The following is a 115343-nucleotide window of genomic DNA, read 5'->3' on the forward strand; positions in this document are numbered from 1 at the left end:
CGGTGGTCGCCGACAACGCGGCGGCCGTCGCGGCCGGTTTCATCGTCGGCTCCACGCCGTCGCCCGGTGTCGTCACGCAGACGCTCGCCAGCGGCCTGGGCATCCCCGGCATCGTGCTCGAGGCGTACCAGAACGCCGCGGCGCAGATGACGCTCGAGAACCCCGGCTGCGGCATGCGCTGGGAGATCCTCGCCGGCATCGGCAAGATCGAGTCCGGGCACGCCAACGGCGGCCAGGTCGCGGCCAACGGCGACGTCGTGCCGCGCATCGTCGGCCCCGCCCTCAACGGCAACGGCTTCGCGTCCATCGGCGACAGCGACGGCGGCCGCTGGGACGGCGACACCGTCTGGGACCGCGCCGTCGGCCCCATGCAGTTCATCCCCGGCACCTGGAAGGCGTACGGCGCCGACGGCAACGGCGACAGCGTCGTCGACCCGCACAACGTCTTCGACGCCACCCTCGCCGCCGCGCAGTACCTGTGCGCCGCCGGTGGCAACCTCGCCGACGATGCGCAGCTGCGGGCGGCGCTGCTGCGCTACAACCCGTCCAGCGCGTACGTCGAGAACGTCATGTCGTGGATCCGGGCCTACGACAACGGCAACGGCTACGTCACCGACACCCCGGGCCCCGGCCCGGCCGGTCCGGCGCTGCCGCCGCCGTCGAACGACGCGCCGAACCCGTCCGGCTCGCCGAGCCCCACGCCCACCACGCCGCCCGACCCGCAGCCGACGACGCCGCCGAACACCCCGCCGCCCACGACGCCCCCGACGACGCCTCCCACCACTCCGCCGACCACGCCTCCCACCACTCCGCCGACGACGCCTCCTACGGAGATCCCGACGGAGACGCCGACGCAGACGCCCACGCGGCCTCCGACGCAGACGCCCACGCCCACGCCGACTCCGACGCCGACTCCGACCGAGACGCCCACGGAGACTCCGACCGAGACGCCGACGGATCCGCCCACGGATCCGCCGACCGAGACGCCCACTGAGACGCCGACCGAGCCTCCGGCCGAGGAGCCCGACGGCGAGTGCCCTGACGACGTCACGCTCGACCCCGCCACGGGCGAGCCGACCGACCCCGACTGCGAGACGCCGCCGACGGAGGACCCGTCGACGGAGCCGCCGGAGATGACCGGCTCGCCGTCGCCCACGGAGGAGTCGCCCGAGCCGACCGCGGCCGAGACACCGAACACCGCGACGCCCACGGCGCGCACGACCAGCCGGCGGCGCTGGCTCGGCCGGCTCGGCGCCCGCTGAGCCGTTCCGGTCGTCAGCCGGCCGGTGGCGTGGTGGCGGCGGCGCGTGCGGCGTCGCCGGTCGCCGGTGCGCCGCGGCGTTCGCGGGCGAGGCCCCACAGCACGATCAGCCCGGCCGCGACCAGCCCCGGCGCCAGTACGCCGGCCAGCGTCGTCGCCCACACCTCGACGGCGACGACGTAGCCGGCCAGCACCACCCACAGCACGCCGGTGGTCCAGCGGTCGCGCTGCGCCAGGTGCGCGTACACGAGCAGGTGCGCCAGCGCGTACAGCGCGCCGAGCCCGGCGAATCCGGGCACCCACGGCACGACGTCGTCGTAGGACGGACCCGCCATCAGGTCGACGGCTGGGCCGGCGAGCAGCCAGCACAGCAGCGTCAGCGCGGCGCCGCAGACCGCCACCGCCGCCACGCCGAGCGTGACCGCCGTCCGGCGCCGGGCCGGGTCGGAGAGGGCGGGGAAGGCCAGCATCGGCACGAACTGCGGCAGCCAGAAGGCGATCTTGGTGAAGATCGAGCCGGCCGCGTACAGGCCGCTGACCTCCGGCGACAGCACGTGCCGAGCCAGGATCACGTCGATGTTGGTGAGCACGACGAAGCCCAGCAGCATCGCGCCCGACGCCAGCGTCGCCCGGACGGCGAACCCGCCCCGCAGCGACGCCGGCCGCGCCACCAGCCACGCGACGACGCCCGCGGCGGCGAACCCGAGCGCGATGCCGATCAGCGCGCTCGTCGCCGTCGGTTCCAGCGCCATCCCGACCAGCCCGCCGCCGACCCGCAGCGTCGCCTGGACCGTCACCAGCGCGGCCAGCAGGCCGAACCGTTCGCGGCCCTGGATGATCCCCAGCGGCGGCGCGGTCGCGGTCAGCGCGGCGATGGCCACCGCCGCCGCCACCGCCGGCACCGGCGACGGCAGCTGCAGCGCCGACTCGGCGAGCGGGCTCAGCGCCGCCAGCCCGACCCCGATGGCGACCGCGAGGACCAGTCCGGACCGCACGGCCGGCGCCACCGGCCGCCCCGTCGCCGCCGCCCGCGCCGTCGTCGCCTGCACCGCCAGCGCCGCCACGTTGCCGACGATGATCAGCGCCAGCAGCGCGCTGAACGCGCCGAACTCGTGCGGCCCCAGCCGCCGCGCCCCGGCCACCGTGAGCGCGTACCCGAGCAGGTTGGCGGCGCTCGTGCCGAGGGCGAGCAGCCCCGCGGAGCCGCGCCCGGCACCGAGCAGGCGTCTCGCGAGCTGCAGCACGGGCCTATCGTGCCAGGCCGGTCGCCTCGGTGGGCCGGGCACTCGTGGGTTGGGTCTGCCGCGTTGTGCCTGCCCCCTGCTGCTCTCGATTGTCGGGGGCGCGGGCGGCCGCCTCAAGCGGACCTCGTTTGGCGCTTCGCGCGGCGGAGGACCGCTTGACCCGGCCGCCCGCGCCCCCGTGAAAGCAGCGTCAGGGGGCCGGCCGGAAATGGGCCCGGCTTCGCTATTCGCTCTTCTCGGGGTCCGCTGGCCGCTCACGGGCCGTGGGTCGTGTTCCGGCTACTGGCTCCGCTCGGCTCGTCCTTCGCTGGCCTCTCTCCGTGCCGCTTGGGCGTGGCTACCGACTCCGCGGTTGGTCCGGGTCCGCGGGCCGCTCACGGCTGCTTCGGGTGTGGCCACCGGCTCCGCTCCGGGTTGCCGTACGCTGGCCTCGCTCCGGTTCATGATCATCCAGGTTTTCCGGGCGTGATAGCACCACGAAACCTGGATGATCTTGACGCAACGTCGCCCGAGTGCCCGGTGACGTGGGTTGGAAGCGGCGGCGGCGCCGCTCGAGCGTCGCGTCGCGCCGTGGTAGGTAGACCCCTCCCGGCCCGGGTGGGGCCCACCCTACGGGCGGGCACCGACAACGTCGCGCCGCGAACCGCGCCGTCCGCCAGTCCACGGCCCGTCAACCCGCCGTCCGGCAGCGCACCGTCTGCCAGTGCCACCGCCAGCGCACCGTCCGGCAGTGCACCGTCTGCCATTGCACCGTCCGGTAGCGCAGCCTCCGCCGGTCTGCCGCCTGCCGGCCCGCCATCGCCAGCACACTGTCCGTCAGGCCGCCGCACGACGGTCGCCGCTCGCCGCATGGGCGCGCGGCGGGGACGCGGGGTGTCCCATCTGCCCGGTTGTTCTTGCATGACCAAGTTTCTTGCCCAAAGTACTGGCGCATCTTGTTACTGGCTGGTAAGAAGTCTCCTCATCGATGACGGTGGCCGTGGACGTCCGCCGGAGAGGAAGCGATGAGGGGCTATTTCCTGCCAGGAGTGTTCCTGGCCGTGGCGACCGGCGTGCTGGTCTTCGGGGGCGACTGGCTCGGGTTGGAGCTGGAGCACGTCGCCCTGCTCGGGGCGGCGCTCGGTGGCGCGACGGGCGTGGTGCCGGACCGCCAGCCGTGGGAGCGGGCGGCCGGGCTGCTGGCAGGCGCCGTGCTGGCGTGGCTGGGCTACGCGCTGCGGGCCGCCTGGCTGCCGGACACGTCCGCCGGGCGCGGGGTCGCCGCGATGCTGGTGGTGCTGGCGTGCCTGCTCATCGCGTTCCTGACGTCCGGCCGGCTGCCGCTGTGGTCGTTCCTGATCGGAGCGGCCGCGGTGGTCGGCTCGTACGAGGTCGCCTACACGGCCGCCCCGCCGGAGTTCGTCGAGACGTCGCCAACGGCGTTGACGACGGTGCTGCTGGCGGCCGCGTTCGGGTTCCTCGCCACCGTGTTCCTCGGCAACACCATCGAGGAGGAGCGGGCTCGCGAGCGCGGCCGGTACTCCTCCGACGACGAGCCGGACGCGGCGAGGCCGGAATCCGCGCCAGAACCGGCCGACGACACCGCGCGAGGCCCGTTCTGGGAAAGGGCGCTGCGATGAGCCGCCGGATCGCCGCGGCGGCCGCCGGCGCCGTCGCCCTCGCGCTCGTGGCCACGCCGACGGCGTCGGCCGACGTCGACGTGACGAACACGGAAACCGTTCAGGTGTACCTGAACGCCGACGGCGGCGTCGACCGCGCCCGCGTCTACGACCAGCTCGACCTCACCGGCACCGGCAGCGTCGACCTGCGCAACCCCGTCACCACCGACGGCCTGCGCAACCTCGACGGCTTCGGCGGCACCGACACCGAGGACGGCGAGGCGGTGCTGCGGACCGACGTCGACGGGGAGCAGCGGCGGCGCACCGTGTCCGACTTCGCCGGCGACCTGCCGCTGTCGGTGTCGGTGGAGTATCGGCTCGACGGCGAGGTCGTCGACGCCGGGGACGTGGTGGGGGAGTCGGGCGAGCTGGAGGTGCGCTACCGGGTCGTCAACGAGACCGGCGAGAAGCGCGAGATCGAGTACGACGACGGCACCGGCACCATGGTGACCACCGAGGAGGAGGTCTACGTCCCGATGGTGGGGACGATGACCACGACGCTCCCGTCGTCGTTCACCAGCGTCCGCTCCGGCGAGGCGAACATGGGCGGCGACGGCCGCGGCGGCACGCGGCTGACGTACGCGCTGACGCTGTTCCCGCCGATCGGCTCGGCCGAGCAGGAGTTCGGCTACACCGCCGTCATCGAGGACGGCATCGTCCCGGAGGCCACGCTGTCGGCGCTGCCGGTGTCGCCGCTGGACAGCCCGACCTACGCGACCGGCGTGTCCGGGTACGAGGGCGGCATCGAGTCCGGCGTCGCGCTCACCGAGGGCGCGCAGACCATCGACGAGAACCTGCTGCGGCTGCGTGACGGCGCCGCCGACCTGCTCGGCGGGCTGATCCAGCTGCGCAACGGCGCGCAGGAGCTGAGCACCGGGCTGTCCGACCAGGCCGCGCCGGGCGCGCGTGAACTGGCGGACGGGCTCGGCGACCAGCTGGCGCCGGGAGCGCGCGAGCTGCGGGCCGGCGCCCAGGAGTTCTACCAGGGCGTCAACGGCGAGCTCGCGCCCGGCGCGCAGCGGCTGGCCGAGGGCGCCGGCGTGCTGGCCGACGGGCTGTCGGAGCAGCTGGTGCCGGGCGCGGGTCAGCTGGCCGACGGCGGCGAGGAGCTGGCGGCGGGCCTGCAGGGACGGCTCGCGCCCGGTGCGGCGCAGCTGGAGGACGGCGCCGCCGCGGCCGCCGACGGCGCCGGCCAGCTGGCCGAGGGCCTGGAGACCGCCGGCGACCGCGCGCCCGAGCTGATCGGCGGGCTGGAGCAGGTCGGGTCCGGCCTGGACCGCGTCGACGCCGGGCTCACCCGCCTGTACGACGGCATCGGCGGGCTGCCCGAGCAGGCACGGCCGCTGGTCGACGGCATCGACCGGCTGCGGGCCGGCATCGGCGACGTCGACGAGGACGGCACCCTGCTCGGCGGGCTGGAGGAGATCAGGGTCGGGCTGCAGGAGCGCGCGGTGCCGGCGCTGCGGCAGTTGGCCGACGGCGTCTACAACGAGTCCACCTCGGAACCCGGCGCGTACCAGCGCATCGGCTGCGCGGTGCTGGTGCTCAACGACATCCTCACCGAGCGGACCAGCGGGTTCAACGCGGCCTGCTACGGCGAGAACGCGGCGGTGCTGGGCGCGCTGCGGCCGGTCGTCGGCTACGACGTCGACGAGCTGACGCAGACCGTGCTGACGACCCTGCGCGACCAGCTGGCCGACGGCCAGACGGGGCTGGCCAACCCGGACGACCCGCTGGACCAGGAGACGCTGTACGGCGGCCTCAACACCCTGGAAGAGGCGCTGACCAGCGGCGACGGTGTGCTGCGCGGCCTGGTGCGGCTGCAGTGCGGGCTGTCCAACCGGTCCGCGGACGTCTGCCCCCGCGACGAGCCCGGGCTGCTGCAGGGCCTGAACCTGCTCGACGAGGGCGTGGGCCAGCTGGTCAGCGGCGTGGTCGGGTCGGTGCAGGGCGGCGTCGGCGAGCCGGACGACACCCCGGCCGACGAGACGCTGCGCGGCGGCGTGAACGGCCTGAGCGACGGCGTCGACCAGATCATCGCCGGCGGCAACGCGCTCATCTCCGGGCTCATGCAGCTCACCGACGGCGCGCACGACCTGCACGACGGCAACCTGCGGATCTTCGACGGCGCCGGCGAGCTGGCGGCGGGCGCCGAGGCGGCGGCCGACGGCGCGGGCCGGCTGGCCGACGGCGCGGGTCAGCTGGAGGACGGCGCGACAGCGGCGGCGGACGGCGCCGGTCAGGTCGCGGACGGCGCGGGCGAGCTGGCCGACGGCGCGGACGCGGCGGCCGACGGCGCCGGGCAGATCGCCGACGGCGCCGGTCGGCTGGCCGACGGGGCCGACGAGGCCGCCGTCGGGGCCGGGGTCCTGGCCGGTGGCCTGGAGACCGCCGCCGACGGGTCGGTGCAGATCTACGACGGCCTGCTGCAGGCCGCCCAGGGCGCGCCGCAACTCGTCGACGGCGCCCAGCGGCTGTCCACCGAGGGCGCGTCGCAGCTGGCCGACGCCGGGCAGGAGACCGCCGCCGACTTCGGCACCCGGTACGCCCTGCTCGAGGCCGGCGCCGACCGCGCGACGAACGAGGCGCTGGTCAACGGCGCGCCGGCCGGCGCGACACTGAAGACGGCGTTCACGTACGAGATCCCGGAGGTGAGCGGCGAGGGCGGCCGCAACGTCACCCGCGGCGTGCTGGCCCTGGGCGTGTTCGCGGCCGCTGCCGCCGCGGCGACGCTGCTGCGCCGGCGCCGCGCCTGAGGCCACGTGCCGGCACGCCCGGACGCTGGCGTGCTGCCGAGACGGGAGCGGGAGCGGCCCCGCCAGGAGCCGCTCCCGCCGCACCGCCGCCGGCTCAGCCGCCGAGGTAGAGCGCGTTGAACACCAGCTTGTAGGTGCCGTGGGTCTGCGCCCGGTGCTGGGGCCGGAAGCCGACCATCACGACCTGCCCCTCGCCGACCGCGGCCCGCACCACCGCCGACTGCCCGGCCACGATCTCGCCGCCCAGCGCGAACCCGCTCTGCAGCAGCTCGTCCTGCGCGGCGTAGGTCGCGATCGTGTCCACGCCCGCGTCGTCGGAGCTGAACGCGTGGCTGTCGATGAAGAACGCCGAGGTGGCCTCCGGCATCCCCCACGCCACCGGGTCGGTGGTGTCGACGTCCAGGCCGACGACCGAACCGGGGATGTTCAGCTGCTCCGACGGCACGTCGGCGGTGACGTCGGTGACCGGCAGGCCGAACGCCTGGATCGGCAGCTGCGACGCCGAGTCGAACGTGAGCAGCGTGCCGCCGGCCTCGACGAACTGGCGGAGGTTCTCGATGCCGGCCGCCGTCATGCCGCCGGTGTACTCCTCCGGGAGCGAGCCGGCCCGCTGGCCGTTCTGCATGCTGCTCAACGTGGCGTCGGGCAGGACGATGACGTCGTAGTCCTCGGCCAGGCCACCCGCGCGGACGGCGTCGTCGTGCAGCCGCGTGTAGCCGAGCTCGAAGTCGTCGAACAGGTACCGCGTCCAGCCCTCGTCCATGTTGCCGCCCCAGGCGTGGTAAAGGCCCACCCGCGGCTGCGTGACGGCCTCGGCGCCGGCCGGGGCGGCCGCGACCGCTGCCGTCGTCACCCCCAACTCCCGCACCTCGGCGCGCAGCCGGGCGAGGGTGCCGTGTCCGGGCTCGACGAGGAAGGTGCCGGCCGGCCAGGTCCCCAGTGAGGTCTCCGTGGCCGCAGGCGCCCGCAGGACGACGTCACCGGCTTCCAGCAGGCGGTTCACCAGCGTGAAGACGTCGTTGTCGCGCGGGTCGAGCGCCCACGCGTACCCCGGGTTCGCCGGCACCTGGACGCGCGGCGGCTCGGCGACGTCCACGGGCTCGGTGCGCAGCCGCGCGTCGAGCGGCCCGTCGATCTTGTCGACCTGGACGCCCATCTGGAACGACAGCGTGTAGCCGGTGATGTCGTACGGCGGGTCCAGTGGACCGTCCGGCCCGCCGACCCGGCGCTCCGGGTAGACCTGCGGCGTCAGCATGTCCGTCAGGTGCGCCCGGAACGCCTGGGCGCCGCGGACGATCCAGCTGCCGCGCGGATACGAGCGGTCCCCGACGGTGAACGGGCGCATGGCCGCTTCGACCTCGATGCCGCCCGCACGCAGGACGTTCACCAGCTTGGCCGCGGTGGCCGCGTCGAGCTGGTCGGCCGGGATGACGTACGTCTCGTTCTCGCCGGCCTCGATGGCGTCGCGGCCCATGGCGTAGATGTTGTAGAGGAACTCGTCGGGCTTCTCGGCCACCACGTCGAGCATGCCCAGCGTGGCCGTCTGGATGTAGTCGCAGCTGTCGGAGAGGTGCCACTCGCCGCCCTCGTAGGGGCTCGGATAGAAGATCGACGGGATCCGCGTCGACTCGCCGTTGGCGAAGGTCTCGGGGAAGTCCGCCGGGTCGTAGACGCGCGGGTTCGGCGAGGCGTGCGCCGTCTCCGTCAGGATGCCGACCATGTTGTGGTAGTACGGCGCCGAGCGCAGGCCGCCGTTCCACCACATGTCGAACGTGACGTTCGAGACCGCGCCGGGCTTGTTCTCGTCGTCGAGCCGGCGCGACATGGCGCTGCCGATGAGGTTCACGCCGCGGGTGACCCGCGGGTCGATGTTCGGGTTGACCGGGTCCTCGAACGGCGGGATGAAGATGCGCGCCGGGTTGGGCGCCGTCTGGTGTGCATTGTGCATGACCTGCGGGTACCACTCGTGGAACAGTTGCTGGCCGATGTTGCGCGACTCGGCCAGGTTGAACATGTACCAGTCGCGGTTGTTGTCATGGCCGGCGTAATGCTGGTACAGCTCGGGCAGCCGCATCTCCCATGCCTCGCCGCGGTTGGCCGTGTACCAGTCGGCGAGGTAGGTCTGGCCGTCCGGGTTGATGCTCGGGACGACGATGGTGACGACGTTGTCGCGGATGCGCTGGACGTCGGCGGCGTCGCTGTTGACGAGGTCGTAGGCGAACCGCGGCGCGAGCTGGTGCGGCGCGACCTCGGTGGTGTGGATGCCGAAGTCGACCCAGGCGATGGCCTTCCCCGACGTCGAGAGCTCGCGGGCCTCCTCCTCGTCGACGTCCTCGGCGCGGGCCAGGCGTTCGGCGATCTCGCGGTACTCCTCGACGTTCTCGAGGTTCTCCTCCGACGAGATGATCGCCATGACCTGCTCGCGGCCCTCCGTCGTGGTGCCGACGTCGATCAGCCGCATGCGGTCGGACGCGGCGTCGAGGGTGCGGAAATAGTCGGTGACGCTTTCGTAGGTGGCGAGCCGGTAGTCGGCGCAGGGCGCCCAGCCGATCACCGACTCCGGTGTGGGCAGCGGTGGCTGGGCGGTCGCGCCGGACGGCCAGAGCAGGCCTCCGGTCAGGATCACGACGAGAGGTATGACGAGCTTTCTTCGCATGGGTGACCTCCGGGACGCATGGGGCGGACACGCCTGATACTGGGAGTAATTCAGTACCGCAAGGAGGGAGTCAACGGCTTTGAGCGCCGTTTGAGGTTCCGGTGTGGGTCGATTCGTCCCCGGCGGCGCGCCCGCGCGGCTATGCTCGCGGCAAGGTCGATCATGCGGGGAGGAGCTGGTGTGACCGCCCCGCAGACCCTTCCCGGCGCCGACGCGCCGCCGGACAGCGGCGCGAGGCACCGCCGCGCCCACCGCGGCGACTGGATCCTGCTGACGTGGTGCGCCCTGCTCACCGCGGCCATGCTGGGGCCGCTGGCCGCGCCCGGTCACGTGCTGTCGTACGACATGGTGGCCGTGCCCGACCAAGCGCTGCTGCCGTCGTCCGTCGGGCTGAGCAGCGCGATGCCGCGGGCGGTGCCGCTGGACGCCGCCGTCGCGATCCTCGACTCCGTCCTCACCGGGCAGGTGCTGCAGAAGCTGGCGCTGGCCGGCATCGTGCTCGGCGCGGCGCTGGGGGCCGGGCTGGCGCTGCCGACGGTCCGGACGGGGACACGGCTGGTCGCGGCGTCGGCCTACGCGTGGAACGCCTACGTGTTCGAGCGGCTGGTCATCGGGCACTGGCCGACGCTGATCGCGTACGCCGCGCTGCCGTGGCTGCTGATCCTGGGCCGCCGGGTGCGCCGCGGCCGCACGTCCGCCCTCGCACCGGCCGTCCTCCTCGTCGGGGTGTCCGCGCTGACGCCGACCGGCGGGCTGCTCGCGGGGGCGCTGTTCGGCCTGCTCGTGCTCGTTCCGGGCGGCCGGCACCCGCGGCGGGTCCGGGTCGTGAGCACCGTCGCCGTGCTCGCGCTGCAGGCGCCGTGGATCGTCCCGTCCGTCCTGCGCCCCGACCCCGCGGTGTCCGACCCGGCCGGCGTCGCGGCGTTCGCGGCCGCGTCCGACTCGCCGCTGGGGCTGCTCGGCAGCCTGCTGACGCTCGGCGGCATCTGGAACGAGGGCGCGGTGCCCGACAGCCGGGCGCTGCCGTCGGCGCTGGCGCTGACGGTGGTGCTGCTGGCGCTCGCGGTGTTCGGCGCGACGGAGCTGCGCCGCCACCTGGGCCGCGCGGAGCTGGCGACGCTGGGCGCGCTGGCCGCCGCCGGGTTCGCCGTCGCGGTCAGCAGCGCGCTGCCCGGCGGCGACGCCGTCCTGGAGTGGCTGGTGGCAGAGGTGCCCGGCGGCGGGCTGATCCGCGACGGCCAGAAGTTCCTCGCCTGGTACGCGCTGCTGGTCGCGCTCGCCGCGGCCGCCGGCGCCGCCCGGGTGGCCGGCATCGTCGCGAGGCGCGCGAGTGTGTCGGTGCCCGCCCGTAAGGTGGGTGGCCCACCCGGCCGGGCGGGGTCTGGCGTCGCCGTCGCGCCGAACGCGGCAGCGGACGCCGCCCAGATCGCTGCGGGCGCCGGCCGGCCGACTCCCGCCGTCGCCGTCGCGCCGAACGCGGCAGCAGACGCCGCCCGCGTTGCCGCGGGTGCTGGCCGGCCCGCCCCCGCCGCCGCGAGGCGCGCGAGTGTGTCGGTGCCCGCCCGTAAGGTGGGTGGCCCACCCGGCCGGGCGGGGTCTGGCGTCGCCGTCGCCGTCGCGCTCACCGCGGCGCTGTTGCCCGTCGCCGCGCTGCCCGACCTCGTCTGGGGCGCGGCCGGCCGGCTCGAGCCGTCGCACTACCCGGCCGCCTGGGCCGATGTCCGGGCGGCCGTCGACGCCGGCCACGGCGACGTCGTGGTGCTGCCGTACCAGCCGTTCCGCCGGTTCCCGTGGGCCGGTGACCGCACGGTGCTCGACCCCGCGCCGCGCTACCTCGACGCCGAGGTCGTGGTGCCCGACGCGCTGCCCGTCGGCGACACCGTGGTGCCGGGGGAGGACCGCCGGGCCGCCGCGGTGGCGGACGCCCTCGAGAACGACGACGCGGCGACCAGGCTGGCCGCCCTCGGCGTCGGCTGGGTGGTCGTCGAGCGGGACACCCCGGGGACGGTTCCGGACGGACTCCTCGAATCGCTCGAATCGGTCGATATCAACGGGACGTTCGACCTCTATCGCGTTCCCGGCGACATCGGCACATGGACCCGCATTCCGCCCGCTCCGCCAGTCATCGTCGCCGATATCGTCTTTTCGGTCATTCTCGCCGTCGCATCGGCTGATGTTGCCCGAAACGCCTTCTCCCGCCGACGGCGGTCGTTACGCTCCCAAGAGTCGTGATTTCCGCACCGCTCGAGGAGTACCAGAGTTCATGGGCAATTTCGGAGGCGTTGTCGCCGCCATTGTGGGAGTGGTGCTCGCCGGGCTGACCGTCGTCACCGCCGTGAACGTGAGCCAACCGAGCGACGCGGACGACGTCAGTCACGAAGAACTGATCAACTACGACGACAACTGACGTCACCCCCATAACACCGTGCATTCTCCAGAGACGCTGGTCGAGTCGCGCCCATTGCGCGTCGTGCTGCTCAACTGGCGCGACACCACCCACCCGGAGGGTGGCGGCTCTGAACGCTACGTGGAGAACGTCGCCGCGGGCCTGGCCGCCGCCGGGCACGACGTGACGTTCTTCTGTGCGGCCCATCCGGGCGCGCCGAAGGTGGAGCGGCGCGACGGCTACCGGATCGTCCGGCGCGGCGGGAAGTTCACCGTTTACGCGCACGCGGTCCGGATGCTGGCCAGCGGGGCACTCGGACGGCCCGACGTGATCGTCGATGTGCAGAACGGCATCCCGTTCTGGAGCCGCCTGGCCGTCCGGTGCCCCGTGGTCGTCCTCGTCCACCACGTCCACCGCGAGCAGTGGGGGGTCGTCTACGGCCGCGCCACCGCCCGCCTGGGCTGGTGGCTGGAGTCCCGGCTCGCGCCCCGCGTCTACCGCGACTCCCGTTACGTCACCGTCTCGGAGATCACCCGGACGGAACTCGCCGCGCTCGGGGTCGGTCCCGGGCGAGTGGACGTCGTCCACAACGGCACCGCGCCGGCACCGGCCACCACGACGCAGCGCTCTGACCAGCCGCGTATCTGCGTCCTCGGCCGCCTGGTGCCGCACAAGCGGGTCGAACACGCCCTCCAGGTCGCGGCCCGGCTCCGCGCGAGCCGGCCGGGCCTGCGGGTCAGCGTCATCGGCGACGGCTGGTGGTCGGACCGCCTGACGGCCGAGGCGAAGCGGCTGGGCGTCGACGACATCACCGACTTCCTCGGCTTCGTCGACGAGCGGGCCAAGCACGCCGAGCTGGCCCGCAGCTGGCTCATGCTGGCGCCGTCGGTGAAGGAGGGCTGGGGGCTGACCGTCGTCGAGGCGGCTCAGCACCAGGTGCCCACCATCGGCTACCGCAACGCGGGCGGCCTGGCCGAGTCGATCGTCGACGGCGCCACCGGCCTGCTCGCCGACGACCTCGACGGCCTCACCGCGGCCACCGACGAGCTGCTCGGCGACGGCGTCCGCCGCACCGCGCTGGGCCGTGCGGCCGCCGCCCGCGCCGCCACGTTCACGTGGGACCAGACGGTCCGCTCGTGGGACGCGCTGCTGCGCCGCACCGTCGCCGAGGAGGCCGCCGAGCGGTCCGCTCGCCGGGTCGCCGCGGTCACGTCCGGCGTCGCGCTGGACCCGCACCGGGTGCCGGTCATGGCCGAGGCGGGTCCGTTCTTCCGCCAGTCGTGACGATTCGGCCCGAGCGCCACTGTATGTGTCGTAATGTGCGGACGTGCTCCTCACCGAATCCCGCGACAGGGCGACCCTGAGCCGTTCGGTCCGGCTATTTCGGGCATTTCTCTCCGAGCAGCGTGACCCCGACCATTTCTATGGTGTGCTGGCCGCTGACTCCGTTACGCAATTGTCCGTTTATGCCGATTTGCGGGGAGCGCTGGTGCTCGATGTCGGCGGCGGCCCGGGCTATTTCCGGGCCGCGTTCGGCCGGGTCGGCGCCCGGTACGTCTCCGTCGACAGCGACCTCGGCGAGTTGTCCGCCCGCGGCCGTCCCGAGCCGGGCACCGTCATGGGCAGCGGCATGGCGTTGCCGATCCGCGACGCCGCCGCCGACGTCTGCTACTCGTCGAACGTCCTCGAGCACGTCCCCGACCCGTGGACGATGGCCGAGGAGATGCTGCGCGTGACCCGGCCGGGCGGCATCGTCTACCTCTCGTTCACCGTCTGGCTGTCGCCGTGGGGCGGACACGAGACCGCGCCGTGGCACTACCTCGGCGGCGAGTCGGCCGCCCGCCGGTACCGGCGCCGGCACGGGCACGAGCCGAAGAACCGCTTCGGCGCCAGCCTGTTCCCGGTCTCCGTCGCCGACGCGCTGCTGTGGGCCCGGCACACGCCGCACGGCGAGCTGCTCGACGCGTTCCCGCGCTACCACCCGTGGTGGGCGCGCGGCGTCGTCCGGGTGCCCGGCCTGCGCGAGCTGGCGACGTGGAACCTCGCGGTGGTGCTGCGCCGCCGATGACCGCACACAGAAGCGCGCCGCGCCGCCGCCTGCCGGCGTGGCGGGTCCAGCTCGTCGTCTGCTGCCTCGGGCTGGTCGCCCTGGCGTTCCGGCAGGCGCCCGGGCAGATCGTCCCGGACACCAAGCTCGACCTCACCGCCGACCCGGGCGGGTTCCTGCAGCGCGCGCTGCACCTGTGGGAGCCGGCCGCCGCGTTCGGGCAGCTGCAGAACCAGGCCTACGGCTACCTGTGGCCGATGGGCCCGCTGCACCTGGCCGGCGACGTCGCCGGGCTGCCCGCGTGGGCCGTGCAGCGGCTCTGGTGGTCGCTGATCCTGGTCGCGGCGTTCCTCGGCGTCGTGAAGCTGGCCGGCGAGCTGGGCGTCGGCCGGTCCTGGACCCGGCTGCTCGGCGGGCTGGTGTACGCGCTGGCGCCGCGGATCCTGGTGTCGCTCGGCGCGGTGTCGGTCGAGGCGTGGCCGACGGCGCTGGCGCCGTGGGCGCTGCTCCCGCTGGTGCGGGCCTGGCGCGGCGGGCCGGTCGTGCGCAACGCGGCGCTGTCCGCCATCGCCGTCCTCTGCATGGGTGGCGTCAACGCGGCCGCGACCGCCGCCGCCGTCGTGCCCGCCGGGCTGTGGCTGCTGCTGGCGCCGCACTGGCCCGGCCGGTGGCGGTTCGCGGCGTGGTGGGTGGGCTGCTGCGCGGCCGTGACGGTGTGGTGGTGGGTGCCGCTGCTGCTGCTCGGGTCGCACAGCCCGCCGTTCCTCGACTGGATCGAGACCGCCGGCAACACCACCCAGCACACCTCGCTGATCGAGGTGCTGCGCGGCAACGACCATTGGCTGTCCTACCTCTCCGTCGCCGGCGGGCCGCAGTGGCCGGCCGGCTGGCTGCTGGCCAGCGAGCCGGTGCTGATCCTGCACACGGTGCTGATCGCGGCGATCGGGCTGGGCGGGCTGGCGCGGCGGGACATGCCCGGGCGGCGGGTGTTGCTGACCGGCGCGGTGGCCGGGCTGGCGCTGGTGTCGGCGGGCTACCTGGGCGCGGCGGCCGGCCCGCTGGCGGGGACGGTGCGCGAGCTGCTCGACGGCCCGCTCGCGCCGTTCCGCAACGTGCACAAGTTCGACGTCGTGCTGCGGCTGCCGCTCGCGCTCGGGCTGGCGCACGCGCTGGCGATGCTGCGGGTGCCGGCCATCTCGGTGCGCCGGTTCCGCGTGCTCGTCGTCGGGCTCGCGGTGGTGGTGATCGCCGGGGTGGCGACGCCCGCGCTGGCCGGACGGCTGCCGCAGGCGGGCTCGTACGACGCGATCCCGGACTACTGGCACGAGGCGTCGGACTGGCTGGACGAGAACGCCGGCACCGGGCGGGCGCTGCTCGTGCCGGGCACGTCGTTCGCCGAGTACACGTGGGGAGCGCCGCGCGACGAGCCGCTGCAGGCGCTGGGCGACACCCCGTGGGCGGTGCGCGACTCCGTCCCGCTGTCGTCGGCGGGCAACATCAGGCTGCTGGACGCGGTCGAGGCGCGGCTCGCGGCCGGCGAGGGCGGCGCCGGTGTCGTCGACGCGTTGCGCCGCGCGGGCGTCAGCCACCTCGTCGTCCGCAACGACCTCGACCGGTCGCGCACCGACGCGCCGCGCGCCGCGCTCGTCCACCAGGCCATCGCGGACCTCCCCGGCGCCGAGCGGGTCGCGACGTTCGGCCCGAGGACCGGTGCCTCCGACGATCCCGGCGCCTCCTCGGACTCCCGGCTGGACGTGCGGTACCCGGCGGTGGAGGTCTACGCGATCGCCGACCCAGAGAGCGAGGAGCACCGCGTCGCTGCCTACCCGCTGGACGGCACGCTGCGGATGTCCGGCGGGCCGGAGTCGCTGCTGACGGCGGGCGACGCCGGGCTGCTGGACGGCCGGGCGGCGTTCGTGGCCGGCGACGGCGCCGGCATCGCCGACCCGCACCCGGTGCCCGTCGTCACCGACGGCCTGCGCCGGCGGGCCGTCTGGTTCGGCGCCAGCCGCGACAACGTCACCGAGGTGCTGCGGGCGGGGGAGGACGGCGGACTGGGCCGGGTGGTGCGCGACTTCCTGCCCGTCGAGGATCCCGCGCGCGAGACCGTCGCCGTCGTCTCCGGCGTCGCGGACGTCACGGCGTCGTCGTCCGGCGCCGATCCGCGGGCCACCATGGCGCGCGGCGCCGAGAACTCGCCGTGGGCCGCCGTCGACGGCGACCTCGGCACCAGCTGGGTGTCGGGGGAGTACGGCAGCGCTGCCGGGCAGTGGCTGGAGCTCACCTTCGACGAGCCGCGCCGCGTCCCGTCCGTCGAGCTGACGCCGCTCACCGGCGGCCCGGTCAGCGCGCCGATGCGGCGCGTCGCCGTCCAGACCGACACCGGGATCCTGGAGAGCGACCTGAGCCCCGCCGACGGCGCGCAGGTGCTGGCCGTCCCGTCCGGCGAGACCACCACGCTGCGGGTGAGCGTCGTCGCCGTCGGCGAGGGCACCGTCAGCGGCGTCGGGATCCGCGAGCTGGCCGTCCCGGACCTGAAGGTGCTCCGGACGCTGGCGGCGCCGGCCGTCACGGCGGCCGACCTCGGCGGCCCGGCGTCCGGCGAGCCGGCGCCGGCCACGCTCGTCTTCGCCGTCGCCGACGGCCGCCGCGGCGAGTGCGTCGCCACCACGTCCGGCGACGCCCGCGTCGCCCGGTGCGCCGGACAGCTGGCCCGGCCCGGCGAGGAGAACCGCGACCTGCGCCGCAGTACCGAGCTGGCCGCCGCCGCGGAGTACGAGGCGGAGCTGACGGCGCGGCCGCGGCCCGGCCGGTCGCTGGAGGAGCTGCTCGCGCCCGACACCGACGGCATCGTCGCGACCGCCAGTTCGCGGGCCGTCACCGACCCGCTCGGCCGTCCCCAGGCCGCCGTCGACCGCGACCCCGGCACCGGCTGGGTCGCGGCGCCCGACGACGAGGAGCCGTCGCTGACGCTCACCTGGGGGCCGCGGCGCACCGTCGAGGGGCTGCGGCTGGAGGTCGAGCCGTGGCTCGCGGCGTCGCGGCCCAGCCTGGTCGAGGTGCGGGCCGGCGAGACGCGGTTCCAGACGGGCGTCGACGGCGACGGCGTCGTCACGTTCCCCGAGCCGGTGCGCACCGACGAGCTGACCGTCACGATCGTCGAGGTCGCCGAGGTCGAGGACCGCGACCCGGCGTTCGGTCTGCGCTCCGTGCTGCCGCCCGGCGTGTCCGAGGTCGAGGTGCTCGGCGCCGACGACCTGCGGCTGCCGGTCGACGAGTCGCGCCCGGTCGTCATCGCGTGCGGCGACGGGCCGGCCCTGGACGTCGGCGGGTCGACGGTGACCACGCGGGTCGAGACCACCGTGGGTGACCTCCTGCGCGGGCGGCGGCTGGACGTGCTCCCGTGCGGCGACGGGTCCGGGCCGGTGGCCCTGGACGCCGGCGCCGTGGACGTCGTCGTCCGCGCGACGGGTGCGCTGCGGCCGGAGTCGGCGACGCTGCGGCCGGTCGACGCGCCCCCGGAGCCGCCGCCGTCGCTCGCCGTCACGGTCCAGACCTGGGACGCGGCGGAGCGCGAGGTCGTCGTGCCGGCCCGCGACGAGCCCGCCGTCCTCGCCGTCACCGAGAACCTCAATACCGGCTGGCAGGCCAGTCTCAACGGCGAGTCGCTGGAGCCGGTGCGGCTGGACGGCTGGGCGCAGGGGTTCGTGCTGCCGGTCGGCGCGGCCGGGGTGGTCGAGCTGACGTACGCGCCGGACCGGCCGTACCGGTGGGCGCTGCTGGCCGGGCTCGGCGCCGTGCTGGTGGTCGGTGTCCTGGCCTGGCGGGGCACCCGGGTGCCGGCGGCGCCGTCGTCCGTGCCGCCGCAGCGGGTGCCGAGCGAGGCCGCCGGGTCCGGTTCCGGGGGAGGACGGCGGAAGCGGCGGACGGTGCCGCTGTCGGCAGGCGCGCCGGTGCCGTTGCGAGCACCGGTGGCGGCGCGACCTCTGGCCCGGCACCGCCGGCAGCGGGCCGCGCCGATCATCCTGCTCGGCGCCGCCGTCCTGGTCCTGCTCGGCGGGGCCGCCGGGCTGGCCGCGGCCGCCGTCGGCACCGTCGTGCTGCTCGCCGGACCGGGCCGCCCCCGGCTGACCCGGCTCGCGCCCGCGCTGGCCGCCGGCGCCGTCCTGCTCGCCGGCATCGTCGTCGCGCTGCGACCGTGGCCCGGCCCGTCGCCCGGCGCCCACTCGGGGCTCGCGCAGGGGCTGGTGCTGATCGCGATCGCCCTCGCCGTCATCGGCTCGGTCGCCTGGCAGCGGCCCGGCACCGTTCCCGAGGACGACGAATTCGTCCGGATCGACGCCATGCTCGACCCCGAGGCTGGGTACGGGACGGTCGTACCCGAGCACAGGAGGGATTCGACATGGACGAGCGCATCGACGGAACGAAGGTCGCGGTCCTCGTCGCGAACGAGGGGGTCGAGCAGGTCGAGCTGACCGAGCCCTGGCAGGCGATCCAGGACGCCGGCGGCCGGCCGTCGCTGATCGCGCCGCAGCCGGGAGAGGCGCTGGCCTTCAACCACCTGGACAAGGGCGACTCCTTCCAGGTCGACCGCGCCATCGGCGAGGCCGACCCGGACGACTACGACGCGCTGCTGCTGCCGGGCGGCGTCGCCAACCCCGACCAGCTGCGCACGTCGCCCGAGGCGGTGGCGTTCGTCAGGGCGTTCTTCGCCGCCGGCAAGCCGGTCGCCGCGATCTGCCACGCCCCGTGGACGCTGGTCGAGGCCGACGTCGTCCGCGGCCGCACGCTGACGTCCTGGCCCAGCCTGCGGACCGACCTCCGCAACGCCGGCGCCACCTGGGTCGACGAGGAGGTCGTCACCGACAACGGCCTGGTCACCAGCCGCAAGCCCGACGACCTGCCCGCGTTCTGCGCGAAGATGCTCGAGGAGTTCGCGGAGGGCCGCCACCCCGCCCAGTCCACGTCCGTCTCGTGACGCCGCAGTACTGGGTCCAGCTGGCCACCGAGCAGTTCGGCCCGGCGTCCCTGGTCGACCAGGCGACGGCGGCCGAACGGGCCGGCTTCGACGCCGTCACCCTCAGCGACCACTTCCAGCCCTGGTGGGAGCCGGGGGAGTCGCCGCAGGCGTGGGTGGTGCTCGGCGCCATCGCGCAGGCGACCTCGCGGGTCCCGCTGGGCACCGGCGTGACCGCCCCGGTCTTCCGGTACAACCCGGCCGTCGTGGCGCAGGCGTTCGCGACGCTCGAGGCGCTCGCGCCCGGGCGGGCTTTCCTCGGCATCGGGTCGGGGGAGAGCCTCAACGAGACGCCGTGCGGCATGAACTGGCCGCCGCCGGACGAGCAGCTGGACCGCATGGGGGAAGCACTCGAGATCATCACCGGGCTTCTGGACGGCGACCGCATGGACGTCGACGGCCAGTGGTTCCGGACCGTGGACGCCCTGCTGCACACGCTGCCGGACCGGCGGGTGCCCGTCTACGTCTCCGCGTTCGGGCCGCAGGCGGCCGGGCTGGCCGCCCGCTACGGCGACGGCCTCTGGACGCTGGCGAAGCCCGACCAGGCGCCGGCGATCATCGAGGCGTACCGCGCGGCCTGCGACGACCTCGGCCAGGCGCCCGGCGAGATCATCCTGCAGACCGGGTTCTCCTGGGCGCCGGACGATTCCACCGCGCTCGAGTCCGCGCGCGTGTGGAAGGGTGCCCAGCCGCCCGAACACTTCTCCGGCGACTGGCACGACCCCGCCGCCATGTACCGCCACGGCGAGGACACCATCTCGGACCAGGAGTTCGCGGCCGGTTTCATCCTCGCGTCCGACCCCGAGGTCCACGTCGAGCGGATCCGGGAGGTCGCGAAACTCGGCGCCACGGTCGTCTGCCTGCAGAACACCTCCGGTGCCGATCCGGTCGCCGCGCTCGACGTCTACGGAGAGCGGGTGCTGCCCGCGCTGCGAGCGGCGTGATGGCCGTCTGATCGGGGGTGATGTTTGCCGAGTGGCATGCACAGGCGCGGATCGGAGGGTAGTTTCACGCAAGAGCCCCCGTGCCGCCCCGGGGCCGCGCCCGGCGGTGGTCCAGCGCGGGCACAGGCGGAGACCCCGATCCGGAAGGCTTGTCCATGCGGCGCAGTATCGGCCTGGTCCTGGTGGGACTGGGTGTGTTGATGTTGGTGCTCGCGCCACTGTCCCGCTGGTACGCCTACCCGCGGCTGGCGGTCGTCTCCAACGACGTCGCCGAGCGGGTGTCGGCCGGCAACGCCGTCACCGTGCTCGACCTCGGCGCCGTCGTGCGTCAGGACGCCGAGATCGAGCGGGTCACCGACGTCCGCTCCGTCCGCCGGATCATCCCCGACCAGGGCGACAGCACCGGCGACACCGCCGTGTGGGACACCAGCGTCACCACGTTCGACGAGGCCGGCGCCGGCGCCACGCCCGAGGAGAACGTGCTCTCGTACTTCGAGGAGCGGGTCGCGTTCGACCGCCACACCGCCGACTCCGTCGACGGCCACGACCAGTACTACACGCCCACCGGCGAGTCCGCCGACCGCGTCGACGTCGACCACGAGGGCTACTACTTCAAGCTGCCGTTCGGCACCGAGCAGCGGTCGTACCCGTTCTGGGACTCCACCATCCAGGACACCCGGCCCATGGAGTTCCAGAACGAGACCACCCTCGAAGGCCTCACCGTCTACGTCTTCGAGCAGGTCGTCGAGCCGACGCCGGTGTCGGCGCTGGAGATTCCCGGCGCCCTCTTCGGCCAGGCCGGCTCGATCGTCGCCGACCGCATCTACAGCAACACCCGCACCATCTGGGTCGAGCCGCGCACCGGCGCCATCATCAAGGGCCAGGAGGAGCAGGACTCCTACCTCGACTTCGAGGGCACCCGCGGCCCGACGATCGTCCAGGGCACCCTCGCCTACACCGACGCCCAGGTCAGCGCCAACGTCGACGAGTACGCGCCCAGCGCCGACCGCCTCGGCCTCGTCCGCGACACCCTGCCCGTCGCCGCTGCCGCCGCCGGCCTCGTCTTCGTCGTGGCCGGCCTGCTGCTCGCCCGCCGCGGCTCCTACCACGGCAAGCGGCGCTCGCCCGGCGCCGAGGAGGACGGTCCCGCCGGTTCGGCCGGCGGCCCGACCGGGTTCGCCTCCGGGGCGGAAGTGGCCGGGGTCGTGGCGCGGCCGGCGGAGGAGCGGACGCCGCTGCAGCAGCGCCCGCGCGACCCGGAGCCGGCGCGGTCCCTCTTCGAGCGGCCGCGGTACGAGGCGCCCCAGCTCTCCCCGTACGGCGGTCCCCGCCGCGAGCCGGCCTCCTCGCCCCACCCCTACGACGACGGCCAGGCCCGCTTCGAGCAGCCGCCGTGGTCCCAGGACGCCGCGGAGCAGCAGTTCGCCGACCAGTCGTTCGCCGACCCGGCGGCCGAGCCCCTGCCGCCCGAGGAGCCGCCGGCCGCCTACGCCGAGGAGCCGCGTCTGCACTTCGAGACCGCTCCCGGCGCCGGGGTCGCGGCCGCCGCCGACCACTCGGCGCCCTTCCTCCACGACGAACCGCGGGCGTACCCGGACCACGCGAGCCACACGAACCACGCCGGCCACGACGCCTCGCGGTACGCCGACTCGGGGGATCCCGCCGTCTCGCGGTACGCCGCTCCGGCCGACCACAGCGGCCGACCGGCGTACGCGGATCCGGCAGACGCCGGCGCCCCGCAGTACGCCGACTCGGCGGATCCCGCCGTCTCGCGGTACGCCGCCCCGGCCGACCACACCGGCCGACCGGCGTACGCGGATCCGGCAGACGCTGGCGCCCCGCAGTACGCCGACTCGGCGGATCCCGCCGTCTCGCGGTACGCCGCCCCGGCCGACCACACCGGCCGACCGGCGTACGTGGATCCGGCAGACGCCGGCGCCCCGCAGTACGCCACCCCGGCGGACGATGCCGGCCAGTTCGTCCAGGCCGATCACCTGTCGGCCGAGCCGCTGTCGCCGCAGTCGTCCGATCAGGACGCGCGCCAGGCCGCGGAGCAGCGATCTCCGCTGCCGCGCCGGCGTCCGCAGTCCGGTGCCGTCCGGCCGCCGGTGGGCCGGGCGCAGGCGCAGGGACAGTCGGCACAGTCGTTGCTCGGCCAGTCGCCGACCAGCCCGCTCACCCCCGCCCAGCCCCACGACGATCACGCCGAATCCGCCGCCCGCAACATCAGCGCCGCCGGCCCTGCCACGTCAGCCGACCCCGCCCTGTATGCCGGTCACGCCGAGTCCGCCACCCACGCCACCGCGGCCGGCCCTGCCACGTCCGCCGAGCCCGCCACCTCCGCCGGCTACGCCACCTCCGCCGGCCACGCCGCATCGGCTGGCGCCGCCACTTCCGCCGGCCAGGGCGACGCCGGCACGTCGGGCGGGTCGGCCGAGCTGGAGCAGGCGCGCGCCGACCTCGCCCGCCTCGAACAGGCCCGCGCCGAGCTGGCCCGGTTCGCTCAGGAGCACCCCGACCTCGCCACCGAGCCGACCGCCCCCACCCCCGACCCGGCCGGCGCCGCAGCCCACACGGCGACCCAGGCCCACCCCGCGGCCGGCCCCACAGGCGACGCCACAGCAGGCGACGCGGCCGACCACGCAACCGCCCCCGCGACCCGGCCCGCGACCGACCACCCGGCCGCCGACCCGGACCTCGTCCAGCCGGCGGCCGCCACCCCCGAGCCGAAGCCCGCCGCCCCGGCGCAAGGCCGCCGCCGCGCCCGCGACGACGACGCACTGTTCGACGAGTTCGACGAGGACGGTCAGTCCGCGGGCAGCCTGCACCGCTACTGACCGCGCCGGGACCGCCCGAAACGCGGTCCTGCCTGCACCGATACCACCGCCGCCGATCCGGCCGGAGGGGAGTATTCTGGTGCGAACCGAGGAACGGGGGCATGCCGCCCGGTCACCCCATAGCTGAATCCGTCGCCGTGATCAACTCGCGACCTTCCGCCGATTGACCCTGGTCGTCGCGGACAGGTAACCTATGTGTGCGCTGTGGGCCTGCGCGAACCTCGGACGGAGCAGGCTCGCGCTCGTTATTGTCGGTTGGCGGCACAGGGGTTTTCAGGACCTGGTCGGTGATGGCACAGCGATCCAAGGGTCCTGGCGCGCAGGCTACAACCGAACCTTGTCCGGAGTCCCCTTCCACATGACGAGCAGCATCGAGGCCGAGACGCCTACCTCGACGGCCCCCAGGACGACCACGCAGGTCGCGGTCAACGACATCGGGTCTGAGGAAGCCTTCCTCGCCGCGATCGACGAGACCATCAAGTACTTCAATGACGGCGATATCGTGTCCGGTACCGTCGTCAAGGTCGACCGGGACGAAGTCCTGCTCGACATCGGCTACAAGACCGAGGGCGTCATTCCCTCGCGTGAGCTGTCCATCAAGCACGACGTCGATCCCTCCGAGGTGGTCGCTGTCGGCGACGACGTCGAGGCCCTCGTCCTGCAGAAGGAGGACAAGGAAGGCCGCCTGATCCTGTCCAAGAAGCGCGCGCAGTACGAGCGCGCCTGGGGCAAGATCGAGGAGATCAAGGAGGCCGACGGCGTCGTTTCGGGCACCGTCATCGAGGTCGTCAAGGGCGGCCTCATCCTCGACATCGGTCTCCGTGGCTTCCTGCCCGCGTCGCTGGTCGAGATGCGCCGGGTCCGCGACCTCCAGCCGTACGTCGGCAAGGAGATCGAGGCCAAGATCATCGAGCTGGACAAGAACCGCAACAACGTGGTCCTGTCCCGCCGTGCCTGGCTCGAGCAGACCCAGTCCGAGGTCCGGTCGACCTTCCTGCAGACGCTGCAGAAGGGCCAGATCCGCTCCGGCGTGGTCTCCTCGATCGTCAACTTCGGCGCGTTCGTCGATCTCGGCGGCGTCGACGGCCTGGTGCACGTCTCGGAGCTCTCCTGGAAGCACATCGATCACCCGTCCGAGGTGGTCGAGGTCGGCCAGGAGGTCACCGTCGAGGTGCTCGACGTCGACATGGACCGCGAGCGCGTGTCGCTCTCGCTGAAGGCCACCCTCGAGGACCCGTGGCAGCAGTTCGCCCGGATCCACCAGATCGGCCAGATCGTGCCCGGCAAGGTCACGAAGCTCGTCCCGTTCGGCGCGTTCGTGCGGGTCGAGGACGGCATCGAGGGCCTCGTGCACATCTCCGAGCTGGCCGAGCGCCACGTCGAGGTGCCCGAGCAGGTCGTGACGGTCGGTAAGGACGTCATGGTCAAGGTCATCGACATCGACCTCGAGCGTCGCCGCATCTCGCTGTCGCTGAAGCAGGCCAACGAGGGCGACACCGCCGCGCACGTCAGCGAGCACTTCGACCCGACGCTGTACGGCATGGCCGCCGACTACGACGCCGAGGGGAACTACAAGTACCCCGAGGGCTTCGACCCCGAGACCAACGACTGGCTCGAGGGCTACGAGAAGCAGCGCGAGGAGTGGGAGCGGCAGTACGCCGAGGCGCACGCTCGCTGGGAGGCGCACAAGTCCCAGATCGAGAGCGCGCAGGAGGCCGACGCCGAGGCGAAGGCCGACAACCCGTCCACGTACTCGTCGGGCGAGGCAGAGGAGGGCGCCGGCACGCTGGCGTCCGACGAAGCGCTGCAGGCGCTGCGCGAGAAGCTCACCGGCAACTGAGCCGAACGCACCGCACGAGCCCCGCACCCACCTCGGGTGCGGGGCTCGTCGCATGTGTGCCGTCGCGCCGCGGTGCCCGTGACGGCGCGGGAGGTTACGGTGTGCTCGTGACGAGCAGAGACCGCCGGCGGGCCCGGCCGGCCGCGGCCGCGACGCTGTTCCTGCCGCTGCTCCTGATCCTGGCCGGCTGCTCGAACGGCAACGAGCCCGAGGTGCCGATCGTGCCGACGTCGGGGGAGCCGACCGACGTCGACGCCACCGACGCGGCGAGCGACCCGTCCGCGTCGCCCGGTTCGACGACCGGCGTGCCCGAGCTGTGCGGCGACCTCGCCAGCGCCGGCGAGATCGCGCAGATCCTGCAGGTCCCGGTGCAGGGCGAGACGGTCCGCGTCTACAACGACGAGTACCTGCCCGACTCCGGCCGCACCGGCCGCCTGACCTGCAGTTACGGCGTCCCCGAGGTGCCGGAGGGCACGACGCCGCCGCCCACGCCGCCGCCGGTGCCGCTCGAGATCGCCGTGAGCGGCTACACCGAGGCCGACATCGCGGCGGGTCGCATCGAGTCCACGGTCGACAGCGCGCAGGCCGCGGGCACCGTCGTCACCGCACAGACGGTGGCCGGCCGCGACGGCTTCCTGCTGTCCGACGCCGAGGACGTGTCGTTCGTGATGGCCGACGACATCCGGACGTACGTCATGACGTTGCGGCACGGAATGGTTCCGGCGGCCGCGGAGCCGGTCGTGCTGGTGAACCTGGCCGCGCACCTGCTCGGCGCCTCGGCGACGGGGACACCGACTCCGGTGCCGACGGGGTCCGCGACGGCGCCGTCCACACCGGGCGAGACGCCGGCGCCGTCCACGCCGGGCGAGCCCCCGGCGTAGTCGACGCCAGGCGCGGCGTCGGTGCTGGGCGCTGGCTCCGGGGCCGGGCGCCGCTCAGCCGCCGTCGCGCTAGGAGTTCGTCGCCGCGGTCGCCGCGGCGGCAGCGGCGACGCTGGCCGCCGACGCGATGACGGCGGCGTTGGTCGTCATGACGGCCTGCGTCGCCGGGTCGCTGACCCACTCGCCCTTCTGGATCTCGCTCGCCCGCTTCGCGACGGTGCGCCAGGGCAGGTCGTCGAGCACGATGTACAGGACGTTGATCGCGTTCAGCAGCGAGATGATCGCCGCCGCGCGGGCGTCGGGCTGCTCGCCGTCGACGAGGACGCGTCTCAGCTGGCCGCGCAGCTCGGTCTCGTGGCGGGCGTCCTCGGCCGGCCACGTCGTGGTCCGGAACAGCCTCAGCACCTTGCGCGTCTCGCGGCGGACCAGGCCGCGCTCGGCCAGCCGCTCGACGACCCGCTCCGTGAGGCCTTGGCCGAGCACGAACAGCAGCGCGTGCACGCCGCGGCGCTTCTCGGCGACCTTCGCCAGCGCGTCGTCGAGCAGCGGATCGCCCATCGGCGGCCCGTCGACGACCGTCACGCCCTTGCGTCCGACCTCGATGCGATCCGCCAGCACCAGGTCGACGAGCAGCGCGCCGCCGAGCGAGTAGTGCAGGGTGCCCGCACCCGCCGGGCTGCCGCTCTCGTCGTCGAGCAGGAGCAGCATGACGTCCTCGACGATGAGCAGATCCATCTCCACACCCCGTTAGTACACTGTGCCAACCCGGTGATTCGCACCGTAGCACGGTGTACCAGAGGCGGGAGGTGGGACGCCTGAACGAGCGACGTGAACAGATCGTCCGCGCCGCACGCGAGGTCATCGCCGAGAAGGGGACGGCCGGTTTCAGTGTGCGGGCGGTGGCCGCGCGGGCCGGCATCGGCGCCAGCACGCTGCGCTACTACTTCCCGTCGCAGCGCGACCTCTACGAGGCCGTCTTCGGGGCCGCGTTCGACGCCACGCTGCTCGACCTGCGCATCCACGACGCCTCCGTCCCGCCCGGCGAACGGCTGGCCGAGTGCCTCGTGCAGTTGCTGCCCCCGGCGCCGCCGCCCGATCAGGCGGTCGAGCGCTGGCTGGACGTCATCACGGCGACGTTCGGGCCGGACGGCGCGCCGGAGGCGAGGCTGGCGTGGTCGGCGGTGTCGCGGCGGGCGCGGTCGCGGGTGACGGCCTGGCTGGCGGCGCTCGAGGCCGAGGGTGCGCTGGCGGGTGGCGTGGCGTCGGTGGACCGGCATGCGCGGCTGCTGCTCACCGTGGTGGACGGTCTCGCGCTGGGGCGGCTGGTGCCGATCGAGCGGCTGGACGAAGCGCAGGAACGCTCCGTGCTCGCCGACGCGGTCGCCGCCGTCCTCCGCTGACCGTCCGGCGTCTCGCCGCAGCTCCCGCATCGTCTGCGTGCCGTGCTCGTCGGACGGCCGCACGTTTCGGGCCGGCCGCGCTCTTCTGCAGGCCGCCGCCTCGTCGTTGCCGCGCCGTGCCGTCCGTCCCTTCTCCTCACCTCGTCCCCGGGCGGCGTGTCCGGCCCGTTAGGGTCGTGGGGTGCTGAGAGTCGGGCTGACGGGCGGGATCGGGGCCGGGAAGTCGGTGGTGGCGCGCCGCCTGGCCGAGCGGGGAGCGACGGTCGTCGACGCGGACGTCATCGCGCGCGAGGTGGTCGAGCCGGGCACGCCGGGGCTGGCCGCCGTCGTCGAGGAGTTCGGGCCCGGTGTCCTGACGCCCGACGGCGCGCTGGACCGGCCGGCGCTCGGGAAGATCGTCTTCGCCGACGAGGATCGCCGGGCCGCGCTGAACGCGATCGTCCACCCGCTGGTCGGCCGCCGCCGCTCGGAACTGGTCGCCGGGGCGGGGCCGGACGCCGTCGTCGTCGAGGACATCCCGCTGCTGGTCGAGAACGGCATGGTCACCGGGTTTCCGCTGGTCATCGTTGTGCACGCGATGGAGGAAGAGCGGCTGCGGCGGCTGGTCGACGACCGAGGCATGACCCCGGCCGACGCGCTGGCGCGGATCCGGTCGCAGGCCACCGACGAGCAGCGGCGCGCCGCGGCGGACGTCTGGATGGACAACTCCGGCGCGCTTGTGGATATCGAGGCCGCCGTCGACGCCCTGTGGACGCAGCGCCTGGCGCCGTTCGAGGAGCACCTGCGGACCGGCACCCGCGCGCCCCGTCCGGCGCACGCCGTCGTCGTCGAGCCGGACCCGACGTGGGCGGTGCAGGGGGAGCGGCTGTTGGGGCGCATCCGGCGGGTCGTGGGGGATCGGCTGATCCGGTCGGACCATCATGGCTCGACGTCGGTGCCCGGGCTGCCGGCGAAGGATGTGATCGACGTGCAGCTGGTGGTCGCGGATCTGGCGGCGGCGGAGGAGGTCGCCGGTGAGCTGGCCGAGGTCGGTCTCGTCCGGCTGCCGGACCGCTGGTGGGACGTCGACCGCGACGGCGTCGAGCGCGACAAGGTGCTTGCCGCCAACGCCGATCCCGGCCGCGCCGTCAACTGCCACATCCGCCCCGTGGCGTCGCCCGCGTGGCGCGACGGCCTGCTGCTGCGTGACTGGCTGCGGGCGCATCCAGTCGCGGTAGCCGAGTACGCGGCGCTCAAGCGCGACCTCGCCGCCCAGCCGCACGGCTCCATCGACGAGTACGCGGAACGCAAGACGCCGTGGATCAACGCCGCCCTCGCCCGTGCCGACGCCTGGGCGAAGGAGATCGGCTGGGACGTGTGACGCCGCCCCTAGCTCGCCGGTCCGTCGGTTCGCTGGGCTCTCGTTGGCTTGATCTGCCGCGTGGGCCTGCCCCTGCTGCTCTCGATTGTCGGGGGCGCGGGTGGCCGCCTCAAGCGGACCGTTTGGCGCTTCGCGCGACGCGTGACCGCTTGACCCGGCCGCCCGCGCCCCCGTTCAAGCAGCGTCAGGGGGCCGGCCGGAAATTGGGCCCGGCTTCCATGCCCGCTCTTGTCGGGGTCCGCTGGCCGCTCGCCCTTGCTGGGTGGGTTCCGGATACCGGCTCCGCTGCTCGCCCGGTCCGCTGGCCGCTTGCCGGTTCGCTTCAGGCACGGCCACCGGCCGCCGTGCGCAGCGTCCGCTCGCCCCTCTGGTTCGCTTGGTGCGGTCGCCGGTGCCGCCGCGGCTCGTCGTTCGCTGGCGGCTGTGAGGCCCGCTCGCACGTGCCTGCGCCGCGCCGAGCCCGAGCCGTGGTGGGTATGACCCTCCCCGTTCGGGTGGGTGGCCCACCCTACGGGCGGGCACCGACAACGTCGCGCGGCGAACGCGGGCGGCCTGGCGCGGCGAACGCGGGCGGCCCGGCCGCCCGCCCCGCCCTGCGCCCGCCCGCTCGCCGCGGCTACGCGCCCGGCGGGGCGACCCCGGGCTGCGGCCATACGCCCGAAGGGCCGTCCATCATCGAGCCCGCGCCGTCCGTCGCGCCGCCGAAGAGGCTGCGGGTGAGGGCCTCCGAGTCGCTCAGCATCTCGTCCAGCGCGACGGAGAGGTCGTCGTCGCCGGGTGGGTGGCCGGCGGAGGCGGCGGTGAGGACGGCGCGGCGCATGAGCTCCTTCGCGAACGACGCCGTCGTGCCGTCGGACCGTTCGGCGGCCGCGTCGAGCGCCGACGGCGTGAAGGGGAGGTCGCGGGCGTAGAGCCGGTTCAGACGGCGCCGGGCCGCGGCGTCGGGCAGCGGGATCTCGGCGGCGAGGTCGACCCGGCCGGGCCGCTGGGCGAGGGCGGGCTCCAGCAGGTCGGCGCGGTTGGTGGTGAGGACGAACGCGACGTCGGCGTCGGAGGCGAGGCCGTCGAGCGCGTCGAGAGCCTCGAACAGCAGCGGCTGCGGCCCGCCGGAGAGGGTGCGGTCCTCGGCGATGAGATCGCAGTCCTCCAGCACGACGATGGCCGGCTCGAGCGCGCGGGCGGTCTCGGCGGCCACCTGGACCAGCCGCAGCGACCGCCCGGACAGCACGATCACCGTCGTGCCGGGGCTGACGGCCATGAGGTAGCCGACGGTGTGCGTCTTGCCGGTGCCGGGCGGCCCGAACAGCAGAATCCCGCGCTTGAGGTGCTGGCCGGCGGCCCGCAGCGCGTCGCGGTGACGGGCGACGCCGGTGAGGTGCCGCTCGATGCGGGCGAGCACGCCGTCGGGCAGGACGACGTCGGCGGCGGTGAGCGTGGGGCGGCGCAGAAAGGTGACGTCGCCGTTGCTGGCGCCGAACTCGGCCGGCGCGAACGTGACGACCTGCCCGCGCAGCACGCTGAGCTCGGCCATGAGCAGGTGGAGTTCGTCGAGGAAGGCGGGGACGACGGCGTCGGACGCGGCCAGCACCTCCAGCTCGGGCTGCTCGCGGCCGAACTGCGGCTGGGCGTCGCGCTGCAGGACGGCGAGGGGGACGCCGTCGTAGGTGAACAGGTGCAGGCCGAACGCGACGACCTGACGGCTGGTGTCGGGCCCGGTGGGGACGCGCGCGTAGTCGACCGGGCCGACGGGGAAGACGCCGTGGATGCCGGCGTTCTCGATGATCTCGGCCAGCGAGGAGTGCCGCCGGGCCATGCCGCCGCCGACGCCGACGAGCCGGCGCCCGCCGTGGCGGCCGGCAAGGGCCTCGAGTGCGACGTCGGCGTCGGCGTACCGCAGCGACGAGAGCTGCTCGGTGACGACGGGCACGGAGCGCGGCGCGACGCCCAGGTGGTCCTGGAGGACCGGCAGCAGCGGCCGGACCTCGTCGGACTCGTCGCGCACCTGGTGCACGACCTCGGTGAGAAACGTGCGGAACGTGGTCACGAACCTGCGGGTTTCGTCGTCCATCGCTGTGAGCGTAGCCGTACCCCCGGACCTTGTCGGTGGCAGCGCATACCGTTGTTCTCATGCGCGCGGCTAGCGAAATCTCCCGGGTGGTGGCACCTTTCGAGGTCGTCAGTGAGTGGGAGCCGTCCGGTGACCAGCCGGCGGCCATCGACGAGCTCGAACGGCGGATCCGTGCGGGCGACAAGGACACCGTCCTGCTCGGCGCCACCGGCACGGGCAAGAGCGCCACCACGGCCTGGCTGGTCGAGCGGCTGCAGCGGCCCACGCTGGTCATGGTGCCGAACAAGACGCTGGCGGCCCAGTTCGCCAACGAGCTGCGCGAGATGTTCCCGAACAACGCGGTCGAGTACTTCGTCTCCTACTACGACTACTACCAGCCCGAGGCGTACGTCCCGCAGAGCGACACCTACATCGAGAAGGACTCCTCCATCAACGAGGAGGTCGAGCGGCTTCGGCACTCGGCCACGTGGTCGCTGCTGACCAGGCGCGACGTCATCGTGGTGGCCACGGTGTCGTGCATCTACGGCCTGGGCTCGGCCGACGAGTACCTCCACCGCATGGTGCACCTCAAGGTCGGCGACGAGAAGAACCGCGAGGGGCTGCTGCGCGAGTTGGTCGACGTCCAGTACACCCGCAACGACCAGAACCTCACTCGCGGCACGTTCCGGGTGCGCGGCGACACCCTCGAGATCATCCCGATGTACGACGAGCTGGCGCTGCGGGTCGAGTTCTTCGGCGACGAGATCGAGCGCATCATGACCATGCACCCGCTGACGGGCGAGGTCATGCGCGAGGAGCGCGAGACCTACGTCGCGCCGGCCACCCACTACGTGTCCGGCCGCGAGCGCATGGAGCGGGCCATCGTCGGCATCGAGGCCGAGCTGGAGCAGCGGCTGGCCGAGTTCGAGCGGCAGGGCAAGCTGCTCGAGGCGCAGCGGCTGCGCATGCGCACCACGTACGACATCGAGATGATGCGCGAGGTCGGGTTCACGTCCGGCATCGAGAACTACTCGTTGCACATGGATGGCCGCCAGCCCGGGTCGGCCCCGAACTGTCTGCTCGACTACTTCCCCGACGACTTCCTGCTGGTCATCGACGAGTCGCACGTCACCGTCCCGCAGATCGGCGGCATGTACGAGGGCGACATGAGCCGCAAGCGCACCCTCGTCGACCACGGGTTCCGGCTGCCCAGCGCCATGGACAACCGGCCGCTGCGGTTCGAGGAGTTCCTCGAGCGCATCGGCCAGACGGTGTACCTGTCGGCCACGCCCGGCCCGTACGAGATGGAGAAGGTCGACTCCGTCGTCGAGCAGATCATCCGGCCGACCGGCCTGGTCGACCCCGAGGTCGTGGTCAAGGCCACGAAGGGCCAGATCGACGACCTCATCCACGAGATCCGGCTGCGGGTCGAGCGCGACGAGCGGGTCCTCGTCACCACGCTGACCAAGAAGATGGCCGAGGACCTCACCGACTATCTGCTCGAACGCGGCATCCAGGTCCGCTACCTGCACAGCGAGGTCGACACGTTGCGCCGGGTCGAGCTGCTGCGCGAGCTGCGCATGGGCGAGTTCGACGTGCTGGTCGGCATCAACCTGCTCCGCGAGGGCCTCGACCTGCCGGAGGTGTCACTGGTCAGCATCCTCGACGCCGACAAGGAGGGCTTCCTCCGCTCCGGCACGTCGCTGATCCAGACCATCGGCCGCGCCGCCCGCAACGTGTCCGGCCAGGTGCACATGTACGCCGACACCATCACGCCGTCCATGCAGAACGCCATCGAAGAGACCAACCGGCGGCGCGAGAAGCAGGTCGCGTACAACCGCGAGAACGGCATCGACCCCACCCCGCTGCGCAAGCGCATCAGCGACATCACCCAGATGCTGGCCCGCGAGGACGCCGACACCGAGGCGCTCATCGGCGGGTCCGGGCGGGCCGCCAGCCGCGGCAAGTCGCCAGTGCCGGGTGTGCGCGCGAGCGTCGGCAGCGCCGGCAACCACGCCGCCGACCTCGCGGGCATGCCCGCCGCCGACCTCGCCGGCCTCATCCAGCAGCTCAGCGACCAGATGCACGCCGCGGCGGCCGAGCTGCAGTTCGAGTTGGCGGCCCGGCTGCGCGACGAGATCTCGGAGCTGAAGAAGGAGCTGCGCGGCATGCACGAGGCCGGCGTCGGCTGACCCCGGCCAGGACCGGGTGCGGCTCACGTGGCGGCCGGGAGACGGGACGGGGTCCAGTGGTGACGCGCCGCCACACTGCGGGAACGTGAGCGGCTGGACACGGTGGGGCATCGCCGCGGCTCGTGGGCGGCGTTGCCGTCGTGCTGGCAACGGCGACGCCACCCGATCGGTGCGCCGGCCGCCGGTCGATAGGGTGTCCGGCGAGACCGCACCATCCGTGGGGAGGCCGGCAACCATGAGTGGCGCCAGGCGCTGATGCTCACCGTTCTGGGCGCGTCCGACGACGAGGACCGGGTCTACGGGCAGCTCGTGTCGATGGTCTCCGCGACGGCAGCCGAGCTCGCGGGGGCCACCGGGCTCGACACCGGGGCGGTCGACACCGCGCTCGAAGGGCTGGAGGTGCGCGGACTGGCCGGCCGGACCGCCGATGTGCCGGTGCGGTTCGTCGCCGCGTCGCCAGGCGTCGTCGAGGCGATGATCGCCGAGCGGCTGAGCGAGCTCCGCTCGGCGCAGCAGACGCTGGACCGGCTGGCCGCCCAGCACCGCAGCAACGCGCTGACCAGGGAGGCATCGGGGGTCTTCGAGATCGTCCGGGGTGCGGGGGCGCTGCGCCAGACCGCGATGAACCTGTTCGCCGCCGCCCGGTTCCAGGTGCTCAACCTCGTCAAGCCGCCGATCATCGCCGTCCGCAGCGAAGAGGGCGTGCAGCCCGGCCCGTCGGTGCGCGGCCGGACGGTGTTCGAGACCGAGGCGCTGGAGACCCAGGGTGCGTTGCAGGCGGTCCGCGCAGGGCTGCGCGACGGCGACCAGGTTCGCGTGCACACCAGGCTGCCGGTGAAGATGCTGGTCATCGACCGGTCGGTGGCCATGCTGCCGATGGCGCGCGACGACACCACGCCGGTCGGCGTGCTGATCCGCCGCGGCGCCGTGCTCGACGCGCTGCTCGAGCTGTTCGACTTCGTCTGGGCGACCGCCGTCCCGCTGCACGTCGACAGCGAGAACTCCCCGCCGCCACGCGAGCCGTTTCTCGACCCCGACGACCGCCGGCTGCTGTCGCTGCTGCTGTCCGGGCTGACCGACGAGGCCATCGCCGCCCACCGCGGCACCAGCACCCGCACCGTCCAGCGCAAGGTCCAGGCGCTCATGAACCGGGCCCAGGTGCGCACCCGCATGCAGTTGGCCTGGGAGGCCTCGCGCCGCGGCTGGGTCTGACCCACCCGCAGGCGACCGCGTGTCGTCTCTGTGACATTGGCACACAGTCGCCGTCGCCAGCCGTTGAGTTCGGATTCACCCGATTCGTACGGTGACGCCCTGGCTCCCGCCCCCAGGAGGACGTTGTGAGAGGTGTCATCGCCACCGCGGCCGCCGTCGCCCTGACCGCCGGCGCCGCCGCGGCCGCAGTCGCGCCGGCCGCCGCACCGGCCGTGACGAGCGAACCCGGCGCCCGACCGGCCGCCGACCCCGTCGTCGTCACACTGATCACCGGTGACCGCGTCGTCTATGCCGACACCGGCGGCGCCCGGCCGGACATCAGCGTCGAGCCGGCCCTGGACGGCGGCACCCGCGAGCTGCTGATGACCGTCGACCCGGACGGCGCCGTGCTCGTCTTGCCGGACCAGGCGCAGCCGCTGATCACCGCCGGCCTGCTGGACGAGCGGTTGTTCGACGTGCGGTACCTGGCCGAGAACGGCTACGCCGACCTCGACACGATCCCGTTGATCGTCACCTTCGCCGACGGCGCGCGTCTGGCCCAGCGGGCCGACGCCCTCCCGGCCGTCGCCAGCGTCACGCCGCTGACCAGCATCGACGGTGTCGGTCTGGAGGTCGACAAGGAGTCGACGGCCGACTTCTGGAACCAGCTCGCGCCGGGCGCCGCGGCGCGGGCCGCGACCGCCGGCATCGAGAAGGTCTGGCTCGACGCCAGGGTCGAGGCGAGCCTCGACGACAGCCGCCCGCAGATCGGTGTGCCGCAGGCGTGGGAGAACGGCTTCACCGGCGACGGCGTGCGGGTCGCCGTGCTCGACACCGGGTACGACACCGGCCACCCGGACCTCGCCGGACAGGTCGTCGGGTCGCACAGCTTCATCGAGGGCGAGACCGTGCACGACGGCCACGGCCACGGCACCCATGTGGCGTCGACAGTGGCCGGGACCGGGGCCGCGTCGGACGGCCGGTACTCCGGCGTCGCGCCCGGCGCGGACCTGCTCATCGGCAAGGTGCTCAGCGACGAGGGCTCCAGCTTCGGCTCCGAGGTCATCGACGGCATGGAGTGGGCCGTCGAGCAGGGCGCCGACGTCGTGAACCTCAGCCTGGGATCGTTCCCCACCAACGGGCAGGACCCGCAGAGCCAGGCGCTGAACCGGCTCAGCGCCGAGTCCGGCGCCCTGTTCGTCGTCGCCGCCGGCAATTACGGGCCGAGCACCCGGTCGGTGACGACCCCGGCCGCGGCCGACGCGGCGCTGGCGGTCGGCGCCGTCGACGGTGCGGACGCCATGGCGGACTTCTCCAGCCGCGGCCCGCGGGTCGGCGACCACGCGATCAAGCCGGAGATCACGGCGCCGGGAGCGGCCATCGTCGCGGCCCGCTCCGGCGGCACGACGGGCGGCCTGCCCGTGGGGGAGTACTACCTGGCCAACGGCGGAACCTCGATGGCCAGCCCGCACGTCGCCGGCGTCGCGGCGCTGGTGAAGCAGCGGCACCCGGACTGGGCCGCCGCAGAGCTGAAGGACGCGCTGATGAGCACGTCACTCGACCTCGGCCACGGTCTCTACGAGCAGGGCGGCGGCCGGGTCGACGCCGCCGCCGTCACCGAGAGCGACCTCGTCGCGACCGGGAAGGCCGAGCTCGGCGTGCATCCGTACCCGCGCGACGGCGCCGCGCCCCGCACCGTCCCCGTCACCTACACCAACAGCGGCGGCACGGACCTGCGACTCGACCTGGCGCTCGACGTCGCCGACGTCTCCGGGAACGCACCGGCGCCCGGCACGCTGACGGTCTCGCCGGTCGTGCTGACCGTCCCCGCTGGCGGGACCGCCACCGCCGTCGTCACCCTCGACCCGGCGGCCAGCACGGCCGGCTCGTACACCGGTCACCTGCGCGCCACCGGCTCCGGCGGGGTCGCGGCGGCGACGGCGCTCGCGTACGTCACCGACGGGCCGGCGTACGACCTCACCGTCGAGCTGACCGGCCGGCTCGGCACCACCCCGGCACGGGCGAACGTCACCGTCGTCAACCAGGACGACCCGCGCCTCTACTACACGTCCGAGACGTCGTACGACGCCGACGCGATGACCTTCACCCTCCCGGCCGGCGACTACAGCGTCTACGGCACCATCGCGACGGCCGACCCCGGCGGCGGGTTCACCGACCACAGCAGCGACCTGTTCGCCCTGACCGAGGTGGAGGTCGACGGCGACACCACCGTGACGGTGGACGCCCGCGACGCCGTCGACATCGAGTTCGAGGTCTCCGACGAGCCGCGGCCCACGGAACCGACCCAGATCACCACCAACCTGTACCGCACCGCGGCCAACGGGATGCTGACCGTGATGGGCGCGCTGGCAGACCGGTCGACGTCGACGACCGTGTACGGCGCGATCCCCGCGCCCGAGCCCGCCGCCGGCGAGTTGTCGATGACGACGGTCACCACGCTGCGCGAGCCGCTGATCCGGGCGACGATCGGCACGGAGCCCGTGGACGTGGTGACGCCGCGCTACACCGGGCGGTTCGACGGACGGCGGACGGCGCCGCTCGTGGACGTCGGCGCCGGCACCGCCGAGGACTACGCCGCCGCCGGCGTCGAAGGCGCGCTCGTACTGGTCGAAGGTGACCCGTCGTGGGCGGACGACCAGGCCCGCCTGGCCGAGGCACACGGCGCGGTGGGCCTGCTGGTCGCCCGCGACGTCGCCGGACCGGTGTCGGTCGACGTCGGCAGCGCGAACACCCTGCCGGTGCTCGCCACTACTGCCGCCGAGGGCGCGCGGCTGCGCGACCAGCTGGCCGGCGGCCCGGTCGAGCTGACTCTGACCGGCGTGGAGGAGGCGCGGTACACCTACCAGCTCTGGGCCGAGGAGGCCGGCCGCATCCCCGCCGAGCTCACGCACAGCACGCGCCAGGCCGACCTCGCCGCCGTCGAGAACGCCTACCACGCCGACACGGAGCGGCTGCGCGGCAGCGAGGTCATGGAGGTGTTCGCCGAGTGGGAGGGCGGCACGTTCCGCTACTTCGACCAGCTCGTGCAGCCGGCCCGGCGCACCGACTACGTGAGCGCCGGCCCGGGCCTGCGCCAACTGCAGCAGGTGCACTCGGTGTGGGGATTCAACTCGGCGAACCTGCGCGGCACCGTCCAGGCCTACGAGCCCGGCGGCCGCTACCCGGTGACCTGGCACAAGGCTCCGAGCCACCCCACCGGATACACCGAGCTGCCGTGCGTGATGTGCCGGACGGAGAACATCCTCGCGTTCGCGCCGTGGCCGCGCTCGGACTCCGACCCCGAGCACCACGGCTCCGGCCGTACCTGGACCACGACGACGCTCTACCGCGACGGCGAGCTCATCGAGGACGTGGCCTCCTACCTCGTCGAAGCGCCGGCCACGTACCGGATCGAGCAGGTCGGGCAGACCATGCCGAGCCCGGAGCACCAGCTGGCGGAGCGGTCGCACACGGCGTGGACGTTCGTGTCGTCGGCGCCGGAGGAGCTGGAGGTCGACGGCTGCGGCGATCTGCTGCCCAGCGCGAACGTCTGCGCGGCGGTCCCGGCGATCATGCTCGGCTACGACGTGCCGCTGGATCTGCTCAACCGGGCGCCGGCCGGTCGCGGCTTCGGCTTCACGGTGCGCACGGGCCGGCCGGTCGGGTACACCGGCCCGTCCGAGGTGGCCGGCATGACGGTGGAGGTGTCCTTCGACGACGGCGCCACCTGGGAGTCCGCCCGCGTGCTGCCCAGACCACGCGGTGGCGAGTTCCAGGTCCGCACGCACCACCCGAAGCTGGCCGAGACCAGCGGCTTCGTCAGCCTGCGGGTCGAGGCCTGGGACGACCGCGGCAACCGCACCGAGCAGACGATCGAGCGGGCCTACGCGCTGTCCTGACCACCCGCCCGTGATCATCGGCGATCGACCACGTCCTGGTGTGGTCGATCGCCGATGATCCTCGTGTGCGGCTCAGTCGAGCGCGTACGCCCGCAGCACGTCCTGCTCGATCCGGTTGCCGTCCCGGTCCCAGGCCTCCACCCGCAGCGACAGGTGCGACGCGGCGGCGGGGATGCGGTTGACCACGGCCCGGAACGTCGCGTCGCCGCGGGGCAGCACGCGGGCCGGCTGCCAGGAGGCGCCGTCGTCGAAGGAGAGGGAGACGGTGGCGCCGGAGACGGGCGCGGTCGCCGAGCCGGGCTGGTGACCCACCGCGACGTCGACGAAGTGGGCGCCGGGCTTGGCCGCGACGTTCAGGAGCGACACGTCGACGTCGTACGAGAGGGTCAGCAGCGGCAGCGCCGTCGGCGAATCGACCGGCGCCGATCCCACCGTCCACGCCGTCGACGTCGAGGTCGACGCGAGCCACCACGGCGCCGACCGTGCCACGTCCAGTTCGACCCGCAGCGACGACGGCGCCGACGGCACCGTGAACGTCCCGTCCGCGCGGCCGCCTGACGCCACCAACGCACCGTCCGCGAACAGCCGGAACGACGGGGTGTCGACGCCCGGCACCGCCGTGCCCCAGTGCCCGGAGCCGTCCGTCCACTCCTGCAGCCGCAGCGTCACGTCGTCACCCGACCGGTACGCCGCCGAGTCCACCGCCCCGAAGTCGACCGGCAGCACCCCCGGCGCCAGCACCTGCCGGAACCACGCGTCCGACAGCGTCGTCCCCGCGGTGTACGTCCGGGGCGCCGACAGCATCGGGAAACCGAACGGATCGGCGTCGGTCGATGCGCCGTAGCCGTACTGCGCCCAGGACGTGTCGCCGCCGGACACGTACTCGATCCGCTGCTGCGGCGCGACCGTCCGGCGCAGGAAGCCGAACGAGAACGAGTCCCACGGCCGCCACTTGTGCCGCAGCTCGCCGATGCCCTGACCGGGGACGTGGCTGTGGTAGTCGACGTCGACGCGCGCCGTGTTCGAGGCGTCGACGGTGTACGACAGCGCCGGCGGCACCACGTCTTCCTCGACGAGCACGAGGTCGTAGAGGTACGGGCTCACCTTGATCGCGTCGACGGCGGCCGTCACCGGGCCCTGGTCCAGCAGCGCGAGCAGCGCCTGCCCCTCCTCGCGGGTCATCGCCATGGTCGGGACGGTGTTCGGGTCGCCGCCGATGGTCAGCGAGCCGGACACGTTGTTGAAGATCATCACCAGCTTCGCCCCGGCCGCCGCCGCGTTGTGCATCTTCTCCAGGAACGTGATCTCGCCGCGCTGGATCAGCGCGATCTTTCCCTCCACGTCCACGCCGTCGAAGTCCGACGCCCGCCCGAGCCCCGCGTACACCATCGGCAGCTCGAACGACCCGTCCAGCAGCGCCGAGTTGAACACGTACGTCGCCTCGACCGGCCGCTCGACCGGCGTCAGCGTCCGCACCTGGATCAACGGCGCGACCAGCGAGTACTGCGTGTAGTACTCGAAATCGCCGACGGTGACGGGGTCGGTCGGCGACGCGAACGCGGGCTGCGCGCCGACGGAGAACGAATGGGCGTACGACTTGCCGTCGGGGTCCGACCGCCACCACGCCAGCATGGTGTTCGTCGCCTCGACGGGATCGGCGGTGTCGACCTCGATGGGGACGGTCCCGCGTGCGTCCAGCGTCACGGACGTGTCGCCCTCGACGGTGAACTCGGGCGCGAACACCGCCGCCGTCTCCGTCGTGAAGACGTGCGGCTCGTCGTAGGTGAACACGTAGCCCATCGCGGCGTACCGGCCCGGCGGCACCCGCAGCGTCGCCACGCCGTCGGCGAACCCGACGCTGGTCGCGGCGAACACCGACGTGTCGTCGACGTTCACGACGTCGACCAGGCTGATGCCGGCGGCCGGGCGGCCGTCGCGGGCGATGCCGTGCACCGTGAGGTCGTAGCGCTCGGACTCCTTGTAGAAGCCCGCCGCGGTCCGCACGCTGACGCCGTCCGGCCCGGTCGCGACCAGCCAGCCGCCGTACAGGCCGTAGTCGCCGGCGGCGGGGTCGACGGTGACGGCGACGTCCGCGGTCCCGCCGGCCGGCACCGTCACCGACGACGCGCCCAGCGTCACCATGCCCGGCGCGGGCGCCGTCCCGTCCTCGTCTGCCAGCGACAGATCGAGCGCCAGCGTGACGGGGGAGGCGCCGGCGTTCCGATACGTGACGGTACGCATCACCCGTGCGGCGTCGTCCTGCGGGTACGGGAAGTAGCCGGCGTCGAGCGGCCCGGTAGTCGCGAACACCTGCTGCGACGTGGCGCGGGCGAGGTCGACGCGGCCGGTGCCCTGCTCGTAGACGGTGAGCGCCGCGTTCGGCGCGGTGGTGGACGCGAGCGCCGCCTTGAGATCCGGCCCGGCCCAGTCCGGCCGCTGCTGCGCCAGCAGCGCCGCCGCGCCCGCGACGTGCGGCGTCGCCATCGAGGTGCCGTCGAGAGCGAGGTAGTCGTCGCCGACCGGGGTGCCGATGACGGCGCCCGCGGCCCGCGCCGCGACGATGCCGACGCCCGGCGCCGTCACGTCCGGCTTGAGCGCGAAGTCGCCGGCCCGCGGCCCGCGCGACGAGAACCCGGCCAGCGCGTCCTGTTTGTCGACGGCGCCGACGGTGAGGGCGCTGGTCGCCGCGCCGGGCGTCGTCACGGTGCCGTCGCCGGGGCCGTCGTTGCCGGCCGCGATGACGAACAGCGCGTCCGACTCCGCGCTGAGCCGGTCGACCGCCTGGCTGGCCGGGTCGGTGCCATCGGTGTAGCCGCCGCGCACGCCCAGGCTGAGGTTGACGACGTCCGCTCCGTTCGCGACCGCCCACTCCATCCCGGCGATGACCTCGGACATCGGCCCGGAGCCGGCGTCGTCGAGCACCTTGACGTTGAGCAGGTCGGCCTCGTACGCGATGCCGCGGCGCTGCCCGTCCGACGCGGCGCCCGTCCCGGCGACGATCGACGCGACGTGCGTGCCGTGGCCGAACCGGTCGGTCGTGCTGTCCGAGACGCTGAAGTTCGCCTCGGCGACGACCTTGCCGGTGAGGTCCGGGTGGGTGGAGTCGATGCCGGTGTCGAGGACGGCGACCGTGACGCCGTCGCCGGTGAACCCGGCGGCCCACGCGTCCGGCGCCCCGATCTGCGGCGCGCTGTCCTCGTCGACGGCGGTCATGGTCTGGTCCAGCCAGATCTTCTCGACGCCGGCCAGCGGGTCGGCGGCCCGGGCGGCGGGCGGCGCGTCCAGCGGAGCGGCGCCGGTCAGCGCGTCGGCCAGCGCCGCGGCGGCGGACTTGTCGACGTCCGCGGCGACCGCGCCGATCGACTCCAGCGTGTCCGTGGCCGTCACGGCGGGCAGCGCCGGCGCCGCAGCCCGGCCGCGCGCGGCGGCGGACTCCACGATGACCGGCAGCACGTCGCTGCTCGCGTCGTCGTAGCCCTGCTCGATCAACGTCGTCACGTCGAACAGCGAGCGGTCCAGCAGCTCCGGGACCAGCGGCGCGACGTCGGCCGGCACGACGTACAGGTGACCGTCCAGCTCCTGCTCGTGGAAGCCGGGGATGGCGCCGTTCGCCCTGGCCGCGGGCTCGACGGTGGCCGCCTGGCGGCCGTCCGGCGCGGTGGTGACGTGGATGCGGTCACCGGTGATCAGCGTGACGGTGACCCCGCCGTCCGTCCCGGCGAGGGGCGGGGACGACCCCGCCGGGACGGACGGCTCGGCGGTCGCGGCAGGGATCCCCTGCACGACCAGTCCGGTGAGGACGACGGCGGCCGCGGCCGCTCTCCAGTGTCTGCGCAAAGCTCTGCCCTCCGGGGTGCGGGTGGCCGTGCCGTCTGCGGGATGCGGTGTCCGGATCGTCCCGAAGTCTCAGGCGGCGTGACAAGGGTTATGCTTTGGCGAAAATCCGTCAGTGGCGCGTTTTGGCCAGCGGTCTCGACCCCCGGAGCCGCGCATGCTGGAACAGCTCGGCCTCAGCGACGAGGAGCAGACCGCCTACCTCGCCCTGCTCGACCACGCCCGGCCCGCGACGGCGGCGGACCTGGCGCCCGCCGCGGGGTCCGCCGAGGCCGTCGACAAGCTGCTCGATGCGCTCGAGCGGCGCGGCCTGGCCGACCGGCTGCCGGGGGAGCCGCCCGCGTACCGCCTGGTCGACCCCGCGCTCGCGTTCGCCGAGACGCTGGCCGCCCGCGAGCGCGACCTGCAGCGCAGCCGCGTCCTCGTCGACGACCTGGCCGTGCGGCACCGCCGCCGCCACGACGCGGTCGAGCCCGGCGACCTCGTCGAGATCGTCACCGGCTCCGAGGCCACCGCCCGCCGCCTCGTCGACGTCTACAGCAGCGCCCGCACGCAGGTCCGGGCCATGGAGCGGCCGCCGTACGGCGTCGTCAACAGCGAGCCGAACCCGATCGAGGTCGAGCTGCTGAAGGCCGGCGTCCGGCACCGCGTCCTGTACGAGCAGAGCGCCGTCGACCTGCCCGGCCGGCTGTCCGACCTGATCGGCGGCATCGCCGCCGGCGAGGAGGCCCGCGTCACGCCGACGCTGCCGGCCCGGATGCTGCTGATCGACGACCGGTACGCCATGGTCCCGGCGACGGCCGGCGCGTTGATCACCGACCAGCTGCTGGTCGTCCGCCCCGGCGGGCTGCTGGACGTGCTGGCCGAGGTGTTCGAGGAGACGTGGCTGCGGGCGATGCCGCTGCGGCTGCACCCCGGCGACCACGACGGCCAGGCCGACGACGACCGCGTCATCCTGAACCTGCTGGCCGCGGGGCTGACGGAGCAGTCGATCGCCCGGCACGTCGGCGCCAGCCAGCGCACCGTCCAGCGGCGGATCAAGGAGATCAGCGGCCGTCTGGGCGCCCGTACGCGGTTCCAGGCAGGGCTGCAGGCCGCCCGCAACGGTGTGTTGTGATGGTGCTCATGTGGGACGAGTTGCTGGAGTACTGCCTGGCCAAGCCTGGTGCCTGGCGGGACGAGCCGTGGGAGGGCGACGTCGTCGCCAAGGTCGGCGACAAGATCTTCGCGTTCCTCGGCTCCGAAGACGACCCCAGCGTCGGCGTCAAGTGCGGCCGCGACCGCGACGAGGCCGACGAGTGGCTGGCGCGGTACCCGGACGACGCCTCGATCATGGCCTACATCGGCCGGTCCGGCTGGAACACGCTGCGCGTCGGCGGGACGATTCCCGACGAGGAGATCAGGCAGGCCGTCGACGACTCGTACGCGATGGTCGTCGCGAAACTCCCGAAGCGGCTGCGGCCGGCGTGAGTCCGGGAACGGCGGCCGGGGACGGCGAATTGCGTTCCCGGCAGGGCGTGTGAAATATACTGGGATCAGCGTGGAGGGGAGTACTCCCAACGCGGTGGCATCGTCATCACGGATGCTCCCCACACCGGGGAGCCTCCCGGTGCCTCCGGCCCGGTGACCCTGGGCGGACGAGACCTCCGGTTGCGCACAGCGCCCGCTGTGCGGTCAGCTCACCGGAGAGGACTCTGTCTTCGTGTTGGACCTGCCCGTGTGGTTCGAAGTCGGAACGCTCGTCGTTCTCGTCCTGCTGCTCATCGCCGACCTCCTCATCGTCACCCGCCGCCCGCACGCGCCGTCCATGCGCGAGGCCAGCCTGTGGGTGGCGTTCTACGTGGGCCTGGCGGTGGTGTTCGGCATCGTCCTGGGGTTCGTCGGCCATGGCCAGGCCTCCGGTGAGTTCTTCGCCGGCTGGCTCACCGAATACAGCCTGAGCGTCGACAACCTGTTCATCTTCGTGATCATCCTGGCCCAGTTCAAGGTGCCCAGGAAGTACCAGCAGTCGGTGCTGATGTTCGGCATCCTGACGGCCATCGTCCTGCGTGGCGTGTTCATCCTGCTCGGCGCCGCGCTGATCAACGAGTTCGCCTGGGTGTTCTACATCTTCGGCGCGTTCCTCGTGTACACCGCCGTCAAGCTGGCCAACCAGCAGGTCCACCACGAGGAGCACGACGAGGAGTACGAGAACGCGTTCGTCCGCCGCGCCCAGAAGGTGCTGCCGATGACGACGGAGTACCACGGCATCAAGCTGCGCATCCGCGAGAACGGCAAGCGGCTCTACACCCCGATGCTCATCGTGTTCCTGTCCATCGCCTCCGCCGACCTGCTGTTCGCCGTCGACTCCATCCCGGCCATCTTCGGGCTGACGCAAGAGGCGTTCATCGTCTTCACCGCGAACATCTTCGCGCTGATGGGTCTGCGCCAGCTGTACTTCCTCATCGGCGGGTTGCTGGAGCGGCTGGTCTACCTGTCCGCGGGGCTGGCCGTCATCCTCGCGTTCATCGGCGTGAAGCTGGTCCTGCACGCCCTGCACGAGAACAACCTGCCGTTCGTCAACGGCGGCGAGCCGTTCCACAACGTGCCCGAGGTGCCCATCTGGCTCTCCCTGACGGTCATCGTCGCGACGTTGCTGGTCACCACGGTGCTCAGCCTGATGAAGTCCCGCCGCGACGACCGCAAGGCCGAGGTGGGCGGCTCGGCCGGCTCGGCGCAGGTCGAGGGCTCGGCCGACGCCGACAGCACCGCCGCCGGCTCCGTCGAGGCCGACGAGGCGAGCGCGGCCGAACACGACCGCCGCTGACCAGCGGTTCAGCAGTCCCCAACGGGCGTCCGGCTACCACGGCCGGGCGCTCGTTCCACGTCTGGCGTCGTGCGCTCTTCGCCGGATGTGTCCGACCCGCGCGGCACGATGCGAGCATGCCGCCGGCTCCGCGGATCGTGCTCGGCGTCTGGGAGGACGCGATGGGCGGACGCCTGCCGGAACGCTGGATCGACGCATTCCTGACCAACGACACCGTCGCAGCTCTCGGTGCGTTCTCGGCCGAGGACCTGCGGGTCGCGGCGAGGCTGTCGCGTGCCGCGAATCCGCGGAAGCAGCTGAAGCTGGACGAATGGCTGGCGTGCGTCATGGCCCAGGGCCGAACGCCCCGAAGCGCGGCGCCCCACCGGCCGAAACGCCGCGCGCCCTCGATCGAGCAGACTCCGGGCAGCCACGTCGTGCCTCCTGACATGGAGGGGGCACGGCGCGTCTGGGAGGCGGAACGCCGGCGATACAAGGCGGAGCGGGCGCGCGATGATCAGCCGGCCGCCACGGATCACCAGCTTCGAGCGTCGGACCCACCTCGGTTCAACGGGCCACGTCAGCCTGGAGATCCCCGCTGACGAGTCGTCGTCCGGCCACTCACCAGCCGCGGGCACGCCAGGCGGCCAGGTGCGGCCGTTCCGCCCCGAGCGTCGTGTCGTCGCCGTGGCCGGGGTAGACCCAGGTCTCGTCGGGCAGGCGGTCGAACAGCTTCGCCTCGACGTCGTCGAGCAGGGAGGTGAAGTCGGCCGCCGAGCGGGTCTTGCCGACGCCGCCGGGGAAGAGGGAGTCGCCGGTCCAGATGTGGGGCGGGCCGGTGGGGTCGTCGTACAGGACGGCGAGGCCGCCGGGGGTGTGGCCGGCCAGGTGGATCAGCTCCACCGCGACGTCGCCGAAGCGCAGCACGTCGCCGTCGGCGGCCACGAGCGCCGTCGGCACCGGGATGGCCGGCGCGTCCGCCGCGTGCGCCACCGTCACCGCGCCCGGCACGGCCGCCGCCACCTCGGCCAGCGCGCCCCAGTGGTCGGGGTGGCGGTGGGTGGTGACGACGTAGCGCAGCGGCCCGTCGCCGCACAGCTCGAGGACCCGCGCGGGTGAGGCGGCCGCGTCGATGAGCAGCTCGTCGCCGGCGAAGCGGTCGCGCAGCACGTAGACGTTCGACGCCAGCGGGCCGACGGCCGCCTTGGTGACGACCAGCCGGGCCAGCTCGTGCACCGCCGGCACGCCGCCGGGGGAGACCCGGCCGGTGTAGGAGCTCACAGCCAGGACGGCAGCGCCGGCAGCGCACCGGCCGGCTGCACCCGCAGCGCGGAGCCGGACGAGCGGCCGATCAGCCAGCTCAGCACCTCGGACGGCGACCCGCCGACGGTGACGGGTGCCTCGGCGCCCAGGTGCTCGACGCCGGCGCCGTCGATCTCGAGGGTGACGGCGGGGACGTCCTCGCGGCGGCCGAACGCGCGCACCGTCTCGTCGAGGGCGCGGCGGACGAACGCGGCCGGCCAGTCGGCCGGGCCGTAGCCGGTGCGCAGGTCGGCGTGGTGCACCTCGAGCTCGCGCAGCCGCAGCCAGAGCACCCGCCGCCCGGGCAGCGGCTCACCCGTGGCGGCCGGGCCGCGGCGCACCTGGCGCTCCCAGCCGTCGTCGGGCATCTCCATGACGGCGCGGACGAAGCGGTCGGCGGAGACGCGCAGGTCGTCGACGATCTCGGCGGCGGGCCGGGTGGCGCCGGCCTCGATGTCGGCGTTGCGGGCCTCGACGCTGGGATACATCGGGTTCTCGCGGCCGGTGCGGGCCCAGCCGAGCAGGTTGGACAGCGCGTCGGCGTTGCGGGCCACATGCGTGAGGACGTGGGCGCGGGTCCAGCCGGGACATAGACTGGGAGCGGCCAGGCCGGCGTCGTCGAGCGTGGCGGCCGTCGCGATGAGGCGTTCGGTCGCGGCGGTCACCGGCCCGGCGGCGGGGGAGTCACCGCCGGAATCGTGGGACATCGGTTCGGCGTTCACGGTGGGCACGGTTTCGAACCTAGCCCTGATCGGCCGCCGGGGCGACTGGGTTGGGCGTCCCGGACCGTTAGTCCGGCCGACCTTGTCGGACCCGCCCCCTACGATGCAGTGAACGGTCCGTCTGTCCGGCAGACCCGCCAACAACACGACGATGCAGTGAACCGTACGTCTGTCCAGCGCACCACCCCGACACCGGAGCCCACGCGACCTCATGACCGAACGAACCGCCGCCCGCGCCAGCGACCGCCTGGTGGTCCGCGGCGCCCGGGAGCACAACCTCAAAGACGTCTCCCTCGACCTCCCCCGCGACGCACTCATCGTGTTCACGGGGTTGTCCGGGTCGGGGAAGTCCAGCCTGGCCTTCGACACCATCTTCGCCGAGGGCCAGCGCCGCTACGTCGAGTCGCTGTCGGCGTACGCCCGCCAGTTCCTGGGGCAGATGGACAAACCCGACGTCGACTTCATCGAGGGGTTGTCGCCGGCGGTCTCCATCGACCAGAAGTCCACGTCGCGCAACCCGCGCTCGACGGTCGGCACCATCACCGAGGTCTACGACTACCTGCGGCTGCTGTACGCGCGGGCCGGGCATCCGCACTGTCCCCAGTGCGGGCGGCCCATCGGCCGGCAGACGCCGCAGTCCATCGTCGACCAGGTGCTCGACCTCGAGGACGGCTCCCGCTTCCAGGTGCTCGCGCCGGTGGTGCGCGCCCGCAAGGGCGAGTACGCCGACCTCTTCCGCACGCTGCAGTCGCAGGGCTACTCCCGGGCCCGGGTCGACGGCACGGTGTACCAGCTCACCGACGTGCCGAAGCTGAAGAAGCAGGAGAAGCACACCATCGAGGTGGTGGTCGACCGGCTGGCGGTGAAGGAGTCCGCGAAGCGCCGGCTCACCGACTCCGTCGAGACCGCGCTGCGGCTGTCCGGCGGACTGGTCACGCTCGACTTCGTCGACCTCCCCGAAGACCACGACCACCGCGAGCGGGTCTACTCCGAGCACCTGTACTGCCCGTACGACGAGCTGTCGTTCGAAGAGCTCGAGCCGCGGTCGTTCTCGTTCAACTCGCCGTTCGGCGCCTGCCCCGAGTGCACCGGCCTGGGCACCCGCATGGAGGTCGACGAGGAACTGATCGTCCCCGACCCGTCCAAGACGCTCGACGGCGGTGCGCTGGCCCCGTGGGCGCCCGGCAACACGTCCGAGTACTTCGACCGGCTGGTCACGGCGTTGTCCGAGGCCATCGGATTCCGCACCGACGTCCCGTTCGAGTCGCTGCCGAAGAAGGCGCGCGAGGCCGTCCTGCACGGCCACCCCGAGCAGGTGCACGTCCGCTACAAGAACCGGTACGGCCGCGAGCGCTCCTACTACACGTCCTACGAGGGCGTGCTCCCGTGGGTGCGGCGCCGCTACGCCGAGGCCGAGTCCGACGCCAGCCGCGAGCGGTTCGAGGGCTTCATGCGCGAGGTTCCGTGCCCGGCCTGCGGCGGCACCCGGCTCAAGCCGGTGGTGCTGGCGGTCACGGTCGGCGGCCGCAGCATCGCCGACGTCGCCGCGCTGCCCATCGGCGAGTGCGCCGAGTTCCTGCGCACGCTGAAGCTGTCCGAGCGCGAGGAGCAGATCGCCGCCCGGGTGCTCAAGGAGGTCAACGAGCGGCTGCAGTTCCTGGTCGACGTCGGCCTGCACTACCTCAGCCTCGACCGCGCATCGGCCACGCTGGCCGGCGGCGAGGCGCAGCGCATCCGGCTGGCCACGCAGATCGGCTCCGGCCTGGTCGGCGTGCTGTACGTGCTCGACGAGCCGTCCATCGGGCTGCACCAGCGCGACAACCACCGGCTCATCGAGACGCTCATCCGGCTGCGCGACCTCGGCAACACGCTGATCGTCGTCGAGCACGACGAAGACACCATCAAGGTGGCCGACTGGGTGGTCGACATCGGCCCGGGCGCCGGCGAGCACGGCGGCCAGGTCGTCGTCAGCGGCACCGTCGACGACCTCCTGGCGCAGGAAGACTCCCTCACCGGCGCGTACCTGTCCGGGAAAAAGCGCATCGACATCCCGCCGGTGCGCCGCCCGCCCACGAAGGACCGCGCGCTCAAGGTCGTCGGGGCGCGCGCCAACAACCTCAAGGACGTCACCGTCAGCTTCCCGCTGGGCTGCTTCGTCGCCGTCACCGGCGTCAGCGGCTCGGGCAAGTCCACGCTGGTCAACGACATCCTGTACACCTCGCTGGCGAAGGAGATCTACAACGCCCGCGCGGTGCCGGGCCGGCACAAGCGCATCGAGGGCATGGGCCTGGTCGACAAGGTCGTGCACGTCGACCAGTCGCCCATCGGCCGCACGCCGCGCAGCAACCCGGCCACCTACACCGGCGTGTTCGACGTCATCCGCAAGCTGTTCGCCGAGACGCAGGAGGCGAAGGTCCGCGGCTACCAGCAGGGACGGTTCTCGTTCAACGTCAAGGGCGGGCGCTGCGAGGCGTGCTCCGGCGACGGCACCATCAAGATCGAGATGAACTTCCTGCCCGACGTCTACGTGCCGTGCGAGGTCTGCCACGGCGCCCGGTACAACCGCGAGACGCTCGAGGTGCACTACAAGGGCAAGAGCATCTCCGAGGTGCTCGAGATGCCCATCGAGGAGGCGACGGAGTTCTTCGCCCCGGTCGAGCGCATCGCCCGGCACCTGCGCACGCTCAAGGAGGTCGGGCTGGGCTACGTGCGGCTGGGCCAGCCGGCGCCCACGCTCTCCGGCGGCGAGGCACAGCGGGTCAAGCTGGCGGCCGAGCTGCAGAAGCGGTCCACCGGCAAGACCATCTACGTGCTCGACGAGCCCACCACCGGCCTGCACTTCGAAGACATCCGCAAGCTCATCGGCGTGCTGCAGGGGCTGGTCGACAAGGGCAACACCGTGGTCGTCATCGAGCACAACCTCGACGTCGTCAAGACCGCCGACTGGATCGTCGACATGGGCCCCGAGGGCGGCACCGGCGGCGGCACCGTCGTCGCCACCGGCACGCCCGAGCAGGTCGCCAAGGTCCAGGCGTCGCACACCGGCGCCTTCCTGCGCGACATCCTCGGTGTCTAGTCGATCTCAATCCGTCCGGGCTGCCCGCTCGTACATAGGGTGAGCGGGTACCCCACGGAGAGGCGATCGATGGCACAGCGGCACGCGGCAACGACCACGGACGGCGACACCGACGGCGACCACGCGGGCTGCGGCCATTGCGTCGGCCGCCGCACGGCGCTGATGGGCCTGGGCGCCGTCGGCGTCGCGGGCCTGCTGGCGGCCTGCGGCGGCGGTGACGACGAGCCGAGCACGGGCGGCGCGCCGTCGGCGCAGCCCAGCGCCGAGGCGACCGACGGCGGCAGCAGCGCCGAGGCCACGCCGCCGGCCGAGCCGTCGACGCCCGCGGAGGAGCCCGGCGGCGAGGCGCTCACCAGCACCGACAAGGTCCCGGTGGGCGGCGGCGTCGTGCTGCACGTCCCCGGCGTCGTGGTGGCGCAGCCCGAGGCCGGCACGTTCGTCGCCTACAGCAGCACCTGCACGCACCAGGGCTGCGCCGTCACCACGGTGGCCGACGGCCTGATCACCTGCGACTGCCACGGCAGCCAGTTCAACGTCGCCGACGGCTCGGTGGCCAACGGCCCGGCCGAGCAGCCGCTGCCGGCGGTGGCGATCCTCGTCGAGGGCGACCAGATCCTCGCCGGCTGAGACGAAGTCGCCAGCGGGGTGGAGGATGCTTCGCCGGCTCCGCTACGCGGCGGTGAAGCATGCCGCGGGCGCTCTTGACGCCTGCTCCGCATCCTCCGCCCCGTCAGCGACGCTCCGGCGGCTGGCGGGGCCGCACCCGGCCGGTGCGAACGGGGTGAACCGGCGGCCGGGTGCGGCGTCAGGGGAGCAACGCGGGGCTCAGGCGCCCGGACGCGGCTCCGTGGGTGGCGGCTCCTCGTCGCCGAACAGCGACTGCCCCGGCGGGTCGGCGGGCGCGCCCGCGGGCGAACCGTCACCCGCCGAGCCGTACGAGGCCGACGCCGACGCCGCGGCACCGCGACCCATCGGCGGGTCGAAGTTCGACGGCGACAGCTTCGCCCACCACTCGCGGGCGGTGTTGATGCCACCGACGCCGAACGCGATCGTGACCGCGCCCAGGATCGCCAGCGGCAGGTACTGCAGCAGCGTGTTCTCGATCTTCGACGTCACCGACGACGCGAAGTTCAGCGTGTCGAACGCGGCCAGGATCCCGATCACCAGCACGCCGATGCGCACCGCGGTGCTGACCCAGCCCATGTTCCGGCTCTCCGCGAACGGCCGGACGACATTCGCCGCCCAATTGGCGATCGCGGCCGCCACGAACAGCACCAGAAGCGCGATGGCCACCAGCGGCAGATAGGCGATGAGCCGGTTCAGCATCGTCGTCAGCTGATCGATCCGCAGTACTTCCGCGGCGATCTGCACGAAGATGATGAAGATCAGGAAGTAGGCCACTTGGCCGATCAGCGCCACACCGCTGGTTCCGGCCTGGCGCAGGGTGTTCTCGATGCCGGCGGCCTCGGTCAGGCGACCGGCGCCGATCTTGTTCAGTCCGGCCGTGAGCAGCCGTCGGATCAGCTTCGCGACCCAGTGCCCGACCAGCAGCAGTAGTAGCGCGACCACCAGGCGCGGCACGAAGTCGCCGATGTCGGAGCCGAGTCGGCTGAACGAGTCGCCGAGTTGGTCGACGAAATTCTCTGTACGCACAGATGTGGGCATTCCATGCCTCCCGCCTTGTCTCGAAGGTGCCCCCGAAGATAGTTCCGGCCGGGGAACCGATCATTGCGATTCCGATTTGTTCCGCTATTCGGCCGAGGGAGGTGTGAGAATTGTCGGCACATCGCCGCACATTGCCGGTCGGGCGTTCGGTCACGCTCACCGCGAACACCGGCATGCGGGGTCTGTCGGTGCGAGGTCATAGGCTGTCTGTCGTGGCCGATCCGACGACGTACCGACCGGCCCCGGGGTCGATCCCGGTCGAGCCCGGGGTCTACCGCTTCAGCGACGCTCACGGCCGCGTCATCTACGTCGGCAAGGCCAAGAGCCTGCGCGCGCGGCTGTCGTCGTACTTCCAGGACCTCTCCGCGCTGCACCCGCGCACGTTCGCCATGGTCACCACCGCGGCCAAGGTCGAGTGGACGGTGGTGCGCACCGAGGTCGAGGCGCTGCAGCTGGAGTACTCCTGGATCAAGGAGTTCGACCCGCGGTTCAACGTCCGCTACCGCGACGACAAGTCCTACCCGTACCTCGCCGTCACGCTGAACGAGGAGTTCCCGCGGGCCATGGTCATGCGCGGGGCGAAGAAGCGCGGCGTCCGCTACTTCGGCCCGTACGCGCACGCCTGGGCCATCCGCGAGTCGCTCGACCAGCTGCTGCGGGTGTTCCCGGTGCGCAGCTGCTCCAAGGGCGTGTTCAACCGGTCGAAGCAGATCGGCCGGCCGTGCCTGCTCGGCTACATCGGCAAGTGCTCGGCGCCGTGCGTCGGCCGGGTCGACGCCGACGAGCACCGTCAGATCGCCGACGACCTCGTCTCGTTCCTCGACGGCCGCACGTCGGGCTACGTCCGGCGGCTGGAGAAGGAGATGAAGGCCGCCGCGGCCGAGCTCGACTACGAGCGGGCCGCCCGGCTGCGCGACGACATCGCCGCGCTCGAGCGGGCCATGGAGGCCAACGCCGTCGTGCTCGGCGACGGCACCGACGCCGACGTCGTCGCGCTCGCCGACGACACCCTCGAGGTCGCCGTCCAGGTGTTCTACGTGCGCGGCGGCCGGGTCCGCGGGCAGCGCGGCTGGGTCGCCGACAAATCCGACGACGCCCCCGCCGGCGAGCTGGTCGAGCGGTTCCTGCTGCAGCTCTACGGCGAGCTGGGCGGCGAGTCGGTGCCGCGCGAGGTGCTGGTGCCGGCGCTGCCCGACGACCCCGGCGAGGCGGCCGCGCTGACGGAGCTGCTGGCCGAGTTGCGCGGCGGCCGGGTCGACATCCGGGTGCCGCAGCGCGGCGACAAGCGGGCGCTGCTGCAGACCGTCGCCGCCAACGCCAAGCAGTCGCTGAACCTGCACAAGACGAAGCGGGCCAGCGACCTCACCACCCGCAGCCGGGCGCTCGAGGAGATCCAGGAGGCGCTCGAGCTCGACGAGCCGCCGCTGCGCATCGAGTGCTACGACATCTCCAACCTGGCCGGCACCGAGGTGGTCGGGTCCATGGTGGTGTTCGAGGACGGCCTGCCGCGCAAGAGCGAGTACCGCAAGTTCACCGTCCGCGGCGAGCAGGGCGGCACCGACGACGTCGCCTCCATCCGCGAGGTGCTGATCCGCCGGTTCCGCCGGCTGCGCGAGTCGCCCCAGGCCGACCAGGGCGAACCCGCACCCGACGGCGCCGCGCCCGAGCTGCGTCCCGGCATCGACCCCGACACCGGGCGGCCGCGCAAGTTTTCCTACGCGCCCGGCCTGGTCGTCGTCGACGGCGGCCAGCCGCAGGTCAACGCGGCCCGGCAGGCCATGGACGAAGCAGGCGTCAGCGACATCCCCGTCGTCGGGCTGGCCAAGCGCCTGGAAGAAGTGTGGCCGCCCGACTCCGACCACCCGATCATCCTGCCGCGCACCAGCGAGGGCCTGTACCTCCTGCAGCGGGTCCGCGACGAAGCGCACCGGTTCGCCATCACGTTCCACCGGCAGCGCCGCTCCACGTCCATGGTCGACAGCCTGCTCGACGGCGTGCCCGGCCTGGGGCCCACGCGCCGCAAGGCGCTCATGACCACGTTCGGGTCGCTGAAACGGCTGCGAACTGCGACCATGGAGCAGATCGCGGAGGTCCCCGGCTTCGGTCCTGCCACGGCGCAGGCGGTGGTCGACGCGCTGGCACAGCGCCCGGCCACCCCGGCCGTCAACACCGCGACCGGCGAGATCCTCGATCCGTGACCACCCGTGGCCACGGTCGCTCGCCGGACGCGCCCCCGACAACTGAACATCCACGCCGCACCGCACAAGGGGATCGCACCATGAACGACCAAGGCCGTCCCGAGGCCTCGGAGAAGCTCGACCTCCTCCTCGTCACCGGCATGTCCGGGGCCGGGAAGACCGCCGCCACGGCTGCGCTCGACGACATCGGCTGGTTCGTCGTCGACAACCTGCCGCCGTCGCTTCTCATGGACCTCGTCACCACCGTCACCCAGCGCACCGACCTGCGCCGCGTCGCCGTCGTCGCCGACGTCCGCGGCGGGGTGTTCTTCGGCGAGCTGCGCGGCGCCCTCGACCGCCTCACCGAGCAGGGCTACCGCCCGACGGTGCTGTTCCTCGAGGCCGGCGACGAAGCGCTGGTCCGCCGGTTCGAGTCGGCGCGCCGTCCGCACCCGCTGCAGGGCGGCGGACGCGTCCTCGAGGCCATCGAGCGCGAGCGTGAGGAGCTGGCGTCGCTGCGGGTCGCCGCCGACGTCGTCATCGACACCTCGCTGCTCAACCCGCACGAGCTGGCCGGCCGGGTGCGGTCGGCGTTCTCGGCGCCCGAGATCACCGGACTGCGGGCCATCGTCATCTCGTTCGGATTCAAGTACGGTCTGCCGGTGGACGCCGATCTCGTCGCCGACATGCGGTTCCTGCCGAACCCGCACTGGGTGCCGCACCTGCGGCCGCAGAACGGCACCGACGCCGAGGTCAGCGACTACGTGCTGGCACAGCCGACCGCCGAGGACTTCCTCGACCACTACAGCGAGCTGGTCGCCATGGTGGCGCCCGGCTACCTGCACGAGGGCAAGCGGTTCGTCACCATCGGCATCGGCTGTACCGGCGGCAAGCACCGCAGCGTCGCGATGAGCGAGGCGCTCGCGCAGCGGCTGCGCAAACAGGGCATCGAGACCCTCGTGGTCCATCGCGATCTCGGACGGGAATGACCGGAACACTCTCCAGCACGACGGGCGACGTCGCCCGCGGCCGGCTCGCCGGCCCGAAGGTGACCGCCCTGGGCGGCGGCCACGGACTGGCGGCGTCGCTCGCGGCGTTGCGCCGTATGGCGGGCCGTCTGACGGCCATCGTCACCGTCGCCGACGACGGCGGCTCCAGCGGCCGGCTGCGTGAGGAGCTGGGCGTACTGCCGCCGGGCGACCTCCGCATGGCGCTGGCCGCCCTCTGCGGCGACGACGACTGGGGCCGCACATGGGCGCGGGTGCTGCAGCACCGGTTCCTCAGCGGGGGAGAACTGCACAACCACGCGGCCGGCAACCTGCTCATCGTCGCCCTGTGGGAGCTGCTCGGCGGCCACGTCGAGGGCCTCGACTGGGTCGGCCGGCTGCTCGGCGCGCAGGGCCGGGTGCTGCCGATGGCGCTCGTCCCGCTGACCATCGAGGCGCTGGTCGGCCGCCCGGCGGCGCAGCCCGGCGCCCCGCGCGAGGTCTTCACCGTCAGCGGCCAGCACGAGGTGGCCACCACCGACGGCGACATCGTCGCCGTCTGCCTCGTCCCGGACGACCCGCCGGCCTGCCCCGAGGCGCTCGAGGCCATCGCCGACGCCGACTGGGTGGTGCTCGGCCCCGGCTCCTGGTTCAGCAGCGTCGTGCCGCACCTGCTCGTCCCGGAGATCCGCGACGCTCTCGTGACGACGTCCGCGCGCCGGGCCGTCACGCTGAACCTGTCCGAGGAAGGTGGCGAGACCACCGGCTTCACCCCGGAGATGCACCTCGAGGTGCTCGGTGCGTACGCGCCGGACCTGCGCCTCGACCTCGTCATCGCCGAACGGCGCTCCTGCACCGACGAGAAGCTGCTGCGCCGCATCGCCGGCGAGATGGGCGCCGAACTCGTCGTCGCCGACGTCGCGAAGGCTGACGGCACCGCCCAGCACGACCCTGTCCGGCTGGGCCGCACCTACGCCCAGACGCTCGGCAACAGCGGCATCGGCCCTTGGCACTGAGGGCCTTGTCCGGCATGCAGTGACCGTGACCGGACAGACCCTCCGGTGTGGCAGGATCACCGCATGGCGATGACAGCATCCGTGAAGGACGAGCTGGCTCGCCTCGAGGTGACAAGGACGTGCTGCCGTAAGGCTGAGGTGTCGTCGCTGCTGCGCTTTGCCGGCGGCCTGCACATCGTCAGTGGGAAGATCGTCATCGAGGCCGAGTTGGATACGGGGGTCGCGGCCCGCAGGCTGCGACGTGACATAGCGGAGGTGTTCGGCCACGACAGCGACCTCGCGATGGTCGCGGCCGGTGGGCTGCGCAAGGGCAGCCGCTACGTCGTGCGCGTGGTGCGCGACGGCGAGCGGCTGGCGCGGCAGACGGGGTTGATCGACGCCAGTGGGCGGCCGGTCCGCGGGCTGCCGCCGCAGGTGGTGAACGGGGCCGACCACGACGCCGAGGCGGCGTGGCGGGGCGCGTTCCTCGCCCACGGGTCGTTGACCGAGCCCGGCCGCAGCTCCGCGCTGGAGGTGACCTGCCCGGGGCCCGAGGCGGCGCTGGCGCTGGTCGGCGCGGCCCGGCGGCTGGACATCTCGGCCAAGGCGCGCGACGTGCGGGGGACCGACCGCGTGGTGGTCCGCGACGGCGACGCCATCGGGGCGCTGCTGACCCGGCTGGGCGCGCACGACAGCGTGCTGGCCTGGGAAGAACGGCGCATGCGGCGCGAGGTGCGGGCCACGGCGAACCGGCTGGCCAACTTCGACGACGCCAACCTGCGCCGGTCGGCGCGGGCGGCCGTCGCGGCGGGGGCGCGGGTCGAGCGGGCGCTGGAGATCCTCGGCGAGGATGTCCCCGACCACCTGCGCCAGGCCGGGCTGCTGCGGCTGGAGAACAAACAGGCCAGCCTCGAGGAGCTGGGCCAGCTGTCCGACCCGCCCATGACGAAGGACGCGGTGGCCGGGCGCATCCGCCGGCTGCTCGCGATGGCCGACCGCAAGGCCGCCGACGACGGCGTGCCCGACACCGAGGCCAGCCTCACGCCGGACATGCTCGCTCCGTGAGCGATGCCGGGCCGCCGTCCGGGCCGCAGGCGTGGGCGATGCAGATCGTCGTTCACCTGCCCCGGCCCGGCTCACCGGAGGGCGACCCGCCCACCCGGCGGGCGCTGCTGGAGGCAGTGGCGTCGGCGGCCGGCCGGCTGGTCGCCGCCGGGTACGCCGACGACGCCGACCCGGACTGGGCGGCGGCGATCCGTCAGTACGAGGACGGCTGGATCCGCAAGGTGGTGCGCCGCGCCCGCGGCGTGCACTGGCAGCGGGTCCAGCCGCTGCCCGGCGTCGGCGTGACGCACGACGGCGCGAGCGTGCGGGCGCTGCTGCCCGGCCCCGTCGGCGAGCTGCCCGACGAGGTGCGGCGGCTGCAGGTCGGCGGCACCGAGGTGGAGGACGCCGCGGCCCCGGGCGAGCGCGACGCCGACCCCGCCGCGCTCGCCGTCGCCCTGAACCCGGCCGTGACGATGACGGCGGGCAAGGCGGCCGCTCAGGCCGGGCACGCCGCCCAGCTCGCCTGGCACGCGATGCCGGGGGACCGGCGGCTCGAGTGGACGGCGGCCGGCTGCCCGGTCCGCGTCGTGGCTGTGCCGCCCGCCGGGTGGCAGGCGGCACTGGTCCGGTCCGGGGTGGTGGTGCGCGACGGCGGCCTGACCGAGGTCACCCCCGGCACCACGACCGCCGCCGCGTGGTGGTGAGCGTCAGGGCTGCGGCACGGTGACACCGTCGACGCCGTCGGGCGAAGCGGACGACCCGCTGAGCCGGCCCACGGCGCCCGATGCGGCGCTCTTGATCAGCTCGTCCAGGTCGAGGCCGGTCGCGTTCTTCAGCATCTCCAGCGTCTGGACGACGTTGTCGGTGACCTGCCGCGGCAGCGAGTTGACGCCGTCGGACGACACCACCGTCAGCTTGTCGATCGCGCCGATCGGAGCCGACACCTCGCGGGCCAGCGCCGGCAGCACCTCGACCAGCATCTGGAGCACGGCCGCTTCGTTGTAGTGCGCGAACGCCTCGGCCCGCTTGTCCATGGCCTCCGCCTCGGCGTGGCCACGGGCGAGGATCGCCGACGCCTCGGCCTCACCCTCGGCGCGGACGGCCTCGGCCTCGGCGACCCGGCGGGCCTTCTCGGCCTCACCGCGCTTGGCGCCCTCGATCGCCTCGGCCTCGGCCAGCGCGGCCCGGCGCGCCTTCTCCGACTCACCGACCAGCCGGGCCTCCTCGGCCCGGCCCTCGGCGGCGGCGATGGCCGCGGCCTTGCGCGCCTCGGCCTCGGCGATGTCGGAGTTCCGCTTGCCCTCGGCCTCCTGCTCGACGCGGTACCGCTCGGCGTCGGCGGGCTTGCGCACCTGGGTGTCGAGCTGCCGCTCGGTCAGCGCGGCCTGCCGGACGGCGACCTTCTCCTGCTCGGCGAGGATCGCCTGGTCCTGGTCGGCCTGGGCGAGCGGGCCGGACGCGGCCGCACGTGCCGCGGCGGCGTCGGTCTCGGCCTTGATCTCGGCCTGCCGCAGCGCCAGCCCGCGCTGGGCGACGGCGATCTCCTCCTCGGCGAGGATGCGGGCCTGCTCGGCGGCCTGCCGGGCGTTGGCCTCGGCGATGGCCGCCTCCTGCCCGATCCGGGCGGCCTCGGGCCGGCCGAGGTCGGACAGGTAGCTGCCGTCGTCGGTGATGTCCTGGATCTGGAAGGTGTCGAGGACGAGACCCTGGCCGGTCAGCGAGTTCTCCGACTCGTCGGCCACCCGCTGGGCGAAGGCGGCGCGGTCGCGGATGATCTGCTCGACGGAGAGGCCGCCGACGATGGAGCGCAGCGCACCGGCCAGCACCTCCTGGGTGAACGTCTCGACCTCCTCCTGCTGGGTGAGGAAGCGCTGCGCGGCTGCGCGGATCTGGTCCTCGTTGCCGCCGACCTTGACGATCGCGACGCCCTCGACGTTGAGCTTGACGCCCTGGCCGGACACGGCGCCGCGGATCTGCACGGACAGCCGCCGGCTGGAGAGGTCGAGGATGTGCAGCTTCTGCACGAACGGGATGACGAACGTCCCGCCGCCCATCACGACGCGCTGGCCGGACAGGTCGGTCGAGATGATGCCGGTCTCCGGGTTACGGACGGCCTTGCCGCGCCGTCCGGTGACGATGTACGCCTCGTTCGGGCCGGCTACCTTGTAGCGGCTGGTGATGAGCAGGACGATCAGGACCAGGAGGACGATGAGGCCGATGACGGTGATGGTCGTCTGATTCAACTGTGGATCTCCCCGTTGGAGCCCGCTACAGGCGGGCGACGGACACGGCGGTGGGCGAGAGCACGCCGACGACGGTGACCGCGGCCCCGGTCTCGATCGTCTCGACGGCGCGGGCGTTCAGGCGGGTGAGATGGCCGCCGACGCTGACGTTGACCACCCCGAAGCCCGCCTCGGGAATGGTCGAGACCACGACGCCGTCGTAGCCGACGATGTCGGACGTGCGCGGCGTCTGGTCGGTGGCGCCGTTCTTGAGCGTTCGGGTGAGCCAGGCGGTGAGCCCGGCGACGAGTGCGCCGGCGACCACGCCGAGCCCGAGCGTCGCCGGGGTGCCGAGGTCGGCGGACTGCGCCAGCGACGCGCAGAACCCGAACGCGGACACGAACGCGGCCGCGGCGGCGCTGGAGAACCAGTCGCCGCCGACGTGGAGGACTCCGTCCAGGAACTCGCCGGCCAGTAGCGACACCAGCAGGAAGGCGAGCCCGGCGAAGCCCAGGACGAGATAGATCGTCACCCGTTGATCCCCCTACCGGCCGCGTGGACGGCCCGATGGTAGCGGGTGCCGCTCGCGGGCACGACGACGGTACTAGCATGCGGATGACGGGCCACTCAACGTTTCCGGCAGCGATGCCCTAATGTTTCGTCTGGGTCACCACGACGGGGTGGACGACCGTTTCTTGTACGCCCCTGAACCGTGAGGAGTACCTCCTGATGACCGTTCGTGTAGGCATCAACGGCTTCGGCCGCATCGGGCGCAACTTCGCTCGCGCGGTGTTCGCGCAGGGCGGCGGCGACATCGAGATCGTCGGCGCCAACGACCTCACCGACACCAAGACCCTCGCTCACCTGCTGAAGTACGACTCCATCCTCGGCACGCTCGCCGACGTCAGCCACGAGGGCGACACCATCACCGCCGGCGGCCAGTCGTTCAAGGTGCTCACCGAGCGCGACCCCGCGCAGCTGCCCTGGAAGGAGCTCGGCGCCGACATCGTGCTCGAGTCCACCGGGTTCTTCACCGACGCCACCAAGGCGAAGGCGCACATCGACGGCGGCGCGCAGAAGGTCATCATCTCGGCCCCGGCGAAGAACGAGGACGTCACCCTCGTGCTGGGCGCCAACGAGAACACCTACGACCCCGCCGCGCACTCCATCATCTCCAACGCGTCGTGCACCACGAACTGCCTGGCGCCGCTGGCGAAGGTCATCAACGACGCGTTCGGCATCGAGCGCGGTCTCATGACGACGGTGCACGCCTACACCGCCGACCAGAACCTGCAGGACGGCCCGCACAAGGACCTCCGCCGGGCCCGCGCCGCCGCGCTGAACATCGTCCCCACCAGCACCGGTGCGGCCAAGGCCATCGGCCTGGTGCTGCCCGAGCTGAAGGGCAAGCTCGACGGCTTCGCGCTGCGGGTGCCGACGCCCACCGGCTCGGCCACCGACCTCACGGTCACGCTGTCGCGCGAGGTCACCGTGGACGAGGTGAACGCCGCGTACAAGGCGGCCGCCGAGGGCGCGCTGGCCGGCTACCTGCGCTACACCGAGGACGAGATCGTCTCGTCCGACATCGTCACCGACCCCGCGTCGTGCATCTTCGACTCCGGCCTGACCCGCGTCATCGGCGACCAGGTCAAGGTCGTGGGCTGGTACGACAACGAGTGGGGCTACTCCAACCGGCTGGTGGACCTCGTCCGCTTCGTCGGCGCCTCGCTCTGAGCGTGATGAGGGGAATCGACGAGCTGGGGGACCTGCGCGGTCAGCGGGTCCTCCTCCGCTCCGACCTCAACGTGCCGCTCGACGGGTCGGTCATCACCGACGACGGCCGGGTGCGCGCGTCGGTGCCGACCATCCAGCAGCTGCGTGAGGCCGGCGCCCGGGTCGTCGTCATGGCCCACCTGGGCCGGCCGAAGGGCGCGCCCGACGCGAAGTACTCGCTCGCGCCGGTGGCGAAGCGGCTGGGTGAGCTGCTCGGCGCTGAGGTCGCGTTCGCCACCGACACCGTCGGCGAGAGCGCGCGCAAGACCGTCGCCGCGCTGGCCGACGGCGAGGTCGCGCTGCTCGAGAACCTGCGCTTCGACGCCCGCGAGACCAGCAAGGACGACGCCGAGCGCGGCGCCTTCGCGGCCGAGCTGGCCGAGCTGGGCGACGTCTTCGTGTCCGACGGCTTCGGCGTCGTGCACCGCAAGCAGGCCAGCGTCTACGACCTCGCCCAGGCGCTGCCGCACGCGGCCGGCCTGCTGGTCCAGGCCGAGGTGCGCGCGTTCGCGAAGGTCCTCGTCGATCCCGAGCGCCCGTACGTCGTCGTGCTCGGCGGCTCGAAGGTCTCCGACAAGCTGGGCGTCATCGACAACCTGCTCGAGAAGGTCGACCGCCTGCTCATCGGCGGCGGCATGGCGTTCACGTTCCTCAAGGCCCAGGGCTACGAGGTGGGCGGCTCGCTGCTCGAGGACGACCAGCTCGACACCGTCCGCGAGTACCTGGCGCGGGCGCAGGAGCGCGGCGTCGAGCTGGTGCTGCCGGTCGACGTCGTCGTCGCGGCCGACATCAGCGCCGACGCCGCCACGTCCGTGGTGCCCGCGTCGGCCATCCCGGCCGACCAGAAGGGCCTCGACATCGGCCCGGCCACCATCGAGCTGTTCCGCGGCAAGCTGGCCGACGCGAAGACGGTGGTCTGGAACGGCCCCATGGGCGTGTTCGAGCTGGCGCCGTTCGCCGAGGGCACCCGCCAGGTCGCGGTCGCGGTCTCCGAGGTCGGCGGCACCAGCGTCGTCGGCGGCGGCGACTCCGCGGCCGCCGTCCGTCAGCTCGGCCTCGACGAGGGCGCGTTCACGCACATCTCGACCGGCGGCGGCGCCTCGCTCGAGCTGCTCGAGGGCAAGGAACTGCCCGGCCTCACCGTCTTGGAGTCCTGATGGCGACGAAGACCCGCCGGCCGCTCATGGCCGGCAACTGGAAGATGAACCTCAACCACCTCGAGGCCATCGCGCTGGTGCAGAAGCTCGCCTTCTCGCTCAACGACGACGACCTCGAGAAGGTCGAGGTGGCGGTGCTGCCGCCGTTCACCGACCTGCGCTCGGTGCAGACGCTGATCGACGCCGATCGCTACAACATCGCCTTCGGCGCGCAGGACCTCTCCCAGCACGCCTCCGGCGCCTACACCGGCGACATCTCCGGCGCCATGCTGGCGAAGCTGGGCTGCACGTACGTCACCGTCGGCCACTCCGAGCGGCGCGAGTACCACGGCGAGACCGACCAGCTGGTGGCGGCGAAGATCAAGGCGGCCTATCAGCACGAGCTGACGCCGATCCTGTGCGTCGGCGAGCCGCTCGAGGTCCGTCAGGAGGGCCGGCACGTCGAGCACACGCTGGCGCAGCTCGACGGTGCGCTCGAGGGCCTGGGCGCGGAGCAGGCGGCGAGCATCGTCGTCGCGTACGAGCCGGTCTGGGCCATCGGCACCGGCGAGGTCGCCACGCCCGACGACGCGCAGGAGCTGGCCGCGGCCATCCGCGAGCGGCTGGCGAAGCTGTACAGCGCCGAGCTGGCGGCGGGCGTGCGCATCCTCTACGGCGGCTCGGTGAAGGCGGCGAACGTCAAGCCGATCATGGAGCAGCCCGACGTCGACGGCGCGCTGGTCGGCGGCGCGAGCATCAACGCCGACGAGTTCGCGCTGATCGCCCGGTACCACCGCAACCCCTGAGCAGGACCATCGTGTCCCCGTCGTCCGGCCCGTCGCATCGGCCGGGGGCGGGGACATGATCATTCACAGCGACCAGGTACCATTCGGCACGACAGGCCCGAACGCGTAGTCTTGGACCGTGCGCCCGGCGCTCGCCGGCCCCGCCGATCCGGAAGGACGAAGGCACACCACCGTGGAACTGGCATTCTCGATCCTGCTGGTCGCGACCAGCGCGTTGCTGATCCTGCTGGTGCTCATGCACAAGGGCAAGGGCGGCGGGCTGTCCGACATGTTCGGTGGCGGGGTGTCCTCCTCATTGGGTGGGTCCTCGGTGGCCGAGCGCAACCTCGACCGCCTCACGGTCGCGCTCGGCCTGGTCTGGGCCGCTGCCATCATCGCGCTCGGCCTGCTGAACGCCAGCTAGCAACGTCAGGGAGGACGCACCGTGGTCGGAGGCAACGCGATCCGTGGCAGCCGGGTGGGCGCCGGACCCATGGGCGAGGCAGAACGCGGCGATTCCGCACCACGCCGCAAGGTGACGTACTACTGCGAGCACGGACACGAGAGCTCGCCCAGCTTCGCCGCCGAGGCCGCCATCCCTGAGTCCTGGGACTGCATCCGCTGCGGGCTGCCGGCCAGTCAGGACCGCGAGCACCCGCCGGCCGCGCCGCGCACCGAGCCGTACAAGACGCACCTCGCGTACGTGAAGGAGCGGCGCAGCGACGAAGACGGCGCCGCCATCCTCGAAGAGGCCCTGCAGGCGCTGCGCAAGCGCCGTTCCCTCTGAGGGCGTGTCTCCCGGGTCCGTGGCCTACTGCGCGACGCCCAGGCGGCGCCTCGCTGCGTTCTCGTCAGTCGCCATAGGCACCGCTATGTCTCCTTCCTCGGCCTTGCGAGGCATCCACCTGGACGCCGCTCGCTACGGCCGAGACCCGGGAGCCACACCCTGGTTCTGCTCCAGGAACGCCCGGGCTGCGCGACGCATGTCGTCGCGCAGCTCACGTGGTTCCAGCACCACCACGTCGCCGGCCAGTCCGAGTAGGTACACGCGCGTCTCGAGCGCCGACTCGAACGTCATGGCCACCTCCTGCCAGCCGTCGCCGTCCGGTTCCGACACGGTGTCGACGACGGCGTTGCGGGCCCAGCGCAGCCGGGTGGCGGCGTACCCGCGCACGCGCAACCGGACCGGGTAGCGGCGCAGCCCGGCGAAGTAGCGCTCGCCGCTGTCGTGCCAGTGCGCGGCGAGGTCGAAGCCGGGCGGACGCCGGAACCGCTCGCTCGTGTGCTCCGCGTGCGCGATGCGCCCGACCCGGTAGGTGCGGTAGTCGTCGTCCTTGCGGGCGACGAGGTACCAGGACCGCTTCTTCGCCACCAGCCCCAGCGGCTCGACGCTGACGGCGGCGGGCGCGCTGCCGTAGCGCACCAGCACCCGGGTGTCGTTCCACACCGCCCGCCGCAGCACCGCCAGCCACGGCGACGGCTCGCGCGCCTCCATCCAGTCGGCGTGGTCGACCAGGACCCGTTCGCGGGCGAGGTCGGCCTGCTCGCGGGCGTGCGCCGGCACCGTGGCGAGCAGCTTCGCCTCGGCCGTCCCCGCGGCGGCGTCGAGCCCGAGGTCGGCCAGCACGTGCGCCGTCGACGCGACGAACAGCGCGGCGGTCTCGGCGGGGGAGAGGCCGGTCAGCCGGGTGCGGTAGTCGGCCGCCAGCGACCAGCCGCCGGCCCGGCCGCGGTCGGCGTAGACGGGGAACCCGGCCGCGCTGAGCGCGTCGAGGTCGCGCTGCACCGTGCGCGTCGACACCTCCAGCCGCCGGGCCAGCTCGCCCGCCGTCAGCCGGCCGTGCGTCTGCAGCAGCAGGACGACCTGGACGAGGCGTTCGGCGCGCATCTCTCTAATATGACAGACGGTGTCCTATTAGGGTCCTACGGTGGTCGATATGTGGAGTGCCGATCTGCTCGACCAGCTCGAGTTCTACTGGAACGTCCATTTCCGGCCGCGGCTGGCCGGCCTGACCGACGACGAGTACCTGTGGGAGCCGGCGGAGGGCGCGTGGAGCCTGCGGCCCGGCCCGGGCGGCGCACTGGACCTCGAGTCCGTCCAGCCCGAGCCGCCGCTGCCGCCCGTCACGACCATCGCCTGGCGCGCCATGCACGTCGGACGCGACGTGCTCGGCAAGCGGGCGCGGGCGTTCTTCGACCCTGACGCGGCCGACGCCGACATGTACTCCGCGCTGCACTGGCCGGACGGGTTGCCGGCGGCGGCGGACGGGGCGCTGGCGCTGCTGGACGAGGCGTACGAGCTGTGGCGGTCCGGGGTCGCGGCCCTGGACGACGAGACGATGCTGCGGCCGCTGGGGCCGCGCGGCGGGCCGTACGCGGACGACTCGATGGCCAAGCTCGTGCTGCACGTGAACCGGGAGGTCATGGCGCACGGCGCGGAGATCTGCCTGCTGCGCGACCTGTACCGGGCGCGGACGGACCAGCGGGACCCCGTCGTCGCCGCGGCGTTGCGTGGCGACGCGGGCGCCGTAGCGGCGGCGCTGGGGGACGGCGCCGCCGGCGTGCGGCCGTCGCTGGCCGCCGAGGCCGCCGGACTACACCACTGGGACGTCGTGCGGGCGCTGGCCGCGGCCGGCGCGCCGGTGGACGGTGCGCTGCACTACGCGGCCGGCGCGGGCGCGCTGGACGTGGTGAAGCTGCTGGTGGAACGCGGTGCGGACGTGGCGGCGAAGGACGATCGGTTCCAGCTGGACCCGGCCGGCTGGGCCGACTTCTTCCAGCACCCCGACGTCGCGGCCTACCTCCGCTCCGTCACCGGCTAGCGGCTACGGGCCGCGGCGACGGCGGGCTTCGGCGGCTTGGCGTCGAACGAGTAGCGGCGCTTGCTCTCCCGCTCCAGCAGCCCGGCGTCGGCGAGCCGCTTGAGCACGACCGGGCACACCTTGCACCGCGGCCGGTCGCGGCAGCACTTCTTCTTCGCCTTCATCGACGCCACGCGGGAAGGATAGGCAACCCTTTCTCGTCCTGTCACATCTGTCCCGATGTAGGGCGATCTCAGGGGACGGTGAGCCGGCGCCGCGGCCCGCACGGCGAGGCAGGACGGCCGAGGCCGGGCGGGAGCTCGGACACCGAGACTTGGGCCGGCACGCTCGGTGCCAGCCGCGCCGCCGGCGCTCGGACCGGCGTCGCCTCGTCCGCGCCCGCCGTCGCCAGGCCGAATCTGCCCGGGTGCGCGAACGATCGGCCCTGGCCCGGCGACCTTGTTCACCCGTGGTGACGTGAGCGCCAACAGTTGGCGCTCACGTCACCACGCCGCATCGCACTACCGGCCTGATGGACGGCGAGCCGACGCCGCGGCCCTCACGGCGAGGCGGGGCGCCCCAGGCCGGGCGGGAGCTCGGCCGCCGCGGCGCGGTCCAGCAGCCACCGCGTCGCCCGCTGGCCCTGGGCGCCGGCCGCCGGGATCTGGACCGGCCCGGATCCGCCCAGCGCCAGCCGCACCGCCGGCGCCTTGTCCGCGCCCGCCACCACGAGCCACACCTCGTCCGCCGATCGGATGACCGGCAGGCTGAGGCTGACCCGCTCAGGCGGCGGCTTCGGCGCGCCGCGGACGCCGACCACTGGACGATCGTCGTGCAGGGCCGGGTGCTCCGGGAACAGCGACGCCACGTGGCCGTCGGGCCCGACGCCGAGCAGCAGGACGTCGAACGCCGGGGCGCCCACGTGCAGCCGCTTCTCCGTCTGGGCCGCCAGCACGTCGGCGTAGGCGGCCGCCGCGTCCTCCGGCGTCAGGTCGCCGGACGCCGCAGGCATCGCGAACACCCGCGCCGAGTCGACCGGCACGTGGTCGAGCAGGGCGGCCCGCGCCTGGGTCTCGTTGCGGTCCGGGTCGCCGGACGGCAGGAACCGCTCGTCGCCCCACCAGATGGACAGCGCCGACCAGTCGACGGCCGAGCAGGCGGGCGACGCGGCGACCGCGCGCAGCGTCGCGATGCCCGCCGTGCCGCCGGTGAGGACGACGGACGCGTCGCCGTGCGCGGCCTGGGCGTCGACCAGGCGGGTGATGAGCCGGGCCGCCACCGCCTGGACGAGCACGTCGGCGTCGCGGTGGATCACGATCGTGGGTGTGGTCATCGCTTGGCCTTCGCTTTCGTCCGGGTGATCTTGCCGGTCTCGTGCAGTTCCTCCAGACCTTCCTGGATGACCTCGGCGTAGACGTCGTCGGGGTCGAGGCGCCGCAGTTCCTCGGCCAGCGAGTCGCCGGCGCTGCGGCGGGGGAGCGCGACGCGGCGGTCGGCGCGGCCGGGGACGGTCAGCGTCGCCACCTCGTCGTCGGGACGCTCGATGGCGATCGCGCCGGACGGACGGTCGAGCCGCACGCTGAACAGGCCCTCGACGCCGGTCGCCTTGGTCCGCGTGACGGGGACGCGCAGCGTGTGCGCCAGCCACCCGGCCAGCAGGTCGGCGCTCGGGTTGTCCGGACCGCCGACGACCCGCGCCGCCGTGATCTCCTCGTGCGGCGGCTGGTCCAGCGCCGCCGCGAGCAGCGCCCGCCACAGTGTCAGCCGCGTCCACGAGAGGTCGGTGTCGCCCGGCTGGTACGTCTCGGCCCGCTCCTGCAGCGCCGCGCTCGGCCGCTTGCAGGCCGCGGCGTCGGTGATGCGCCGCTGCGCCAGCCGCCCGACGGGGTCGTCGGCCGGCACCGGGGGAGACTCGGCCGGCCACCACGCGACCACCGGGTTGTCGGGCAGCAGCAGCGGGACGATGACGGACTCGGCGTGCCCGGTGAGCGGCCCGAACAGCCGCAGCACGACCACCTCGCTGGCGCCGGCGTCGCCGCCGACGCGGATCTGCGCGTCGAGCCGGGCCGACCCGCGCGACGTGCCCTTGATGACGGCGATGATGCGGCACGGGTGCTCGTGGCTGGCCTGGTTCGCCGACTCGATGGCATCCTCGGCGCCGGCCTCCTCGGTGACGAGGACCAGCGTGAGGACGCGACCCAGCGCGACCGCGCCGTGCTTCTCGCGCAGCTCGACCAGGCGCTTGCCGACGTCGCCGGCGGTGGTCGACGGGATGTCGATGATCATGGACGCCTCCAGGTGCGGCCGTCGCGGGCCAGCATCTCCTCGGCCGACGCGGGGCCCCAGCCGCCGGGCGAGTACTGCTCGGGCTGCCCCGGGCTCGCCGCCCAGAACTCCTCGATCGGGTCGAGGATCTGCCAGGACAGCTCGACCTCCTCGTGCCGCGGGAACAGCGGCGGGTCGCCCAGCAGGACGTCGAGGATCAGCCGCTCGTACGCCTCGGGGCTCTCCTCGGTGAACGAGCCGCCGTAGCCGAAGTCCATGGTGACGTCTCGCACCTCCATGGCCGTGCCGGGCACCTTCGACCCGAACCGGATGGTCACGCCTTCGTCCGGCTGCACCCGGATGACCAGCGCGTTCTCCCCGAGCTCCTCGGTGGCCGTGGACTCGAACGGCAGGTGCGGCGCCCGCTTGAACACGATCGCCACCTCGGTGACACGGCGCCCGAGCCGCTTGCCGGTGCGCAGGTAGAACGGCACGCCGGCCCAGCGGCGGGTGTCGATGTCGAGGCGGACGGCGGCGAAGGTCTCGGTCGTGGACTCGGGCGGGATGCCGTCCTCCTCGAGGAACCCCCTCACCTTCTGCCCGCCGGCCCAGCCCGCCGCGTACTGCCCGCGCGCGGTGTGCTCGCGGAGGTCCGGAGGCAGCCGGACGGCGGAGAGCGCCTTCTCCTTCTCCGCCCGCAGGTCCGACGCGTTGAACGAGACCGGCTCCTCCATGGCCACCAGCGCCAGCAGCTGCAGCAGGTGGTTCTGGATGACGTCGCGGGCCGCGCCGATGCCGTCGTAGTAGCCGGCCCGGCTCTCGATGCCGATGTCCTCGGCCATCGTGATCTGCACGTGGTCGACGAAGTGGGCGTTCCAGATCGGCTCGAACAGCTGGTTCGCGAATCGCAGCGCCAGGATGTTCTGGACCGTCTCCTTGCCCAGGTAGTGGTCGATGCGGAAGATCGAGTCGGGCGGGAAGATGCTCTCGACCGTCGCGTTGAGCTGCCGGGCGCTGGCGAGGTCGTGGCCGAACGGCTTCTCGATGATCACCCGGCGCCACTGCTCCGGGCCGTCCGGGTGGGCCAGCCCGGAGCGGTCCAGCTGCTTGCAGACGATGTCGAAGAACGACGGCGGGATCGACAGGTAGAACGCGTGGTTGCCGCCCGTGCCCTGCTGTTCGTCCAGCTCGCGGACGGTCTCGGCCAGCCGGTCGAACGCGTCGTCGTCGGAGAAGTCGCCCGGGACGAACCGGAACCCCTGCGCGAGCTGCCGCCAGGTCGCCTCCCGGAACGGGGTGCGCGCGTGCTGTTTGACGGCGTCGTGCACGATCTTGCCGAAGTCCTGCGTGGCCCAGTCGCGCCGGGCGAACCCGACCAGCGAGAAGCCGGGCGGCAGCAGGCCGCGGTTGGCGAGGTCGTACACCGCCGGCATCAGCTTCTTGCGCGCGAGGTCGCCGGTGACCCCGAAGATCACCAGGCCGGACGGGCCGGCGATGCGTGGCAGCCGCTTGTCGCGTTTGTCGCGCAGCGGGTTCTGGTAGTTCACCGCAGAACGTCCCTCAGAGTCTCGATGCCTGCCTTGCGGTCGGTCAGGTGCAGCCGGAGCACCGGGCGGTCGTGGTCGGCCAGCACCTGGGCGTCGCCGGCCGCCTGCGCGGCGATCAGCTGCCCGAACGTGAACGGCCGGTCCGGGATCGCGAGGTCGTCCGCCGGCGCGCCGGTGACCTGCAGGTACACGCCCTGCGCCGGACCGCCCTTGTGGTACTGGCCGGTGGAGTGCAGGAACCGCGGGCCCCACCCGAACGTGACGGGCCGCTCGGTGCGCCGCTCCAGCGGCACGCGGACGGCGGCCAGCCCGGCGTCGTCGCCCTCGCGGTCGAGGTAGGCCATGACGGCGAGGTAGCCGTCGGGCGCCAGCCGGCCCAGCAGCGCGTCGACGGCGCCGCTCAGCGTCGTCACGCCGTCGAGCAGCCCGGCCGAGCCGCGCACCTCGACGACGCCGTCGGTGAAGGCGGGCGCCTCGGGCTCCGGCGTGGCGTCGAGCAGGCCGCGGGCGGCCTTCTTCGCGCTCTCGACGTCGGGCTGGTCGAAGGGGTTGATGCCCAGCAGCTTGCCGGCGACGGCCGTCGCGTACTCCCAGAGCAGGAACTGCGCGCCCAGCTCACCGGTGACGACGACGCCCTTGGCCGGTGGCTGCGCGGGCTCGCCGACGATGGCCGGGAGGACGTCGGCGGCGGGGTGCGTGATCTCGGGGTCGTCGACGCTGCCGCTGGCGATGGGCAGGACGCCGGTGCCCAGCTTGCCGGTGGACTCGGCGATGAGCTGCTCGGCCCAGTCGGCGAACCCCACGATGCCGGAGCCGGCGTCGGCGATGGCGACCTTGTCGCGGCCCTGCTCGTGCGCGCCGGCGAGCGCGGCGCCCAGTCGCAGCGCCGGGTTGTCGGTGACGTCGCCGCCCAGCCGCTCGGCGGCGGCCGCGGCCTCGTCCAGCAGCGCGGCGATGTCGGCGCCGGCCAGCCCGCTCGGGACCAGCCCGAACGCCGTCAGCGCGGAGTAGCGGCCGCCGACGTTCGGGTCGGCGAGGAACACCCGGCGGTAGCCGCCGGCCTCGGCCAGCTCGGCCAGCCCCGACCCCGGGTCGGTGACGGCGACGATGCGGCTGGCGGAGTCGATGCCGGCCGCTTCGAACGCGGCCGCGAAGACCCGCCGCTGGCTGTCGGTCTCGACCGTCGAGCCGGACTTGCTGGACACCACGATGACGGTGCGGTCGAGGCGGTCGGCCAGCGCACGGGCCACCGAGCCCGGGTCGGTGGTGTCGAGGACGGTCAGCTCGACGCCCGCCGTCCGGGTGATGACCTCCGGCGCCAGCGACGAGCCGCCCATGCCGGCCAGCACGATGCGGTCGAGGCCCTCGGCCCGCAGCTCGGCCGACAACGCCTCGATCTCGGCCAGCAGCGGCCGCGACGTCTCGTGCAGGTCGGTCCAGCCCAGCCGGATGGACGCCTCCGCCTCGGCGTCGGGGCCCCACAGCGTGGCGTCCTTCGCCGCGATGCGCGACGCGACCTTCTCGCCGACCAAGCCCTCGACGACGGCGTCGGCGTCGACGCCGTACGTGCTGACGGTCAGTGCGGTCACTTGGCGGCCTCCAGCTTGGCGTTGACGGATTCGAGCAGGTCGTTCCAGCTGGTCTCGAACTTCTCGACGCCCTCGCGCTCGAGCACCTCGCTGACGTCGTCGAGGTCGACGCCGGCGGCGCGGACCGCGGCCAGCGTGTTCCACGCGTCCTCGCGGTGGGGCCGGATGGTGTCGCCGGTGATGTCGCCGTGGTCGGCGACCGCCTCGATCGTCGCCTCGGGCATGGTGTTCACGGTGTCGGGCGCGACCAGCTGGGTGACGTACATGGTGTCGTCGTAGTCGGGGTTCTTCGTCGACGTCGACGCCCACAGCGGCCGCTGCCGCTGCGCGCCGGCCGCCTCCAGCCGCTGCCAGCGGTCGGCGGCGACGACGTCCTCGTAGGCGGCGTAGGCCAGCCGGGCGTTCGCGACGGCCGACTTGCCGCGCAGCGCCAGCGCGTCGTCGGAGCCGATGGCTTCCAGCCGCTTGTCGATCTCGGAGTCGACCCGGCTCACGAAGAAGGACGCGACCGAGGCGATGCCGTCGAGCGACTCACCGGCGGCGACCCGCTGCTCGAGTCCCGCCTGGTAGGCGTCCATGACCTCACGGTAGCGGTCGATGGAGAAGATCAGCGTGACGTTCACGCTGATGCCCGCGGCGATGCCCGCGGTGATGGCCGGAAGGCCGGCCTTCGTCGCGGGGATCTTGACGTAGACGTTCGGCCGGTCGACCTCCGCCCACAACTCCTTGGCCTGGGCGATGGTGGCGTCGGTGTCGTGCGCCAGCCGCGGGTCGACCTCGATGGAGACCCGGCCGTCGCCGTTGGTGCTCTGCTGCGCGACCGGCGCGAACAGGTCAGCGGCGGCGCGGACGTCGTCGGTGGTGAGGTCGCGCACGGCGGCGTCGGCGTCGGAGCCCTGGCCGGCGTGGCGGCGCAGGTCGTCGTCGTACAGGCTGCTCTTGGTGATGGCGGCCTGGAAGATCGACGGGTTCGTGGTGACGCCGACGACGTGCTTGTCGTCGATCAGCGACTGCAGGTTCCCGGTGGTCAGGCGGTCGCGGGAGAGGTCGTCGAGCCAGATGGCGACGCCCTCGGCGGAGAGCCGGCCGAGCGGATCGTTGGTGTTCATGATGTCCCTCTCAGGTGTGGGAGATGGAATCACGGGCCGCGGCCACCACGGCGTCCACCGTGATGCCGAACTCGCGGTACAGGGTCTGGTAGTCGGCCGAGGCGCCGAAGTGCTCGAGGCTGACGGCGCGGCCGGCGTCGCCGAGGTAGCGGTGCCAGCTCATCGCGATGCCGGCCTCGACGGAGACGCGGGCCCTGACGGCGGCCGGGAGCACCGACTCGCGGTACTCGGCGTCCTGCTCCTCGAACCACTCCTGCGACGGCATGGAGACGACCCGCGTGGCGACGCCGTCGGCCTGCAGCCGCTCGCGCGCCTCGACCGCCAGCTGCAGCTCGGAGCCGGTGCCGATGAGGATGACCTGCGGCGTTCCGCCGTCCGCCTCGGCGAACACGTACCCGCCGCGGGCCGTGCCCTCGGCGTCGCCGTAGACGCTGCGGTCGAACGTGGGCACGTTCTGGCGGGTCAGCGCGAGGCCGGCCGGGTGCTGCCGCTCGAGGATCGTCCGCCACGCGACGGCCGTCTCGTTCGCGTCGGCCGGGCGGACGACGTCCAGACCCGGGATCGCGCGCAGCGCCGACAGGTGCTCGACCGGCTGGTGCGTCGGGCCGTCCTCGCCGAGGCCGATGGAGTCGTGCGTCCACACGAACGTCACCGGCAACTGCTGCAGCGCCGCCAGCCGGACCGCGGCCCGCTGGTAGTCGCTGAACACCAGGAACGTCGCCGCGTACGGGCGGGTGAGGCCGTTCAGCGCGATGCCGTTGACGACGAGGCCGGAGGCGAACTCGCGGACGCCGAAGTGCAGCGTGCGGCCGTAGGGGTCGCCGGGGAACATCTTCGACGAGCGCTTCTCGGGCAGGAAGCTCGGCTCACCCTCGATGGTCGTGTTGTTCGAGCCGGCGAGGTCGGCCGAGCCGCCCCACAGCTCGGGCAGCACCGGCGCGACCGCGTTGATGACCTTGCCCGACGCGGCCCGGGTGGCGACGCCCTTCTCCGAGGCCTCGAACGACGGCAGGCTGTCCGTCCAGCCCTCCGGCAGCTCACGCCGCTGCAGGCGGTCGAGCAGGGCGGCGCGGTCGGGGTTCGCGCCGCGCCAGGCGGCGTAGCGCTCGTCCCACGCGGTGCGGGCCTGCTTGCCGCGGGCGCCGACCGCGCGGGCGTGCGCGAGGACGTCGTCGGCGACGTCGAAGCTCTTCTCCGGGTCGGCGCCCAGCACCCGCTTCGTGGCCGCGACCTCGTCGGCGCCCAGCGCGGAGCCGTGGATGGCGCCGGTGTTCTGCTTGTTCGGGGCCGGCCAGCCGATGATCGTCCGGACCGCGATGAACGACGGCCGGTCGGTGACGGCCTTCGCGTTCTGCAGCGCCTCGAAGATGGCCCGCGGGTTCTCCTTGTACTCGCCGTCGGCGGTGAAGTCGACCACCTGGGTGTGCCAGCCGTACGCCTCGTAGCGGGCGACGGTGTCCTCGGTGAAGGCGATGTTGGTGTCGTCCTCGATGGAGATGTGGTTGTCGTCCCACAGCACCACGAGGTTGCCCAGCTCCTGCGTGCCCGCCAGCGAGCTGGCCTCGCTCGACACGCCCTCCTGGAGATCGCCGTCGGAGGCGATGACGAAGACGTGGTGGTCGAAGACGCTCTCACCCGGCAGGGCGTCGGGGTCGAGCAGGCCGCGGACCCGGCGCTGCGCGAACGCCATGCCGACCGCCGTGCCGAACCCGGACCCGAGCGGGCCCGTCGTGACCTCGACGCCGTTGGTGTGCCGGTACTCCGGGTGCCCCGGCGTGGCCGAGCCCCAGGTGCGGAACGCCTTGAGGTCGTCCAGCGAGACGTCGTAGCCGGACAGGTACAGCTGGATGTACTGCGTGAGGCTGCTGTGCCCGGCCGACAGGACGAACCGGTCGCGGCCGAGCCAGTGCTGGTCGGACGGGTCGTGACGGAGCACCTTCTGGTAGAGCGTGTAGGCCACCGGGGCCAGGCTCATCGCCGTGCCGGGGTGGCCGTTGCCCACCTTCTCGACGGCATCCATGGCGAGCAACCGCACGGTGTCGACCGCCCGGTCGTCGAGCTCCGTCCACTCGAAGTCTGCGCTGTTCTCGGGTGTCGTGTTCACCGGCGTGACGTTCCTCTCAGACGGATGGGACCCTGCGTCTCTGCTCACGGCGCCGTCGGCGAGACGGCCGTTCCACGGTCGAGCGTATCGACGTCACCCGGACGTGTGCCCGGCCGCTCGGCGGATTGGGCGCACCGTTAGACTCAACAGGCCATGCTGGCGGATGTTCCCACTCCCGCCTGTCGCTTCGACCACACGAAGGTGAACGTTGACGTCCGTCGAGCCGAGCCCTGCGGCGACCCGGCGCGCACCGGCGCCGCATGGGCGGTTGGGGCGGCTGGGAGCCGTCGTCGGAGCGTATGCGTCGCTCATGAAGCTGCGCGTCGTCGAGTTGCTGCTCATCACGACGCTGCCGGCCATGGTGCTGGCCGAGCGCGGGCTGCCGTCGCTGGGCCTGGCGCTGGCCACGCTGATCGCCGGAACGCTGGCCGGCGGTAGCGCGCACGCGTTCAACCAGGTGCTCGAGCGCGACATCGACGCCGTCATGCACCGCACCCGGCGCCGGCCGCTCGCCCGCGCCGTCGTCTCGCCGTACCGCGCGTTCGCGTTCGCGTCGCTGCTGCTCGTCGCGTCCGTCGCCATCATGCTGGCGTGGGTCAACCCGCTGGCCGCCGCGCTGACCATCGCGGCCAACCTGTTCTACGTCCTCGTCTACACCATGCTGCTGAAGCGGCGGACGTCGCAGAACATCGTGTGGGGCGGGGTGGCCGGCTGCGTGCCGACGCTAATCGGCTGGGCCGCCGTCACCGGGTCGCTCGACTGGCCGCCCGTCCTGCTGTTCCTCGTCGTCTTCTTCTGGACGCCGCCGCACTACTGGCCGCTGGCCATGCGCTACCGCGACGACTACGCACGGGCCGGCGTGCCCATGCTGCCGGTGGTCGCGCCGGCGCGCACGGTGGCGCTGCAGATCCTGCTCTACTCGTGGGCCATGGTCGCCACCACGTTCGTGCTCTGGCCGGTCGCATCGCTCGGCTGGATCTTCGGGGTGGCGTCCGTGCTGACCGGCGTCTGGTTCCTCGTCGAGGCGCACCGCCTGTACGGCCGCGCGAAGCGGACGCCCGACGGCGCCGGCCTCACCGCCATGCGGCTCTTCCACGGCTCCATCACCTACCTCACGGTGGTGTTCGTCGCGGTGATGGCCGACGTTCTGATCCTCGGCTGACCTGCGGTTCTTGACTCTCCAGTTACTGGAGACAGCACGGTGGTTCCCGTGAACGACGCCTTCCTGAGCATCGGCGACCTGGCCCGGCGCACCGGACTCCCGGTGAAGACGATCAGGTACTACGCCGACATCGGGCTGGTGCCGCCGACCGACCGATCCCCGGCGGGCTACCGCCGCTACGACGCCGTCGCGCTGGCCCGGCTGGATCTCGTCCGCACGCTCCGCGAGCTCGGCGTCGACCTCGCGACCGTCCGGCAGGTCCTCGACCGGACGCTGTCGCTGGCCGACATGGCGACGGCGCACGCCGCCGCCCTGGACGCGCAGATCCGGCTGCTCCGGACCCGCCGTTCGGTGCTGCGAGCGGTGGCCGCGCTGGGGATCGACGACCACGAGGAGCTGGATCTCATGAACCGCCTGGCCCACCTGTCCGCCGCCGAACGGCAGCAGATCATCGACGACTACTGGTCGTCGGCCTTCGAAGGGCTGGACACCGACCCCGCGTTCGCCGACCGCATGCGCTCCGTCCGCGTCGATCTCCCCGACGACCCGACCCCGGCCCAGGTGGAGGCCTGGGTCGAGCTGGCCGAGCTGGTGCAGGACCCGTCGTATCGGGCGCGGGTTCGGCAGATGGCCGAGGCCGGCGCCGCCGCTGCCGGCTCCGCCTCGTCCGGCTCGGACGCCGACTCTGCTTCGTCCAGCGGCGGCTCCGGCTCGTCTGGCCCGGCCGGCTCCGGCTCTGTGTCAGCGGGCCCGTCGCCGGAGGAGATGGCGCTCTACCAGAGCGTGTCCGAGCTCGTGACCCCGCTCCAGTCGGCCGACGTCCCGCCGACCTCACCGGAGGGCCAACTGGTCGTCGATCAGCTGGCGCCCCGCTTCGCCCACGCCCGCGGCGTTGACGACGACGCGGGCTTCCGCCGGGAGCTGGGCGAGCAGATCGCCCTCTTCTCCGACCGCCGGGTCGAGCGCTACTGGGAGCTCGTCGGCATCATCAACGGCTGGCCGGCCGCCCAGGTCAGCTCCGGCAGCGTCGCCGCCATGGAGTGGTTCGCCCAGGCGCTGATCGGGTCGGCCAGCGAGTAACCGGCCCCGGCGCCGCGATGCGCCGCGCGTCGGCATCGGTTGCGTTTCGGCGGCAGTCGGGTCCCCGCCCGGCTGGGAGGGCTTCCCACCCTACGGGCGGGCGCCGACAACGTCGCAGCAACGCGGCAGCGTCGCCGCCATGGAGCGGTTCGCCCAGGCGCTGATCGCGTCGGCCGGCGACCAACCGCTGCCCGGCGCCGGTCACGACACCTGGCGCGTGCTGCCGCGTTACCGCGCGGAGTACGGTCCCCGCCCGGCTGGGAGGGCTTCCCACCCTACGGGCGGGCGCCGACAACGTCGCAGCAACGCGGCAGCACGCCGCGTCCCGGCTCCACGGACGGTCCGACGTGGCGCACGGTTGGGTGGCCGTGTGGTGCGCACCCGTCCCGGCAGGTCGCGCATGAGGGCTCGGTCGTCGGGCTGACGTGGCGCTCGGCTGGGTGGCCGCGTGGGCGCACCCGTCCCGGCAGGTCGCGCATGAGGGCTCGGTCGTCGGGCTGACGTGGCGCCCAGTTGGGTGGCCGTGTGGTGCGCACCCGTCCCGGCAGGTCGCGCATGAGGGCTCGGTCGTCGGGCCGACGTGGCGCTCGGCTGGGTGGCCGCGTGGTCGCACCCGTCCCGGCACGGCGCACATGAGAGCATCGTCGCCGTGACGACGCTGCCGTGGCCGCCGGACTGGCGGCGTCCGCCCCTCAGCGGCTGGCTCGGTGTCGTCCTGTTCGGTGCCCTCGCGGCGTTCCTGGCGCTGGCAGCGGCCATCGCGGCCACCAGCCGGCAGTGGGTCGCGGTGGCCGTGATCGGCGGCGTCCTGCTGTTGCTCGCGCCGATCGCCGCCGTCAGCCGGCCCCGTCGCCCCGTGTCTGCCGCCGAGGTGTCGCTCGACCTGGACGGCCGCCGGCAGACCGGCGTGCGGATCCCCGTCCTCCCGACGTCGCCGCTGGTGAGCCTGGCGTTGGCGATCCTGGGGCTGGCGATCCTCGGGCTCGGGGTCGCGGCGCTCGTCATCGCCGCGACGGACGGCGACTGGGCGGCGGTGGTGGGCTTCGTCGTGCTGCTGGTCGTCGGGTCGGTGCTGGCGCTCGGCGGGATCGTCGGCCTGATCGCCTCCCGCCGGCGCCTGGGGCTGGACCTCACGCCGTCGCACCTGGTCGTCGGGCTGGGCGGCGACCCCGTCGAGCTCACCTGGGAACAGATCGACCGCATCGGCACCACGTCGGTCCGCTACGGATTCGCCCTGGCGCCGGTGCAGAACTGGCTGACGGTGGCGACGCGCGAGCCGGTCCCGGCTGGGCCGTCCAGTCGGCGCGCGGCGGCACTGGGCCGCATGACGTCGACGGCGCCGGCGCACACGGCCGCCGCGATCCCGGCCCAGCGGCTCGGGGCCGACCCCGTGCTCGTCTACCACGCGCTGCGGTACTACCTGGAGCGCGCGGACGCCCGCCCCGAACTCGGGTCGGGCGCCGCGCTGCGCCGGCTCGCGGCCGGTGAGGTCGTGCGCTGACCGGTCGGCTCAGAGCGGGTCGATGTCGTCGCGCCGCTCGACGTACTCCCTGGTGCGCGGTCGTTCGACGTACTCCGTGCTGCGGGCGCGCCGCGTCCGCATCGACGCGACCATCATCGACACGACGATGGCCAGCGCACCCACACCGGTGAGCACCCAGCCGATGACGCTCAGGTCGAAGTCGGCCAGCCGGTCCCTGACGCCGAGGGCCAGGATCAGGCCCAACGCCATCAGAAAGACTCCCAGACCGATACTCATATCGGACACACCTCCCGAATTGGCGGGAACGCCAGGGCAGATACCCGGCCGCCCGGTCGCCAAACGGCCGCCGTCTCCTGGCGCGCCCGTTCCCGCCGTCGTGGCGCTGGGCGTGTCGTCAGTGCGCGGTCGCGGCGGCCGGCTGGCGCGACGGCAGCCAGCGCGTGGCGAGCCAGGCGTCCGTCGCGGCCATGACCATGAGCGCGGCGCCGAGCATGTGCAGTCCGACCAGCAGTTCCGGCAGCTCGAGCCGATACTGCACCAGTCCGATGACGCCCTGTCCGAGCTCGACGGCGAGCAGCACCGCCGCCGCGCGCGCCGCTCGTCCGGGGGAGCCGACCGCCCGGGCCGTGAAGTACAGGCCGATCGAGAGGCCCATGAGCAGCAGCACCGAGTCCGCGTGCACCTGCGTCACCACGGCGACGTCGAGGCCGGTGCGCTTGGAATCGGGGTCGCCGGCGTGTGGGCCGCTGCCGGTGACGACCGCGCCCAGGTAGACGGCGACGGCGGTGACCACCAGCGTCAGCAGCCCGAGCCGTTCCAGCCACGGTTGCCCGACCCGCGCCGGTACCGCGCCGTGCGGCCGCTGCGTCCGTCTGACCAGCACAGTCGCGACGCCGACCAGCACGGCCGACACCAGGAAGTGGAACATGACGACCCACGGGTTCAGGTCGGTCCAGACGGTGATGCCGCCGATGACGGCCTGCGCCGGCACGACGCCCAGCAGCACGGCCGACAGCACCACGAGGTCGCGGCGCGGCCGATCCGACGTGAGCGTCCGCAACACCGCGACCAGCATCGCGAACGCGACCGCGCCGACCACGAACGTCAGCAGCCGGTTCCCGAACTCGATCGCCCCGTGCAGTCCCATCTCGGGCGTCGCGGCGATGGAACCGGCCGTGCAGTGCGGCCAGTCGGGGCAGCCGAGCCCGGAGTCGGTGAGCCGGACCGCGCCGCCCGTGACGATGATGCCGGCCTGCGTGACCAGCGACGCGACCGCCAGCCGCCGTAGTGCGAGCTCCGACGGGAGCGGCAGCCGCCGTACGAGCCGGGCGGCCCGGCCGGGCGCCGGAGCCGGAGTCGTCGGAAGGGTCGCGGTCACCACGTCATGGTAGGACGCGGCGGCCGGTCGCGATCTCCGGGTCGGCGTGCGCTGCCTCAATGGCGCGGTCCTGTCAAGGGCTGACGGTTTGCCCGACTCCCGACAGCGGTAGCCCGGAAGTTAGCCCTATCGGCTCCGTTGCTGCTCTTCGGTTAGCCCTGATTCGGGCAAACGCCCTGGCCATTCGGGCAAACGCCGAAACCGTCGAACGGGCCGGATCTGGGCTTAGCGTCCGGGTCATGGCCCTTCGATCCGTTCTTCTGCGCGCTGCCCTGGCGGTGGCGTCGGTGCTCGCTGCCGCCCTCAGCGGCGGCGGGCTGCTCGGTCGTGCGCCCGCTCTCCAAGAGGCGGCTCCTGCGGGCGGCGGGGCACCCGGCATGGGTGGCGTGGCCGCGTCCGGTGCGGGGGAGTACGGCGCGCCGGCCGCAACCGCCGGCCGGGTCGGCGCCGCCGAGCCGGCCAGGTCCGTCGTCCTCGCCGAGCGACGGCGGGCCGTGCTCACCACCTGCCGCTGCCACGGCGAGCGCGGGCCGGTGCCGGCCGGGCTCGCGGCGGCATGGTTCGTCCCACTTCGGTCGCCTCGGCACGGCCGCTCCGCTACCGTGCGTCTACGGGCACGCCGTGATCGCCGAGACAGCCGCCGTGGGCACGCCGGCGGGCTCTGGCAGTGGGCTCGTTCGCTGCGAACATCTGCGGGAGGCAAGGGACATGAGCGGCGCCACTCGGCTGCGACCGCCCCGGAACTGGCTCGACCATCGCGTCATGGCCTGGTGGCGAGCGCAGGTCGGCGTGCTGACGGCCGTGGTGGTGGTCCCGCTGCTGATCCTCGGTCTGCTCATCGCGCCGGCGCGGCCGTGGTTCCTGATCCCGGCGGCCGTGCTGACCGTCGTGGGGCTGCTCGCGATCCTGCTGCTGCCGCCGTGGTGGTTCCGGATCCATCGCTGGGAGGTCACCGATCAAGCCGTCTACACACGTGGTGGCGTGTTGTGGCAGGTCTGGCGGGTGGCCCCGATGTCACGCATCCAGACCGTCGACACCGTCCGCGGTCCGCTGCAGCGCGCCTTCGGCCTGTCGACGGTGACGGTGACGACGGCGTCCTCGGCGGGAGCGGTGAAGATCGAGGGCCTCGACCACGAGCAGGCCGCCGAACTCGCCGAGGAACTCACCCGTATCACCCACGACACCCCCGGCGACGCGACGTGAACGACTCCAGCTCCGGCGACCCGTCCGCCGAGCACGCGGCCCCCAGTGAGCGCGGTGACCCTGCCGGGCGCGCCGCCTCCGGTGAGCGCGGCGGCTCTGCCGAGCGCGCCACCCCGTCCGGGCGGAGCGGCCACGCCGCCGGTCCCGTCGATCACGCCTTCGACCTCCCGACCGTGCCCGCTCCCGGCCCGGCCACCAGCGCTACTCCCGGCGCGGCCGCCGCCGCTCCCGGCTCGGCCGAGCCTGTGGCCGCCCGTCATGCCGCCGGAGCCGACCCGGCGGCCGAGCCCGGAGCCGACGGCGGCCCCAGCGCCAGCGGCGGAGCCGGTGCCGAGGGCGGCCCCGGCTGGCTCGCGCTGCACCGCGACACTCTCAAGGTCACCGGCATCTGGGTCTTCATCCTGGCCCTCGGCGGCGCCATCCCCACCACCATCGGCGTCGGCTCCGGGACGTCCTACGGCATCGCGCTGGCGTGGGTCGTGCCGGCGGTGGCCCTGGTCGTGCTGGGCTCGGTCATCGCCGACTACGTGCGCTGGCGGCACAGCCGGTACCGGGTCACGCCGACGCGCATGGAACTGCACAAGGGCCTGATCTTCACGACGAAACGCTCCCTCGCCCGCGAACGCATCCGCACCGTCGACCTCTCGGCCGATCCGGTCCAGCGGCTGTTCGGGCTGGCGAAGGTGAGCATCGGCACGGGCGAGCAGATCGAGGCCGGCGGGCCGGGGCAGTCCCCGCAGACGTTGGTGCTCGATCCCGTCAGCCGCGACGAGGGCGAACGGCTGCGTGCGCTGCTGCTCGACCGCGCGCCGCTGGCCGCCGACGGCACCGAGCCGGGCGTGCGGGTGCTGGCCCGCTGGGACCCCGGCTGGCTCCGCTTCGCGCCGCTGTCGTTCTGGACGTTCGCGCTGGCGGGCATCGCGGTCGGCGGCCTGTTCCAGGTGCTGAACTGGTTCGGTCGCGAGAGCCTGCCGGTCGACGCCACCCGCGACATCGTCGAGGACATCGGGGCGACGCAGACGCTGGTGCTGTTCGCGGTGGTGTTCGTGCTGGTCGGGGTGGTGGCGACGCTGGCGCTCACGCTGGAGGCGTGGTGGGCTTACCGGCTGGAACGCGAGCCGGGCGGGACCTTACGGGTCCGGCGTGGGCTGCTCACCACGCGCTCGGTCAGCATCGAGGAGCAGCGCATTCGCGGCGTCGAGATCGTCGAGCCGCTCGGCGTGCGGTCCGCCGGCGCGGCGCGGGTCGACGTCGTCACGACCGGCCTGCGCACCGACCCCAAGTCCGAGGCGTCGACGCTGCTGCCCGCCGCCCCGATGACGGTGGCCGCGTCCGTGGCCGCCGCCGTCGCCGGTGTGCGGCCCGGCGGACGGCTGCGACGACATCCGGCGGCGGCGCGGGCGCGGCGGCTGCGCTGGGCTCTCGCGGCCGACGCCGTGCTGGCGGCGGTGGTGGTGTGGCTGGCGGTCGCGTCGCCGGTGCGCGACTTCTGGGCCATCGTGCTGACGGTGCTGGCCGCGGCCGCGTGCGTGGCCCTGGTGCTACTGGCCGGCGACGCGTACCGGTCGCTCGGCCACGATCTCGACGGTGAGTTCCTGGTCGCCCGCAAGGGCAGTGTCCGCCGGGCGACGGTGTATCTGCAGCGGCAGGGCATCATCGGCTGGCGCGCGAGCCAGTCGGTGTTCCAGCGCCGGGCCGGCCTGCTGACCCTCACCGCCACGACAGCGGCCGGCGCACGGCGCTACTCGGTCATCGACGCCGACGAGCACGAGGTCCTCGAGTTCGGCGCCGAGGCCGTCCCCGGTCTGCTCGATCCCTTCCTCGTCCGCGACCGGCCGACCGCCGGCCTGACCGAGGAGGTGTCGCTCGGGGAGCCGTGACCACGACCGATCACGCGGCGTTCCCAGCCCCACGCGGGCGGCGCCGGGACTGCGTACGGGGCTGAGCTCCCCGTGGGGCTGAGCTGCGCGTGGGGGCTGAGGCCCGCGTGGACGCTGAGGCCCGCGTGGGGCTGCGCTCCCCTTGGGGGCTGAGCTGCGCGTGGGGCTGCGCTCCCCGTGGGGGCTGAGCTGCGCGTGGGGCTGCGCTCCCCGTGGGAGCTGAGCCGCCGCCCCCGCCCGCTCGGGCCCAGGCCGCCGGGGTTTGCGCCGGGTGCTGGCTCACTCCCAGCGGAACCAGCGAGCCGCCGCGGTGAGGCCGGCCAGCGCCCAGGCCGCCAGCACGGCGACCGATCCCCACGGCAGGCCCGCGCCGTCCGCCAGGACCGACCGCAGCCCGTCGGCCAGGGCGCCGGTCGGCGTGAGTTCTAGCACCGTCCGCAGACCCGACGGGAAGCCGGACAGCGGGATCACCACGCCGCCGAGCACCAGGAGCAACAGGTAGACGAGGTTCGCCGCGGCGAGCGTGGCCTCGGCGCGGAGCGTGCCTGCCATCAGCAGGCCGAGTCCGGCGAACGCCAGCGTCCCGGCGACCAGCAGCACGGCCACGGCCAGCGGCGATCCCGACGGCCGCCAGCCCAGTGCCAGCCCCAGCCCGCCGACCAGCACCACCTGGAACGCCTCGACCACCAGCACGGTCAGCGCCTTGGCCAGCAGCAACGTCCAGCGGGGGAGCGGTGACACGGCCAGGCGTTTCAGCGCGCCGTAGCGGCGCTCGTACCCGGTCGCGATGGCCAGCGACGTGAACGCCGTCGACATCACGCACAGCGCCAGGACGCCGGGCACGAGGAAGTCGACCCGCTCGTAGTCGCCCGTGTCGAACACCGGCGCGGCGGTCAGCAACCACAACAGCACGACCGGGATGGCGGCGGTCAGCAGCAACTGCTCGCCGTTGCGCAACAGCAGCCGGACCTCGAACAGCGTCTGGGCCAGCAGCATCCGGCCGATCGGCGCCGCACCGGGCGCCGGCGTGAACAGCGAGCTCCGGGCCGACGCAGGGTCCGGCTGGGGCGCGGACGACGGCTCCGGCGGCGGCGAGGACGGGCCGGGCGAGGGGGCGGGCGCGGACGAAGGACCGGCCGCGCGCGACGATCCGGGCGACCCGGGCGCGGGCGTGGACGAGGGGTCGGGTGCGGACGACGGCTCCGGCGGCGACGCGGACGAAGGACCGGCCGCGCGCGACGATCCGGGCGACCCGGGCGCGGGCGTGGACGAGGGGTCGGGTGCGGACGACGGCTCCGGCGGCGACGCGGACGAAGGACCGGCCGCGCGCGACGATCCGGGCGACCCGGGCGCGGGCGTGGACGAGGGGTCGGGTGCGGACGACGGCTCCGGCGGCGACGCGGACGAAGGACCGGCCGCGCGCGACGATCCGGGCGGGGTTGAGGGCCCGGCGGGGCGTCCCGGCGGCGTCGAGGCGTCGCCGGGCGGGGTGGTGGTCACGGCGCCGTCCTTCCGGCCGAGGCTCCGATCAGCTCCAGGTACACGTCCTCCAGCGACCGGTGCCCGACCTGCAGACCCTCGGCCAGGATGTCGTTCGCCGCGCACCAGGAGGTCAGCGTGGCCAGCAGGCGCGGATCGACCGGGGCCGTCACCTCGTACGAGCCGGGCGCCACCTCGCGCACCGTCGCCACGTCGGGCAGGGCGGCGCGCAGCGAGGCGACGTCCAGGCGGGGCGGGCCGCCGAAGCGGATGACGTCGTCCGAGAGGCCGCTGGTCAGCTCCTGCGGCGTCCCCTCGGCGAGCACCCGGCCGCCGTCGATGATGACGACGTGGTCGGCGAGCCGCTCGGCCTCGTCGATGAGGTGCGTCGTCAGCACGACGGTGACCCCGGAGGCCCGCAGCTCGTCCAGCAACTGCCACGTCGCGCGGCGGCCCTGTGGGTCCAGCCCGGCCGTCGGTTCGTCGAGGAAGACCAGTTCCGGCCGCCCGACCAGCGCCGCCGCCAGCGCGACCCGCTGCCGCTCGCCGCCGGACAGCCGCCGCAGCGGCGCCCGCCCACGCGCCAGCGATTCCAGGCCCAGCCGCGCCACCAGCATCGAGACGTCCAGCGGCGACGCGTGCAGCCGGGCCAGGTGGGTGAGCAGCTCGACCGGCCGCGCGCCGGGGTAGAAGCCGGCGCCGTCCTGCAGCATGACGCCGACCCGCGGCCGCAGCTCGGCGCCGTCGCGCCAGGGATCGAGCCCGAGCACGCGGACGGAGCCGGCGTCGGGGCGGCGGAAGCCCTCGCAGATCTCGACGGTCGTGGTCTTGCCGGCGCCGTTCGGGCCGAGGACAGCGGTGATCGTCCCCGCCGCCACCTGGAAGGACAGCCCGTCGACGGCGGTGACGGCGTCGTAGCGCTTGACCAGAGAGGCGATCTCGACGGCCGGCGCTGCGCTCATCCCGCGAGTCTCGCACGACCCGCCGGAGCCGCCGACGGCCGGTCGGACCGGCGCGGGCTCACCGTTCGCCCACGTCGTCCTGCTCGTCGACGACCTCCGGCTCGCGGGCCGCGCGGGCCGGGCCGACCACGAACGCGAGGGTGAAGACCAGCAGGCCGACGCCGGTCAGGATCCAGCCGATGACGCTGAGGTCGAACGCGCCCGCCCGATCGCGAACGCCGAGCGCCAGGATCAGTCCCAGGGTCATCAGGAAGATGCCGCGGCCAAGGGTCATGTCCGGCACGTACCCGCGACCAACCCACACAAACCGGCACCGGCCCGCGATCACGCCGCCGCGGGTCCGGCATGCCGCCAGGCCTCCGCCGGGATCCGGTCGAGCACGTCCGACAGCGCGCCGAGCCCCTCCAGCAGCCGGTCCGGAGTGAGCCGGCCGGCCCGGTAGCCGACCATCGTGTCGCCGGCGAACCGCCACTCCCAGGCGGGGCCGGCCTCGAGCCGCTCGACGACCAGCGGCTGCAGGACGGTGGCCGCGAACAGCTGGTCCGCGCAGGCCACGTGGAAGCGGCGCCCGGGCCCGCCGGGGACGTCCGCGCCGGGCCGGTCGAACAGGCGGGTGGCTGTGCTGGTGACGGCATTCCTCCTGGTCACGGCAAGCTCGGGGACGGCGGACGGCAGCGGGATGGTGACGACGGCGCGCCGGTGCGGGATCGCGGTCTTCGCGGTGGGCGACGGGGTGATCTCGTAGAGGTACTCGAACGCGACGAAGTCACGGCCGCGGTGTGTGCCGCTGACGACCGGACGCGCGACGCCGCCGCCCGGGTGGAACGGCGGGCCCGGCCAGCGCCGGGTGAGGTCGACCTCCGGCCGCGCGCCGACGCCAGAGCCGTCAGAGCCGTCCGAGCCGCCGAAGCCGTCCGCGCCGTCCGAGCCCGAGCCCGAGCCCGAGCTGTCCGAGCCGGCCACGCCGTCTGAGGCGCCAACGGGCCTCGAGCCGCCCACACTGAACCGCCAGCCGCGGGACCGGCCGAACTCGCGCAGGTCGGCCAGCCGGCGCTGGGCGGTGAACCGTTCGTGGCGCAGCCCTACGACCACCGCGCCGGCCAGCGCGGCGAACAGCAGGACGACGGCCGGTTCCATGGTCGGCACCTACCCGCACGCGCCGACGATCATGTCCCCGCGCCCGGCCCTCGTACCAAGGTAAGGCTGACCTGCGTGATGCATCGCACGATGAGGAGGTTGAGACGGCGCAGGAAAAAGAGCACGATGGTGTTGTGAAAAACGTGCGCGACGCCACCAGGGCACCGGGCGACGAGCCCGGCGTCCAGGAGGCGCATGCGCGCACCCGCGAGCGGGTCGCCCGCTCCATCCTCGAGAACGGCCCGTCGACGGCGGCCGCCCTGGGCGAGCGCCTGGGGCTGACCCCGGCGGCAGTCCGGCGCCACCTCGACACCCTGCTGGGCGACGGCGTCATCGAGTCCCGCGAAGAGCGAGTCTACGGCCACCGTGGCCGCGGCCGCCCGGCGAAGGTGTTCGTGCTGACGCCGGCCGGCCGCGACGCGTTCGAGCAGGCCTATGACGATCTCGCGGTCGGCGCGCTGAAGTTCCTCGCCGAGACCGGCGGAGAGCACCTGGTCGCCGAGTTCGCGCGTCGCCGGATCGCCGACCTCGAGGAGCGGTACCGCCCTATCATCGAGTCGGTACCTCCCGAGCAGCGCGCGGCCGCGCTCGCCGACGCCCTCAGCGCCGACGGGTACGCCGCGTCGGCCCAGGCGTCGCCGGTCACCGGCGAGCAGCTGTGCCAGCACCACTGCCCGGTGGCGCACGTCGCCGAGCAGTTCCCGCAGTTGTGCGAGGCCGAAACCGAGGCGTTCGCCCGGCTGCTCGACACCCACGTCCAGCGCATCGCCACCATCGCGCACGGTGAAGGTGTCTGCACCACGCACATCCCCCGGGGCGGCAGCGCCACGGAAACCGCAGGAAAGACGGAGAGGATCTCCCAGATATGACCACCACCGCTCACCCCGAGCTCGAGGGCCTGGGTCGTTACGAGTACGGCTGGGCCGACAGCGACACCGCCGGCGCGGCCGCGCAGCGCGGGCTGAACGAGGACGTGGTCCGTGGGATCTCCGCCCTCAAGAACGAGCCCGAGTGGATGCTCGAGACCCGCCTCAAGGCGCTGCGGCTGTTCGACAAGAAGCCGATGCCGACGTGGGGCGCCGACCTCTCGACCATCGACTTCGACAACATCAAGTACTTCGTCCGGTCGACGGAGAAGCAGGCGGCCTCGTGGGAGGACCTCCCCGAGGACATCAAGAACACCTACGACAAGCTCGGCATCCCCGAGGCCGAGAAGCAGCGCCTCGTCGCCGGCGTCGCGGCGCAGTACGAGTCCGAGGTCGTCTACCACAAGATCCGTGAGGACCTCGAGGAGCAGGGCGTCATCTTCCTCGACACCGACACCGGCCTGCGGGAGCACCCCGAGCTGTTCAAGGAGTACTTCGCCTCGGTCATCCCGGCCGGCGACAACAAGTTCTCCGCGCTGAACACCGCGGTCTGGTCCGGCGGCTCGTTCATCTACGTGCCGAAGGGCGTGCACGTCGAGATCCCGCTGCAGGCCTACTTCCGCATCAACACCGAGAACATGGGCCAGTTCGAGCGGACGCTGATCATCGCCGACGAGGACTCCTACGTCCACTACGTCGAGGGCTGCACGGCACCCATCTACACGTCCGACTCCCTGCACAGCGCGGTCGTCGAGATCGTGGTGAAGAAGGGCGCCCGGGTCCGGTACACGACCATCCAGAACTGGTCGAACAACGTGTACAACCTGGTGACGAAGCGCGCCACGGCCGCCGAGGGCGCCACCATGGAGTGGATCGACGGCAACATCGGCTCGAAGATCACCATGAAGTACCCGGCCATCTACCTCATGGGCGAGCACGCCAAGGGCGAGACGCTGTCGCTGGCGTTCGCCGGCGAGGGCCAGCACCAGGACTCCGGTTCCAAGATGGTGCACATGGCGCCGAACACGTCCAGCTCCATCGTGTCGAAGTCGGTCGCCCGCGGCGGCGGCCGCACGTCGTACCGCGGCCTGGTGCAGGTCATGCCGCGCGCCACCACCAGCGCCAGCACGGTGCGCTGCGACGCGCTGCTGGTCGACACCATCTCGCGGTCCGACACCTACCCGTACGTCGACATCCGCAACGACGACGTCTCCATGGGCCACGAGGCCACCGTCTCCAAGGTCAGCGAGGACCAGCTCTTCTACCTGATGAGCCGCGGCCTCACCGAGGAAGAGGCCATGGCCATGATCGTGCGCGGCTTCATCGAGCCCATCGCGCGCGAGTTGCCCATGGAGTACGCGCTGGAGCTGAACCGGCTGATCGAGCTGCAGATGGAGGGCGCGGTCGGCTGACGCCGCCGCCCGAAGCCAGCAGCCCGAGACCCCACGAGAGAGAGCAGATGACCACCGACACGGCTCAGCAGGCCCAGCACGGCCTCACCGAGCACTCGCACGGCGCCGGCGCGCCCGACCACGGCGGCAGCGCCTTCGACACCGTCGCCTCGTTCGACGTCGCCGACCACGTCGTGCCGCGCGGGCGCGAAGAGGAGTGGCGCTTCACGCCCATGGCGCGGCTGCGCGGCCTGCACGACGACGCCCCGCTCGACGGCCACGACTACGAGGTCAGCGTCGACGCCGCCGCGCCGGTGGTCGTCGAGACGGTCGAGTCCACCGACCCGCGACGGGGCTCGTCCGGCTACGTGCCGAACGACCGCCCCAGCGCCCGGGCGTGGGCCGAGGCCGACAAGGTGCTGGCCATCACCATCCCGGCCGACGCGGTCGTCGAGCAGCCGACCATCGTCCGGCTGCGCGGCCTGAGCGCCGAGAAGGCCGCCGCCGGCCACGTCGTCATCACGGCCGAGCGGTTCAGCCAGTCCGTCGTCGTCCTCGAGCACGAAGGCTCGGCGGCGTTCGCCGACAACGTCGAGATCGTCACCCACGACGGCGCCCGGCTCACCCTGGTGAGCCTGCAGGACTGGGCCGACGACGCCATCCACCTGTCGCACCACCACGTCAGCGTGGGCCGCGACTCCGTCGTCAAGCACGTCGTGGTGAGCTTCGGCGGCGATCTCGTGCGCACGTCGGTCACGCTCGACTACGCTGCGCCCGGCGGCGACGCCGAGCTGCTCGGCCTGTACTTCGCCGACGCCGGCCAGCACCTCGAGAAGCGCCTGTTCGTCGACCACAACCAGCCCAACTGCCGCAGCAACGTGCTCTACAAGGGCGCGCTTCAGGGCGCGAAGGCGCACGCGGTGTGGATCGGCAACGTGCTCATCCGGCCGGCCGCCGAGGGCATCAGCACCTACGAGCTCAACCGCAACCTGGTGCTCACCGACGGCGCCCGCGCCGACTCCGTCCCGAACCTCGAGATCGAGACCGGCGAGATCGAGGGCGCCGGGCACGCCAGCGCCACCGGCCGGTTCGACGACGAGCAGCTGTTCTACCTGATGGCGCGGGGCATCTCCGCCGACGAGGCGCGCCGGCTGGTCGTGCGCGGCTTCTTCACCGAGCTGATCAACAAGATCGGCGTCCCGGAGATCGCCGAGCGGCTGACCGCCACCGTCGAGCGCGAGCTGGCACTGGGCGAGGGCCTGCCGGCCGCGTCGACCACGCACTGACCACCGAGAACACCCGAGAGGCATCGAGAATGAGCACCCTGGAGATCCGCGACCTGCACGTCTCCGTCGAGACCGAGGCCGGCCCCAAGGAGATCCTCCGCGGCGTCGACCTCACCGTCCGGAGCGGTCAGACGCACGCCATCATGGGCCCGAACGGGTCCGGCAAGTCCACTCTGGCCTACTCGCTGGCCGGGCACCCGAAGTACACCGTCACCAGCGGCGAGGTGCTGCTCGACGGCGAGGACGTGCTGGCCATGACGGTCGACGAGCGGGCCCGCGCCGGCCTGTTCCTCGCCATGCAGTACCCGGTCGAGGTGCCGGGCGTGTCGGTGTCGAACTTCCTGCGCACCGCCAAGACCGCCGTAGACGGCGAGGCGCCGAAGCTGCGCACCTGGGTGAAGGACGTCAAGCAGGCCATGGACCAGCTGGCCATCGCCGACGACTTCGCCGAGCGCGACCTCAACACCGGCTTCTCCGGCGGTGAGAAGAAGCGACACGAGATCCTGCAGCTGGAGCTGCTGAACCCGAAGTTCGCGGTGCTCGACGAGACCGACTCCGGCCTCGACATCGACGCGCTGCGGGTGGTGTCCGACGGCGTCAACCGCTTCTCCGCGGGCGGCGACAAGGGCGTGCTGCTGATCACGCACTACACGCGCATCCTGCGCTACATCAAGCCCGACTTCGTGCACGTCTTCGTCAACGGCCGGGTGGCCGAGGAGGGCGGCCCGGAACTGGCGGAGAAGCTGGAGGAGAAGGGCTACGTCGACTACGTCGGCACCCCCGCCTGATCCGCCGCACCAGACCAAGAGGAGCCATCGTGAGCGCACCGCACAGCCCGCTGGACGTGGATCGGGTCCGCAAGGACTTCCCGATCCTCGAACGGCGGCTCGCCGGTGACCACCCGCTGGTCTACCTCGACTCCGCGAACACCTCGCAGAAGCCGGCCGCTGTCGTCGAGACCCTCGCCGAGCACTACACGCGCCACAACGCCAACGTGGCGCGCGCCGTGCACCAGCTCGGCGAGGAGTCGACGGCGGCCTACGAGAGCGCCCGCGACAAGCTCGCCGCGCTCATCAAGGCGCCCAGCCGCGACGAGGTCATCTTCACCAAGAACGCCTCCGAGGCGCTCAACCTGGTCGCGCACACGCTGGCCAGCGGCCTGGCCGACGACCCGCGGTACCGCCTGGGGCCCGGCGACGAGATCGTCGTCACCGAGATGGAGCACCACTCCAACATCGTCCCGTGGCAGCTGGCGGCGAAGCGGACGGGCGCGGCGTTCCGCTGGTTCGGGCTCACCGACGACGGCCGGCTGGACCTCTCGACCATCGGCGAGCTGATCAACGAGCGGACGAAGATCGTCTCGCTGGTGCACCAGTCGAACAGCCTCGGCACCGTCAACGACGTCGCGACGGTGGTCGCGCGGGCCCGCGAGGTGGGCGCGCTCGTCCTGCTCGACGGCTCGCAGTCGGTGCCGCACCAGCCCATCGACGTCACCGAGCTGGGCGTCGACCTCCTCGCGTTCACCGGCCACAAGATGGTCGGCCCCACGGGCATCGGCGTGCTGTGGGGCCGCCGCGAGGTGCTCGACGGGCTGCCCCCGTTCCTAGGCGGCGGCGAGATGATCGAGACCGTCGCGATGACGGGCTCGACGTTCGCGCCCATCCCGCACAAGTTCGAGGCCGGCACGCCGCCCATCGCGCAGGCCATCGGCCTCGGCGCGGCGGTCGACTACCTCACCGGTATCGGCCTCGACCGCATCCACGCGCACGAGCAGGCGCTGACGGCGTACGCGCTCGACAAGCTCAACGCCATCGACGGCGTCCGGATCATCGGGCCGAACTCGACGGAGTCCCGCGGCGGCACCGTCTCGTTCGTCCTCGACGGCGTCCACCCGCACGACGTCGGCCAGCTGCTCGACGAGCGGGGCGTCGCCGTCCGCGTCGGGCACCACTGCGCCCGTCCGGTCTGCGTCCGCTACGGAATACCCGCGACCACCCGAGCGTCGTTCTACCTGTACACGACGTTCGACGAGATCGACGCGCTCGCCGACGGTCTCGACCAGGTGAAGAGGTTCTTCGGGTGAGTGACAGCCTGTACCAGGAGATCATCCTGGACCACTACAAGCACCCGCACGGGCGCGGCCTGCGCGAGCCGTTCGGCGGCGAGGCGCACCATGTCAACCCCACATGCGGCGACGAGATCACCATCCGGGTCGCGCTCGACGGCTCGACCATCGCCGACGTCTCGTACGACGGCCAGGGCTGCTCGATCAGCCAGGCGTCGGCGAGCGTCCTGCACGAGCTGCTCACCGGCTCGACGGTCGAGGACGCCTTCGCCGTGGAGAAGACGTTCACCGAGCTCATGCAGGGCCGCGGCCAGGTCGAGCCCGACGAGGACGTGCTCGGCGACGGCATCGCCTTCGCCGGCGTCGCCAAGTACCCCGCCCGGGTCAAGTGCGCGCTGCTGAGCTGGATGGCGTTCAAGGACGCGACCGCCCGCGCGCTCTCCGCCGGGCCTACCGAGGAGGAGACCCGATGACCACCACCGTCGACCTCGAGGACCTCAAGGAGGCCCTCCGCGACGTCGTCGACCCCGAGCTGGGCATCAACGTCGTCGACCTCGGCCTGATCTACGGCGTCAGTGTCGACGAGCAGAACGTCGCCACCGTCGACATGACGCTCACCAGCGCCGCGTGCCCGCTCACCGACCTCATCGAGGAGCAGGCGACGGCCGCCACCGACGGCCTGGTCGCCGAGCTGCGCATCAACTGGGTGTGGATGCCGCCGTGGGGCCCCGACAAGATCACCGACGAGGGGCGAGAGCAGCTGCGCGCGCTCGGTTTCAACGTATGAGCGCGCCGTCGACGGTCGTCTTCGACCTCGGGGGAGTGCTGGTCGACTGGGACCCCCGCTACCTGTACCGCACGCTGCTGCCGTCCGAGGCCGAGATGGAGCGGTTCCTCACCGAGGTCACGACGCCTGAGTGGAACACCGCGCAGGACGCCGGCCGCTCGTGGGCCGACGCGGTGGCGGAGCTGTCCGAGCGGCACCCCGAGCACGCGGAGCTGATCGCGGCCTACGACACCCGCTGGATCGAGACCCTCGGCGGGCCCATCGACGGCACCGTCGAGCTGCTGAGCGAGCTGCGCGACGGCGGCGAGGTCGGGCTGTACGCCCTGACCAACTGGTCGGCGGAGAAGTTCCCGCACGCCGTCGAGCGGTTCGAGTGGCTGTCGTGGTTCGAGGGCATCGTGGTGTCCGGCACGGAGCGGCTGGTCAAGCCCGACCCGCGGCTGTTCCAGGTGCTGCTCGACCGCTACGGCCTCGACGCGTCGTCGACGGTGTACATCGACGACAACCCGCCCAACGTCGATGCCGCCGCGGCGCTCGGCATGACCAGCCTGCACTTCACCGGCCCGGACCGGCTGCGCGACGAGCTGTCGCAGCTGGGCCTGGTCGCGTCCGATCGCTCGTCCGAGGAGTAACCCATGGCCGTCCGCCCGATCCGCCTGTTCGGCGACCCGGTCCTGCGCACCCAGGCCGAGCCGGTGGTCGACTTCGACCGCGAGATCCAGCAGCTGGTCACCGACCTCGTCGACACCATGCAGGCGGCGCCCGGTGCCGGCCTCGCCGCCCCGCAGATCGGCGTCTCCCTGCGCGTCTTCACCTACGACGTCGACGACGTCGTCGGCCACCTGATCAACCCGACGCTGGAGCTGTCCGAGGAAGAGCAGTTCGGGCCCGAGGGCTGCCTCTCTCTGCCCGGCCTCGAGTACGACTGCCGCCGCGCGCTGCGCGTCGTCGCGCACGGCTTCAACATGTACGGCGACCCGGTCGCCATCGAGGGCTCGGAGCGGCTGGCCCGCGCCATCCAGCACGAGACCGACCACCTCGACGGCATCCTCTTCATCGACAAGCTCGACCGCGAGGCCCGCAAGGCCGCGATGAAGGTCATCCGCGAGGCCGACTGGGCCGGCGAGCAGGCCCCCGTCATCCGCGACTCGCCGCACGCCACCTTCGGCCGCGCCATCTGACGGCGCCGGTCAGGCGAAGAAGGCATCGGGAAGCCTCGCGACCGCTCGCGCCATGTGGTCGGCGGCGACCCGCTCGACGACGATCAGCCGGGCGATCGACACCGGCCGCCCGGCCGCCAGGTCGTCCTCGATGTCCTGCCGCAGCCGCCCCGGGTCGTAGAACGTCACCCGGTGCGTGCCGCCGCCGGGCGCCGTCACGTCCGCTGCGAACCACCCCTTGGCCTCGACCTCCCACGCGTAGTCGCCGAAGTCGGCGGGCAGGTGCAGCTCGTACGTCATGGGTGGCGGCGCGGGTCAGAGGGCGATCGGGCGGTAGGCGAGCGCGCGGTCCACGACCTCGTCGGGTGTCGGCTCGTGATCGAACTCGCGGTCCGGCCAGAAGATGAGCCCCAGCGCACGCGGATGCGGAACCGCAGCCTCGAAGTCCTCGGCGTCGCGATCCGCCTCGGCCTCGGAGGTGTACTCGCCCGCCTGTAGCCGTGCGACCAGATCGATCAGCCGTTGTCGCTCGCTGGGGGTCCTCATGCCGGCACGATATCCGGCCGCCCGACGCCGACCATGATGCTCAGTGGCCGGCGGCGAAGTCGTACGCGACCAGCCGGGCGAGGCAGTCGTTCCAGCCCTGGGCGTGGTTCGCGCTCTCGCCGGGGTCGGTGAACCGCTCGTGCGTGACGACGACGTCGGTGCCGCCGTCGGCGCCGGCCAGGAACTCGACCGTCACCAGCGTCTCCGCGTCCTCGCCGTCCCACCGCCAGGTGTGCACGAGCCGGGCCGGCGGCTCGACGGCCGCGAACTCGCCGCTGACGGCCATGCCGGCCGCGGCCGACGCGATGCGGAAGCGGCCGCCGACGCGCAGGTCGACGTCGCAGGTGGGGGCGAACGAGGCGGGCCAGTACCAGCGCGCGAGCTCGGAGGGGTCGGTCCACGCCCGCCACACCCGCGCGGGCTCGGCCGGGACATGCCGCTTGAGCTGCAGCGTCAGGGGCATCACGACGGGTTCTCCTTCAGGTAGCCGGTGAGCGCGTCCAGCCGCTCGTCCCAGTAGGCGCCGTACTCGGCCAGCCAGGCGGCGGCGTCGCGCAGCGGCTGCGCAGTCAGCGTGCAGTACCGCCGCCGGCCCTGCTTCGCCGTCGCCACCAGGCCGGCCCGCTGGAGGACCGCGAGGTGCTTCGTCAGCGCGGGCAGGCTGGCCGCCAGGGGAGTGGCCAGCTCCGTCATCGTCGCAGGCCCGAGGCGTAGCCGTTCGACAACGGCGCGCCGCGTCGGGTCGGACAGCGCGGCGAAGACGACATCGAGGCGGGACGCGGACATGGCCACGCACAATACTTCACCGACTGGTGAACCATCAACCCCCGCTTTTGCGTTCGCTGGTTCTGTGGTGCTACGGTTCATTAGTAAAGTAAGGAACCTAAGAACCGAGGGGGTGCGCATGTTCGACGACCGGAGCCCGATCTACCACCAGATCGCGGAGTCCATCAAGAACGACATCCTCAGCGGCGAGTTGGGAGCTGACGAGCAGGTGATGTCCACCAACCAGTACGCGGCCTACTACCGCATCAACCCGGCGACGGCCGCCAAGGGCTTCCAGCAACTGGTGGACGAAGGCGTCCTCTACAAGCGGCGGGGGATCGGCATGTTCGTCAGCCCGCAGGCCCGCGACGCGCTGCTCTCGCAGCGGCGCGAGCGCTTCTTCGCCGACGTCGTCGAGCCGATGGTCGCCGAGGCCCGGGTCATCGGCATCCCGCTCGACGACGTCGTCGCCCGCATCCAGACGCTGAAGGGGCGTGAGTCGGCATGACGTTCGGCATCGACATCCAGAACCTCACCGTCCGCTACCCGGGCGTCACGGCGGTCGACGACCTCACACTGAAGCTCGAGGGCGGCAAGATCTACGGGCTGCTCGGCCGCAACGGGTCGGGCAAGACCACGCTGCTGTCGCTGATCGCCGCGTTCCGCCGGGTCACCGACGGCAGCATCCTCGTCGACGGCCGGGTGCCGTTCGAGAACGAGGAGCTGACGCAGGACATCTGCCTGGTCCGCGAGAGCGGCGACGTCGTCGTCGAGGGCGAGAGCGTGAAGGCCATCCTGCGCCGGGGCCGGCGGTTCCGGCCGCGCTGGGACGACGAACTCGCGCAGCGGCTGATCGACCTGTTCCAGGTGCCGGTGAACCGCGGCGTCACCAAGCTGTCGCGCGGGCAGCGCTCGGCGCTCGGCATCGCCGTCGGCCTCGCCTCGCGGGCGCCGCTGACCATGCTCGACGAGTCCTATCTCGGCCTCGACGCGCCGTCGCGGTACGCGTTCTACGACGCGCTGCTCGAGGACTACATCGAGCACCCGCGCACGATCATCCTGTCGACACACCTCATCGAGGAGGTCTCGCGGCTGTTCGAGCAGGTCGTGATCATCGACCACGGCCGGCTCGTCGCCCACGACGACACCGAGACGCTGCGCATGCGCGGCGCCGCGGTCGTCGGCCCGGCCGCCGCCGTCGACGACTTCACCACCGGCATGACGGTCCTCGGCGAGCAGCGGCTCGGCGGGACGAAGTCGGTCACCGTCTACGGCGAGATCCCCGCCGACGCGCGCGCCGTCGCCACCGACTGGGGGCTGGAGCTGTCGCCCGTCGCGCTGCAGGACCTGTTCGTCCACCTCACGAAGGGAGACCCGGCATGAGCGCCACGCTCACCTACCGCCGCGCGCGGTCCTCGTTCCTGGACCTCTCGACCGGCCTCGCCAAGAGCTTCGTGCTGTTCATCGCGATCGTCGCGGTCATCTTCGGGGCCGTCGCGGTGCTCGTCCAGGTCACCAACGGCATCGACGGTGGCGAGAGCATCTGGGAGAACTCCCAGTACGCCACGCGGTACTTCCCGCTCTCGATGGGCATCATGATCACCGCGGCCTACCTCCCGGTGGCCATCGCGTCCGGCGTCACGCGGCGCAGCTTCGGCTGGGCGGGCTCCGCCATCGTCATCGCGATGGCGCTCGTCATGGCGCTGCTCGAGGCGGCCGGCTACCTCGTCGAGTACGGCCTCTACCGGGCCGGCGGCACCACGCAGACGTTCACGACGCCGCATCTGTTCGACCACGGCTACCAGTTCTGGCTCGTCGTCCCCGAGGTGTGGATCGTCGTCGCCGCCAACGTGGCCGGCGGCTGGCTGATCGGCTCTGCCTACTACAAGTGGGGCTGGTTCTGGCCGACGATCGCGTTGCCGCTCCTGCTGCTGCCGCTGCTGGCCGTCGAGGCGATCATGTCGGTCGGCTGGGCCGGCGCGGCGATGGACGCCATGGGCGCCGGCCGGCTGCCCGACGGCGTCGCGGTGCTCGCCGCGCTCGCCGTCCTGGCCCTGACGCTCGCCGGCATCCAGCGCTTCGTCCGCACCATCGACCTCCGGCCGCAGAAGGCCTGACCCATGACCCGGAAGGACGGCACCACCATGCCGATCATCGACGTGACCAGCCTGCACAAGGTCTACGGCTCGACCGTCGCCGTCGACGACGTCTCGTTCGCGGTCGAGGAGGGCGAGATCTTCGGGATCCTCGGCCCCAACGGCGCCGGCAAGACCACCACCGTCGAGTGCATCGAGGGCCTGCGGCGGCCCGACGGCGGCAGCGTCAGCGTGCTGGGCCTCGACCCCGTCCGCGACCGCGCCGAGGTGCGCAAGGTGCTCGGCGCGCAGCTGCAGGAGAGCGAGCTGCCGGAGAAGATCACGGCCGCCGAGGCGCTCGACCTCTACGCGTCGTTCTACCCGTCGCCGGCCGACCCCGCCGAGCTGCTGGCCGACCTCGGGCTGTCCGAGAAGGCCGGCACCCGGTTCGAGAAGTTGTCCGGCGGGCAGAAGCAGCGGCTGTCGATCGCGCTCGCGCTGGTCGGCAACCCGCGCATCGCCGTGCTCGACGAGCTGACCACCGGCCTCGACCCGCAGGCGCGGCGCGACACCTGGCAGCTGATCGAGCAGGTCCGCTCGCGCGGGGTCACGATCATCCTCGTCACCCACTTCATGGACGAGGCCGAGCGGCTGTGCGACCGCATCGCGCTGATCGATCGCGGCCGGGTCGCGGCCATCGACAGCCCGGCCGGGCTGATCGCGCGGGTGTCGTCGGAGCAGACGCTGCGGTTCCGGCCGTCGTCGCCCCTGGACGAGACCGTCCTCACCGCTCTGCCCGACGTCACCGACGTCCGCCGCGACGGCGCCCACTACGTCGTCAGCGGCACCGGCAACCTGCCCTACACCGTCATCACCACACTGGCCGCGCACGACGTCGTCGCCGCTGAGCTGCGCATGGACCAGGCCAGCCTCGAGGACGCGTTCGTCGCCATGACCGGCCGGTCGTTCGAGCCCGCGGCCATCTGAGAGGAGTCACGACGATGTCCACCCTGACCAAGATCATCACCGTCGAGTCCAAGCTGTTCCTCCGCGACACCACGTCCGCGGTCATGACGTTCGCGCTGCCGATCGGCCTGATGATCGTGTTCGGCTCCATCGGGCTGGGCGAGGACGACCCCGAGAACGGCATCACCAAGGCGTTCCTGCCGGTCATGGCGCTGGCGCTGTCGGCGGCCCTGCTCGGGCTGAGCGTCCTGCCGACGGTGCTCGCGACCTACCGCGAGAAGGGCATCCTGCGCCGGCTGTCGACGACGCCGGTGCACCCGGGCGACGTGCTGGCGGCGCAGCTTCTGGTCAACCTCGCCGCGCTGGTGGCGTCGGCGGTGATGGTGGTGCTGCTCGGCGCGCTCGCCTTCGACCTCGGCACGCCGTCGGACGTCGCCGGTTTCGTCGTCGCGTTCACGCTGACGGCGACGGCGCTCTTCGCGCTCGGGCTGCTGGTCGCGGCGCTGGCGCCGACCGGCAAGGCGGCCACGTCGATCGGCATGCTGCTGTTCTTCCCGAGCATGTTCTTCGCCGGCATCTGGACGCCGGGCGACCTCATGCCGTCGTGGGCCCGGCCGATCCGCGACGTGTCGCCGCTGGGCGCCGGCATGGAGGCGATGCAGGACGCGTGGAACGGGTCCTGGCCCGGCGGGACGAACCTGCTGGCCCTGGTCGTCGTGACGGTCGTCGCCGGCGCGGTGGCGGCCCGGGTGTTCCGCTGGGAGTGACTACACCACCTCGGCCAGCTGGGGCGACCGGCCGGCCGGGAGCGCGGGGAGCGAGCGCGCGGTGTCCTCCAACAGGTGGACGCCGCGCGTGAGCTCGTCCACCCGGCCGGTGTAGGGGAGGCGCAGGAACCGCTCGAACGCGCCGTCGACGCCGAACTTCGGGCCGGCGATCAGGCTGACGCCGCGGGTGAGGCCGAACAGGGCGAGCGCCGAGCTGATCGGCGCGCCCAGGCCCACCCACAGCGACGCGCCGCCGTCAGGCACCGGAACGTCCCAGTGCGGCAGCCGCTCGTGCAGCTCGCGCACCAGCACGTCGCGGTGGTGGCGCAGCTGCTCCGTGCGCCGCTGCACCAGCGCCGGGTAGTCGTCGAACACCTCGGCGGCGACCAGCTGTTCCAGCTCAGGCGTCCCGAGGTCGCCGGCCGCGCGGGCCGTGTGCAGCGCGCCCACGACGTCGTCGTCGGCCCTGATCCAGCCGATGCGCAGGCCGCCCCAGACGCTCTTGCCGAGCGAGCCGATGCTGACGGTGCGGTGGCCCTCGGCGCGCGCGGCGAACGGGACGTCGGTCCAGCCGCGGTCGATGTCGAGGTCAGCCGTCGTCTCGTCGATGACCAGGACCGTGCCCGCGCGGCCCGCCTGCCGGACGACCTCGTCGCGTTGGGCCGGGGGCATGGAGGCGCCGGTGGGGTTCTGGAAGTCGGGGATCAGGTACGCGACCGCCGGCCGGACCCGCTCCAGCGCGTCGCGCAACCGGTCGCCGTCCCACCCGTCGGCCGTGACCGGGACGGTGACCAGCCGCCCGCCGCTCACCCTGAGCCCGTCGAGCGCGTGCGGGTACGTCGGCGACTCGACGAGGACGCGGTCGGCCTGGCGCACCAGCGTGCGCGCGACGAGCGCGATGGCGTGCTGGGCGCCGAGCGTGATCATCAGCTGCCCGGGGTGGGTCGGCAGGCCGCGGGCGCTGTAGTGGGCGGCGATGCGTTCGCGCAGCGACAGGCTGCCGACGAGGTCGAAGCCGCTCTTGCCGAGCACCTCCGGCAGCCGCTCGGTGGCCCGCTGGATGATCGTCTCCAACCCGCCGATGGCCGCCGGCGCCGCCCTCGCGAAGTCGACGACGGCCGGCTCGGGGAACCCGCCCTGCCCGCCGTGCGCGTGCGGCAGCGCGACCACGCTGCCGGAGCCGCGCTGGCTGACGAGGTGGCCGGTCTCCTTGAGCGCGCGGTACGCGGAGACGATGGTCGTGCGACTGCGCTCCAATTCGTCCGCCAGCTCCCGCTCGGCCGGCAGCCGCGTCCGCGTCGGGATGCGCCCGTCGATGATGAGCAGCCTGATGCGATCGGCCAGCGCGTGGTACGCACTCTGCCCGCCGGTGTCCCACTCGCCGAGCAGCGTCCGCAGGTCCTTCGGGCCGAGCCGCGCGCTGTTCATCAGTCCAGTGTTCCATGATTGGCATCTTGTTGGAAGGAGTGGACTGGTGTTGGCTGTTGATTGGTCCTGTTTCTTCTGCACTCCTCCGGAGTTGATCATGGTCGTCGTCGCGATGGTGTTGCTGCTGGCGTGGGCCCTCTCGGCCGCCCTCTGGGCCGCCCACCACGGCGACGTCCGCCCCCAACCCCTCAGCTCCGACTACGACAGCCGCCGGCCCCGGCCCTGATGTCCGGAGTGGTGTCCCGGAGGCGCTACACTGTTCACGCTCCGCCGCCCTCGTGGCCGGGGTAGCCACGGGCTGTGGCGCAGCTTGGTAGCGCACCTGACTGGGGGTCAGGGGGTCGCAGGTTCAAATCCTGTCAGCCCGACAGAGAGGTCCTGGTAGCCGGCGGTTCCCAGAACCTTCCTGCCAGGTGTGATGTGAACCGCCCATCGAAAACCCATCACAAACCCCGCCGCTCGGCGGCGCTTCGTGGCGTCGTGCTCGGTTGCCGCGGGTCGGCTGTCGATGGCGCTGGTCGTCAGGGCCATCGGCCACGTACCTGGCCGGCATGGACGACATCACGACGCCTGCGGGCCCGTGGGGCCTGGAACCACTCATCGACATCGAGGAGCTGGCCGAGTACCTCGGCGTCCCCGGCGCACCAACGGGAAGGGTCCGCAGGCGCACCTGTTCGGGGATGGTGCGACCAGCGCGGCCGAATACCACTCTAGACCAGTATAACGCCCACCGTGCGCGACGGTGCTCGATCTGGGCCGGCGCAGGGGGCTGGTGCGCGACTCCGCCAGGCTCGACTCGCGCCGATGTCGGTGCGAAGGCGTCGATGTCGAGGCCGGCCGTCGGGTGATCGGATCGGCGTTCGATGGTGCGCCGGCGTGGTGATCGCGGCCGAGGGCTGTGCTCGTGGCCTCGGTGTTCGCCGCTCGAGCGCGCAGAGGCGCTCATGACCGGGCTCGGGAGGGCCCTCGGTGGTGCGCTCGATCCTGCGCGGCTCGAAGCTGGTGTCACTGCGAGGCGTCCCCGGCGGACGTGTCGGTGTGTCGGGGAGCGATGGAGTCTTGACAGCGGGACAGCCCGACAATACCGTCCTAGACCAGTATTCTGCCTCGCCGGGTCGTCGGCGGTCTGCCGGGTCCGGCTCCGCTTGTGGTGACAGGAACGAGGTGAGCCCTGGTGTTCTCGATATCCCCCGTGCGTCGCGCAGCCGTAGTCGTGGTCGCCGGTCTGATGGCGACAGCGCTCGGAACCGTGGGTGCGGGCTGGGCGGTGACGCCGTCCGAGGGCGGCCGGCCCGAACACTCGGAGCCGGCCGGGCCGGCGGCGCCGCTGCTCGGCGGGGACGTGCGACCGCAGGCGTTGCCGTCGACGACGCCGGCTGAGCGCGTCGAGGGCGCGCTGGCCCTCCCGGAGCACTACGCCGAACGGGTCGACCACGCGCTCGAGCAAGGGGACGATCACTGGGGGGAGCGTCTCCTCGACCTGCCGAACGGGCCCACGCTCGAGAACGTGAAACCGCTGCTGGTGCCGGCGAACCACGGTGGACCCACGGTTGCCGAGTCGCCGTGGTACTACCTGCCGTTCACCTACCCGGCGCCCGATCCGCACGAGTGGAGCGCGCAGCGTGACTTCAGCCTGCACGTGGCCGACGGCAGCGAGCTGTTGAGCCAGTGGTCCGACGAGCGCGCGTCTCAGCGGGTGAGGTTCGCCGTCGGTCCCCAACGCGACGAGTTGTTCGGCGCGGCCGAGGCGCGGTCGGACGAGCCGGAACTGCGAGACGGCTATCTCCCGATCCTCGTCAACCGCTACACGGACGCGCAGGGCGTCGCCTACGAGCGGGAGTCGTTCACCGCGACGCTGGAGCCCGGCGGGCCGTTGGTGAACCTGATCCGATTCACGGCTGACGCGTCCGGTGCCGACGCGGTGGACGGCCACCTGCGGGTCACCGTCGAGACCGCCGGTGTCGACGGCGCGGTCGCGCGCGATGGCCGGGTCACCGTCGGCGACGAGGTGATTCTCGCCCACAGCGGTGACGCGACCTGGGCGTCGCCGTGGCTCGATGTCGACCTGGACCTGAGCGCCGGGCCGGCCAGCGTCTACCTGATCGTCGCCAACGAGCCGGCCGCTCTGCCCGGAGTGCAGGCCTCCCAGGCCGTCTTCGAGCAGACGCGTGAGCAGGTGAGCGAGTACTGGCACACGCTGCTCGAGTCAGGCTCCGAGATCGAGCTGCCCGAGTCCTACGCGGCCGACGCGATGCGCAACACCCTGCTCAACAACCTCGTGATGGGCTTCAACCTCACCGTGGGCAATTCCTACGAAGGCACCTCCGACGCCTTCGCCTTCGTCCCGGAGGTCGCCGCGACCGTCACCTCGCTGGGCGACTTCGGCTACGAGGATCGCTTCCGTGAGAACCTGGACGAGCTCATGGACCGCGGCCAGGGGAGCGCCTTCTTCACCACCTGGGAGCGCGGGATCAAGCTGCAGCTCGCGGCCAACCACTATCTGCAGACCAAGGACGGTTCGCTGATCGAGGAGCGGCTCGAGACCTTCGAGTCGTGGCTTGCCGAGTTCGCGAGCCAACGCGACGCCGATCCGCATGGACTGCTGGCCAAGGCGAGGTACGCCAGCGACATCCCCGAGCCCGTGTACGGCATCCACCACCAGTCCGAGGCCTGGCGAGGCATCCGCGACATGGGTGTGGCGTTGCGGCTCATGGGCAGAACCGCCGAGGCGGACGCCTTCACCCAGGAGGCCGACGAGCTGCAGGACGCCCTGGTGGACGCGATCGACCGGTCGAAGACCACGCTGCCGGACGGCTCGATCTTCGTCCCGATCGGGCTGCTGCACGACAGCCCGGAACAGCCGTATGAGCGGCTCACCGACACGACGCTGGGCAGCTACTGGAACCTGATCATGCCGTATGCGCTCGCCACCGGTGTCCTGCCGCCCGACGGCCCGACGGCGACCGGCCTGCGCGAGTATCTGAACCGGCACGGGTCGATGTTCCTCGGGATGGTCCGGTTCAACCTCGCCGGCGGCGACCCCGGCGTCTGCCACACCAAGGGCGCTCCGTGGTGGCCCTCCTCACCGGGATACAAGTCGACCGGGATCGACCAGCAGTACGGGTACTCGCTCGGGCGGTTCCTCGCCGACTCCGAGGACGCCGACCGCCTGGGCCTGAGCTTCTACGGCATGCTGGCGCACAACTTCACCCCGAACACGTTCGTCGCCGGTGAGGGCGCAACGCTGTCGCCGTGCCCGCAGCTGGGTGAGTACTACCGGTCGCAGTACTGGCCTCCCCTCTCGCCGAACAACGCGACCTACCTGAAGGCGCTGCGGCTGATGCTGGTGCGGGAGGACGTCGACGCGGCCGGCCTGCCGACCGAACTGCACATCGCCCCCGCGACGCCGCGCGAGTGGCTACGCGACGGCGAGCGCATCGCGGTGCGCGACCTGCCGTCGTCGTTCGGCCCGATCGCCTTCGAGGTGACGTCGAGCCTGGAGGACGGCTACGTGACCGCCCGGATCGAGCCGCCCGCCGTCGAGGAAGGGCGCGCGGCCGCCGCGGAGGTCACGGTGCATCTGCGTGCGCCGGCCGGCCATCGGCTCACGGGGGTGACGGTCGACGGCGAGCAGGTGCCGTTCGACGCCTCGTCGGAGTCGGTGCGGCTCGGCGCGGTCCGCGAGCCGGTGACGGTCGAGGCGAGTTACGAGGATGCGCCCGTCAGCTCTGACGCGTACGCCGCCGTGGCCACGGCCGACACCGAGCGCACGCTGGTCGAACCCGGGGAGACGGTGGAGCTCGAGCTCGACGTCGAGACGTTGGGCCTGAACCAGGTCCGTGGCCTCGTGGACGTCGAGGTGCCGGCCGGGTGGACGGCGTCGCGGACCAAGCTGCGGTTCGACGTCGACAGCGCCGGTGAGCTCGCGTGGACGAGGCTGCCCCTCACGGTCACGGTGCCGCGTGACGCGGCATCGGGGAGCTACGAGCTGACCTTCGTCACCAAGCCCTACAGAGGTGCTGAACAGACCACCAGGGTCGACCTCCGCGTCGCCGTGCCGGCCGACGGCACCTACGCCGACCTGGTGGAACAGGCCCAGCCGGTGGGCTTCTGGAGGTTCGACGAGACCGGCGCCGGCGAAGCCGTGGCGGACTCGTCGGGCTCCGGCAACACCGGTGCGTTCCGCGGGCAGGTACAGACGTCGGCGCCCGGTGCGCTCGCCGGCGACCCGAGCTCTGCCGTCGGGCTGGTCAACGGGTACGTCGAGATCCCCGACAGCTCGTCGTTGAGTCTGACCGGCCCCTACACGCTCGAGGCCTGGGTCAGGGCGCGGGCCGGCGGCCAGCAGAGCCTCGTGGAGAAGTACCAGAGCGACCAGTGCCTGCCGTCCCGGGACGGCTACGGCGTCCGCCTGGTCGCCGGCAACAAGCTGCAGCCCTTCTCCATCGGCGGCGACCAGCTCCGCGTCGGCGCGGCCAGCGAACGCAGCGTGCGGCAGACGGTCTGGCAGCATGTCGCGTCCGTGTACGACGGGACGACCCTTCGGACGTACATCGACGGCCGGCTCCAGTCCGAGACGCCGCTGACGACGGCTCCCACGGACGGGAGCGGCAGCCTGAAGCTCGGCGCACGTGGCGACGATGCCGGCGACCTGTTCGAAGGGTGGATCGACGAGGTCGCGGTGTACGACACGGCCCTCAGCGCGGACCAGGTCGACGCCCACTACGTCAAGGGCGTTCTCGGCACCCCTGGCGAGCGGGACGTCCCCGCAGCGGAGCCGGCGGCGGTCGATCCGGTGGAGTCGCCGCAGCCGGCGGCCCTGGCCGCTCCCGGCGAGTACACGGCGCAGGTCCTGGCCGACGAGCCGGTCGGCTACTGGCGGCTGGGCGAGTCGTCCGGCACCGCCGCGCAGGACGCCTCGGGTCTGAGCAACCACGGCGCGTACACCGGCGCCGTGATGCCCGGGCTTCCCGGCGCCCTGGCCGGCGACCCGGACACCGCCGCCGAGCTCATGGGCGGCTACGTCTCCGTGTCTGACTCCGGCTCGCTGAGCCCGACCGGGCCGTTCACTCTCGAAGCGTGGGTGAACCTCAACGACGTCTGCACGCAACAAGGCGTCGTCGAGAAGTACGACGCTCCCGCCTTCAACGGCTATCTGATGCGGGTGACACCCGGCGGCCGGTTGAGCGCTTTCACCCTGGGCGGTGATGGCCAAGCCGCGGCGGTGACCGGCCAGTCCGTCGTGATGCCGGGCGAATGGCACCACGTGGTCGCCGTCTACGACGGCACGAATCTCTCCGTGTACCTCGACGGCGAACTGGACGGCTCGGTGGCCACCAGCATCGACCCGCTCGACGGTCTGGCCGACCTCAAGCTGGGCGCCAGGGGCGACGACGCCGCCGAGCGGCTGCGCGGCGGCTTGGACGAGGTCGCCGTCTACGACCACGCCCTCACGGTGGAGCGGATCCAGCACCACTACACGCTGGGGCGCCAGCCCGACGCCGGCGGCTGACGGGCATCGGCACGGGTGGGCCACCGATCGGTGGCCCACCCGCGCGTCACTCCGGCACGACACGGCTGACCAGGAACACCGACCCGACAACCAGGAGGCCTGGCATGACACACCACCCTCTGTCCTTCCGCCGGTGGCGGCGACGAGTGATCGGCGCGGCCGCCGGGGTCGCCGTCCTCGCCATCAGCCTCACACCGGTGTCGGCCGGCGGCGAGCGGATGACCGAAGCGGCCGATCCCGCGCCGTCGATCCTGCCGATGCCGCAGGAGACCGGTCCGCGATCGGGCGGCGTCCAGCTCACCGGCGAGGTCCGGGTCGTCGCCGGCGACTCCGCGGACGGGGCGGCGCTGCGAGCACTCGGGGAGGTGTTCGGGGAGTACGGGCTGACCATGCGCGTCGTACCCGAGGCCGACGCCGGGACCGGGCGGCCGGTCGTCGTGCTGGGAGGGCCGGCCGAGACACCGGCCAGTGTCGATGCCCTTCGAGCGTTCGACGTCGAAGGGCCGGAGGCCTTGCCCGCCGAGGGCTACGTCCTGGTCGCGGGCCGGGACGACCGGGGACGGTCGCGCATCGTGCTGTCCGGTGTCGACGGCACCGGGACCTTCTACGCTGTGCAGTCCCTTCGGCAGCTGCTGGCCGAGTCAGGCGCCGGGGCGCGGGTCGACGGGGTCGAGATCCGGGACTGGCCGGCGTATGGGATCCGCGGCGGCATGGAGTCCTTCTACGGGCCGGTCTGGACACAGGAGGACCGCCGCTCGCAGATCGAGTTCCTGGCCCGGCACAAGATGAACCAGTTCTTCTTCGGCCCGGCCGACGACCTGCGCACCGGCAGCGACTGGGCCCTGCCCTACGAGGCGGAGGAGTTGGCCCGTCTCAAGGAGATCGTCGACCTCGCGCGGGCCAGCCACGTCGACTTCGTGTATCGGGTCTCGCCCGAGGCGCCGATGGCGCCGAGCCGAGGCATCTGCCACGTGAGCGCGTCCGACCGCGAGAAGCTGCTGGTCCGCTTCGACCAGCTCTGGGACATCGGCGTGCGCAGCTTCGTCATCGCGTGGGACGACGTGTCCGGCAACTTCGCCTGCGAGGATGACCGGGCGGCGTACGGCGGCGACGTCTCACCCCTGGCGGCGGCCCAGGCGGACGTCACCAACTTCATGCAACGCGAGTTCGTCGAGACGCACCCCGGGGCGTCCCGCCTGGTCACGGTGCCGACGGAGTACTGGGGGACCGACCAGACGACCTACCGCGACCGGTTCGACGAGCTGCTGAGCACCGAGGTCGACATCTACTGGACCGGTCCGGCCGTGGTCTCGCCGACGATCACCTCCGATGACCTCGCCGCCGCCCAGGACGCCTTCCCGCGGCACCGGATCATGATCTGGGACAACTATCCGGTCAACGACTACGCGTCGAACCGCCTGCTGCTGGGGCCGCTGGTGAATCGCGACCCCGCGATGGCCGACGACGTCATCGGAATCTCCTACAACGAGCTGGTCCGGAACCAGCAGGCGTCGCAGATCCCGCTGGGCACGCAGGCCGACTATTCCTGGAACCCCGATGACTACGACCCCGAGCGCTCCTGGACCCACACGCTGCGGATTCTCGGCGAAGACGCCTACCCGGAGCTCCGCCTCTTCGCCGAGAACAACCGGGCGAGCATCCTCGATCCCACCGAGCGGCCCGAACTGGCCGCGCTGGTCGAGGAACTGATCTCGGCCTACACCGAGGGCCGGTCGGTGGACGACGTGCTCGACCGGCTCGACGAACAGCTGCGCCGCCTCGAGAACCTCCCGGCCCGGCTCCGGGCGCGGCTGGACGACGAACTGATGCTCTCGCAGATCGGGCCGTGGCTGGATCGGATCGGCGTGACCGGCGAAGCGGGTCGCGCCGCGCTGGACCTCCTGCGTGCCCAGGACAGCGGCCGGAGCGAGGCGGCCTGGCTGGCCCGGCGGGAGCAGGCGCGGGTACGCGGCATCCTCGACGGCACCTGGCACCAGATCGCGCCAGGGCCGATCGACCGGCTTCTCGACTTCGCGGCGCAGCAGAGCGACAGCTACATCGGCACCCACTGGTACGGCGATCTCGGGACGCCGGCCGGATCGCCGTCCGCGGCAGACGGGTCGTCGCCGGCCAACCTGGCCGACAGCCGGAACGACACCGCGTACGTCGCGGCCGGCCCACCGCAGCCCGGCGACGCGGTGACCGTGCCGATCACCCAGCCGCACAGCCTCGAGTCGGTCACGGTCGTCCAGGACGCCGACGCACCAGCGGACGGCAAGGTCCAGGCCTTGGTCGGCGACCGGTGGACCGATCTCGGACCCCTCGGCGACGGCTTCACGACGGTGCCGGGCCAGGGCCTCGCGGCGAGCGCGGTACGGATCAGCTGGGCCGCCGGCAGCAGCGCACCCCGGATCTACGAAGTCGTCCCGCACTACTCCGACGTCCTCAGCGGACGAGTCCGTCTCGACCCGCCCGGCGCGCGGATCGCGGCGGGATCGACCAAGCGGTTCGACGTCGAGCTCGAGGTGTTCGCCGACGGCGCGCTCACCGGTCAGGTCACCGCGACCGGACCGGACGGGTGGACCCTCGATCCGGCGGAGCGGCAGGTGAGACTTCGGCCCGACGGGCGGACCATCGTGGCACGCGTGCCAGTGGACATCGCCGTCCCGGCCGGGACCGCGGACGGCCGCCACCAGGTCGAGGTGACGTTCCGAAGCGGCGACGCGACGCCTCACACGGTGTCGGTGCCGGTCCTGGTGGGCGACACGAACTACCCCGATCTCGTCGACGTGGCGGGCCCCGTCGGCTACTGGCGTCTCGGCGATCCCGCCGGATCGGACGTCGCCGTCGACAGCTCGCCGACCGAGCAGAACGGCAGCTACCTCGAAGGTGCCGAAGCCGGCGCTCCGGGAGCACTCGCCGACGACACCGGCGCCGACCTCGCCGCGGGCTACGTCGAGGTTCCTCGCACCGAGCGGACCGATCTCACCGGCCCGTTCACCTTGGAGGCCTGGGTGAAGCCCGACACGATCGTCGCGTCACCGGGACAGGCGATCATCGAGAGCTACACCGGCCCGGCGGTCAACGGTTTCGCCCTCCGGGTGGACAACGGCGTGGCTCAGGCGTGGACACTCGGCAGCCCCGGACAGGGGTACGGTGTCGTCACCGGCCGGACCCGGCTCACGGCCGGCGACTGGCATCACGTCGCCGCCGTGTACGACGGCTCCCAGCTGACGGTCTACGTCAACGGGGTAGCCGACGGCAGTGTGGCCACGTCGATCTCACCGGGCAGCGGGAACGCGACCATCAAGCTCGGCGGACGCGGCGACGACAGCTTCCAGCGCCTGCGCGGAGACCTGGACGAGGCCGCGATCTACGATCGTGCGCTGTCGGCCGAGGAGATCCAGGAGCACTACCTGACCGGGGTCGGCTGACGTGCGGCTGACCGCAGCGTCCTGTGATTCGAGGATTCCGGCCCCTCACTCTGCCGGACGCTGCGGTCAGCCATCGGCTGACGGGCCGACGACACCGAACGGTGTCGGTCAATGATTGTTAATGCGCGAAATAGGCTCTATTCGTGCTTGACCGCTCACGCGAAACGCCGCTACGTTCGGTCCCTGTCCGCGGAGCCGTCCGTCGATCCGGGAGCGGGTATGCCGATGTCGTCCACCGTGCGTGCGAGTCTGGTCGCCACCGCCGCGGCGGTCATGCTCATGAGTTCCACGCTGCCATCGGCAGGTGAGTCCGGGCCGGCCCCTGGCGCCGGCCCGACGACGGCTGACGCGGCTCCTGCCGTCGTGCCGTCGCTGCAGGAATGGACCGGGGGTGGCGAGACCTTCCTGCTGCCGCCGGGTGCGCGCATTGTCGCCGACGGGGACGACGCGCGGCTGCTGGGCGCTTCGCTGGAGGCCTTCGCGGCCGATCTGCGCACCATCACCGGGCGCGAGCTGCCCGTCGTGGCCGGCGTCGAGCCGTCGCCCGGTGACGTCGTTCTCGATGTCGACGAGGCCGTGGCCGATTCGCCGGTGCAGGCCGGTGGCAAGGCCCGCGACGAGGTGTACGAGCTCGACATCGCGGCCGGCCTCACCGTACGCGGCCGGACGCCGGCCGGTGTCCAGCGTGGCACCCAGACGGTCCTGCAGCTGTTCTCGCTCGACCCCGGGCACGTCGAGGTCCCGACCGGCCACGCGCGCGACTGGCCGAAGGCCGGCGACCGCGGCTTCATGCTCGACGCCGGGCGGCACTACTACGACCCCGACTACATCGAGCAGGTCATCCGCACCATGGCCTGGTACAAGATGAACACGCTGCACCTGCACCTCACGGAGTGGAACGCCTTCCGCCTGGACAGCCCGGCCTTCCCCGGCCTGGCGCACGAAGACTCCTACACGCAGGCGGACATCGCCCGGTTCGAGGACGTCGCCGCACGGTACGGCGTCGAGATCCTCCCGGAGATCGACCTGCCCGGGCATGCCACCGCCATCGCGGACTGGGCGCCCGCGACCAAGTGGAGCTGCCCCTCGGCGGCGAACTGGTTCGAGCGCGACTTCACGCTGAACGTCACCAAGCCGGAGACCGAGGCGACGGTGGCGGCGATCCTCGACGAGTTCGTGCCGTGGTTTCGCGGTCCGCGTTTCCACGTCGGCACCGACGAGTACCCGACGGCCGGTGCGCAGGCGCAGTGTCCCGAGCTGGTGGAGTACGCGGCCCAGAACGGCTACGCCACCACCGCCGACGTCTTCGTAGACTTCATCGACCGGATGAACGAGATGGTCAAGGCGCACGGTAAGCGCACGGTCATCTGGAACTGGTGGGACCACGATCAGGACCCCGTCACTGCGCCGAGCAAGGACATCATCGTCGAGGCGTGGACCGGCGACCACCAGCCGTACGTCGACCAAGGCTACGACGTCATCAACTCCGACAGCCGGCGCTTCTACATCACGCCCTTGGCGCCGCCCGGAGGAGCGCTGCTGCCGGACACCGGCTGGATCAACTCCTCGTTCGTGCCGGCCGACGACGCCGCGGTGCAGGGCTACCTCCTCTCGCGGTGGTCCGACCAGGCCTTCGACCAGCCGGACAGCTACTTCGAGTGGTTCGCCGGGCGCCCGCAGCAGGTGCTGGCCGACCGTGCCTGGGGCGGGCCGGGCGCACCGACGAACTTCGCGCTCGAAGAGCGGGCCGACGCCATCGGAGCGCCGCCCGGCGTGGTGACCGACGTGCCGGCCGGAGCCGTTCCGGTGACGGGCGACGTGTACGCCTCGGGCGAGCCGTGGGACGCCGCCGGTGCCGCGGAGCACGCGTTCGACGGCGATCCGGGGACGTTCGTCGACCTCGCCGCCGCCGACGGCGGGTACGTCGGCCTCGACCTCGGCGCCGGTAACGAGACCCGGCTGAGCGGCGTCCGCGCGATCCCGCGCCCGGGGTCCGGGCTGGCGCGCATGGTCGGCGGCCGCTTCCAGGGCTGCGCGGACGGGCCCGACGCGGGCTGCACGGATCTCGCGGTCGTGCAGTGGCGGCCGTTCCGCGACTGGCTCGACCTTCCGGTCGCCGGCGCCGGGTCGTACCGCTGGTTCCGGTACGTGTCGCCCGACGGCGGGCACGCCAACCTCGCCGAGGTGCGGTTCCTCACCGACGCGCCGAGCGACGTGCGGACCGTCGTGCGTCCGCCGGAGACCGTGCGTGCCCTCGGTGAGAACGTCGTCACCGTCGAGTTGGAGAATCCCGGTGAGACGGTGGTGGACGGTGTACGGCTGGACGTCCGTGCGCGTGGCGGCCTCGACTTCCGCACCGTCGCTCTCGAGGTGCCGCAGGTCCCGCAGTCGCTGGCGCCCGGCGAACGGCGCGAGATCGAGGTGCGGATGCCGCTGGGGCTCGACGCCCGCCCCGGCGACTACCGCCTCCAGGTGGTCACCAGCTGGCGGACCGGCGACGGCCCCGGCGCCGGCCGGGCTCAGACGGTGCGGACCGCGACCGCGGTGCTCGGTGGCGCGCCGGTGGCGCTGACGAGCGAGGGCGGTGTCCCCATCGCCGACGGTGGCCGGACCACCGTCAGTTTGACCGCCACCAACAACGCCGCCCAGCCGGTTCGGCTGACGGTCACGCCGCGGCCGCCGGACGGCACGGCGGTGCGGCCCGGCGCGCTGCCGGTGCGCCTCGGTCCCGGCCAGTCGCGCCGCCTGACCTTCGTGGTCGACCTCGCGGATCGTCCCGGTGTGGTGCAGCTGCCCTTCGAGACCGTCGTCACCCACGATCGCACCGCCTACGACGGCCCGGCGGCGACGGTCTCGCTGAGCGTGCCCTACCCGAACCTTTCCGCGGCGTTCGATCGGCGTGGCATGACCCGCGACGACGACGTCGCGCCGGCGTGGCTCGGCGGCGGGATCGACGGCGACGGCTCGTCGATCTCGTGGGACGCGCTGGCGGCCGCCGGCGTCCAGCCGGGCGGCACCGTCCGACACGGCGGGTTCGACTTCACGTGGCCCGCCGAGGGTGGACCCGATCACCTCGCGGCGCAGGGCCAGGCGATCGAGGTCGGCGCGTCGGGCTCCGAGCTCGGTCTGCTCACCACGGGCGCGTACGCGCCGGTGACCGGTACCGGAAGCGTCCACTACACCGACGGCACCGTGACGGAGTTCGCGCTGGCCGACCCCGACTGGCACGTCGCGCCGCCAGAGTCCGACGTCGCGATCACCATGACGTACAACAACTACGCACCGGTGGGCCGGGTGGATCGCCCGACCTACGTCTTCTTCCACACCGTCCCCCTGGACGAGCGAAGGACGGTCGAATACGTGGTGCTGCCGGTTTCGGACCAGGGCGGAAAGTTCTTCCACCGGATCTTCGCGATGGCACTGCGTTGATGTCAGGGGAGACCGTCGCCGATCCGGGACGCACGCTGTGTCGCCCGTCTCGACGAGCCGATCGGGGTCGCCGTGCCCAGAGGCGGGGTGACCTCGCCAGGCGGTCGCCGCTGACCATGCACGATGCGGCGCTGGCGCCGCTCGAAACACTCGCCCTGGGCATCGAACTCGACGGTGCCGTCATGGTTCGCGTTGCGAGGTCGTCCCAGCCCTGACGTGACCGCCACCAGAGAAGGAGCCGTGCCCCACGCGCCGGGAACGTGGTCATCGAGGAGCAGTCGGTGACCGGCCACGACGACATCATCGAGCGGCCGGCCGCGGAGGCCGTCCCGCTGTTCTGGCGTTTCATGATCGAGAAGTTCGGGATCGCACCCGAGCGCCGTTGACGCATGGTCGCGAGCCGCGCTTCCACTTGACCTTGACACAGTGAGAAGCCGTCCACTGGGTCGAGGAGGTGGTCGTGATGACCGTGGCGCGGCAGAGCGCTGGAGTGGTGGAGGCGCTGGCGCACCCGCGCGCGTCGGTGCGGTTGCGGGCGGCGCTCGAGGCGGGCAGCCGGCCCGACCCGGACTATGTGCGGACGCTCGTGGAGCGGTGCGCCGTGGAGCCGGACTTCTACGTGCGCGACATGCTGACGTGGGCGCTGACCCGGCACCCGGCGGGCGCCACCGTGCCGCGGCTGGTCGAGGAGCTGGGCTCCGACGTCGCGCAGGGGCGGAGCCAGGCGCTGCACACGCTGTCCAAGATCGGCGACGGGAGGGCGTGGCGGGCGATCACCCGGTCGCTGCTGTCCGACACCGACGAGGAGGTGGCGCGCAGCGCCTGGCGGGCCGCCGTCGTGCTGGTGCCGGACGGGGAGAGGGGAGCGCTGGCCGCGCAACTGGCCACGCAGCTCGGACGGGGTGGGCGGGACCTGCAGCTGAGCCTGAGCCGGGCGCTGATCGCGCTCGGCGACGCGGCGCCGCCGGTGCTGGCCGCGGCGAGGCGGAACCCGGCGCCCGAAGTGCGCGCGCACGCCATCGCCACCGAGCGGCTGTGGCACGATCCGGACACGGGCTTCGAGGCGGCGATCGACGAGGCGAAGCGGGTCGTCGCGCTGGGTCCGGAGAGGGAGGAGGCCCTGAGGCGTGCTGATCGGTGAGGTGGCCCGCAGGTCCGGCGTCAGCGCGCGCATGCTCCGGCACTACGACGCGCTGGGGCTGGTGCGGCCGACGGGGCGGAGCGTGGGCGGGTACCGGGAGTACTCCGGCGACGACATCCGGCGCATCCTGCACGTCGAGAGCCTCCGCTCGCTGGGCCTGACCCTGCGCGAGGTCGGCCGCGCGCTGGACGACCCGGAGTTCGACCCGTCCGGCATCGTCGACGAGCTGATCCGGCAGACGGAGGAGCGCATCGGGCGCGAGCGGGAGCTGCTCACGCGGCTGCGCCACCTCGACGCCGCCGAGCCGGCCGACTGGGATGCGGCGCTGGGGGTCGTCGCGTTGCTGCAGGGCCTGGGCTCCGAGAGCGCGCGTGTCCGCCAGCGCGCCGCCCTGGCCGCGGCCGGCGGCACGACGACCACCGGGGCGGCCGCGCCGGTCGAACTGCTGGTCGAGGCGGCGCTCGCCGAGACGGACCCCAACGTCGCCGGCGCGCTGCGGTGGGCGCTGCGCCGATCCGGCGGCGACGGCCTCACCGAGCTGGCCGCCGGGCTCACCTCGGCCGACGCCGACGTGCGTCGGCGCGCCGTCGCGCTGATCGCGCAGATCCCGGACGACGAGGCGACGGCCCTGCTCGGTGACGCGCTCGCCGACCCCGACGTCGCCGTGCGCAGGTCCGCCGCGCTGGCGCTCGGCGCGCGGGGCGTGGCCGACGCGGTCCCGACGCTGGTCGCCATGGTGGTCGACGGCGTGAACGACGTCGACGCCGCGGACGCGCTGGGCGCGCTGGCGCAGGACGGCGACCTGGCCGACCGCATCGCCGCCGACCTCGTCGCCCAGCTCGACGACGCCACGACCCCGGTGCGGCAGCGCATCGTGCAGGCGCTGGCCGACCTCCCCGGCGACGCGGCCACCAGCGCGCTCGCGGACCTCGCCCGCAGCGACGAGCGGTCGATCGCCCTGACCGCGGCCTACGTCCTGCGGCAGCGTGAAGGACGCACCGAGTAGGACTCAGCGGCGGTCGTGCGGCGGCACCACCGGCGGCGGCGCCCCCTGCGGCGGGCCGACCGGCCCGAGGTCGAGCGGGCCGAGGTCGTCGAGGGCGCGGTCGAGCGGGCCGAGCTCGGGCGGCGCGGGATCGTGGCCGCGGACCGCGCCGCCGAGGCGGGCCCAGAGGCCGCGGTGACGGGGCCGCCGGGCGCGGCGCTGCTCGCGAGCCGTGACGGCGCTGGCGTTGATCTGGGCGACGAGGTCGGCGCCGCCGTAGGCGCGCGCGACCACGAGCGCGGCGTGGAACGCCGTCGGGCCACCCGAGCAGGTGATGACGCGGCCGTTGACGACCAGGCGGTCGTGGGAGGCGTGCGCGCCGTAGTGCTCGAGCAGCGGGCCGGCCAGCCAGTGCGTCGCCACGGTGGCGTCGTCGAGCAGGCCGGCCGCCGCCAGCAGCGCGGACCCGGTCGAGCTCGCCAGCAGCCAGCGCGGCGACACCCGGCGCAGCCAGGCGGCGAGCTCGGGCTGCCGGTCGGTGCCGACGCCACCGGGGACGGCGACGACGGCGGGCGCGTTGACCTCGTCGAGGGTGGCGTCGATGGTCTGGACGCCGCCCGGTCCGGCCACCTGGCCGCGGGCGGTGCCGACGGTGACGGTGCGGAAGTCGGGCAACTGGGACAGCACGAAGCGGAAGATCTCGGCCTCGTCGGCGGAGACTCCCTGATACGCGATGATCGCGGTGGTCGAGCTGGCTTCCATGGGCGGACTCCTCGCCAACTTCCCAGTCTAGTCGCGCCGCGCCGGGAACAACCGACGGGGCCGAACGGCTGCAATGAGGAGAAAATGCGGCAACGCGCACGCGAACCGGGGCCCATCGGGCCGTCACGCGTTAGACTCGGCGTGAAGCCGCCCCGGCAGGTGGGGAGCCCGCGGAACGGGATCTCCCAGCTGCGACGGGGACGCGAGTGTCCGGCGCAGGCCGGACGTGCTCGTGTCGGCAGGGCGTTCGAGCCTGCCGAGCCAAGGGGGGCCGGGTCACACCATGGGACGGTGACCCGGCGTCGTCCAGCACAGGCGTCCCCGAACCGGGACGAGAGCGGTGCCACGTCCCGGTGACCACGGCTCCACATCGTGGCCACTCCAGAGGAGGAGCACTTGGCGAGAGACGCCAGGCGCCGTCCCGGCGCCAGCCGGACGGCGAACCGGTCGCGGCGACGCGGCGGCCGGGCACAGGAGAACGAAGGCATCATGTCGGTGCTCGCGCGCGCCGTGCGCGAGGTCGAGGGCAGCGTCCAGCGCGGCTCGATCAAGCCGTCCGTACGTACGAAGTTCCAGGTCATCGCCCTGCTGGCGCGCGAAGAGCGGGCCCAGGTGAAGGCCGACGAGTCGCGCAGCGAGGCCTACCGCGCCGAGCAGCTGAAGCGGCTCGACGGCATC

At 72.9% G+C, this 115343-nt stretch carries 91 protein-coding genes and 1 tRNA gene (1 of these 92 only partly in view); 62 read left to right on the plus strand and 30 right to left on the minus strand.

Going from position 1 to position 115343, the window contains the following annotated elements:
- The first annotated feature begins 2 nt into the window (after positions 1 to 2).
- A complete protein-coding gene (locus BLU82_RS09430) occupies positions 3 to 1262 on the plus strand; it encodes a lytic transglycosylase domain-containing protein (protein WP_092618934.1) in 1260 nt (419 codons plus the stop codon).
- A 13-nt stretch (positions 1263 to 1275) separates the two neighbouring features.
- On the opposite strand, the gene BLU82_RS35065 is transcribed toward BLU82_RS09430, so the two are convergent.
- Positions 1276 to 2505 carry a lipopolysaccharide biosynthesis protein gene (locus BLU82_RS35065; protein WP_092618937.1) on the minus strand — a complete coding sequence of 410 codons (1230 nt, stop codon included), beginning with the start codon at positions 2503 to 2505 and terminating at the stop codon, positions 1276 to 1278.
- Positions 2506 to 3509: 1004 nt separating this feature from the next.
- Here BLU82_RS35065 and BLU82_RS09440 point away from each other — a divergent pair.
- Together BLU82_RS09440 and BLU82_RS09445 are read left to right on the plus strand one after the other, a co-directional pair.
- A complete protein-coding gene (locus BLU82_RS09440) occupies positions 3510 to 4124 on the plus strand; it encodes a hypothetical protein (RefSeq protein WP_157740756.1) in 615 nt (204 codons plus the stop codon).
- Positions 4121 to 6919, plus strand: coding sequence for a hypothetical protein (locus BLU82_RS09445; protein WP_092618943.1), 2799 nt, complete (start codon positions 4121 to 4123; stop codon positions 6917 to 6919). Before BLU82_RS09440 ends, BLU82_RS09445 begins: the two co-directional genes overlap by 4 nt.
- Positions 6920 to 7013: 94 nt before the next feature.
- Here the strand turns inward: BLU82_RS09445 and BLU82_RS09450 are convergent, their stop codons facing one another.
- Positions 7014 to 9545 carry a M14 metallopeptidase family protein gene (locus tag BLU82_RS09450; RefSeq protein ID WP_157740758.1) on the minus strand — a complete coding sequence of 844 codons (2532 nt, stop codon included), beginning with the start codon at positions 9543 to 9545 and terminating at the stop codon, positions 7014 to 7016.
- Between the two features lie 210 nt (positions 9546 to 9755).
- Here BLU82_RS09450 and BLU82_RS09455 point away from each other — a divergent pair, with 210 nt between their 5' ends.
- The 10 genes from BLU82_RS09455 to BLU82_RS09495 all read left to right on the plus strand — a co-directional run bounded on the left by BLU82_RS09455 (position 9756) and on the right by BLU82_RS09495 (position 25527).
- Complete coding sequence (locus BLU82_RS09455) at positions 9756 to 11807, plus strand: hypothetical protein (RefSeq protein WP_092618948.1); 2052 nt, start codon at positions 9756 to 9758, stop codon at positions 11805 to 11807.
- 31 nt (positions 11808 to 11838) lie between these two features.
- On the plus strand, positions 11839 to 11982 hold the full coding sequence (locus tag BLU82_RS34070; RefSeq protein WP_157524295.1) for a hypothetical protein: 144 nt from the start codon (positions 11839 to 11841) through the stop codon (positions 11980 to 11982).
- A gap of 18 nt (positions 11983 to 12000) precedes the next feature.
- Positions 12001 to 13245 carry a glycosyltransferase family 4 protein gene (locus BLU82_RS09460; protein ID WP_197682836.1) on the plus strand — a complete coding sequence of 415 codons (1245 nt, stop codon included), beginning with the start codon at positions 12001 to 12003 and terminating at the stop codon, positions 13243 to 13245.
- Positions 13246 to 13450: 205 nt separating this feature from the next.
- Complete coding sequence (locus tag BLU82_RS09465) at positions 13451 to 14029, plus strand: class I SAM-dependent methyltransferase (RefSeq protein WP_231947744.1); 579 nt, start codon at positions 13451 to 13453, stop codon at positions 14027 to 14029.
- On the plus strand, positions 14026 to 18483 hold the full coding sequence (locus BLU82_RS09470) for an alpha-(1->3)-arabinofuranosyltransferase (protein WP_092618957.1): 4458 nt from the start codon (positions 14026 to 14028) through the stop codon (positions 18481 to 18483). The genes BLU82_RS09465 and BLU82_RS09470 overlap by 4 nt, the downstream gene beginning before the upstream one ends.
- Positions 18411 to 18986, plus strand: coding sequence for a type 1 glutamine amidotransferase domain-containing protein (locus tag BLU82_RS09475; RefSeq protein ID WP_092618960.1), 576 nt, complete (start codon positions 18411 to 18413; stop codon positions 18984 to 18986). The genes BLU82_RS09470 and BLU82_RS09475 overlap by 73 nt, the downstream gene beginning before the upstream one ends.
- Entirely contained in the window at positions 18983 to 19969 is a 987-nt protein-coding gene (locus tag BLU82_RS09480) for a TIGR03557 family F420-dependent LLM class oxidoreductase (protein ID WP_157740760.1), read from the plus strand. The genes BLU82_RS09475 and BLU82_RS09480 overlap by 4 nt, the downstream gene beginning before the upstream one ends.
- A 155-nt stretch (positions 19970 to 20124) precedes the next feature.
- Positions 20125 to 22806 (plus strand): porin PorA family protein, encoded by a 2682-nt coding sequence (locus BLU82_RS09485; RefSeq protein WP_092618966.1) that lies wholly within the window; start codon positions 20125 to 20127, stop codon positions 22804 to 22806.
- A 358-nt stretch (positions 22807 to 23164) separates the two neighbouring features.
- Entirely contained in the window at positions 23165 to 24646 is a 1482-nt protein-coding gene (rpsA, locus tag BLU82_RS09490) for a 30S ribosomal protein S1 (protein ID WP_092618969.1), read from the plus strand.
- 107 nt (positions 24647 to 24753) lie between these two features.
- Positions 24754 to 25527, plus strand: coding sequence for a hypothetical protein (locus BLU82_RS09495; protein ID WP_157740762.1), 774 nt, complete (start codon positions 24754 to 24756; stop codon positions 25525 to 25527).
- Positions 25528 to 25596: 69 nt separating this feature from the next.
- Here the strand turns inward: BLU82_RS09495 and BLU82_RS09500 are convergent, their stop codons facing one another.
- Positions 25597 to 26262: a GPP34 family phosphoprotein gene (locus BLU82_RS09500; protein ID WP_092618975.1), complete on the minus strand. Its 666-nt coding sequence runs from the start codon at positions 26260 to 26262 to the stop codon at positions 25597 to 25599.
- Between the two features lie 53 nt (positions 26263 to 26315).
- On the opposite strand from BLU82_RS09500, the gene BLU82_RS36140 reads away from it, so the two are divergent.
- Positions 26316 to 26927 (plus strand): TetR/AcrR family transcriptional regulator, encoded by a 612-nt coding sequence (locus BLU82_RS36140; RefSeq protein ID WP_092618978.1) that lies wholly within the window; start codon positions 26316 to 26318, stop codon positions 26925 to 26927.
- A 181-nt stretch (positions 26928 to 27108) separates the two neighbouring features.
- Entirely contained in the window at positions 27109 to 28287 is a 1179-nt protein-coding gene (gene coaE / locus BLU82_RS09510) for a dephospho-CoA kinase (protein ID WP_092618980.1), read from the plus strand.
- Between the two features lie 616 nt (positions 28288 to 28903).
- On the opposite strand, the gene BLU82_RS09515 is transcribed toward coaE, so the two are convergent.
- Complete coding sequence (locus BLU82_RS09515; RefSeq protein WP_092618983.1) at positions 28904 to 30355, minus strand: ATP-binding protein; 1452 nt, start codon at positions 30353 to 30355, stop codon at positions 28904 to 28906.
- Positions 30356 to 30414: 59 nt separating this feature from the next.
- On the opposite strand from BLU82_RS09515, the gene uvrB reads away from it, so the two are divergent.
- The 3 genes from uvrB to BLU82_RS09530 all read left to right on the plus strand — a co-directional run bounded on the left by uvrB (position 30415) and on the right by BLU82_RS09530 (position 37616).
- Positions 30415 to 32526: an excinuclease ABC subunit UvrB gene (gene uvrB / locus BLU82_RS09520; protein ID WP_092618986.1), complete on the plus strand. Its 2112-nt coding sequence runs from the start codon at positions 30415 to 30417 to the stop codon at positions 32524 to 32526.
- A gap of 255 nt (positions 32527 to 32781) precedes the next feature.
- Positions 32782 to 33738: a helix-turn-helix domain-containing protein gene (locus tag BLU82_RS09525; RefSeq protein WP_092618989.1), complete on the plus strand. Its 957-nt coding sequence runs from the start codon at positions 32782 to 32784 to the stop codon at positions 33736 to 33738.
- A 125-nt stretch (positions 33739 to 33863) separates the two neighbouring features.
- Positions 33864 to 37616 carry a S8 family serine peptidase gene (locus BLU82_RS09530; protein WP_092618992.1) on the plus strand — a complete coding sequence of 1251 codons (3753 nt, stop codon included), beginning with the start codon at positions 33864 to 33866 and terminating at the stop codon, positions 37614 to 37616.
- 72 nt (positions 37617 to 37688) lie between these two features.
- On the opposite strand, the gene BLU82_RS09535 is transcribed toward BLU82_RS09530, so the two are convergent.
- Positions 37689 to 41453, minus strand: a complete 3765-nt coding sequence (locus BLU82_RS09535) for a S8 family serine peptidase (protein WP_157740764.1) — start codon at positions 41451 to 41453, stop codon at positions 37689 to 37691.
- A 154-nt stretch (positions 41454 to 41607) separates the two neighbouring features.
- Between BLU82_RS09535 and BLU82_RS09540 the strand changes: the two genes are divergently transcribed.
- From BLU82_RS09540 to BLU82_RS09555, 4 genes are all read left to right on the plus strand, one after another.
- Entirely contained in the window at positions 41608 to 42567 is a 960-nt protein-coding gene (locus BLU82_RS09540; RefSeq protein WP_092618998.1) for a helix-turn-helix domain-containing protein, read from the plus strand.
- The gene (locus BLU82_RS09545; RefSeq protein ID WP_231947745.1) at positions 42567 to 42920 is read left to right on the plus strand and encodes an MmcQ/YjbR family DNA-binding protein; all 354 of its coding nucleotides are present in this window, start codon (positions 42567 to 42569) and stop codon (positions 42918 to 42920) included. Before BLU82_RS09540 ends, BLU82_RS09545 begins: the two co-directional genes overlap by 1 nt.
- A 235-nt stretch (positions 42921 to 43155) precedes the next feature.
- Positions 43156 to 44256 (plus strand): TerC family protein, encoded by a 1101-nt coding sequence (locus BLU82_RS09550; RefSeq protein WP_092619001.1) that lies wholly within the window; start codon positions 43156 to 43158, stop codon positions 44254 to 44256.
- Between the two features lie 116 nt (positions 44257 to 44372).
- Positions 44373 to 44837, plus strand: coding sequence for a hypothetical protein (locus tag BLU82_RS09555; RefSeq protein ID WP_092619004.1), 465 nt, complete (start codon positions 44373 to 44375; stop codon positions 44835 to 44837).
- A 19-nt stretch (positions 44838 to 44856) separates the two neighbouring features.
- Here BLU82_RS09555 and BLU82_RS09560 read toward each other — a convergent pair whose 3' ends face one another.
- Together BLU82_RS09560 and BLU82_RS09565 are read right to left on the minus strand one after the other, a co-directional pair.
- The gene (locus BLU82_RS09560) at positions 44857 to 45516 is read right to left on the minus strand and encodes an MBL fold metallo-hydrolase (protein WP_197682837.1); all 660 of its coding nucleotides are present in this window, start codon (positions 45514 to 45516) and stop codon (positions 44857 to 44859) included.
- The gene (locus BLU82_RS09565; protein WP_092625645.1) at positions 45513 to 46244 is read right to left on the minus strand and encodes a maleylpyruvate isomerase family mycothiol-dependent enzyme; all 732 of its coding nucleotides are present in this window, start codon (positions 46242 to 46244) and stop codon (positions 45513 to 45515) included. Before BLU82_RS09565 ends, BLU82_RS09560 begins: the two co-directional genes overlap by 4 nt.
- A 226-nt stretch (positions 46245 to 46470) precedes the next feature.
- Here BLU82_RS09565 and uvrA point away from each other — a divergent pair, with 226 nt between their 5' ends.
- Together uvrA and BLU82_RS09575 are read left to right on the plus strand one after the other, a co-directional pair.
- Positions 46471 to 49335 (plus strand): excinuclease ABC subunit UvrA, encoded by a 2865-nt coding sequence (gene uvrA, locus BLU82_RS09570; RefSeq protein WP_092619010.1) that lies wholly within the window; start codon positions 46471 to 46473, stop codon positions 49333 to 49335.
- Positions 49336 to 49404: 69 nt separating this feature from the next.
- A complete protein-coding gene (locus BLU82_RS09575; RefSeq protein WP_092619013.1) occupies positions 49405 to 49962 on the plus strand; it encodes a ubiquinol-cytochrome c reductase iron-sulfur subunit in 558 nt (185 codons plus the stop codon).
- 198 nt (positions 49963 to 50160) lie between these two features.
- Here BLU82_RS09575 and BLU82_RS09580 read toward each other — a convergent pair whose 3' ends face one another.
- Positions 50161 to 50988: a hypothetical protein gene (locus tag BLU82_RS09580; RefSeq protein ID WP_172885564.1), complete on the minus strand. Its 828-nt coding sequence runs from the start codon at positions 50986 to 50988 to the stop codon at positions 50161 to 50163.
- A 224-nt stretch (positions 50989 to 51212) separates the two neighbouring features.
- Between BLU82_RS09580 and uvrC the strand changes: the two genes are divergently transcribed.
- The 5 genes from uvrC (at position 51213) to BLU82_RS09605 (ending at position 56909) form a co-directional block, all read left to right on the plus strand.
- Positions 51213 to 53198 carry an excinuclease ABC subunit UvrC gene (gene uvrC / locus BLU82_RS09585; protein WP_092619019.1) on the plus strand — a complete coding sequence of 662 codons (1986 nt, stop codon included), beginning with the start codon at positions 51213 to 51215 and terminating at the stop codon, positions 53196 to 53198.
- Between the two features lie 80 nt (positions 53199 to 53278).
- Positions 53279 to 54166 (plus strand): RNase adapter RapZ, encoded by an 888-nt coding sequence (gene rapZ, locus BLU82_RS09590; RefSeq protein WP_092619022.1) that lies wholly within the window; start codon positions 53279 to 53281, stop codon positions 54164 to 54166.
- The gene (gene yvcK, locus BLU82_RS09595) at positions 54163 to 55179 is read left to right on the plus strand and encodes a uridine diphosphate-N-acetylglucosamine-binding protein YvcK (RefSeq protein WP_092619025.1); all 1017 of its coding nucleotides are present in this window, start codon (positions 54163 to 54165) and stop codon (positions 55177 to 55179) included. Before rapZ ends, yvcK begins: the two co-directional genes overlap by 4 nt.
- Before the next feature lie 63 nt (positions 55180 to 55242).
- Entirely contained in the window at positions 55243 to 56223 is a 981-nt protein-coding gene (whiA, locus tag BLU82_RS09600) for a DNA-binding protein WhiA (RefSeq protein WP_092619028.1), read from the plus strand.
- Positions 56220 to 56909 carry a peptidyl-tRNA hydrolase gene (locus BLU82_RS09605; RefSeq protein WP_197682839.1) on the plus strand — a complete coding sequence of 230 codons (690 nt, stop codon included), beginning with the start codon at positions 56220 to 56222 and terminating at the stop codon, positions 56907 to 56909. The genes whiA and BLU82_RS09605 overlap by 4 nt, the downstream gene beginning before the upstream one ends.
- A gap of 3 nt (positions 56910 to 56912) precedes the next feature.
- Here the strand turns inward: BLU82_RS09605 and BLU82_RS09610 are convergent, their stop codons facing one another.
- Positions 56913 to 58448, minus strand: a complete 1536-nt coding sequence (locus tag BLU82_RS09610) for a flotillin family protein (RefSeq protein WP_092619031.1) — start codon at positions 58446 to 58448, stop codon at positions 56913 to 56915.
- A gap of 25 nt (positions 58449 to 58473) precedes the next feature.
- Positions 58474 to 58959 carry a hypothetical protein gene (locus BLU82_RS09615; RefSeq protein ID WP_092619034.1) on the minus strand — a complete coding sequence of 162 codons (486 nt, stop codon included), beginning with the start codon at positions 58957 to 58959 and terminating at the stop codon, positions 58474 to 58476.
- Positions 58960 to 59156: 197 nt separating this feature from the next.
- Here BLU82_RS09615 and gap point away from each other — a divergent pair, with 197 nt between their 5' ends.
- From gap to BLU82_RS09640, 5 genes are all read left to right on the plus strand, one after another.
- Entirely contained in the window at positions 59157 to 60161 is a 1005-nt protein-coding gene (gene gap, locus BLU82_RS09620) for a type I glyceraldehyde-3-phosphate dehydrogenase (protein WP_092619037.1), read from the plus strand.
- Between the two features lie 5 nt (positions 60162 to 60166).
- Entirely contained in the window at positions 60167 to 61357 is a 1191-nt protein-coding gene (gene pgk / locus BLU82_RS09625; RefSeq protein ID WP_092625649.1) for a phosphoglycerate kinase, read from the plus strand.
- A complete protein-coding gene (gene tpiA / locus BLU82_RS09630; protein ID WP_092619040.1) occupies positions 61357 to 62142 on the plus strand; it encodes a triose-phosphate isomerase in 786 nt (261 codons plus the stop codon). Before pgk ends, tpiA begins: the two co-directional genes overlap by 1 nt.
- A 172-nt stretch (positions 62143 to 62314) precedes the next feature.
- Positions 62315 to 62545, plus strand: coding sequence for a preprotein translocase subunit SecG (gene secG / locus BLU82_RS09635; RefSeq protein WP_069114129.1), 231 nt, complete (start codon positions 62315 to 62317; stop codon positions 62543 to 62545).
- A 21-nt stretch (positions 62546 to 62566) separates the two neighbouring features.
- Positions 62567 to 62908, plus strand: a complete 342-nt coding sequence (locus tag BLU82_RS09640) for an RNA polymerase-binding protein RbpA (protein ID WP_069114128.1) — start codon at positions 62567 to 62569, stop codon at positions 62906 to 62908.
- Positions 62909 to 63040: 132 nt separating this feature from the next.
- On the opposite strand, the gene BLU82_RS09645 is transcribed toward BLU82_RS09640, so the two are convergent.
- Complete coding sequence (locus BLU82_RS09645) at positions 63041 to 64009, minus strand: YafY family protein (protein WP_092619043.1); 969 nt, start codon at positions 64007 to 64009, stop codon at positions 63041 to 63043.
- A 49-nt stretch (positions 64010 to 64058) separates the two neighbouring features.
- On the opposite strand from BLU82_RS09645, the gene BLU82_RS34080 reads away from it, so the two are divergent.
- Positions 64059 to 64943 carry an ankyrin repeat domain-containing protein gene (locus tag BLU82_RS34080; RefSeq protein ID WP_172885565.1) on the plus strand — a complete coding sequence of 295 codons (885 nt, stop codon included), beginning with the start codon at positions 64059 to 64061 and terminating at the stop codon, positions 64941 to 64943.
- Here the strand turns inward: BLU82_RS34080 and BLU82_RS34085 are convergent.
- The 7 genes from BLU82_RS34085 to tkt all read right to left on the minus strand — a co-directional run bounded on the left by BLU82_RS34085 (position 64940) and on the right by tkt (position 73536).
- A complete protein-coding gene (locus BLU82_RS34085; RefSeq protein ID WP_157740767.1) occupies positions 64940 to 65116 on the minus strand; it encodes a hypothetical protein in 177 nt (58 codons plus the stop codon). The two genes, BLU82_RS34080 and BLU82_RS34085, sit on opposite strands and share 4 nt — an antisense overlap.
- A gap of 365 nt (positions 65117 to 65481) precedes the next feature.
- The gene (gene pgl / locus BLU82_RS09655; protein ID WP_092619046.1) at positions 65482 to 66255 is read right to left on the minus strand and encodes a 6-phosphogluconolactonase; all 774 of its coding nucleotides are present in this window, start codon (positions 66253 to 66255) and stop codon (positions 65482 to 65484) included.
- Entirely contained in the window at positions 66252 to 67208 is a 957-nt protein-coding gene (opcA, locus tag BLU82_RS09660; RefSeq protein WP_092619049.1) for a glucose-6-phosphate dehydrogenase assembly protein OpcA, read from the minus strand. The genes pgl and opcA overlap by 4 nt, the downstream gene beginning before the upstream one ends.
- A complete protein-coding gene (gene zwf, locus BLU82_RS09665) occupies positions 67205 to 68734 on the minus strand; it encodes a glucose-6-phosphate dehydrogenase (RefSeq protein WP_092619052.1) in 1530 nt (509 codons plus the stop codon). The genes opcA and zwf overlap by 4 nt, the downstream gene beginning before the upstream one ends.
- A complete protein-coding gene (locus tag BLU82_RS09670) occupies positions 68731 to 70323 on the minus strand; it encodes a glucose-6-phosphate isomerase (protein ID WP_092619055.1) in 1593 nt (530 codons plus the stop codon). Before BLU82_RS09670 ends, zwf begins: the two co-directional genes overlap by 4 nt.
- Positions 70320 to 71432, minus strand: coding sequence for a transaldolase (gene tal, locus BLU82_RS09675; RefSeq protein WP_092619058.1), 1113 nt, complete (start codon positions 71430 to 71432; stop codon positions 70320 to 70322). The genes BLU82_RS09670 and tal overlap by 4 nt, the downstream gene beginning before the upstream one ends.
- Before the next feature lie 10 nt (positions 71433 to 71442).
- Positions 71443 to 73536 (minus strand): transketolase, encoded by a 2094-nt coding sequence (gene tkt / locus BLU82_RS09680; protein WP_092619061.1) that lies wholly within the window; start codon positions 73534 to 73536, stop codon positions 71443 to 71445.
- Between the two features lie 208 nt (positions 73537 to 73744).
- Here tkt and BLU82_RS09685 point away from each other — a divergent pair, with 208 nt between their 5' ends.
- From BLU82_RS09685 to BLU82_RS09695, 3 genes are all read left to right on the plus strand, one after another.
- Positions 73745 to 74698, plus strand: coding sequence for a heme o synthase (locus BLU82_RS09685; protein ID WP_092619064.1), 954 nt, complete (start codon positions 73745 to 73747; stop codon positions 74696 to 74698).
- Positions 74699 to 74746: 48 nt separating this feature from the next.
- Positions 74747 to 75778, plus strand: coding sequence for a MerR family transcriptional regulator (locus BLU82_RS09690; protein ID WP_092619067.1), 1032 nt, complete (start codon positions 74747 to 74749; stop codon positions 75776 to 75778).
- 649 nt (positions 75779 to 76427) lie between these two features.
- Complete coding sequence (locus tag BLU82_RS09695) at positions 76428 to 77279, plus strand: hypothetical protein (protein ID WP_157740769.1); 852 nt, start codon at positions 76428 to 76430, stop codon at positions 77277 to 77279.
- Positions 77280 to 77288: 9 nt separating this feature from the next.
- Here the strand turns inward: BLU82_RS09695 and BLU82_RS09700 are convergent, their stop codons facing one another.
- The gene (locus BLU82_RS09700) at positions 77289 to 77537 is read right to left on the minus strand and encodes a DUF6458 family protein (protein ID WP_069114116.1); all 249 of its coding nucleotides are present in this window, start codon (positions 77535 to 77537) and stop codon (positions 77289 to 77291) included.
- Between the two features lie 118 nt (positions 77538 to 77655).
- Entirely contained in the window at positions 77656 to 78639 is a 984-nt protein-coding gene (locus BLU82_RS09705) for a heme A synthase (protein WP_197682841.1), read from the minus strand.
- Between the two features lie 708 nt (positions 78640 to 79347).
- Between BLU82_RS09705 and BLU82_RS09710 the strand changes: the two genes are divergently transcribed.
- Positions 79348 to 79842: a PH domain-containing protein gene (locus BLU82_RS09710; RefSeq protein ID WP_092619074.1), complete on the plus strand. Its 495-nt coding sequence runs from the start codon at positions 79348 to 79350 to the stop codon at positions 79840 to 79842.
- Positions 79839 to 81722: a PH domain-containing protein gene (locus tag BLU82_RS09715; RefSeq protein ID WP_197682842.1), complete on the plus strand. Its 1884-nt coding sequence runs from the start codon at positions 79839 to 79841 to the stop codon at positions 81720 to 81722. Before BLU82_RS09710 ends, BLU82_RS09715 begins: the two co-directional genes overlap by 4 nt.
- 279 nt (positions 81723 to 82001) lie before the next feature.
- Here BLU82_RS09715 and BLU82_RS09720 read toward each other — a convergent pair whose 3' ends face one another.
- The 4 genes from BLU82_RS09720 to BLU82_RS09735 all read right to left on the minus strand — a co-directional run bounded on the left by BLU82_RS09720 (position 82002) and on the right by BLU82_RS09735 (position 85300).
- A complete protein-coding gene (locus BLU82_RS09720; RefSeq protein WP_092619077.1) occupies positions 82002 to 82718 on the minus strand; it encodes an ABC transporter permease in 717 nt (238 codons plus the stop codon).
- 500 nt (positions 82719 to 83218) lie between these two features.
- Positions 83219 to 84163, minus strand: a complete 945-nt coding sequence (locus BLU82_RS09725) for an ABC transporter ATP-binding protein (protein ID WP_092619080.1) — start codon at positions 84161 to 84163, stop codon at positions 83219 to 83221.
- Between the two features lie 58 nt (positions 84164 to 84221).
- Entirely contained in the window at positions 84222 to 84437 is a 216-nt protein-coding gene (locus tag BLU82_RS09730; RefSeq protein WP_092619083.1) for a DUF6458 family protein, read from the minus strand.
- 50 nt (positions 84438 to 84487) lie between these two features.
- A complete protein-coding gene (locus BLU82_RS09735; RefSeq protein ID WP_092619086.1) occupies positions 84488 to 85300 on the minus strand; it encodes a hypothetical protein in 813 nt (270 codons plus the stop codon).
- 134 nt (positions 85301 to 85434) lie between these two features.
- On the opposite strand from BLU82_RS09735, the gene BLU82_RS09740 reads away from it, so the two are divergent.
- Genes BLU82_RS09740 through def form a run of 9 tightly spaced genes read left to right on the plus strand, consistent with a single transcriptional unit; the run spans position 85435 to position 92876 of the window.
- Positions 85435 to 86169 carry a metalloregulator ArsR/SmtB family transcription factor gene (locus tag BLU82_RS09740; protein WP_092619089.1) on the plus strand — a complete coding sequence of 245 codons (735 nt, stop codon included), beginning with the start codon at positions 85435 to 85437 and terminating at the stop codon, positions 86167 to 86169.
- Complete coding sequence (sufB, locus tag BLU82_RS09745) at positions 86166 to 87578, plus strand: Fe-S cluster assembly protein SufB (protein WP_092619092.1); 1413 nt, start codon at positions 86166 to 86168, stop codon at positions 87576 to 87578. The genes BLU82_RS09740 and sufB overlap by 4 nt, the downstream gene beginning before the upstream one ends.
- Before the next feature lie 47 nt (positions 87579 to 87625).
- Positions 87626 to 88843 carry a Fe-S cluster assembly protein SufD gene (sufD, locus tag BLU82_RS09750; RefSeq protein WP_092619095.1) on the plus strand — a complete coding sequence of 406 codons (1218 nt, stop codon included), beginning with the start codon at positions 87626 to 87628 and terminating at the stop codon, positions 88841 to 88843.
- Positions 88844 to 88872: 29 nt separating this feature from the next.
- A complete protein-coding gene (gene sufC / locus BLU82_RS09755; protein ID WP_092619098.1) occupies positions 88873 to 89631 on the plus strand; it encodes a Fe-S cluster assembly ATPase SufC in 759 nt (252 codons plus the stop codon).
- Positions 89632 to 89660: 29 nt separating this feature from the next.
- A complete protein-coding gene (locus BLU82_RS09760) occupies positions 89661 to 90926 on the plus strand; it encodes a cysteine desulfurase (protein WP_092619101.1) in 1266 nt (421 codons plus the stop codon).
- A complete protein-coding gene (gene sufU / locus BLU82_RS09765) occupies positions 90923 to 91381 on the plus strand; it encodes a Fe-S cluster assembly sulfur transfer protein SufU (RefSeq protein ID WP_092619104.1) in 459 nt (152 codons plus the stop codon). The genes BLU82_RS09760 and sufU overlap by 4 nt, the downstream gene beginning before the upstream one ends.
- Entirely contained in the window at positions 91378 to 91695 is a 318-nt protein-coding gene (locus BLU82_RS09770) for a metal-sulfur cluster assembly factor (RefSeq protein ID WP_092619107.1), read from the plus strand. Before sufU ends, BLU82_RS09770 begins: the two co-directional genes overlap by 4 nt.
- Positions 91692 to 92327 carry an HAD family hydrolase gene (locus BLU82_RS09775; protein WP_092619110.1) on the plus strand — a complete coding sequence of 212 codons (636 nt, stop codon included), beginning with the start codon at positions 91692 to 91694 and terminating at the stop codon, positions 92325 to 92327. Before BLU82_RS09770 ends, BLU82_RS09775 begins: the two co-directional genes overlap by 4 nt.
- 3 nt (positions 92328 to 92330) lie before the next feature.
- Positions 92331 to 92876 (plus strand): peptide deformylase, encoded by a 546-nt coding sequence (gene def, locus BLU82_RS09780; protein WP_092619112.1) that lies wholly within the window; start codon positions 92331 to 92333, stop codon positions 92874 to 92876.
- Between the two features lie 9 nt (positions 92877 to 92885).
- On the opposite strand, the gene BLU82_RS09785 is transcribed toward def, so the two are convergent.
- From BLU82_RS09785 to BLU82_RS09800, 4 genes are read right to left on the minus strand one after another with little or no spacing between them, the layout of a single operon-like run.
- Positions 92886 to 93155 (minus strand): hypothetical protein, encoded by a 270-nt coding sequence (locus BLU82_RS09785; protein WP_092619115.1) that lies wholly within the window; start codon positions 93153 to 93155, stop codon positions 92886 to 92888.
- 15 nt (positions 93156 to 93170) lie between these two features.
- Positions 93171 to 93401, minus strand: coding sequence for a bacteriocin immunity protein (locus tag BLU82_RS09790; RefSeq protein WP_092619118.1), 231 nt, complete (start codon positions 93399 to 93401; stop codon positions 93171 to 93173).
- A 40-nt stretch (positions 93402 to 93441) separates the two neighbouring features.
- On the minus strand, positions 93442 to 93864 hold the full coding sequence (locus tag BLU82_RS09795) for an SRPBCC domain-containing protein (protein WP_092619120.1): 423 nt from the start codon (positions 93862 to 93864) through the stop codon (positions 93442 to 93444).
- Complete coding sequence (locus BLU82_RS09800) at positions 93864 to 94187, minus strand: helix-turn-helix transcriptional regulator (RefSeq protein ID WP_092619123.1); 324 nt, start codon at positions 94185 to 94187, stop codon at positions 93864 to 93866. Before BLU82_RS09800 ends, BLU82_RS09795 begins: the two co-directional genes overlap by 1 nt.
- Positions 94188 to 94305: 118 nt before the next feature.
- Between BLU82_RS09800 and BLU82_RS09805 the strand changes: the two genes are divergently transcribed.
- From BLU82_RS09805 to BLU82_RS09825, 5 genes are read left to right on the plus strand one after another with little or no spacing between them, the layout of a single operon-like run.
- A complete protein-coding gene (locus BLU82_RS09805) occupies positions 94306 to 94674 on the plus strand; it encodes a GntR family transcriptional regulator (protein WP_069114102.1) in 369 nt (122 codons plus the stop codon).
- Positions 94671 to 95549, plus strand: a complete 879-nt coding sequence (locus BLU82_RS09810; RefSeq protein ID WP_092619126.1) for an ABC transporter ATP-binding protein — start codon at positions 94671 to 94673, stop codon at positions 95547 to 95549. The genes BLU82_RS09805 and BLU82_RS09810 overlap by 4 nt, the downstream gene beginning before the upstream one ends.
- Positions 95546 to 96283 carry a hypothetical protein gene (locus tag BLU82_RS09815; RefSeq protein WP_092619129.1) on the plus strand — a complete coding sequence of 246 codons (738 nt, stop codon included), beginning with the start codon at positions 95546 to 95548 and terminating at the stop codon, positions 96281 to 96283. Before BLU82_RS09810 ends, BLU82_RS09815 begins: the two co-directional genes overlap by 4 nt.
- Positions 96284 to 96310: 27 nt before the next feature.
- Positions 96311 to 97228, plus strand: coding sequence for an ABC transporter ATP-binding protein (locus BLU82_RS09820; RefSeq protein ID WP_092625655.1), 918 nt, complete (start codon positions 96311 to 96313; stop codon positions 97226 to 97228).
- Between the two features lie 14 nt (positions 97229 to 97242).
- Complete coding sequence (locus tag BLU82_RS09825) at positions 97243 to 97974, plus strand: ABC transporter permease (protein ID WP_092619132.1); 732 nt, start codon at positions 97243 to 97245, stop codon at positions 97972 to 97974.
- Here BLU82_RS09825 and BLU82_RS09830 read toward each other — a convergent pair whose 3' ends face one another.
- A complete protein-coding gene (locus tag BLU82_RS09830) occupies positions 97975 to 99402 on the minus strand; it encodes a PLP-dependent aminotransferase family protein (RefSeq protein ID WP_092619136.1) in 1428 nt (475 codons plus the stop codon).
- Positions 99403 to 99499: 97 nt separating this feature from the next.
- Between BLU82_RS09830 and BLU82_RS35960 the strand changes: the two genes are divergently transcribed.
- The 7 genes from BLU82_RS35960 to BLU82_RS09865 all read left to right on the plus strand — a co-directional run bounded on the left by BLU82_RS35960 (position 99500) and on the right by BLU82_RS09865 (position 113924).
- On the plus strand, positions 99500 to 99628 hold the full coding sequence (locus tag BLU82_RS35960; protein WP_255367106.1) for a hypothetical protein: 129 nt from the start codon (positions 99500 to 99502) through the stop codon (positions 99626 to 99628).
- Positions 99629 to 99696: 68 nt separating this feature from the next.
- A tRNA-Pro gene (locus tag BLU82_RS09840) sits at positions 99697 to 99770 on the plus strand.
- Positions 99771 to 100630: 860 nt separating this feature from the next.
- Positions 100631 to 104914, plus strand: a complete 4284-nt coding sequence (locus BLU82_RS09845) for a LamG-like jellyroll fold domain-containing protein (protein WP_157740773.1) — start codon at positions 100631 to 100633, stop codon at positions 104912 to 104914.
- A gap of 104 nt (positions 104915 to 105018) precedes the next feature.
- The gene (locus tag BLU82_RS09850) at positions 105019 to 108348 is read left to right on the plus strand and encodes a beta-N-acetylglucosaminidase domain-containing protein (RefSeq protein ID WP_092619145.1); all 3330 of its coding nucleotides are present in this window, start codon (positions 105019 to 105021) and stop codon (positions 108346 to 108348) included.
- Between the two features lie 363 nt (positions 108349 to 108711).
- Positions 108712 to 111777, plus strand: a complete 3066-nt coding sequence (locus BLU82_RS09855; protein ID WP_172885566.1) for a family 20 glycosylhydrolase — start codon at positions 108712 to 108714, stop codon at positions 111775 to 111777.
- 463 nt (positions 111778 to 112240) lie between these two features.
- Positions 112241 to 112918, plus strand: coding sequence for a HEAT repeat domain-containing protein (locus BLU82_RS09860; protein ID WP_092625657.1), 678 nt, complete (start codon positions 112241 to 112243; stop codon positions 112916 to 112918).
- Positions 112905 to 113924 (plus strand): HEAT repeat domain-containing protein, encoded by a 1020-nt coding sequence (locus BLU82_RS09865; RefSeq protein ID WP_092619151.1) that lies wholly within the window; start codon positions 112905 to 112907, stop codon positions 113922 to 113924. The genes BLU82_RS09860 and BLU82_RS09865 overlap by 14 nt, the downstream gene beginning before the upstream one ends.
- 3 nt (positions 113925 to 113927) lie before the next feature.
- Here BLU82_RS09865 and BLU82_RS09870 read toward each other — a convergent pair whose 3' ends face one another.
- On the minus strand, positions 113928 to 114665 hold the full coding sequence (locus BLU82_RS09870; protein WP_092619154.1) for a DJ-1/PfpI family protein: 738 nt from the start codon (positions 114663 to 114665) through the stop codon (positions 113928 to 113930).
- A gap of 396 nt (positions 114666 to 115061) precedes the next feature.
- On the opposite strand from BLU82_RS09870, the gene BLU82_RS09875 reads away from it, so the two are divergent.
- Positions 115062 to 115343 carry the start of a DEAD/DEAH box helicase gene (locus BLU82_RS09875; RefSeq protein ID WP_092619158.1) on the plus strand. Its footprint extends 1869 nt past the window's final position, so only the first 282 of its 2151 coding nucleotides appear in the window; its start codon is at positions 115062 to 115064; its stop codon lies beyond the right edge, outside the window.

The sequence above is a fragment of the Jiangella sp. DSM 45060 genome, from assembly GCF_900105175.1.
Classification (GTDB): Bacteria; Actinomycetota; Actinomycetes; order Jiangellales; family Jiangellaceae; genus Jiangella.

Coding starts and splice junctions, on each gene's coding strand:
- rapZ (WP_092619022.1), top strand. CDS start 53,279: ATGAACGACCAAGGCCGTCCCGAGGCCTCGGAGAAGCTCGACCTCCTC.
- BLU82_RS09785 (WP_092619115.1), bottom strand. CDS start 93,155: ATGACGTACGAGCTGCACCTGCCCGCCGACTTCGGCGACTACGCGTGG.
- uvrB (WP_092618986.1), top strand. CDS start 30,415: ATGCGCGCGGCTAGCGAAATCTCCCGGGTGGTGGCACCTTTCGAGGTC.
- tal (WP_092619058.1), bottom strand. CDS start 71,432: ATGAACACCAACGATCCGCTCGGCCGGCTCTCCGCCGAGGGCGTCGCC.
- BLU82_RS09820 (WP_092625655.1), top strand. CDS start 96,311: ATGCCGATCATCGACGTGACCAGCCTGCACAAGGTCTACGGCTCGACC.
- yvcK (WP_092619025.1), top strand. CDS start 54,163: ATGACCGGAACACTCTCCAGCACGACGGGCGACGTCGCCCGCGGCCGG.
- gap (WP_092619037.1), top strand. CDS start 59,157: ATGACCGTTCGTGTAGGCATCAACGGCTTCGGCCGCATCGGGCGCAAC.
- BLU82_RS09775 (WP_092619110.1), top strand. CDS start 91,692: ATGAGCGCGCCGTCGACGGTCGTCTTCGACCTCGGGGGAGTGCTGGTC.
- BLU82_RS09525 (WP_092618989.1), top strand. CDS start 32,782: ATGCTCACCGTTCTGGGCGCGTCCGACGACGAGGACCGGGTCTACGGG.
- BLU82_RS09735 (WP_092619086.1), bottom strand. CDS start 85,300: ATGGAACCGGCCGTCGTCCTGCTGTTCGCCGCGCTGGCCGGCGCGGTG.
- BLU82_RS09555 (WP_092619004.1), top strand. CDS start 44,373: ATGCCGCCGGCTCCGCGGATCGTGCTCGGCGTCTGGGAGGACGCGATG.
- BLU82_RS09515 (WP_092618983.1), bottom strand. CDS start 30,355: ATGGACGACGAAACCCGCAGGTTCGTGACCACGTTCCGCACGTTTCTC.
- BLU82_RS09795 (WP_092619120.1), bottom strand. CDS start 93,864: ATGCCCCTGACGCTGCAGCTCAAGCGGCATGTCCCGGCCGAGCCCGCG.
- BLU82_RS09800 (WP_092619123.1), bottom strand. CDS start 94,187: ATGTCCGCGTCCCGCCTCGATGTCGTCTTCGCCGCGCTGTCCGACCCG.
- BLU82_RS09810 (WP_092619126.1), top strand. CDS start 94,671: ATGACGTTCGGCATCGACATCCAGAACCTCACCGTCCGCTACCCGGGC.
- BLU82_RS34080 (WP_172885565.1), top strand. CDS start 64,059: ATGTGGAGTGCCGATCTGCTCGACCAGCTCGAGTTCTACTGGAACGTC.
- BLU82_RS09790 (WP_092619118.1), bottom strand. CDS start 93,401: ATGAGGACCCCCAGCGAGCGACAACGGCTGATCGATCTGGTCGCACGG.
- BLU82_RS09565 (WP_092625645.1), bottom strand. CDS start 46,244: ATGTCCCACGATTCCGGCGGTGACTCCCCCGCCGCCGGGCCGGTGACC.
- tpiA (WP_092619040.1), top strand. CDS start 61,357: ATGGCGACGAAGACCCGCCGGCCGCTCATGGCCGGCAACTGGAAGATG.
- BLU82_RS09440 (WP_157740756.1), top strand. CDS start 3,510: ATGAGGGGCTATTTCCTGCCAGGAGTGTTCCTGGCCGTGGCGACCGGC.
- BLU82_RS09500 (WP_092618975.1), bottom strand. CDS start 26,262: ATGGATCTGCTCATCGTCGAGGACGTCATGCTGCTCCTGCTCGACGAC.
- BLU82_RS09540 (WP_092618998.1), top strand. CDS start 41,608: ATGCTGGAACAGCTCGGCCTCAGCGACGAGGAGCAGACCGCCTACCTC.
- BLU82_RS09545 (WP_231947745.1), top strand. CDS start 42,567: ATGGTGCTCATGTGGGACGAGTTGCTGGAGTACTGCCTGGCCAAGCCT.
- opcA (WP_092619049.1), bottom strand. CDS start 67,208: ATGATCATCGACATCCCGTCGACCACCGCCGGCGACGTCGGCAAGCGC.
- BLU82_RS34070 (WP_157524295.1), top strand. CDS start 11,839: ATGGGCAATTTCGGAGGCGTTGTCGCCGCCATTGTGGGAGTGGTGCTC.
- BLU82_RS09815 (WP_092619129.1), top strand. CDS start 95,546: ATGAGCGCCACGCTCACCTACCGCCGCGCGCGGTCCTCGTTCCTGGAC.
- BLU82_RS09485 (WP_092618966.1), top strand. CDS start 20,125: ATGCGGCGCAGTATCGGCCTGGTCCTGGTGGGACTGGGTGTGTTGATG.
- BLU82_RS09825 (WP_092619132.1), top strand. CDS start 97,243: ATGTCCACCCTGACCAAGATCATCACCGTCGAGTCCAAGCTGTTCCTC.
- uvrA (WP_092619010.1), top strand. CDS start 46,471: ATGACCGAACGAACCGCCGCCCGCGCCAGCGACCGCCTGGTGGTCCGC.
- sufC (WP_092619098.1), top strand. CDS start 88,873: ATGAGCACCCTGGAGATCCGCGACCTGCACGTCTCCGTCGAGACCGAG.
- sufD (WP_092619095.1), top strand. CDS start 87,626: ATGACCACCGACACGGCTCAGCAGGCCCAGCACGGCCTCACCGAGCAC.
- rpsA (WP_092618969.1), top strand. CDS start 23,165: ATGACGAGCAGCATCGAGGCCGAGACGCCTACCTCGACGGCCCCCAGG.
- BLU82_RS09860 (WP_092625657.1), top strand. CDS start 112,241: ATGACCGTGGCGCGGCAGAGCGCTGGAGTGGTGGAGGCGCTGGCGCAC.
- BLU82_RS09470 (WP_092618957.1), top strand. CDS start 14,026: ATGACCGCACACAGAAGCGCGCCGCGCCGCCGCCTGCCGGCGTGGCGG.
- BLU82_RS09850 (WP_092619145.1), top strand. CDS start 105,019: ATGACACACCACCCTCTGTCCTTCCGCCGGTGGCGGCGACGAGTGATC.
- whiA (WP_092619028.1), top strand. CDS start 55,243: ATGGCGATGACAGCATCCGTGAAGGACGAGCTGGCTCGCCTCGAGGTG.
- BLU82_RS09770 (WP_092619107.1), top strand. CDS start 91,378: ATGACCACCACCGTCGACCTCGAGGACCTCAAGGAGGCCCTCCGCGAC.
- BLU82_RS35960 (WP_255367106.1), top strand. CDS start 99,500: ATGGTCGTCGTCGCGATGGTGTTGCTGCTGGCGTGGGCCCTCTCGGCC.
- BLU82_RS09700 (WP_069114116.1), bottom strand. CDS start 77,537: ATGAGTATCGGTCTGGGAGTCTTTCTGATGGCGTTGGGCCTGATCCTG.
- BLU82_RS09730 (WP_092619083.1), bottom strand. CDS start 84,437: ATGACCCTTGGCCGCGGCATCTTCCTGATGACCCTGGGACTGATCCTG.
- BLU82_RS09805 (WP_069114102.1), top strand. CDS start 94,306: ATGTTCGACGACCGGAGCCCGATCTACCACCAGATCGCGGAGTCCATC.
- BLU82_RS09710 (WP_092619074.1), top strand. CDS start 79,348: ATGAGCGGCGCCACTCGGCTGCGACCGCCCCGGAACTGGCTCGACCAT.
- sufB (WP_092619092.1), top strand. CDS start 86,166: ATGACCACCACCGCTCACCCCGAGCTCGAGGGCCTGGGTCGTTACGAG.
- def (WP_092619112.1), top strand. CDS start 92,331: ATGGCCGTCCGCCCGATCCGCCTGTTCGGCGACCCGGTCCTGCGCACC.
- BLU82_RS09725 (WP_092619080.1), bottom strand. CDS start 84,163: ATGAGCGCAGCGCCGGCCGTCGAGATCGCCTCTCTGGTCAAGCGCTAC.
- BLU82_RS09575 (WP_092619013.1), top strand. CDS start 49,405: ATGGCACAGCGGCACGCGGCAACGACCACGGACGGCGACACCGACGGC.
- BLU82_RS09445 (WP_092618943.1), top strand. CDS start 4,121: ATGAGCCGCCGGATCGCCGCGGCGGCCGCCGGCGCCGTCGCCCTCGCG.
- BLU82_RS09475 (WP_092618960.1), top strand. CDS start 18,411: ATGGACGAGCGCATCGACGGAACGAAGGTCGCGGTCCTCGTCGCGAAC.
- pgk (WP_092625649.1), top strand. CDS start 60,167: ATGAGGGGAATCGACGAGCTGGGGGACCTGCGCGGTCAGCGGGTCCTC.
- BLU82_RS09720 (WP_092619077.1), bottom strand. CDS start 82,718: ATGCTGCTGGCCCAGACGCTGTTCGAGGTCCGGCTGCTGTTGCGCAAC.
- BLU82_RS09645 (WP_092619043.1), bottom strand. CDS start 64,009: ATGCGCGCCGAACGCCTCGTCCAGGTCGTCCTGCTGCTGCAGACGCAC.
- BLU82_RS09870 (WP_092619154.1), bottom strand. CDS start 114,665: ATGGAAGCCAGCTCGACCACCGCGATCATCGCGTATCAGGGAGTCTCC.
- BLU82_RS09845 (WP_157740773.1), top strand. CDS start 100,631: ATGGCGACAGCGCTCGGAACCGTGGGTGCGGGCTGGGCGGTGACGCCG.
- BLU82_RS09830 (WP_092619136.1), bottom strand. CDS start 99,402: ATGAACAGCGCGCGGCTCGGCCCGAAGGACCTGCGGACGCTGCTCGGC.
- pgl (WP_092619046.1), bottom strand. CDS start 66,255: ATGACCACACCCACGATCGTGATCCACCGCGACGCCGACGTGCTCGTC.